119 protein-coding genes, 22 tRNA genes, 3 rRNA genes, 6 pseudogenes and 1 riboswitch (2 of these 151 cut by a window edge) are annotated in these 112,405 nt (G+C 37.6%); of the genes and pseudogenes, 108 read left to right on the top strand and 42 right to left on the bottom strand.

Annotated features, from left to right (window positions below; translation table 11 throughout):
- The 4 genes from MHH42_RS25360 to MHH42_RS25345 all read left to right on the top strand — a co-directional run.
- A protein-coding gene (locus tag MHH42_RS25360) for a methyl-accepting chemotaxis protein (protein ID WP_340894476.1) crosses the window boundary here: on the top strand, positions 1-1,322 show its 3' portion. 679 nt of this gene lie to the left of the window's left edge; the window shows 1,322 of its 2,001 coding nt (coding positions 680-2,001); the start codon falls outside the window, past its left edge; its stop codon occupies positions 1,320-1,322.
- A gap of 77 nt (positions 1,323-1,399) precedes the next feature.
- The gene (locus tag MHH42_RS25355) at positions 1,400-1,702 is read left to right on the top strand and encodes an MTH1187 family thiamine-binding protein (RefSeq protein WP_001018862.1); all 303 of its coding nucleotides are present in this window, start codon (positions 1,400-1,402) and stop codon (positions 1,700-1,702) included.
- Between the two features lie 48 nt (positions 1,703-1,750).
- Complete coding sequence (locus MHH42_RS25350) at positions 1,751-1,996, top strand: YusU family protein (RefSeq protein ID WP_097837628.1); 246 nt, start codon at positions 1,751-1,753, stop codon at positions 1,994-1,996.
- Between the two features lie 376 nt (positions 1,997-2,372).
- The gene (locus MHH42_RS25345; RefSeq protein ID WP_340894474.1) at positions 2,373-3,290 is read left to right on the top strand and encodes a proline dehydrogenase; all 918 of its coding nucleotides are present in this window, start codon (positions 2,373-2,375) and stop codon (positions 3,288-3,290) included.
- Positions 3,291-3,312: 22 nt separating this feature from the next.
- Here the strand turns inward: MHH42_RS25345 and MHH42_RS25340 are convergent, their stop codons facing one another.
- Positions 3,313-4,152 (bottom strand): D-alanyl-D-alanine carboxypeptidase family protein, encoded by an 840-nt coding sequence (locus MHH42_RS25340; protein WP_070173904.1) that lies wholly within the window; start codon positions 4,150-4,152, stop codon positions 3,313-3,315.
- 97 nt (positions 4,153-4,249) lie between these two features.
- Positions 4,250-4,396, bottom strand: coding sequence for a YuzL family protein (locus MHH42_RS25335; protein ID WP_001096344.1), 147 nt, complete (start codon positions 4,394-4,396; stop codon positions 4,250-4,252).
- A 237-nt stretch (positions 4,397-4,633) separates the two neighbouring features.
- On the opposite strand from MHH42_RS25335, the gene MHH42_RS25330 reads away from it, so the two are divergent.
- The 9 genes from MHH42_RS25330 (at position 4,634) to MHH42_RS25290 (ending at position 15,163) form a co-directional block, all read left to right on the top strand.
- Entirely contained in the window at positions 4,634-7,015 is a 2,382-nt protein-coding gene (locus tag MHH42_RS25330; protein ID WP_097872969.1) for a 3-hydroxyacyl-CoA dehydrogenase/enoyl-CoA hydratase family protein, read from the top strand.
- 21 nt (positions 7,016-7,036) lie between these two features.
- A complete protein-coding gene (locus tag MHH42_RS25325; protein ID WP_088020149.1) occupies positions 7,037-8,209 on the top strand; it encodes an acetyl-CoA C-acetyltransferase in 1,173 nt (390 codons plus the stop codon).
- A 345-nt stretch (positions 8,210-8,554) separates the two neighbouring features.
- Positions 8,555-10,339 (top strand): acyl-CoA dehydrogenase family protein, encoded by a 1,785-nt coding sequence (locus MHH42_RS25320; RefSeq protein ID WP_000416287.1) that lies wholly within the window; start codon positions 8,555-8,557, stop codon positions 10,337-10,339.
- 116 nt (positions 10,340-10,455) lie between these two features.
- Positions 10,456-11,175, top strand: a complete 720-nt coding sequence (locus tag MHH42_RS25315; protein ID WP_000767046.1) for an MBL fold metallo-hydrolase — start codon at positions 10,456-10,458, stop codon at positions 11,173-11,175.
- 395 nt (positions 11,176-11,570) lie between these two features.
- A complete protein-coding gene (locus MHH42_RS25310; protein WP_000048028.1) occupies positions 11,571-12,284 on the top strand; it encodes a CPBP family intramembrane glutamic endopeptidase in 714 nt (237 codons plus the stop codon).
- Positions 12,285-12,435: 151 nt separating this feature from the next.
- Complete coding sequence (locus tag MHH42_RS25305; RefSeq protein WP_001180553.1) at positions 12,436-12,621, top strand: hypothetical protein; 186 nt, start codon at positions 12,436-12,438, stop codon at positions 12,619-12,621.
- Positions 12,622-12,634: 13 nt separating this feature from the next.
- Complete coding sequence (locus MHH42_RS25300; protein ID WP_340894471.1) at positions 12,635-12,883, top strand: spore coat protein; 249 nt, start codon at positions 12,635-12,637, stop codon at positions 12,881-12,883.
- A 293-nt stretch (positions 12,884-13,176) separates the two neighbouring features.
- Positions 13,177-14,127 (top strand): L-lactate dehydrogenase, encoded by a 951-nt coding sequence (locus tag MHH42_RS25295; RefSeq protein WP_000828231.1) that lies wholly within the window; start codon positions 13,177-13,179, stop codon positions 14,125-14,127.
- Between the two features lie 22 nt (positions 14,128-14,149).
- On the top strand, positions 14,150-15,163 hold the full coding sequence (locus tag MHH42_RS25290; protein WP_340894468.1) for a PTS transporter subunit IIC: 1,014 nt from the start codon (positions 14,150-14,152) through the stop codon (positions 15,161-15,163).
- A 66-nt stretch (positions 15,164-15,229) separates the two neighbouring features.
- On the opposite strand, the gene MHH42_RS25285 is transcribed toward MHH42_RS25290, so the two are convergent.
- Complete coding sequence (locus tag MHH42_RS25285; protein ID WP_000713778.1) at positions 15,230-15,877, bottom strand: phosphatase PAP2 family protein; 648 nt, start codon at positions 15,875-15,877, stop codon at positions 15,230-15,232.
- A 143-nt stretch (positions 15,878-16,020) separates the two neighbouring features.
- Between MHH42_RS25285 and MHH42_RS25280 the strand changes: the two genes are divergently transcribed.
- From MHH42_RS25280 to yunB, 23 genes and pseudogenes are all read left to right on the top strand, one after another.
- The gene (locus tag MHH42_RS25280; protein WP_000826881.1) at positions 16,021-16,548 is read left to right on the top strand and encodes a hypothetical protein; all 528 of its coding nucleotides are present in this window, start codon (positions 16,021-16,023) and stop codon (positions 16,546-16,548) included.
- 56 nt (positions 16,549-16,604) lie between these two features.
- Positions 16,605-16,718, top strand: a complete 114-nt coding sequence (locus MHH42_RS25275; protein WP_002060226.1) for a hypothetical protein — start codon at positions 16,605-16,607, stop codon at positions 16,716-16,718.
- Positions 16,719-16,731: 13 nt separating this feature from the next.
- Positions 16,732-16,857, top strand: a pseudogene (locus tag MHH42_RS25270) (quinol oxidase); the annotation flags it as partial.
- A gap of 120 nt (positions 16,858-16,977) precedes the next feature.
- Positions 16,978-17,220: a DUF3937 family protein gene (locus MHH42_RS25265; RefSeq protein ID WP_000475828.1), complete on the top strand. Its 243-nt coding sequence runs from the start codon at positions 16,978-16,980 to the stop codon at positions 17,218-17,220.
- A gap of 117 nt (positions 17,221-17,337) precedes the next feature.
- Positions 17,338-17,709, top strand: a complete 372-nt coding sequence (locus tag MHH42_RS25260) for a hypothetical protein (RefSeq protein WP_081339651.1) — start codon at positions 17,338-17,340, stop codon at positions 17,707-17,709.
- 612 nt (positions 17,710-18,321) lie between these two features.
- Entirely contained in the window at positions 18,322-18,687 is a 366-nt protein-coding gene (locus MHH42_RS25255; RefSeq protein WP_000218973.1) for an arsenate reductase family protein, read from the top strand.
- 41 nt (positions 18,688-18,728) lie between these two features.
- Positions 18,729-19,112 (top strand): glycine cleavage system protein GcvH, encoded by a 384-nt coding sequence (gene gcvH / locus MHH42_RS25250; protein ID WP_340894462.1) that lies wholly within the window; start codon positions 18,729-18,731, stop codon positions 19,110-19,112.
- 77 nt (positions 19,113-19,189) lie between these two features.
- The gene (locus MHH42_RS25245) at positions 19,190-19,384 is read left to right on the top strand and encodes a hypothetical protein (protein WP_097968823.1); all 195 of its coding nucleotides are present in this window, start codon (positions 19,190-19,192) and stop codon (positions 19,382-19,384) included.
- Between the two features lie 115 nt (positions 19,385-19,499).
- On the top strand, positions 19,500-19,844 hold the full coding sequence (locus tag MHH42_RS25240) for a toprim domain-containing protein (protein ID WP_000640865.1): 345 nt from the start codon (positions 19,500-19,502) through the stop codon (positions 19,842-19,844).
- Positions 19,845-19,847: 3 nt separating this feature from the next.
- Positions 19,848-20,156, top strand: a complete 309-nt coding sequence (locus MHH42_RS25235) for a thioredoxin family protein (protein WP_002039867.1) — start codon at positions 19,848-19,850, stop codon at positions 20,154-20,156.
- Between the two features lie 153 nt (positions 20,157-20,309).
- A complete protein-coding gene (locus MHH42_RS25230) occupies positions 20,310-20,654 on the top strand; it encodes a hypothetical protein (protein WP_000781225.1) in 345 nt (114 codons plus the stop codon).
- Between the two features lie 125 nt (positions 20,655-20,779).
- Positions 20,780-20,887, top strand: a riboswitch (SAM riboswitch).
- Positions 20,888-21,196: 309 nt separating this feature from the next.
- A complete protein-coding gene (locus tag MHH42_RS25225; RefSeq protein ID WP_000601772.1) occupies positions 21,197-22,222 on the top strand; it encodes a methionine ABC transporter ATP-binding protein in 1,026 nt (341 codons plus the stop codon).
- On the top strand, positions 22,215-22,880 hold the full coding sequence (locus MHH42_RS25220; RefSeq protein WP_000359403.1) for a methionine ABC transporter permease: 666 nt from the start codon (positions 22,215-22,217) through the stop codon (positions 22,878-22,880). The genes MHH42_RS25225 and MHH42_RS25220 overlap by 8 nt, the downstream gene beginning before the upstream one ends.
- 22 nt (positions 22,881-22,902) lie before the next feature.
- Positions 22,903-23,715, top strand: a complete 813-nt coding sequence (gene metQ, locus MHH42_RS25215) for a methionine ABC transporter substrate-binding lipoprotein MetQ (protein ID WP_000735098.1) — start codon at positions 22,903-22,905, stop codon at positions 23,713-23,715.
- Between the two features lie 75 nt (positions 23,716-23,790).
- Complete coding sequence (gene metQ, locus MHH42_RS25210) at positions 23,791-24,597, top strand: methionine ABC transporter substrate-binding lipoprotein MetQ (protein WP_000720648.1); 807 nt, start codon at positions 23,791-23,793, stop codon at positions 24,595-24,597.
- A 238-nt stretch (positions 24,598-24,835) separates the two neighbouring features.
- Entirely contained in the window at positions 24,836-25,621 is a 786-nt protein-coding gene (sufC, locus tag MHH42_RS25205) for a Fe-S cluster assembly ATPase SufC (protein ID WP_000929162.1), read from the top strand.
- A gap of 15 nt (positions 25,622-25,636) precedes the next feature.
- Complete coding sequence (gene sufD, locus MHH42_RS25200; RefSeq protein WP_000152176.1) at positions 25,637-26,929, top strand: Fe-S cluster assembly protein SufD; 1,293 nt, start codon at positions 25,637-25,639, stop codon at positions 26,927-26,929.
- Positions 26,929-28,149, top strand: a complete 1,221-nt coding sequence (gene sufS / locus MHH42_RS25195; protein ID WP_001020759.1) for a cysteine desulfurase SufS — start codon at positions 26,929-26,931, stop codon at positions 28,147-28,149. Before sufD ends, sufS begins: the two co-directional genes overlap by 1 nt.
- Positions 28,139-28,570, top strand: a complete 432-nt coding sequence (gene sufU, locus MHH42_RS25190; protein ID WP_000009523.1) for a Fe-S cluster assembly sulfur transfer protein SufU — start codon at positions 28,139-28,141, stop codon at positions 28,568-28,570. The genes sufS and sufU overlap by 11 nt, the downstream gene beginning before the upstream one ends.
- Before the next feature lie 48 nt (positions 28,571-28,618).
- Positions 28,619-30,016: a Fe-S cluster assembly protein SufB gene (gene sufB / locus MHH42_RS25185; protein ID WP_001118824.1), complete on the top strand. Its 1,398-nt coding sequence runs from the start codon at positions 28,619-28,621 to the stop codon at positions 30,014-30,016.
- A gap of 540 nt (positions 30,017-30,556) precedes the next feature.
- Positions 30,557-31,972, top strand: coding sequence for a bifunctional metallophosphatase/5'-nucleotidase (locus MHH42_RS25180; protein WP_335464229.1), 1,416 nt, complete (start codon positions 30,557-30,559; stop codon positions 31,970-31,972).
- A 64-nt stretch (positions 31,973-32,036) separates the two neighbouring features.
- A complete protein-coding gene (locus tag MHH42_RS25175) occupies positions 32,037-32,339 on the top strand; it encodes a YunC family protein (RefSeq protein WP_000248467.1) in 303 nt (100 codons plus the stop codon).
- 54 nt (positions 32,340-32,393) lie between these two features.
- Positions 32,394-33,125 carry a sporulation protein YunB gene (gene yunB, locus MHH42_RS25170; protein WP_097837622.1) on the top strand — a complete coding sequence of 244 codons (732 nt, stop codon included), beginning with the start codon at positions 32,394-32,396 and terminating at the stop codon, positions 33,123-33,125.
- A gap of 153 nt (positions 33,126-33,278) precedes the next feature.
- Here yunB and MHH42_RS25165 read toward each other — a convergent pair whose 3' ends face one another.
- Positions 33,279-34,262: a M23 family metallopeptidase gene (locus MHH42_RS25165; protein ID WP_097837621.1), complete on the bottom strand. Its 984-nt coding sequence runs from the start codon at positions 34,260-34,262 to the stop codon at positions 33,279-33,281.
- 189 nt (positions 34,263-34,451) lie between these two features.
- Between MHH42_RS25165 and lipA the strand changes: the two genes are divergently transcribed.
- Positions 34,452-35,348: a lipoyl synthase gene (lipA, locus tag MHH42_RS25160; RefSeq protein WP_000166369.1), complete on the top strand. Its 897-nt coding sequence runs from the start codon at positions 34,452-34,454 to the stop codon at positions 35,346-35,348.
- 20 nt (positions 35,349-35,368) lie between these two features.
- Here the strand turns inward: lipA and MHH42_RS25155 are convergent, their stop codons facing one another.
- Positions 35,369-35,848 carry a YbaK/EbsC family protein gene (locus MHH42_RS25155; RefSeq protein ID WP_000272757.1) on the bottom strand — a complete coding sequence of 160 codons (480 nt, stop codon included), beginning with the start codon at positions 35,846-35,848 and terminating at the stop codon, positions 35,369-35,371.
- A gap of 74 nt (positions 35,849-35,922) precedes the next feature.
- The gene (locus MHH42_RS25150) at positions 35,923-36,477 is read right to left on the bottom strand and encodes a histidine phosphatase family protein (RefSeq protein WP_097872975.1); all 555 of its coding nucleotides are present in this window, start codon (positions 36,475-36,477) and stop codon (positions 35,923-35,925) included.
- 140 nt (positions 36,478-36,617) lie between these two features.
- Here MHH42_RS25150 and MHH42_RS25145 point away from each other — a divergent pair, with 140 nt between their 5' ends.
- Positions 36,618-37,058, top strand: a complete 441-nt coding sequence (locus MHH42_RS25145) for a hypothetical protein (RefSeq protein WP_002104427.1) — start codon at positions 36,618-36,620, stop codon at positions 37,056-37,058.
- A gap of 152 nt (positions 37,059-37,210) precedes the next feature.
- Here MHH42_RS25145 and MHH42_RS25140 read toward each other — a convergent pair whose 3' ends face one another.
- A complete protein-coding gene (locus MHH42_RS25140; RefSeq protein WP_141489295.1) occupies positions 37,211-38,026 on the bottom strand; it encodes a YhfC family intramembrane metalloprotease in 816 nt (271 codons plus the stop codon).
- Positions 38,027-38,208: 182 nt separating this feature from the next.
- Here MHH42_RS25140 and MHH42_RS25135 point away from each other — a divergent pair, with 182 nt between their 5' ends.
- The gene (locus MHH42_RS25135; protein WP_097872976.1) at positions 38,209-38,943 is read left to right on the top strand and encodes a MerR family transcriptional regulator; all 735 of its coding nucleotides are present in this window, start codon (positions 38,209-38,211) and stop codon (positions 38,941-38,943) included.
- A 34-nt stretch (positions 38,944-38,977) separates the two neighbouring features.
- Here MHH42_RS25135 and MHH42_RS25130 read toward each other — a convergent pair whose 3' ends face one another.
- On the bottom strand, positions 38,978-39,556 hold the full coding sequence (locus MHH42_RS25130) for a YhcN/YlaJ family sporulation lipoprotein (RefSeq protein WP_000744138.1): 579 nt from the start codon (positions 39,554-39,556) through the stop codon (positions 38,978-38,980).
- A gap of 118 nt (positions 39,557-39,674) precedes the next feature.
- On the opposite strand from MHH42_RS25130, the gene MHH42_RS25125 reads away from it, so the two are divergent.
- A complete protein-coding gene (locus tag MHH42_RS25125) occupies positions 39,675-39,977 on the top strand; it encodes a YutD family protein (RefSeq protein WP_000435941.1) in 303 nt (100 codons plus the stop codon).
- A gap of 10 nt (positions 39,978-39,987) precedes the next feature.
- On the opposite strand, the gene MHH42_RS25120 is transcribed toward MHH42_RS25125, so the two are convergent.
- The 4 genes from MHH42_RS25120 to glpX all read right to left on the bottom strand — a co-directional run bounded on the left by MHH42_RS25120 (position 39,988) and on the right by glpX (position 42,646).
- Positions 39,988-40,509 (bottom strand): GNAT family N-acetyltransferase, encoded by a 522-nt coding sequence (locus MHH42_RS25120; protein WP_097872977.1) that lies wholly within the window; start codon positions 40,507-40,509, stop codon positions 39,988-39,990.
- Positions 40,510-40,520: 11 nt separating this feature from the next.
- Positions 40,521-41,018 (bottom strand): hypothetical protein, encoded by a 498-nt coding sequence (locus MHH42_RS25115; RefSeq protein WP_001174592.1) that lies wholly within the window; start codon positions 41,016-41,018, stop codon positions 40,521-40,523.
- Between the two features lie 373 nt (positions 41,019-41,391).
- A complete protein-coding gene (locus tag MHH42_RS25110) occupies positions 41,392-41,658 on the bottom strand; it encodes a DUF3055 domain-containing protein (RefSeq protein WP_000392613.1) in 267 nt (88 codons plus the stop codon).
- Between the two features lie 16 nt (positions 41,659-41,674).
- Positions 41,675-42,646 carry a class II fructose-bisphosphatase gene (gene glpX / locus MHH42_RS25105; protein WP_000439085.1) on the bottom strand — a complete coding sequence of 324 codons (972 nt, stop codon included), beginning with the start codon at positions 42,644-42,646 and terminating at the stop codon, positions 41,675-41,677.
- Between the two features lie 147 nt (positions 42,647-42,793).
- Between glpX and MHH42_RS25100 the strand changes: the two genes are divergently transcribed.
- From MHH42_RS25100 to MHH42_RS25085, 4 genes are all read left to right on the top strand, one after another.
- On the top strand, positions 42,794-43,234 hold the full coding sequence (locus tag MHH42_RS25100) for a DUF86 domain-containing protein (RefSeq protein ID WP_000273998.1): 441 nt from the start codon (positions 42,794-42,796) through the stop codon (positions 43,232-43,234).
- A gap of 86 nt (positions 43,235-43,320) precedes the next feature.
- Entirely contained in the window at positions 43,321-43,953 is a 633-nt protein-coding gene (locus tag MHH42_RS25095; RefSeq protein ID WP_000503334.1) for a helix-turn-helix transcriptional regulator, read from the top strand.
- A gap of 108 nt (positions 43,954-44,061) precedes the next feature.
- The gene (locus MHH42_RS25090) at positions 44,062-44,826 is read left to right on the top strand and encodes a TIGR01457 family HAD-type hydrolase (protein WP_000276473.1); all 765 of its coding nucleotides are present in this window, start codon (positions 44,062-44,064) and stop codon (positions 44,824-44,826) included.
- Between the two features lie 115 nt (positions 44,827-44,941).
- A complete protein-coding gene (locus MHH42_RS25085) occupies positions 44,942-45,472 on the top strand; it encodes a hypothetical protein (RefSeq protein ID WP_000289892.1) in 531 nt (176 codons plus the stop codon).
- A 33-nt stretch (positions 45,473-45,505) separates the two neighbouring features.
- Here the strand turns inward: MHH42_RS25085 and MHH42_RS25080 are convergent, their stop codons facing one another.
- Entirely contained in the window at positions 45,506-46,087 is a 582-nt protein-coding gene (locus MHH42_RS25080) for an NAD(P)H-dependent oxidoreductase (RefSeq protein WP_070173899.1), read from the bottom strand.
- 286 nt (positions 46,088-46,373) lie between these two features.
- On the opposite strand from MHH42_RS25080, the gene MHH42_RS25075 reads away from it, so the two are divergent.
- The 3 genes from MHH42_RS25075 to MHH42_RS25065 all read left to right on the top strand — a co-directional run bounded on the left by MHH42_RS25075 (position 46,374) and on the right by MHH42_RS25065 (position 50,706).
- Complete coding sequence (locus MHH42_RS25075; protein ID WP_001021168.1) at positions 46,374-47,162, top strand: ABC transporter ATP-binding protein; 789 nt, start codon at positions 46,374-46,376, stop codon at positions 47,160-47,162.
- Positions 47,146-49,719, top strand: coding sequence for an FtsX-like permease family protein (locus tag MHH42_RS25070; protein ID WP_070173898.1), 2,574 nt, complete (start codon positions 47,146-47,148; stop codon positions 49,717-49,719). Before MHH42_RS25075 ends, MHH42_RS25070 begins: the two co-directional genes overlap by 17 nt.
- A 507-nt stretch (positions 49,720-50,226) precedes the next feature.
- Positions 50,227-50,706, top strand: coding sequence for a GNAT family N-acetyltransferase (locus tag MHH42_RS25065; RefSeq protein ID WP_340894440.1), 480 nt, complete (start codon positions 50,227-50,229; stop codon positions 50,704-50,706).
- A 26-nt stretch (positions 50,707-50,732) separates the two neighbouring features.
- Here MHH42_RS25065 and MHH42_RS25060 read toward each other — a convergent pair whose 3' ends face one another.
- On the bottom strand, positions 50,733-51,224 hold the full coding sequence (locus tag MHH42_RS25060; protein ID WP_000665097.1) for a phosphatidylglycerophosphatase A family protein: 492 nt from the start codon (positions 51,222-51,224) through the stop codon (positions 50,733-50,735).
- A 120-nt stretch (positions 51,225-51,344) separates the two neighbouring features.
- Here MHH42_RS25060 and yutH point away from each other — a divergent pair, with 120 nt between their 5' ends.
- Complete coding sequence (gene yutH / locus MHH42_RS25055; RefSeq protein ID WP_070173897.1) at positions 51,345-52,346, top strand: spore coat putative kinase YutH; 1,002 nt, start codon at positions 51,345-51,347, stop codon at positions 52,344-52,346.
- Between the two features lie 59 nt (positions 52,347-52,405).
- Here the strand turns inward: yutH and MHH42_RS25050 are convergent, their stop codons facing one another.
- Positions 52,406-52,621, bottom strand: a complete 216-nt coding sequence (locus MHH42_RS25050) for a carbonic anhydrase (RefSeq protein ID WP_070173896.1) — start codon at positions 52,619-52,621, stop codon at positions 52,406-52,408.
- A gap of 340 nt (positions 52,622-52,961) precedes the next feature.
- Complete coding sequence (locus MHH42_RS25045) at positions 52,962-53,198, bottom strand: NifU family protein (protein ID WP_000431159.1); 237 nt, start codon at positions 53,196-53,198, stop codon at positions 52,962-52,964.
- A 206-nt stretch (positions 53,199-53,404) separates the two neighbouring features.
- On the opposite strand from MHH42_RS25045, the gene MHH42_RS25040 reads away from it, so the two are divergent.
- The 3 genes from MHH42_RS25040 (at position 53,405) to MHH42_RS25030 (ending at position 55,348) form a co-directional block, all read left to right on the top strand.
- Positions 53,405-53,713, top strand: a complete 309-nt coding sequence (locus tag MHH42_RS25040) for a YuzD family protein (protein ID WP_000248598.1) — start codon at positions 53,405-53,407, stop codon at positions 53,711-53,713.
- Complete coding sequence (locus tag MHH42_RS25035; RefSeq protein ID WP_000495122.1) at positions 53,682-54,560, top strand: nucleotidyltransferase domain-containing protein; 879 nt, start codon at positions 53,682-53,684, stop codon at positions 54,558-54,560. Before MHH42_RS25040 ends, MHH42_RS25035 begins: the two co-directional genes overlap by 32 nt.
- 125 nt (positions 54,561-54,685) lie before the next feature.
- On the top strand, positions 54,686-55,348 hold the full coding sequence (locus tag MHH42_RS25030; RefSeq protein WP_098144956.1) for a hypothetical protein: 663 nt from the start codon (positions 54,686-54,688) through the stop codon (positions 55,346-55,348).
- 60 nt (positions 55,349-55,408) lie between these two features.
- Here the strand turns inward: MHH42_RS25030 and MHH42_RS25025 are convergent.
- Positions 55,409-55,741, bottom strand: a pseudogene (locus MHH42_RS25025) (DUF4304 domain-containing protein); the annotation flags it as partial.
- A gap of 151 nt (positions 55,742-55,892) precedes the next feature.
- Here MHH42_RS25025 and MHH42_RS25020 point away from each other — a divergent pair.
- The 4 genes and pseudogenes from MHH42_RS25020 (at position 55,893) to phnA (ending at position 58,317) form a co-directional block, all read left to right on the top strand.
- A complete protein-coding gene (locus MHH42_RS25020) occupies positions 55,893-56,267 on the top strand; it encodes a hypothetical protein (protein WP_000607087.1) in 375 nt (124 codons plus the stop codon).
- Positions 56,268-56,322: 55 nt separating this feature from the next.
- Positions 56,323-56,523: pseudogene (locus MHH42_RS25015) on the top strand (hypothetical protein); the annotation flags it as partial.
- A 423-nt stretch (positions 56,524-56,946) separates the two neighbouring features.
- Positions 56,947-57,741, top strand: coding sequence for a DUF2628 domain-containing protein (locus MHH42_RS25010; RefSeq protein WP_033663116.1), 795 nt, complete (start codon positions 56,947-56,949; stop codon positions 57,739-57,741).
- Positions 57,742-57,975: 234 nt separating this feature from the next.
- Positions 57,976-58,317 carry an alkylphosphonate utilization operon protein PhnA gene (gene phnA, locus MHH42_RS25005; RefSeq protein ID WP_000212733.1) on the top strand — a complete coding sequence of 114 codons (342 nt, stop codon included), beginning with the start codon at positions 57,976-57,978 and terminating at the stop codon, positions 58,315-58,317.
- A 201-nt stretch (positions 58,318-58,518) separates the two neighbouring features.
- Here the strand turns inward: phnA and MHH42_RS25000 are convergent, their stop codons facing one another.
- The 4 genes from MHH42_RS25000 to MHH42_RS24985 form a co-directional block, all read right to left on the bottom strand.
- On the bottom strand, positions 58,519-59,316 hold the full coding sequence (locus MHH42_RS25000; RefSeq protein WP_070173893.1) for an ABC transporter permease: 798 nt from the start codon (positions 59,314-59,316) through the stop codon (positions 58,519-58,521).
- The gene (locus MHH42_RS24995) at positions 59,300-59,959 is read right to left on the bottom strand and encodes an ABC transporter ATP-binding protein (protein WP_000470290.1); all 660 of its coding nucleotides are present in this window, start codon (positions 59,957-59,959) and stop codon (positions 59,300-59,302) included. Before MHH42_RS24995 ends, MHH42_RS25000 begins: the two co-directional genes overlap by 17 nt.
- Positions 59,960-60,023: 64 nt before the next feature.
- Entirely contained in the window at positions 60,024-60,197 is a 174-nt protein-coding gene (locus MHH42_RS24990) for an aspartyl-phosphate phosphatase Spo0E family protein (RefSeq protein ID WP_001054617.1), read from the bottom strand.
- Positions 60,198-60,447: 250 nt separating this feature from the next.
- Positions 60,448-61,518 carry an NAD(P)/FAD-dependent oxidoreductase gene (locus MHH42_RS24985; protein ID WP_000682063.1) on the bottom strand — a complete coding sequence of 357 codons (1,071 nt, stop codon included), beginning with the start codon at positions 61,516-61,518 and terminating at the stop codon, positions 60,448-60,450.
- Between the two features lie 371 nt (positions 61,519-61,889).
- On the opposite strand from MHH42_RS24985, the gene MHH42_RS24980 reads away from it, so the two are divergent.
- From MHH42_RS24980 to MHH42_RS24970, 3 genes are all read left to right on the top strand, one after another.
- Entirely contained in the window at positions 61,890-62,129 is a 240-nt protein-coding gene (locus MHH42_RS24980; RefSeq protein ID WP_000595027.1) for a YuzB family protein, read from the top strand.
- 239 nt (positions 62,130-62,368) lie between these two features.
- Positions 62,369-63,235, top strand: coding sequence for a diaminopimelate epimerase (gene dapF / locus MHH42_RS24975; RefSeq protein ID WP_070173892.1), 867 nt, complete (start codon positions 62,369-62,371; stop codon positions 63,233-63,235).
- A gap of 41 nt (positions 63,236-63,276) precedes the next feature.
- Positions 63,277-63,630, top strand: a complete 354-nt coding sequence (locus tag MHH42_RS24970) for a HesB/IscA family protein (protein WP_000573824.1) — start codon at positions 63,277-63,279, stop codon at positions 63,628-63,630.
- Between the two features lie 106 nt (positions 63,631-63,736).
- Here the strand turns inward: MHH42_RS24970 and MHH42_RS24965 are convergent, their stop codons facing one another.
- The gene (locus tag MHH42_RS24965; RefSeq protein WP_070173891.1) at positions 63,737-64,300 is read right to left on the bottom strand and encodes a GNAT family N-acetyltransferase; all 564 of its coding nucleotides are present in this window, start codon (positions 64,298-64,300) and stop codon (positions 63,737-63,739) included.
- Positions 64,301-64,529: 229 nt separating this feature from the next.
- On the opposite strand from MHH42_RS24965, the pseudogene MHH42_RS24960 reads away from it, so the two are divergent.
- Positions 64,530-64,628: pseudogene (locus tag MHH42_RS24960) on the top strand (methyltransferase); the annotation flags it as partial.
- Positions 64,629-64,734: 106 nt separating this feature from the next.
- Positions 64,735-65,088, top strand: coding sequence for a YxeA family protein (locus MHH42_RS24955; protein WP_340894423.1), 354 nt, complete (start codon positions 64,735-64,737; stop codon positions 65,086-65,088).
- Between the two features lie 28 nt (positions 65,089-65,116).
- Here the strand turns inward: MHH42_RS24955 and MHH42_RS24950 are convergent, their stop codons facing one another.
- Positions 65,117-65,578, bottom strand: coding sequence for a DUF523 domain-containing protein (locus MHH42_RS24950; RefSeq protein WP_000635477.1), 462 nt, complete (start codon positions 65,576-65,578; stop codon positions 65,117-65,119).
- Positions 65,579-65,658: 80 nt separating this feature from the next.
- Here MHH42_RS24950 and MHH42_RS24945 point away from each other — a divergent pair, with 80 nt between their 5' ends.
- Entirely contained in the window at positions 65,659-66,540 is an 882-nt protein-coding gene (locus MHH42_RS24945; protein ID WP_000535232.1) for a helix-turn-helix domain-containing protein, read from the top strand.
- A 17-nt stretch (positions 66,541-66,557) separates the two neighbouring features.
- On the opposite strand, the gene MHH42_RS24940 is transcribed toward MHH42_RS24945, so the two are convergent.
- The 3 genes from MHH42_RS24940 to MHH42_RS24930 all read right to left on the bottom strand — a co-directional run bounded on the left by MHH42_RS24940 (position 66,558) and on the right by MHH42_RS24930 (position 69,744).
- Positions 66,558-67,805: an MFS transporter gene (locus tag MHH42_RS24940; protein WP_000391933.1), complete on the bottom strand. Its 1,248-nt coding sequence runs from the start codon at positions 67,803-67,805 to the stop codon at positions 66,558-66,560.
- A 319-nt stretch (positions 67,806-68,124) separates the two neighbouring features.
- On the bottom strand, positions 68,125-68,604 hold the full coding sequence (locus tag MHH42_RS24935; protein WP_098637298.1) for a GyrI-like domain-containing protein: 480 nt from the start codon (positions 68,602-68,604) through the stop codon (positions 68,125-68,127).
- Positions 68,605-68,754: 150 nt separating this feature from the next.
- Complete coding sequence (locus MHH42_RS24930; protein WP_000829781.1) at positions 68,755-69,744, bottom strand: NAD(P)/FAD-dependent oxidoreductase; 990 nt, start codon at positions 69,742-69,744, stop codon at positions 68,755-68,757.
- 462 nt (positions 69,745-70,206) lie between these two features.
- Between MHH42_RS24930 and MHH42_RS24925 the strand changes: the two genes are divergently transcribed.
- The 5 genes from MHH42_RS24925 (at position 70,207) to pepA (ending at position 74,804) form a co-directional block, all read left to right on the top strand.
- Positions 70,207-71,415 (top strand): NAD(P)/FAD-dependent oxidoreductase, encoded by a 1,209-nt coding sequence (locus tag MHH42_RS24925; protein WP_000856621.1) that lies wholly within the window; start codon positions 70,207-70,209, stop codon positions 71,413-71,415.
- A 123-nt stretch (positions 71,416-71,538) separates the two neighbouring features.
- Positions 71,539-72,045 (top strand): NUDIX hydrolase, encoded by a 507-nt coding sequence (locus tag MHH42_RS24920; protein WP_000415303.1) that lies wholly within the window; start codon positions 71,539-71,541, stop codon positions 72,043-72,045.
- Entirely contained in the window at positions 72,042-72,359 is a 318-nt protein-coding gene (locus MHH42_RS24915; protein WP_000027018.1) for a YuiB family protein, read from the top strand. The genes MHH42_RS24920 and MHH42_RS24915 overlap by 4 nt, the downstream gene beginning before the upstream one ends.
- 86 nt (positions 72,360-72,445) lie before the next feature.
- Positions 72,446-73,072 (top strand): 3D domain-containing protein, encoded by a 627-nt coding sequence (locus MHH42_RS24910; RefSeq protein WP_033663350.1) that lies wholly within the window; start codon positions 72,446-72,448, stop codon positions 73,070-73,072.
- A 247-nt stretch (positions 73,073-73,319) separates the two neighbouring features.
- Positions 73,320-74,804: a cytosol aminopeptidase gene (pepA, locus tag MHH42_RS24905; RefSeq protein ID WP_000487963.1), complete on the top strand. Its 1,485-nt coding sequence runs from the start codon at positions 73,320-73,322 to the stop codon at positions 74,802-74,804.
- A 147-nt stretch (positions 74,805-74,951) separates the two neighbouring features.
- Here pepA and cdaS read toward each other — a convergent pair whose 3' ends face one another.
- The gene (gene cdaS, locus MHH42_RS24900; RefSeq protein ID WP_001158745.1) at positions 74,952-75,557 is read right to left on the bottom strand and encodes a sporulation-specific diadenylate cyclase CdaS; all 606 of its coding nucleotides are present in this window, start codon (positions 75,555-75,557) and stop codon (positions 74,952-74,954) included.
- 143 nt (positions 75,558-75,700) lie between these two features.
- Between cdaS and MHH42_RS24895 the strand changes: the two genes are divergently transcribed.
- Positions 75,701-77,425 (top strand): phospho-sugar mutase, encoded by a 1,725-nt coding sequence (locus tag MHH42_RS24895; protein WP_001104200.1) that lies wholly within the window; start codon positions 75,701-75,703, stop codon positions 77,423-77,425.
- A gap of 108 nt (positions 77,426-77,533) precedes the next feature.
- Entirely contained in the window at positions 77,534-78,421 is an 888-nt protein-coding gene (gene galU / locus MHH42_RS24890) for a UTP--glucose-1-phosphate uridylyltransferase GalU (RefSeq protein ID WP_000757818.1), read from the top strand.
- Positions 78,422-78,466: 45 nt separating this feature from the next.
- On the opposite strand, the gene MHH42_RS24885 is transcribed toward galU, so the two are convergent.
- Both MHH42_RS24885 and MHH42_RS24880 read right to left on the bottom strand, forming a co-directional pair.
- Positions 78,467-79,060 (bottom strand): biotin transporter BioY, encoded by a 594-nt coding sequence (locus MHH42_RS24885; protein WP_001252145.1) that lies wholly within the window; start codon positions 79,058-79,060, stop codon positions 78,467-78,469.
- Positions 79,061-79,110: 50 nt separating this feature from the next.
- On the bottom strand, positions 79,111-79,854 hold the full coding sequence (locus MHH42_RS24880) for a DUF3298 and DUF4163 domain-containing protein (protein WP_000810657.1): 744 nt from the start codon (positions 79,852-79,854) through the stop codon (positions 79,111-79,113).
- Between the two features lie 93 nt (positions 79,855-79,947).
- On the opposite strand from MHH42_RS24880, the gene MHH42_RS24875 reads away from it, so the two are divergent.
- Entirely contained in the window at positions 79,948-80,331 is a 384-nt protein-coding gene (locus MHH42_RS24875; RefSeq protein WP_001140604.1) for a hotdog fold thioesterase, read from the top strand.
- 39 nt (positions 80,332-80,370) lie between these two features.
- Here the strand turns inward: MHH42_RS24875 and MHH42_RS24870 are convergent, their stop codons facing one another.
- Both MHH42_RS24870 and MHH42_RS24865 read right to left on the bottom strand, forming a co-directional pair.
- Positions 80,371-81,747 (bottom strand): glycine--tRNA ligase, encoded by a 1,377-nt coding sequence (locus tag MHH42_RS24870; RefSeq protein WP_000287143.1) that lies wholly within the window; start codon positions 81,745-81,747, stop codon positions 80,371-80,373.
- Positions 81,748-82,093: 346 nt separating this feature from the next.
- Complete coding sequence (locus MHH42_RS24865) at positions 82,094-82,807, bottom strand: DNA alkylation repair protein (RefSeq protein WP_000553335.1); 714 nt, start codon at positions 82,805-82,807, stop codon at positions 82,094-82,096.
- A gap of 117 nt (positions 82,808-82,924) precedes the next feature.
- Here MHH42_RS24865 and MHH42_RS24860 point away from each other — a divergent pair, with 117 nt between their 5' ends.
- The gene (locus MHH42_RS24860; RefSeq protein ID WP_000390112.1) at positions 82,925-83,392 is read left to right on the top strand and encodes a hypothetical protein; all 468 of its coding nucleotides are present in this window, start codon (positions 82,925-82,927) and stop codon (positions 83,390-83,392) included.
- Between the two features lie 110 nt (positions 83,393-83,502).
- Here the strand turns inward: MHH42_RS24860 and MHH42_RS24855 are convergent, their stop codons facing one another.
- Complete coding sequence (locus MHH42_RS24855; RefSeq protein ID WP_000545233.1) at positions 83,503-84,828, bottom strand: ArsB/NhaD family transporter; 1,326 nt, start codon at positions 84,826-84,828, stop codon at positions 83,503-83,505.
- A gap of 289 nt (positions 84,829-85,117) precedes the next feature.
- On the opposite strand from MHH42_RS24855, the gene kapD reads away from it, so the two are divergent.
- Positions 85,118-85,741, top strand: coding sequence for a 3'-5' exonuclease KapD (kapD, locus tag MHH42_RS24850; RefSeq protein ID WP_000344367.1), 624 nt, complete (start codon positions 85,118-85,120; stop codon positions 85,739-85,741).
- Between the two features lie 41 nt (positions 85,742-85,782).
- Here the strand turns inward: kapD and MHH42_RS24845 are convergent, their stop codons facing one another.
- On the bottom strand, positions 85,783-86,166 hold the full coding sequence (locus MHH42_RS24845; protein WP_001209336.1) for a kinase-associated lipoprotein B: 384 nt from the start codon (positions 86,164-86,166) through the stop codon (positions 85,783-85,785).
- A 165-nt stretch (positions 86,167-86,331) separates the two neighbouring features.
- On the opposite strand from MHH42_RS24845, the gene MHH42_RS24840 reads away from it, so the two are divergent.
- Positions 86,332-86,508, top strand: coding sequence for a hypothetical protein (locus MHH42_RS24840; protein WP_000982764.1), 177 nt, complete (start codon positions 86,332-86,334; stop codon positions 86,506-86,508).
- A gap of 68 nt (positions 86,509-86,576) precedes the next feature.
- A complete protein-coding gene (sodC, locus tag MHH42_RS24835; RefSeq protein ID WP_097872981.1) occupies positions 86,577-87,116 on the top strand; it encodes a superoxide dismutase [Cu-Zn] in 540 nt (179 codons plus the stop codon).
- Positions 87,117-87,335: 219 nt separating this feature from the next.
- On the opposite strand, the gene MHH42_RS24830 is transcribed toward sodC, so the two are convergent.
- Complete coding sequence (locus tag MHH42_RS24830) at positions 87,336-88,487, bottom strand: MalY/PatB family protein (RefSeq protein WP_097872982.1); 1,152 nt, start codon at positions 88,485-88,487, stop codon at positions 87,336-87,338.
- Between the two features lie 117 nt (positions 88,488-88,604).
- Between MHH42_RS24830 and MHH42_RS24825 the strand changes: the two genes are divergently transcribed.
- Positions 88,605-88,856, top strand: a complete 252-nt coding sequence (locus MHH42_RS24825; RefSeq protein WP_000537646.1) for a YugE family protein — start codon at positions 88,605-88,607, stop codon at positions 88,854-88,856.
- Between the two features lie 181 nt (positions 88,857-89,037).
- Here MHH42_RS24825 and MHH42_RS24820 read toward each other — a convergent pair whose 3' ends face one another.
- On the bottom strand, positions 89,038-89,877 hold the full coding sequence (locus tag MHH42_RS24820) for an alpha/beta fold hydrolase (RefSeq protein ID WP_001015213.1): 840 nt from the start codon (positions 89,875-89,877) through the stop codon (positions 89,038-89,040).
- Between the two features lie 109 nt (positions 89,878-89,986).
- Positions 89,987-90,967, bottom strand: a complete 981-nt coding sequence (locus tag MHH42_RS24815) for a 2-hydroxyacid dehydrogenase (RefSeq protein ID WP_141489332.1) — start codon at positions 90,965-90,967, stop codon at positions 89,987-89,989.
- Between the two features lie 243 nt (positions 90,968-91,210).
- Here MHH42_RS24815 and MHH42_RS24810 point away from each other — a divergent pair, with 243 nt between their 5' ends.
- The 3 genes from MHH42_RS24810 to yugI all read left to right on the top strand — a co-directional run bounded on the left by MHH42_RS24810 (position 91,211) and on the right by yugI (position 93,493).
- Positions 91,211-91,708 (top strand): Lrp/AsnC family transcriptional regulator, encoded by a 498-nt coding sequence (locus tag MHH42_RS24810; protein ID WP_000255691.1) that lies wholly within the window; start codon positions 91,211-91,213, stop codon positions 91,706-91,708.
- Positions 91,705-92,895, top strand: coding sequence for an aminotransferase (locus MHH42_RS24805; protein WP_016107192.1), 1,191 nt, complete (start codon positions 91,705-91,707; stop codon positions 92,893-92,895). Before MHH42_RS24810 ends, MHH42_RS24805 begins: the two co-directional genes overlap by 4 nt.
- Positions 92,896-93,148: 253 nt before the next feature.
- The gene (gene yugI / locus MHH42_RS24800; protein WP_000003767.1) at positions 93,149-93,493 is read left to right on the top strand and encodes a S1 domain-containing post-transcriptional regulator GSP13; all 345 of its coding nucleotides are present in this window, start codon (positions 93,149-93,151) and stop codon (positions 93,491-93,493) included.
- A 109-nt stretch (positions 93,494-93,602) separates the two neighbouring features.
- Here the strand turns inward: yugI and MHH42_RS24795 are convergent, their stop codons facing one another.
- Positions 93,603-93,836: a DUF378 domain-containing protein gene (locus tag MHH42_RS24795; RefSeq protein WP_000105788.1), complete on the bottom strand. Its 234-nt coding sequence runs from the start codon at positions 93,834-93,836 to the stop codon at positions 93,603-93,605.
- Positions 93,837-94,111: 275 nt separating this feature from the next.
- Between MHH42_RS24795 and MHH42_RS24790 the strand changes: the two genes are divergently transcribed.
- Together MHH42_RS24790 and MHH42_RS24785 are read left to right on the top strand one after the other, a co-directional pair.
- A complete protein-coding gene (locus tag MHH42_RS24790; RefSeq protein WP_000103665.1) occupies positions 94,112-95,464 on the top strand; it encodes a glucose-6-phosphate isomerase in 1,353 nt (450 codons plus the stop codon).
- 108 nt (positions 95,465-95,572) lie between these two features.
- Complete coding sequence (locus MHH42_RS24785) at positions 95,573-95,986, top strand: YugN-like family protein (protein WP_000612324.1); 414 nt, start codon at positions 95,573-95,575, stop codon at positions 95,984-95,986.
- On the opposite strand, the gene MHH42_RS24780 is transcribed toward MHH42_RS24785, so the two are convergent.
- Together MHH42_RS24780 and MHH42_RS24775 are read right to left on the bottom strand one after the other, a co-directional pair.
- On the bottom strand, positions 95,973-96,968 hold the full coding sequence (locus tag MHH42_RS24780; RefSeq protein WP_000842336.1) for a potassium channel family protein: 996 nt from the start codon (positions 96,966-96,968) through the stop codon (positions 95,973-95,975). The genes MHH42_RS24785 and MHH42_RS24780 overlap by 14 nt on opposite strands.
- 94 nt (positions 96,969-97,062) lie before the next feature.
- Positions 97,063-97,743 carry an MgtC/SapB family protein gene (locus MHH42_RS24775; RefSeq protein WP_000386692.1) on the bottom strand — a complete coding sequence of 227 codons (681 nt, stop codon included), beginning with the start codon at positions 97,741-97,743 and terminating at the stop codon, positions 97,063-97,065.
- A gap of 405 nt (positions 97,744-98,148) precedes the next feature.
- Between MHH42_RS24775 and MHH42_RS24770 the strand changes: the two genes are divergently transcribed.
- The 25 genes from MHH42_RS24770 to MHH42_RS24650 all read left to right on the top strand — a co-directional run bounded on the left by MHH42_RS24770 (position 98,149) and on the right by MHH42_RS24650 (position 104,956).
- A 16S ribosomal RNA gene (locus tag MHH42_RS24770) occupies positions 98,149-99,700 on the top strand.
- A gap of 145 nt (positions 99,701-99,845) precedes the next feature.
- Positions 99,846-102,767: ribosomal RNA gene (locus MHH42_RS24765) — 23S ribosomal RNA — on the top strand.
- Between the two features lie 101 nt (positions 102,768-102,868).
- A 5S ribosomal RNA gene (gene rrf, locus MHH42_RS24760) occupies positions 102,869-102,984 on the top strand.
- The 16S, 23S and 5S rRNA genes sit together here with 22 tRNA genes alongside, the layout of an rRNA operon.
- A 4-nt stretch (positions 102,985-102,988) precedes the next feature.
- Positions 102,989-103,064 (top strand) — tRNA-Val (locus tag MHH42_RS24755).
- Between the two features lie 4 nt (positions 103,065-103,068).
- Positions 103,069-103,144 (top strand) — tRNA-Thr (locus tag MHH42_RS24750).
- A gap of 9 nt (positions 103,145-103,153) precedes the next feature.
- Positions 103,154-103,229 (top strand) — tRNA-His (locus MHH42_RS24745).
- 23 nt (positions 103,230-103,252) lie between these two features.
- Positions 103,253-103,333 (top strand) — tRNA-Leu (locus MHH42_RS24740).
- A gap of 30 nt (positions 103,334-103,363) precedes the next feature.
- Positions 103,364-103,438, top strand: a tRNA-Gly gene (locus MHH42_RS24735).
- Between the two features lie 16 nt (positions 103,439-103,454).
- Positions 103,455-103,543, top strand: a tRNA-Leu gene (locus MHH42_RS24730).
- Between the two features lie 3 nt (positions 103,544-103,546).
- Positions 103,547-103,620: transfer RNA gene (locus MHH42_RS24725), tRNA-Arg, on the top strand.
- Between the two features lie 10 nt (positions 103,621-103,630).
- A tRNA-Pro gene (locus tag MHH42_RS24720) sits at positions 103,631-103,704 on the top strand.
- 15 nt (positions 103,705-103,719) lie between these two features.
- A tRNA-Ala gene (locus MHH42_RS24715) sits at positions 103,720-103,792 on the top strand.
- A gap of 20 nt (positions 103,793-103,812) precedes the next feature.
- A tRNA-Met gene (locus MHH42_RS24710) sits at positions 103,813-103,889 on the top strand.
- A gap of 3 nt (positions 103,890-103,892) precedes the next feature.
- Positions 103,893-103,969 (top strand) — tRNA-Ile (locus tag MHH42_RS24705).
- A gap of 17 nt (positions 103,970-103,986) precedes the next feature.
- A tRNA-Ser gene (locus MHH42_RS24700) sits at positions 103,987-104,079 on the top strand.
- A 27-nt stretch (positions 104,080-104,106) separates the two neighbouring features.
- Positions 104,107-104,183 (top strand) — tRNA-Met (locus tag MHH42_RS24695).
- A gap of 3 nt (positions 104,184-104,186) precedes the next feature.
- Positions 104,187-104,262: transfer RNA gene (locus MHH42_RS24690), tRNA-Asp, on the top strand.
- 15 nt (positions 104,263-104,277) lie between these two features.
- Positions 104,278-104,353: transfer RNA gene (locus MHH42_RS24685), tRNA-Phe, on the top strand.
- Between the two features lie 14 nt (positions 104,354-104,367).
- Positions 104,368-104,443: transfer RNA gene (locus MHH42_RS24680), tRNA-Thr, on the top strand.
- Positions 104,444-104,453: 10 nt separating this feature from the next.
- Positions 104,454-104,529: transfer RNA gene (locus MHH42_RS24675), tRNA-Lys, on the top strand.
- A 13-nt stretch (positions 104,530-104,542) separates the two neighbouring features.
- Positions 104,543-104,613, top strand: a tRNA-Gly gene (locus tag MHH42_RS24670).
- Between the two features lie 10 nt (positions 104,614-104,623).
- Positions 104,624-104,700: transfer RNA gene (locus MHH42_RS24665), tRNA-Ile, on the top strand.
- Positions 104,701-104,707: 7 nt separating this feature from the next.
- Positions 104,708-104,782: transfer RNA gene (locus MHH42_RS24660), tRNA-Asn, on the top strand.
- A 6-nt stretch (positions 104,783-104,788) separates the two neighbouring features.
- Positions 104,789-104,879: transfer RNA gene (locus MHH42_RS24655), tRNA-Ser, on the top strand.
- A gap of 5 nt (positions 104,880-104,884) precedes the next feature.
- Positions 104,885-104,956, top strand: a tRNA-Glu gene (locus MHH42_RS24650).
- Between the two features lie 111 nt (positions 104,957-105,067).
- Here MHH42_RS24650 and MHH42_RS24645 read toward each other — a convergent pair.
- A pseudogene (locus MHH42_RS24645) lies at positions 105,068-105,232 on the bottom strand (IS4 family transposase); the annotation flags it as partial.
- 481 nt (positions 105,233-105,713) lie between these two features.
- On the opposite strand from MHH42_RS24645, the gene MHH42_RS24640 reads away from it, so the two are divergent.
- On the top strand, positions 105,714-106,658 hold the full coding sequence (locus MHH42_RS24640) for an L-lactate dehydrogenase (protein WP_000715347.1): 945 nt from the start codon (positions 105,714-105,716) through the stop codon (positions 106,656-106,658).
- A 264-nt stretch (positions 106,659-106,922) separates the two neighbouring features.
- On the opposite strand, the pseudogene MHH42_RS24635 reads toward MHH42_RS24640, so the two are convergent.
- Both MHH42_RS24635 and MHH42_RS24630 read right to left on the bottom strand, forming a co-directional pair.
- Positions 106,923-108,176, bottom strand: a pseudogene (locus MHH42_RS24635) (dockerin type I domain-containing protein); the annotation flags it as partial.
- Positions 108,177-108,206: 30 nt separating this feature from the next.
- A complete protein-coding gene (locus MHH42_RS24630) occupies positions 108,207-108,812 on the bottom strand; it encodes a CalY family protein (protein ID WP_097837522.1) in 606 nt (201 codons plus the stop codon).
- Positions 108,813-109,265: 453 nt separating this feature from the next.
- Between MHH42_RS24630 and glgB the strand changes: the two genes are divergently transcribed.
- The 3 genes in view from glgB to glgD are tightly spaced (at most 18 nt apart) and all read left to right on the top strand, a layout consistent with a single transcriptional unit that may run on beyond the window.
- Positions 109,266-111,203: a 1,4-alpha-glucan branching protein GlgB gene (gene glgB / locus MHH42_RS24625; protein ID WP_340894411.1), complete on the top strand. Its 1,938-nt coding sequence runs from the start codon at positions 109,266-109,268 to the stop codon at positions 111,201-111,203.
- On the top strand, positions 111,151-112,281 hold the full coding sequence (gene glgC / locus MHH42_RS24620) for a glucose-1-phosphate adenylyltransferase (protein WP_340894409.1): 1,131 nt from the start codon (positions 111,151-111,153) through the stop codon (positions 112,279-112,281). Before glgB ends, glgC begins: the two co-directional genes overlap by 53 nt.
- Positions 112,282-112,299: 18 nt before the next feature.
- Positions 112,300-112,405, top strand: partial view of a glucose-1-phosphate adenylyltransferase subunit GlgD gene (glgD, locus tag MHH42_RS24615; protein ID WP_097837521.1) — the 5' end (the start) only. Its footprint extends 929 nt past the window's final position; only the first 106 of its 1,035 coding nucleotides appear in the window; the start codon lies at positions 112,300-112,302; the stop codon falls past the right edge of the window.

Genomic DNA, 112,405 nt, shown 5'->3' with positions numbered 1-112,405 from the left:
TTTCTAAAGAGCCATTGCTGAAGAGTTTGAATAAAGATGTTACAAAATATGCTGAAACTACATTAAAAGGTGAGGATGTAGTTGTTTATAGTCAGTTATTTGATGCGATGAAATGGAAGATAGGAATTTTTTATCCGAAACAAACAATTGATGGATTGTTAAGTAGTATGAGAAATACAGTCATTATAATGGCATGTATTAGTTTATTAGTTGGAATAGTAGCTTCCTATTTATTCTCAAGAAGATTAGCAAGGCCACTGCAATTATTAACGAATCACGTTCAAAAAGTAGCAGGAGGAGATTTAACACTGCAAATGAAAGTGACAAGTAAAGATGAGGTTGGAGAGCTGACGAACCATTTTAATCATATGGTTGGGCAAATGAATGAAATGGTAAGTAAAATTAAAAATAGTGTATCAACAGTGCAGCAATCAACGAATAATCTCCATTATTTAACGAATGAAACGGTGGCCGCTAGTAGAGAAGTGTCAGGTGCAATGGATGATGTGAGCGTGGGAGCTTCTACTCTTGCCAATAGTGTAGATGAAGTTTCAGCTCAGCTTGAGAACATGGCGCAGTCAGTGGAAGAAATGAATAGCTCCGTTGGTGAAATAGAAGGAGTGGCTGGTAAAGCGGAAAAGGCATCTAAGCAAGGGTTAAATACGATGCAGAATTTAGTTCGTACAAGAGGAGAGTCATCTTCGATTGTTGTTCATACAGAGGAAGCATCTGGTAAGTTAGAGCAAAAAGTCGGATCGATTCAAAATGTTGTAGAGCTTATAAAAGGTATTTCGGATCAAACGAACTTACTTGCTTTAAACGCTTCGATTGAAGCAGCACGTGCAGGTGAGCAAGGTAAGGGATTTGCAGTTGTGGCTGAAGAAGTTCGAAAGTTAGCGGAACAATCAAAAGAGGCAACAGGAGAAATCGCAACAATGATTGGCGATGTCCAATTAGAAGTAAAACGAGTTGTAGAGGTCGTAAGTAAATTGAAAGATATTGCTGATATACAAAATAAAGTGACGACAGAGGCAGAGGCGGAATTCCGTACAATTATGTCGGTTGTAAATACGATTAGTATCTCAGTTGAAAAAATTGTAGAAGAAGTAAACAATATAGGTCACGAGCAAGGTGAAATTACAGAGGTAATGCATACAATTGCTAGTACGAGTCAAGAAAGTGCAGCTGTATCTGAAGAGGTAAATGCTGCAACTGAATCGCAAGTGAATCATCTAGAAAAGGTAGCTCATACGATGGAAAGCTTGACAGAGCATATGAGAGATTTAGAAAGATTAGTCGAGCAGTTTAAAGTGGAAGAGTAACATATTAGTAAAATGATGAGGATTTCGGTAAAATAGACAATGGATATATAAGAAGCAATTATAGGAGGAAAACTACTATGGCAATTGTTGACGTTTCGATTATTCCAGTAGGAACAGGTAATCCAAGTGTTAGTGAATATGTAGCAGAAGTACAAAAGGTGCTAGAGAAAAATGCAGATCGCGTGAAGTATCAATTAACACCGATGAATACAGTTATTGAAGGAGATCTTCCTGTCATTCTAGAAGTAATTCAACAAATGCATGAAGTTCCCTATACGAAAGGTGCACAACGCGTTGCAACAACAATTCGTATCGATGATCGCCGTGATAAAGTAAGCACAATGGAGAAGAAATTAAACTCTGTTCGATCAAAATTATAAGAAAAAGCAGCGATCATCGCTGCTTTTTTCATATAGGAGGTAAATAAGGTGAGTGAAAAGTTTAATGAGCAATTTGATGGGTTGCTAGAGAAGTACACGGAACTATTACTGGGAGAGAGCAATGAAGAAAGAAAAGAACAGGTGCAGAAGTGGGCACTTTATTCTTACATTGCAAAGACGATGCCAGCTTTAGTGAAGCATTGGAACGAGTCGTATCCCGATGCGAAAGAAGAAATGGTACAGTTAATTTCAGATATAAAAAAGATAAATGAAGAGAAGCGAAATGAAAAATAAGAGAGCTTGAGGTGAATTTCACCTTAAGCTTTTTTTATCTCGTAAAAGTCCGATTGATGAGGGTTAATAATCGGAGGGGGCTCTAATTAAAGTTTCACCTTATTAATATCCTCATATAATTTGGATGGAATATAAAGGGTTTTATAGGTGTGTCGAATATTTTCAACATGTCTATTTGAGGCCTAGTAAACCCGTTTTTTCTAAATGTCGAAAAATATTCCTTTTATATTTACAAGCGAGAATATGAGGTTTTAAATGTTTTTATAGTATTTTATAAATTATCTAAATAATTATTTGTATCAAATAATTTTAAAGAATGATATAATTTTGAAGAGGGGTAAAAAACAGATAAAGTACAGTCATAGGGGTGAATTACATGGAACAATTAATGCGAAATTCGTTTCTTTTCTTGTCAAAAAATAAAGCGCTAACAAAGTTAGCTAAAAAGTACGGTTTACGCTTTGGAGCAGGTCGTTTTGTCGCAGGGGAGACAATCGAATTAGCGACAGCAGCTATTAAACAATTGAACAAGCAAGGCCTTTGTGTAACAATCGATTATTTAGGTGAATTCGTTGATAATGAGGCGGAAGCAAATGAAATGGCTAACCAATCGATTGAAGCGATTCGTGCAATTGGAAAAGAAGGACTTGATTCACAGCTTTCTTTAAAAATGACTTCTATGGGATTAGATATCTCAGATGAAATCGTAATGAACAATATGCGCCGTATTTTAGAAGCTGCAAAAGAAAACGGTGTGTTTGTTACAATTGATATGGAAGATTATACGCGTTGCGGGAAGACAATTGATATCTTTAAACAATTAAAATCTGAATACGATAATATTGGTACTGTTATTCAAGCTTACCTGTATCGTACAGAAAAAGATATGGAAGATTTAAATGCTTATAATCCTAATTTACGTCTTGTAAAAGGGGCTTATAAGGAACCTGAAGAAGTAGCGTTCCCGGACAAGAAAGATGTAGATGACAATTATAAAAAAATTATTAAAATGCACTTATTAAATGGAAATTATACTGCAATTGCTTCACATGACGAAGCAATTATTGAATATACGAAAAAACTTGCCGAAGAACACAAAATTCCAAGGGATCAATTTGAATTCCAAATGTTATATGGTATTCGTAATGAGCGTCAACTCGAGCTTGTAAAAGAAGGCTACAAGATGCGTGTTTATGTACCTTATGGAAACGACTGGTATGGCTATTTCATGCGCCGTCTAGCAGAGCGTCCAGCGAACGTTGCGTTCGTATTAAAAGGTATGGTTAAAAAATAACCAAGGAGAAAATACTCCTTGGTTATTTTAATTGCTTAAATGCGTAATGTGCCATTTTCTTCGTATCAGGATATAGTTGCGCGCGAGTAGAAGATAATACGACGTTAATGACGCGTTTACCGTCTTTCTCATCAACAGTTACGACCGTATATTTTCCGAGTGCCGATAGACCGCTTTTACTTCCAATCGCATATGGATCGTCATATAGTTCTTCTCGTCCATAGTTTGCGATTTTTGGAGAGCGTTCGGAAGTATATAGAGTTGTATGTACTGAATTCATATATTGTAAAACAATTGGGTATTTTAATGCTTCTTTCGTAATAATGGCAATGTCATATGGTGATACTTTATTTCCAAGTGCATCAGCACCACTTGCGTTTTTGAAAGTTGCATGTTTTGTACCAAGTTCCTTCGCTCTAGCATTCATCATTTTCACAAACTCATTTTTTGATCCTGCGATATGTTCTGCAATTGACTCAGAGATTGGGTCTGCACTAATGATAAGCATAAGTTTTAATGCCTCATCGCGTTTTAATTTTTCCCCAGCACGCAGCTTAATTTTTTTACTTTGACTTTCTGTTTTTATTGCGTTTTCTGTAACTGTAATTTCTTCATCTTCTTTTACATTCTCTAGTAAGAGAAGGGTTGTCATCATTTTGGCTATACTAGCCGGATAAGAGCGTTCATCTTCGCGTTTTCCATACAAAATTTCACCTGTGTCTGCATCGATTGTAATTCCGTATTGCCCCTTAATACTAGGCTGATCAGCTCTTACAGTTTGTTGTCTTTGTGCATAAGAGAAGAAAATCATCCCTGTAAATAGTGTAGCAATCATTACAATCATAACTATTGTTCGTTTCATCATCGTTCCCTCTTTTGTTTTCCATATGTACAAATAAATTGGGCAGAAAAAGCAGCCATTAATCATTATGCCACGTTCTCTGCCCAAAAATATAGCGTTATTTTTCGCCCATATTATGCTTCTTATATTGTTGGTTATTACCTTGACGTCCTTTTTCCACACCGTGGTTATGCGGACCTGCATTTCCGGTTACACTCGCTGCACTAATTCCAGCTTTTGAGGGGTTCTTCTTAAGTTTTGCCATATATATTCCTCCAGTTTCGTCAGATTGTAAAAAGGAAAAGTGCATTTTAGTGAAGAAAATACACATATATAGCATGGGCAAATAAAAGAAAAATATTTATTTCAGAAAATTTTATCAATAAATATATTGCGAAAATTTAAACAGTATCATATATTTATTAGTAGAGGCTCACTCATTGATTGCGACTTATGTCGAAAAATTGAATGAGCATTCATTCAAGAATAGGGGGAGAATTGGATGTTCCAAATTAAAAAGGCTGCTGTTCTAGGTTCAGGCGTAATGGGTTCAGGGATTGCGGCACACTTAGCTAATATTGGTATTCCGACATTATTGCTTGATATTGTACCACCTGCGCTAACAAAAGAAGAGGAAGCGAAGGGACTTACATTAGAACATAAAAGTGTGAGAAATCGTTTTAGTAATACGGCTGTGCAAAAACTATTAAAGCAAAAACCAGCTCCTCTGACAGTGAAAGGAAATTTAGCACTGATTGAAGCAGGTAACTTAGAAGATGATCTTGAGCGTCTAGCTGATGTAGATTGGATTATTGAAGTAGTAGTTGAAAACTTAGATATTAAAAAGAAACTATTTGAAAAAGTAGATGCTGTTCGTAAACCGGGTTCTATTGTAAGCTCGAATACGTCAGGCATTTCAGTAGAAAAAATGGCAGAAGGTCGTTCAGACGACTTCCAGAAGCACTTCTTAGGCACACACTTTTTTAACCCACCACGATATTTAAAACTTCTAGAGGTAATACCGACGAAAGAAACAGATCCACAAGTATTAAGCTTCATGAAACTATTTGGCGAAGATGTTCTTGGAAAAGGCGTTGTTATCGCAAAAGACACACCAAACTTTATTGGAAACCGCATTGGTACGTACGGCTTGCTTGTAACGCTTCAAGAAATGATTAAGCGTGGCTATAGCATTGGAGAAGTTGATTCTGTAACAGGCCCACTTATTGGCCGTCCGAAGAGCGCAACGTTCCGCACATTAGATGTTGTTGGTTTAGATACATTCGTACACGTTGCAAATAACGTATATGAAAACGTACAAGAAGAAGAGCGTGATGTATTTAAAGTACCAACTTTCATGCATGACATGCTTGATAAAAAATGGCTTGGAAGTAAAACTGGTCAAGGCTTCTTCTTAAAACAAGGAAAAGAAATTTTAGAATTAAATCCTGAAACGATGGAATACGAAGCGCGCAAAAAATTAAAAGCTGCATCCGTAGAGTTAAGTAAGCAAGAAAAAGGATTAGCGAATAAATTGAAAGCGCTTGTATACGCGAAAGACCGCGCAGGTGAGTTGTTATGGAATATCATCACACCAACTCTTTTATACTCTGCAAAGCTTCATAAAGAAATTGCTGACGATATCGTGGCAATTGATCAAGCGATGAAATGGGGCTTCGGTTGGGAGCAAGGACCATTTGAAATTTGGGATGCAATCGGCGTTGAAAAGTCCGTTCAAAAGATGGAAGAAAACGGTGCAGTTGTTCCGACTTGGGTGAAAGAAATGTTAGAGAAAGGTTTCACTACTTTCTACAAACATGATAACGGAGATAGCTACTATTATGATAATGGCGAATATAAGCGAATCGAACGTAATAAAAAGGCAATTTCTCTTAAGCAATTAAAAGCGAAAAATGGCGTATTAAAGAAAAATAGCGGAGCGAGCTTAATTGATTTAGGTGACGGCATCCTTTGCTTAGAATTCCATTCGAAGAGCAATGCAATCGGTATGGATATTACGCAAATGATTAACTACGCTGTTGATGAAGTAGAAAAGAATTATAAAGGTCTTGTTATCGGTAACCAATCGAAGAACTTCTGCGTTGGTGCGAACCTAGCAATGATCTTAATGGAAGCACAAGATGACAACTACTTTGAAATTGAGTTGGTTGTGAAAAACTTCCAAGATGCAATGACGAAAATTAAGTACTCTTCTAAGCCAGTTGTAGCAGCTCCATACGGTATGACACTTGGTGGTGGTACAGAAGTTTGCTTACCGGCTGCTAGCATTCAAGCTTCTAGTGAAACGTATATGGGCTTAGTAGAAGTTGGTGTTGGCTTAATCCCTGGCGGAGGCGGTAATAAAGAGCTATACATTAAACACTTAAATAAAATGCCAAACGGTGTAGAGTTTGATCTGCAAAAAGTTGCGAATAAAGTGTTCGAATCTGTAGCGATGGCGAAAGTTTCTACATCAGCACAAGAAGCTGTATCGAACAACTTCTTAGGCGATAAAGACGGTATTAGTGTGAATGGTGATCACTTACTATATGATGCGAAACAGAAAGCACTTGCTTTATATGAAGCTGGCTATAAAGCACCGATTCGTAAAAAGATACCAGTTGTTGGCGAAACAGGATATGCAACTCTTGTACTTGGTGCAGAAGCAATGCATTTATCTGGTTACATTTCTGAACATGATCTTCACATTGCGAAGAAACTTGCATATGTCATTGCGGGCGGAAAAGTGCCGTACGGAACAGAAGTTGATGAGCAGTATTTATTAGATGTAGAACGTGAAGCATTTATTAGCTTAGTAAGTGAGATGAAATCACAAGCAAGAATGCAGCACATGCTTGTAAAAGGAAAGCCATTACGTAACTAATAACGAGGGGAGATATCGTTCATGAGAGAAGCTGTCATTGTTGCGGGAGCAAGAACACCAATTGGAAAAGCAAAGAGGGGTTCATTAAAAACAGTTCGTCCTGACGATCTAGGGGCGTTAGTAGTAAAGGAAACGTTAAAGCGTGCGAATTATGAAGGACCAATCGATGATTTAATTTTCGGTTGTGCGATGCCAGAAGCAGAGCAAGGTTTAAATATGGCTCGTAATATCGGCGGATTAGCAGGGCTTTCTTACGATGTTCCAGCTATTACAATCAACCGTTACTGTTCTTCAGGTTTACAAAGTATTGCTTATGGAGCAGAGCGCATTATGCTTGGACACTCTGAAGCTGTATTATCAGGCGGAGCGGAATCAATGAGCTTAGTTCCGATGATGGGACACGTCGTTCGTCCGAATAGTCGCCTTGTAGAAGCGGCTCCAGAATATTATATGGGCATGGGACATACAGCAGAGCAAGTTGCTGTGAAATATGGAATTTCTCGTGAAGAGCAAGATGCATTTGCAGTAAGAAGTCATCAACGTGCTGCAAAAGCATTAGCTGCTGGTAACTTTGCTGATGAAACAGTATCTGTAGATGTGATGTTACGCTCGGTTGGCTCAAACAATAAACTGCAAGAAGAAACAATCATTTTCGCACAAGACGAAGGTGTAAGAGCAGAGACGACGCTAGACATTTTAGGTAAATTACGTCCAGCATTTAACGTTCGCGGTTCTGTAACGGCTGGTAACTCTTCACAAATGAGTGACGGTGCAGCATCTGTACTATTAATGGATCGTGAAAAAGCAGTGAGCGATGGTATGAAGCCACTTGCGAAATTCCGTTCATTTGCAGTAGCTGGCGTACCACCAGAAGTAATGGGAATTGGCCCAATCGCTGCAATTCCAAAAGCGTTAAAATTAGCTGGTTTAGAGCTATCTGATATCGGCCTATTCGAACTAAATGAAGCATTCGCTTCTCAATCAATCCAAGTTATTCGTGAACTTGGTTTAGATGAAGAAAAAGTAAACGTAAACGGTGGTGCAATTGCACTTGGACATCCACTTGGCTGTACAGGAGCAAAACTAACACTATCTCTTATTCACGAAATGAAACGCCGCAACGAACAATTCGGTATCGTAACAATGTGTATCGGCGGCGGAATGGGAGCAGCGGGAGTGTTTGAATTACTATAAAAAGTGGAAGTGGCTCGTTCAGAATGTGAGGGGGATGGAGCTTCAGACGTAGAGGCGCTTTTTGCCTCGCAGGAAGAAGCGAAGCCACCGAATATTCTAGCCACTGGAACTGGATTGTAAAAAAGTGGAAGTTACTTGTTCAGAACAGGAGGGCGTTGGAAGCCCTGACGAAGAGGCGCTTTTTGCCTCACAGGAAGGGGTGAAACGACCGACTGTTTTAGCCACTGGAACTGGATTATGAAAAAAAGAATGGAAGCAACAAAGGTTTATAAAAAATAAACGGGAGAGCCAGTTTCTTTCAAAAAGAGAGAAGCGGCTCATGAAAATATGAAGGAGGAAATTTTCATGGAAAAAACAGTAGGAAATGCGGTTAAAGGCGGTAGCTTTTTAGTTGATGAGATTACGATTGATCAAGTGTTTACGCCAGAAGATTTTTCATCTGAGCATAAAATGATTGCAAAAACGACAGAGGACTTTATCGTAAATGAAGTTCTTCCAGAGCTTGAATATTTAGAGCAACATGAGTTTGATCGTTCTGTTCGTCTTTTAAAAGAAGCTGGGGAACTTGGTTTATTAGGTGCTGACGTACCAGAAGAGTACGGTGGAATTGGTCTTGATAAAGTAAGCTCAGCGTTAATCGCAGAGAAATTCTCTCGCGCGGGTGGTTTTGCAATTACTCACGGTGCTCACGTAGGTATTGGATCGTTACCGATCGTATTATTCGGTAACGAAGAGCAAAAGAAAAAGTATTTACCATTACTTGCAACTGGTGAAAAATTAGCTGCATACGCATTAACAGAGCCAGGTTCAGGATCTGACGCATTAGGTGCAAAAACAACTGCACGTTTAAATGCAGAAGGTACACATTACGTATTAAATGGTGAAAAACAGTGGATTACAAACTCTGCATTCGCTGACGTATTTATCGTATATGCAAAAATCGATGGAGAGCACTTCTCAGCATTTATCGTAGAGAAAGAATATGCTGGCGTATCTACAAGCCCAGAAGAAAAGAAAATGGGTATTAAATGTTCTTCAACTCGTACGTTAATTTTAGAGGATGCATTAGTACCAAAAGAGAACTTACTTGGTGAAATCGGTAAAGGTCATATTATCGCGTTCAACATTTTAAATATCGGTCGTTATAAATTAGGTGTTGGTACAGTTGGATCTGCGAAACGTGCAGTAGAAATTTCAGCACAATATGCAAACCAACGTCAACAGTTCAAACAACCAATCGCTCGCTTCCCATTAATTCAAGAGAAACTTGCGAATATGGCAGCGAAAACATATGCAGCTGAAAGCTCTGTATATCGTACAGTAGGTTTATTCGAAAGCCGCATGAGCACATTATCTGAAGAAGAAGTGAAAGACGGTAAAGCAGTAGCAGCTTCTATCGCTGAATATGCAATCGAGTGCTCTTTAAATAAAGTATTCGGTTCTGAAGTATTAGACTATACAGTAGATGAAGGTGTTCAAATTCACGGTGGTTACGGATTTATGGCAGAATACGAGATTGAAAGAATGTACCGCGATTCTCGTATTAACCGTATTTTCGAAGGAACGAACGAAATTAACCGCCTAATCGTACCAGGTACGTTCTTACGTAAAGCGATGAAAGGTGAATTACCACTTCTTCAAAAAGCACAAAAATTACAAGAAGAGTTAATGATGATGATGCCAGAAGAAGTAGGCGATGAGCCATTAGCACTTCAAAAATATTTAGTAACTAACGCGAAGAAAATCGGCTTAATGGTAGCTGGATTAGCGGCTCAAAAATACGGTAAAGCATTAGATAAAGAGCAAGAAATTCTTGTGAATATCGCTGACATCGTAAGCAACCTTTATGCAATGGAATCAGCTGTTCTTCGTACAGAAAAAGCAATTAAAACAACTGGTCTTGAAAAGAATAAACAAAAAGTGTTATACACTGAAGTATTCTGCCAAGAAGCATTCAACGAAATCGAAGCAGATGCGAAAGAAACACTTATCGCAGTTGAAAACGGCGACATGCTGCGCATGATGTTATCATCATTACGTAAATTAACTCGCCACACGCCACTTAACGTAATTCCGAAGAAACGTGAAATCGCTGCGAAAATTTTAGAAGATGAGCGTTATACAGTTTAATAGATGAAAAGGAACCAGTGGCCGTTTGGCTGCTGGTTTTTTTATTGATGGATTCTTGAAAAGGGTTGTTTTACATATGTATTTGTAAACAGCTCTTTTTCATGGAGGGATAGGAGATGAAGTTAATAAAAGTAGGAACAGTTCATCAAATCGCATTTTTACCGCGTCTATTTCCGATTAACTGTTACTTTGTCGAAGAAGAAACAGGATTAACGTTAATTGATGCAGCTTTGCCATTTTGTGCAAAGAAGATTTTAGAAGCGGCTCGAAAACTAGGAAAACCGATTACGAATATCGTTATAACACATGCACATGATGACCATGTAGGAGCGCTTGATGCTATAAAACAAGAACTGCCGAATGTTTCGGTCTATATTTCTGAAAGAGATGCTCGTTTACTTGAAGGGGATTTGTCACTGCAACTCGGAGAACCAGGCACGCAAGTAAAAGTGAGTGTGTCAAAAAGGATAAAGACGATTCCAGATATCCTTCTTCAAGAGGGAGATCAAATTGGTTCACTTGTAGCAATTGCAGCCCCAGGCCATACACCAGGATCAATGGCGTTTTTAGACACGAGAAATGATGCGCTCATTGTTGGAGATGCATTTCAAACGAGAGGAGGAGTGGCGGTAGCAGGACAGTTGATGTGGCTTTTTCCGTTTCCTATGTTTGGTACGTGGGATGCAGAAGTTTCATTAAAAAGCGCTCAGAAATTGCTAGAGTATAAGCCGTCTATATTAGCGACAGGGCATGGGAAGATGATTAAAAATCCGTTAGTGCAAATGCAACGGGCGATTGAAGAAGCGGAAAGGAATTTAACTAGAAAGAGCCTTTAATTGTTTAGAGGCTCTTTTTTGCTAAATGATATTATTTTGTGGGTTTTAAGTATGTGTATATCGCTAATAGGAAACCGAAAAACATAAATATAAAAGGGTCTTGGCTTGGGTTAGGGTCATAGCTATCTTGCACCTTAGTAAGAAAATCATGTGTTTTCATGTTTACCTCTCCTTTTATTCATAAGGTTTAGTATGAAGTGGGGATCATGATGTGGAAGTAAGAAATTTTTATTTTATAATTATTATATAACAATATAATTCCTAAAACTATAGAATACAAAGCGTTCATAATATGTAAAATTGCATATTATTCTTTTTGAAATTTTTGTTATATTATCCTTATATTTATATTAAAGGATTTTTGTTAAGGTAATGAAAACAAATGGAGGAATAGTATGAGTAAAACGGTGTTAGAAGCGTATAGTGTGGAAAGGAAAATAGATAATATAACATATAAAAATCTATTTGTAATGATAGCAATCATTTTAGGATTCTTACTTCTAGGAGGGTTATTCCTTGGTTTAGCTTTTGGGATTTATGGTGAGGAAGCGTTGCGTGATAATTTAGAAGGGTACTATTTCCTTTTATTAGATGCAGCTGTTGTTGCTATCGTTTTATTAGCTTATAAACCAGTTCTTCATTTTATTAAATATATTTGGGATTTATCCGTTTTGAAGAATGGGAAGACATATTTATATCTACTAATTGGTTTTATGGTTATTGCGTTATCACAATATTTAATGTTACATGTGTTTAGTTTTGAAAGTGCAGCAGAACAACAGAAACAATTAGGGAGCTTAGGACTTCAAAATAGTCTACAAAGTATTATATATGTGTTAAGTGTTGCTATAATTACACCGGTTAAAGAAGAAATTCTATTTCGAGGTATTTTATATCGATTTTTAGAAAAGAAATATAATTTTTTAGTTGGTATCATTATTTCTTCCTTCATTTTTGGAATTCTTCATGGAGGTCTTCTAATTACGGCGACGATTATGGGGATTGTGTTTGCGATGTTATACAAAAAGACGCAATCTATTATACCTAGTATTATTTTACACATTGTATGGAATTTACTTGTGAGTATAAGTATGATTGTATCTCTATAAAATTGAACGAATATTTAGCATAAAAGATGGATGGCCTAGCTATGCATCTTTTATTTTGTTTATAGGTAGGAGAAGTTAATTCATGCATGTATATAATCCAAAAAGAACCAAATACTAATGACGAATGAACAAAGAAAGGCAGGAGTATTACATGCAAAATTTAACAGAGCTTGAAGTAGAAAACTTACGTCATTTAATCGGTGGACACGCAACAATTATTAACAAGTTGGAGCAGTATGCACAGACGTGTACAGATCCAGAGTTGAAACAAATGCTACAAAAGGATGCGCAAGATGCACGAAATACGAAGCAACAATTAATGACTTTTTTAGGATAGGAGGAAGAGAGAAATGAATGAAAAAGATATGGTAAATGATTATTTAGCAGGATTAAATGCAAGTTTAACAAGTTATGCAAATTATATTGCTCAGTCTGATAATGAACAGTTACACCAAACATTAATTCAAATTCGTAATCAAGATGAAATGCGCCAACGTAATATGTATGAGTACGCAAAGCAAAAGAGTTATTACAAACCGGCAGCACCTGCGAATCCAATGATTGTGCAGCAATTACAAGGCCAATTAAGTGCGGAATAATGGGATGAAAAAAACGAGCGAATGAAGTCGCTCGTTTTTTTGTTTTGTCCCGTAAAAGCCCAATGGATAAAGGTTGATTGAAGTTTCACTTTATATATGTCAATAAATACATAATAAATATTTTTTCAGTTGTAACAAATATGACGAAAATTAAATATAACAATTCACAAAAAGGACAAAAACTTTGCTCAATATTTCACAAAGCATCCATGGTTTCTATCGTGGGAATCTCTATAATTAAGAGTGTAAAGAACAAAAGAAATAGATTATATGATCAATTAGGAGAGATTGCTATGAAAAGAAATACAAGAAAAATTGCAATTATCGGTACTGGATTAGTTGGATCAAGTTGTGCATATTCCATTGTAAATCAAGGCATTTGCGAAGAGCTATTATTAATTGATATAAATCATGAACGTGCAGTTGGGGAAGCGATGGATTTATCACATTGCATTAACTTTACAAATACAAGAACAAAAGTATATGCAGGAAGCTATGAAGACTGCAAAGATATGGACATCGTTATTATTACAGCGGGACCAGCACCAAAACCTGGACAAAGTCGCTTAGATACTTTAGGAGCGAGTGCGAAAATTATGGAAAGTGTTGTTGGCGGCGTAATGGAAAGTGGATTTGACGGTATTTTCTTACTTGCATCGAACCCAGTTGATATTATTACATATGAAGTGTGGAAATTATCTGGATTACCTAGAAATCGTGTGATCGGTACTGGTACATCACTAGATTCTTCTCGCTTAAGAACAATTTTATCTGAAATGTTACATGTAGATCCTCGTAGTATTCATGGGTATTCATTAGGAGAACATGGTGATTCTCAAATGGTTGCTTGGTCTCACGTAACTGTTGGTGGAAAGCCAATTCTACAAATTTTAGAGGAGCAAAAAGAACGATTTGGTGAAATAGATTTAGATGAAATTGTTGAGAAGACTGCAAAAGCAGGATGGGAAATTTATAAACGAAAAGGTACTACTTATTACGGAATCGGAAATTCTCTAGCGTATATTGCGAGCTCAATCTTTAACGATGATCACCGTGTCATTGCTGTATCAGCCATTTTAGATGGAGAGTACGGTGAGTATGATATTTGTACAGGAGTGCCAGCTATTATTACTAGAGATGGTATGAAAGAAGTTGTAGAACTAAACTTAACAGAGGACGAAGAATCTCGATTCGCAAAATCAAACGATATTTTACGTGATTATATGAAAACAATTGGTTACTAACTTATAGGAGAAGGTGAAACAAATGAAGGAATATATAATGTCTCGTGTATTTAAAGCATCTGCTGGAATCGCACAAGGTATTTTCGTATCCCTCGGAATTGGTTTACTGATCGAAAATATAGGAAGAATTCTTGATATTCCATTACTTATTACAATCGGAGTTGTTGCAAAATCACTTATGGCACCAGCGATTGGTGCCGGCATTGCTTTTATGCTCGGTGCAAACGGTCTTGTTATCTTTTCAGCGATGGTAGCTGGAGCGATTGGTGCCGGATCCATTTCAATTACTGAAGCGGGTCTAATCATTAAAACAGGTGAGCCAATCGGTGCATTATTAACAGCAACTTTAGCTGTATATATCGGTAAACGTTTAAGTGGAAAAACTGCGTTAGATATGATGCTCGTTCCATTTGCGGCCATATTAGGTTCTGGTTTAGTTGGTATTTGGTTATCTCATAATATTACTCCTGTTTTAAATACAGTTGGAGCATTTATTAAAGATAGTTCAGCTGGTAGCCCGTTTATCGCTTCTATCGTCATTGCAGTAGTTTGGGGGCTATTACTTATCTCTCCAGCTTCATCAGCTGCATTAGCGATCGCACTTAGCTTAGATGGCGTTGCAGGTGGTGCAGCTCTAGCAGGATGCGTTGCTCAGTTTATCGGATTCTCTGTAATCTCAGCGAAAGAAAATAATTTAGGTGGCATATTAGCTCAGGCGCTTTGTACTCCGAAAGTACAGTTGCCAAACATTACTAAAAATCCAATGATTCTCGTCCCGACTGTCGTCGCTAGTGCGATAGTCGGCCCAGTATCGGCATTAATTTTCCAATTAGAAGCAGGGAAAGAAATCGCTGGTCTTGGATTAAGTTCTCTTATCGCACCAATTAATTTAATTTCCAGTCAAGGGTGGGAAGTTCTTCCAGCTATGGCAATCACTTATATCATCATTCCAGTAGCTGTTTCTTATATACTTTACATTGCTCTTAAAAAAGCAGGTCGTATTCATTCTGGTGATATGACTGTACCGCAATCTTAATTTGAAAATCTCCTTAATAATAGATAAAAGCAGACTGAAGAAGCCACAGTCTGCTTTTTTGTTATGTTACATCTTATGATTTTGTTTTACTGGAATGCGTACTGTTTCTTTTGCTAATAAGAGCTGAACGCCGAAGTATAATATACTCGCGAGCGTCATTCCAGAAACAGCATCTACAAATGCATGTTGCTTCGTAAATAGTGTTGATAAAATGATAAGTGTACCGAAGAAAGTAAGGATGTAATATTCAAAAGCATGTTGCTCTCTACGCTTAAAGGCAGCTAACATAATTACAAATGTCGTAAGAACGTGAATGCTAGGGAAACAGTTTACCGGTTGATCAATACTATAAATATAGCGAACTAGTTCAGAAAATACGTCTGTTCCAACGACAGTTGGACGTGGTACAGTTGTCTGCCAAAAATAATAAATAGAAAAACAAGCAAGTTTGCCAAGAATTACACTACTTAAAGTAACGTAATATTGCTTTCGATCAGCAAAGCAGTAATAAATAAGTGCGCCGTATAAGTAAGGAAACCAAAGTAAATAAGGAATAATAAATGCTTTTACAAATGGAATCCAATCATCTACTACAGTTGTGACATCTACTGCGTGAACAGTTGATTTATTTAATACGTCGTAAAGGGGACTTACGAGTACGAGTAGAAGTATATAACTTAACGGAAGAAAAGATGAAAGTTTAAATTTCTTCATGATAATCTCCTATGTTTAGTAATGTAGGTAAATTCAATTGATTATAATATAGAAACGTAAATTGGGCTATCGATTTTACTTACATTTTCTTGAATTAACCTTACGTTTTTGTCACTTGACTTAAAAGAAGGGGAGAGTGCTATATGAAGCGTTTATCGTATTTCTTATTTTTTATATTGATATGCCTAGTGAGTGCTGGGTGTGCAAAGGATAAAGAAGGAGAGAAATTAGAATATAACGGGAGAGCACTCGTAATTGGAGTTGTTGGAGAAAAACCGAAAGATACGTTTAGAAATATAAAGTTTGAGGAAATGAAGTTAGAGGAACTGGAAAAGAAATCTAAGGAAGTGGATGGTTTTCTAATAATGAAAGATCACTTTCAAGAAGCCTCAACAGAGCAGTATAAAAGTATATTTTCATCGCTAAAGAAACCAGTGTTTTTTATCGGTTTGCAAGATAAATCATATTCAACGTTTATTACGAAAGGGATAGAGTATAACAGTGCACGAAAAGATGTAAATGCGATGTATACGCAAGGCTTTGCAAATATCGGAAGTGGTGAAGGACAACAATGGGCAGTTGGTTTATCAAATGGTGGAAATACTGAAGAAAGCATTCATAATATGTATATCGTCGTATTTCAAACAATTGCAGATTATTTGAGTCGATGAATAAGGAGCCTGTAAACGAGGCTTCTTATTTTTTAAGCAGAAGCACATATAACAATATGATCGAGAAGCTTACGAAAGCATTACAACGTATGCGAGATGCATTCCCTGCTATAATGATACCGATTTATAATTTTATATCAGCTATTGCAGATTTAATTATAAAGTTTTAATGAAGCGCATCCAGGAATCGGTTATATAGTGGTTCAAATGATTCTGTTATTTATGCGATTACTTGTTGGGATCGCTAAGGCTATTTTGTCCTACACTAGTAGGTTTTTTTTATTAACAGTAATTCCTCAATATTCATGAAATATGCAAATGTGCATATTGTATTTATTTGGATTTTTTGTATGCAAAAATCAAATATAGGGATTTTTTTATATAACGAATTGAAATCAGAAATATCCAATGAATTTTGAGAGGTGTTACATGTTTAAAAACAAGAAATTAATTCGATTTGGTCTAACATTACTTGTATGTTTATTTGTAATTGATTTTACAATCAGTTATTTTCAAGCATATCTTGAATCAGCGGCAGGTATTAAATGGGTAATATCAGAAACTTGGAGAACTATTTTGTTAGATGCCCCTGAAAGTATATTGGTTATTTTAGGCGCAATTGCTTTATATGATTTTACAAAAGAAACATCTCCAAAAGACGCATCAATTTAAATGCGTCTTTTTTATTTCATTCAATTAGCAATTTCGTGGATGGTAGTTTTGCTATCAATAATAGGAAATTATGTCATGCAATGAAGATAATATTAGAAATTTATGAGGAGGATTACGTTGGGGAAATTTTTAATTAGTTATGCTGCAAGTTTGCTTGCTTTTATTATCATATGGTTCTTAATACCGTATATTTCTAATCCTGGTTATTCTTACGAGAATGATTTACCTAACATATTTGGATTCATTATAATTCTCATTATATTTGGTAGTATATTAGATCTTGTAGCTTGCCTAATTGGAGAAGTATTATACAGGAACATAAAACAATGTAGGAAGTTTCGATTTGGAATTCCTGTATTTATAGGACTCGCTCTTATCTATATATGTATACTCTCTCTTTTTACTATTACAAGTGCATATGCTTCTAGTTTAGTTACGCCTATTATTATGGGGTGCTTAGCTTTTTATTTAGTACGTAGAAAAATATAATTAACTTCAACTAACGATAATTATGTAAATGAGATAGTGGCGGTTCCGCAAAGATTTTGAATAAACTAAGAAAAAGTAGAGAACTATACATTTCTGCTTTAATAAAGGATACGTTTAATAACTTTTTTATGGGCTCACTACTACAGTCAAAATCGTTAGTTCCTTTTATCTGTACGCCTTTGTCATTTAAAGTATTTTCAGGTTTTGTGACCATAGGCTGAAATGGTTAAATAAACGTTTGTTTAAGATGTATGTTCGGTAGGAAGAAACCGATGCAGCTCAAGGGCTAACAAAGAAAAAGGGGAATGAATCAAACGTTTGTTTAAGATGTATGTTCGGTAGGAAGAAATCGATGCAGCTCAAGAGCTAACAAAGAAAAATAGGAAGTTAATCAAACGTTTGTTTAAGATATATGTTCGATGCAGAATGAGAGAAGAATCGAAAAAAATTATATATTTATTTTTTCTTAACAAATGGCGGAAAAATAAGAAAAATTGCAGGATTATTAAAAATTATCACGAAATAAGTAAAAGTTTAGCGAATAATCGTTTGAAATAATAAAACGTTTTCTATATGATAAAGGTAAAGGTTAGTAAAAAAGTAGGTGAATTTATGACAGTAACATTTTATTCATATCCAAAGTGTGGCACATGTCAAAAGGCAAAGAAATGGTTTGAGGCAAACGATGTAGCATATGAGATGATTCATATTGTTGAAAATCCACCGTCAAAAGAAGATGTACGTAATTTACATGTAAAAAGTGAATTACCATTAAAAAAATTCTTTAATACAAGTGGAATGCGTTACCGCGAACTTGGTCTAAAAGATAAGTTGAAAGATGCAAGCGAAGACGAAATGTATGAGCTTTTAGCATCTGATGGCATGTTGATTAAACGTCCAATTGTAACAGATGGAACGAATGTAACACTTGGTTTTAACGAAGAGCAGTTTGAAAGTGTGTGGAAAAAGTACCAATAAGGTATTTTTACATAATTAATACATTCACTGGAGGTACAGTCATGAGCATTCCAATTAATTTACGTTACTCTGAAGAACACGAATGGGTAAAAACTGAAGGTAATGAAGTTGTAATCGGTATTACTCACTTTGCACAAGGTGAGCTAGGCGATATCGTATTCGTTGAACTTCCTGAAGTAGGTGCAACAATCGAAGCTGACGAGCCATTCGGAAGCGTAGAATCTGTTAAAACAGTTTCTGAATTATACGCACCTGTAAGCGGTAAAGTTGTAGCAGTAAACGAAGAATTAAGTGACCAACCAGAACTTGTAAACGAATCTCCATACGAGGGTGCATGGATGGTTAAAGTTGAACTTTCTGATGCAAGCCAAGTTGAGAAGTTATTAACTGCAGAAAAATATGCAGAAATGACAAACCAAGACTAATTTTAGTCAACTGAAGGACAGCCTTTGTGCTGTCCTTTTTATTTTGTGCTACATAATGAGTTGAAAAGCACATATATATGAATCAATTATCATGTGAAAGTACATTAATGGGAAATCTATTTAGTGAAGTTTCATGCTTTTTACAATCTAAACGAGCCGTTTCCGCTTTTCATTGTCCAGCTCCAGCGGCTAGAACAGTCGGTCATTTCACTCCTTCACTTGAGGCAAAAGGCGCCTCTAGTTCAGGAGTTCCAATTGCCCTCTTGTTCTAAACAAGCCGCTTCCGCTTTTCTTTTGCAAAAATAAACAGGAAACAACATGAAAATAACGAATATACTATATACTAAGTTAAAGGTTGTATAGTATATGGTGATCGGGTGATGACATATGATTTATGTAGAAAAAGTCATTATTGTAGAAGGTAAATCAGACAGAAGAAAGATTGAATCTATTATTCGTGAACCGGTGGAAATTGTTTGTACAAATGGTACAATTGGTTTGTCGAAAATGGATGAGCTCATTGATCAGTTTTTTGATAAGGACGTATATGTGCTAGTGGATGCTGATGATGCAGGGGAAAAGTTAAGGAAACAGTTTCGAAAAGAATTTCCGCAAGCAGAGCATATTTATATTGATCGCTCGTACCGAGAAGTGGCGACTGCACCTTCTTCACATTTAGCAAATGTATTATGGGGAGCTGACATTGACGTTTATACAGAATATTTACGGTAAGGAATGATAGAAGTGATTGACTGGACAGGAGCCGAAGCTACAGCCCTAATAGAGAATGAAGAAAAAACAGTGCTATATGTATATACACCGATGTGTGGAACATGCCAATTAGCAAAGAAGATGTTAACGGTTGTCGAGATGACGATTGAAGAGTTGAAAATTGGAATGTTAGATTTAAATTATGCTCCGCATTTAGCGAAAGAGTATGGAATCGAAAGTGTGCCTTGTTTACTTGTTTTTGAAAATGGGACACTCATGAAGAAGATATATGCATTTCATTCGGTTGAATATTTATATACGGAATTAAAGTAGGCGGCAAAGTTTTTGCCGCCTCGACATATTTCTTGGGAAATATGTCGACATGCGGGATGGATACAGTATTTGTCGAGCGAAAGTAACAGGATTGCTCTTTAGTGAGAGGGAAATGGTATGTAATAGAAAGTGATATGAAGGATGTGATTTAGGGTGAAATTATATTCTTTGCTTCAATCATTTGTAAATTACGCTAACGGTCAATATCATTTAGAACCGCTTTTAAGGCAAGGAGAAAAAACTGTTAATTTCCGCTTTGGAGATGAAAGTTGTTCATTACAAATTTCAAGAGATTATATAGAATTGTCACAAGAGGCAAGAGGAACGGAACAAATTGTGTGCTTAGATGAAGAGGATGTAAAACAATTAGTGAACGGAAATGTAAGATTGCAAACGTTAATGAACGATGGACGTGTGCAATATTCGGGAACATATCGAACGATGCTATTAGTTGAATCGATGTTTCATATATGTAAACCGATGTCAGTAGGTGCTTAAAATTCTGAAGTTTCTTGTTTTGTGAAAATTCTTGTTGACATGACGTGTGGATATTGATACAATTCAATTCATAAAATATAGACAATTTCATAAATTACAAATCAGACGAAAATTAAATCTGATTTCTCTTATCAAGAGAGGTGGAGGGACTGTGCCCTGTGAAGCCCGGCAACCGTCAACTTATGTTGAAATGGTGCCAATTCCTGCAAAGCGAATGCTTTGAGAGATGAGAGAGAGGGATAATGTTGTTATATACGCATATAAACCTTTCTGCTTCTCTAAAGCGGAAAGGTTTTTTTGTTGTTTGAATGTGGAGGACATTCAAATAATAAGAGGAGCTATGGCGATAGATTACACGCATGAAAAATAAAAAAATTGCGGAGTCTATCCAAAGTTTTATGAAATCCAGCTCCAGCGGCTAGAACAGTCGGTCGTTTCATCCCTTCCTATGAGGCAAAAAGCGCCTCTACGTCAGGGATTCGGGCGTCCTCTTGTTCTAAACGAGCCGCTTGCGCTTTTTACTTAAAAAAGGGGTGAACATCATGATCTTATTAGAAAATGTAAAGAAAATATATAAGGCAAAAAGCGGTGATGTCACTGCTGTAGATAACGCCAATTTAAAAATAGAAAAAGGCGAAATATTTGGTGTTATCGGATATAGTGGTGCTGGGAAAAGTTCTTTAATAAGGCTGTTTAATCAGTTAGAGAAACCAACTTCTGGCCAAATTACAATTGCAAATCGTGTCATTTCAGCAATTACAGGAAGTGAACTTCGTAAGGCAAGGCAAGAAATTGGAATGATTTTTCAGCACTTCAACTTACTTTGGTCACGAACTGTACGCGAAAATATCGCATTTCCACTTGAGATTGCAGGTGTTGATAAGGAGAAGAGAAGAAAACGTGTTGATGAGTTAATTCATCTCGTTGGATTAGAAGGAAGAGGAGACGCGTATCCATCCCAGTTAAGTGGTGGACAAAAGCAGCGTGTTGGGATTGCTAGAGCGTTAGCTAACAACCCACAAGTGCTTTTATGTGATGAAGCAACGTCAGCACTTGATCCGGAAACGACAGATCAAATTTTAGATTTACTACTTGATATTAATAAGCGTCTCGGTTTAACAATTGTATTGATTACACATGAGATGCACGTAATTCGAAAGATTTGTAATCGTGTTGCGGTAATGGAGAAAGGGAAAATCGTAGAAACAGGTCCAGTACTTGACGTATTCCGTAATCCACAGCAAGACATTACGAAACGCTTTGTACAGCAGTTAACAGATTCTGAAGATACAAACGAAACAATTGAAAGTTTAATTGAAAAATATCCAGATGGCAAAGTAATTCGCTTGCAGTTTATCGGTGAGGCTGTAGAAAGACCAGTACTTCAAAGATTAATGCAACGCAGTGATATAGAAGTTAGCATTTTGCAAGGAAATATCGCACAAACGAATAACGGTTCTTACGGAAGTTTAGTTGTTCATTTAAATGGTGAGGAAACAGCAATCCAGCAAGCGATAGAGGGAATACATCAAGATCAAGTAGAGCTGGAGGTGATTGCACATGGATAAGTTACTCGCAAATGTTGATTGGAATCAAATGTTAGAAGCGACTGGTGAAACGTTATATATGACGGCAATCGCAGCGCTTGCCACATTTGTTTTAGGACTCATTTTAGGATTGTTACTCTTTATGACATCGAAAGATAATTTATGGGAAAACAAAGCGGTTAATACAGGGATTGGAGCCTTTGTAAACATATTCCGTTCTATACCGTTCATCATTTTAATCATTTTATTAATTCCATTCACAAAGATTATCCTTGGAACAATTCTCGGGGCTAGTGCAGCATTGCCAGCTTTAATTATTGGAGCGGCACCATTTTACGCAAGAATGGTTGAAATCGCACTTCGTGAAATTGATAAAGGTGTAATCGAAGCTTCAAAAGCAATGGGGGCAAAAACAAGCACAATCATTTTAAAAGTGTTAATTCCAGAATCATTACCAGCGTTAGTATCTGGTATTACGGTAACGACAATTGCTTTAGTAGGCTATACAGCAATGGCGGGAGTTGTTGGTGCTGGTGGTCTTGGAACACTTGCTTACTTAGAAGGATTCCAGCGTGGAAATAACGATGTAACAATCGTTGCGACAATTTGTGTGTTACTAGTTGTATTTTTCATTCAGTGGATTGGTGATAGTGTAACGACTCGAATAGATAAAAGATAATGAAAACAGGAGGGTATTTCAAATGAAAAAATTATTACTTACAGCACTTATTTCAACTTCAATTTTTGGGTTAGCTGCTTGTGGCGGGAAAGATAAAGATGAAAAGAAACTAGTTGTTGGGGCTTCTAACGTACCGCACGCTGAAATTTTAGAAAAGGCAAAACCGTTGCTTGAGAAAAAAGGAATTGAATTAGAAGTGAAAAAATTCCAAGATTACGTGTTGCCAAATAAATCGTTAGCGGATAAGGAATTAGATGCAAACTACTTCCAGCACATTCCGTATTTAGAAAAAGAAATTAAAGATAAAAAATATGATTTTGAAATAGCGGGGAAAATTCATTTAGAACCAATTGGTGTATACTCTCAAAAGTATAAGAGCTTAAAAGAACTGCCAGACGGGGCAACAATCATTATGAGTAATTCCGTTACGGACCATGGACGTGGTTTAGCAATTTTACAAAAAGAAGGTATTTTAAAAATTAAAGACGGAGTAGATCCAGTTAGTGCAACTCCGAAAGATATTGCAGATAATCCGAAAAACTTAAAGTTCAAAACGGATATCGAGCCTGGTTTATTACCACAAGTGTATAACAATAAAGAAGGCGACGCTGTTCTAATTAACTCTAACTATGCAATTGATGCGAAATTAAACCCAGAAAAAGATGCGATTGCAATTGAAGGTAGTGATTCTCCGTATGCTAACATCGTAGCAGTTCGTAAAGGGGATAAAGATAAGAAAGAAATTAAAGCTCTTGTAGAAGTGTTGCATTCTAAAGAAATTGAAGACTTTATTACTAAAGAGTATAAAGGGGCAGTTGTTCCTGTAAAAGAATAATTGTTTGAAGAAGGGCTGGTGTATGCCGGCTCTTTTTTTCTAACTACATACCTATAGGGGAGAAGGGGATATCAGATGAAAAAGATTATACTGTCAGTTGTTACAGCGCTATCTGTATTTACATTAGCTGCTTGCGGGGGAAAAGAGGAAAATAAGCTTGTCGTTGGAGCTTCTAACGTGCCGCACGCTGTCATTTTGGAGAAAGCACAGCCAATATTAGAGAAAAAGGGTATTAAATTAGAGATTAAAAAGTTCCAGGACTATGTGTTACCGAATAAAGCGTTAGCGGATAAAGAAATTGATGCGAATTACTTCCAACACATTCCATATTTAGATAAAGAAATTCAAGAAAAAGGATATAAAATTGTAAACGCAGGAAAAATTCATTTAGAACCAATGGGGATTTATTCTAAGAAATATAAAAGCTTAAAAGACCTGCCAGAGGGCGGAACAGTTATTATGAGTAATAACGTGGCTGAGCGCGGCCGTATGTTAGCACTATTACAAAAAGGTGGCGTTATTAAGCTTAAAGATGGAGTAGATGTTGTTAAGGCGACAGTAAAAGATGTTGTAGAAAATCCGAAAAACTTAAAGTTTAAAACAGATGTTGAACCTGGACTGTCACCGAAGCTGTATGAAAATAATGAGGGAGATGCTTTATTTATTAATTCAAACTATGCAATTGATGCGAAATTAAATCCAACAAAGGATGCAATTGCGATTGAAGGATCAGACTCTCCGTATGCAAATATTATTGCAGTTCGTAAAGGTGACGAGAAGAAAAAAGAAATTAAAGAACTGGTAGAAGTATTGCATTCAAAAGAAATTCAGGATTTTATTACTAAAGAATATAAAGGTGCTGTACTTCCGGTAAGTGAATAAACGTAAGGAAAGGACTGGGAATTTATCAGTCCTTTTTTCTTTATATATATAAGAAGAAAGGTGTATCATATAAGGATGCAAAGGAAATACTTATATACATTTGTGAAAAAATTGTTACTTTTTTTCGTCGTTTGCGATATCATTTTATTTGATATAAAATTAGAATGAGAATAAAATGAGAATATGAACGTTTTAGGAATTTTTAAAATGTATATATAGGATTAATGGAGGTATTGAGATGGCTGGTTCTACATTAACGGTTAAAGACTTACACGTATCAATTGACGGCAAAGAAATTTTAAAAGGTGTAAACCTTGAAGTAAAAGGTGGAGAAATCCACGCAATTATGGGACCTAACGGAACAGGTAAATCAACTTTATCTTCTGCAATTATGGGTCACCCAAAGTATGAAGTAACAGAAGGTAGCATCATCATTGACGGTGAAGATGTATTAGAAATGGAAGTAGACGAGCGCGCACAAGCAGGTCTATTCTTAGCAATGCAATATCCAAGTGAAATTAGCGGAGTTACAAACGCTGACTTCTTACGTTCTGCGATTAACGCACGTCGTGAAGAAGGCGATGAAATTTCTCTTATGAAATTTATCCGTACGTTAGATAAAAACATGGAATTCCTAGAAATGGATCCAGAAATGGCACAACGTTACTTAAATGAAGGTTTCTCTGGCGGTGAGAAAAAACGTAATGAGATTCTTCAATTAATGATGATTGAGCCAAAAATTGCAATCTTAGACGAAATCGATTCTGGTCTTGATATCGATGCGTTAAAAGTTGTATCTAAAGGTATTAACCAAATGCGCGGCGAAGAGTTCGGTTGCCTAATGATTACGCATTACCAACGTTTATTAAACTACATCACTCCAGACTTCGTTCACGTTATGATGAACGGTCGTATCGTTAAATCTGGTGGACCTGAGCTTGCACAACGTCTAGAAGCTGAAGGTTACGACTGGATTAAAAAAGAATTAGGTATTGAAGACGAAACAGCAGAGCAAGAAGCGTAAGAGAGGAGCATAAACATGACAATCGGTACATTACCTTTCGATCAAGAAACAATCCGTCAGCGCGCTAGCGAAGTAAACGAAGCTGCTTGGTTGACTGAGTTCCGCTTACAAGCTCTTGCACAAGCAACAGAACTTCCAATGCCAACGCCTGATAAAACGAAAATTGAAAAATGGGACTTTATCGGAAAAGGCGACGCTGCTAAGCAAGAGCCTGTAAGTTCTTTAACAGAGCTTCCAGAAGCAGTGAAAAACTTAATCGATGAAAATAACAGCGTATTAGTACAACGTACTGGTACAACTGCGTTCGTTTCTTTAGCAGACGAAGCAAAAGAAAAAGGTGTTATTTTTACAGACATCGTAACAGCTGCAACAGAGCATGCTGAACTATTACAAAAGTATTTAATGAAAGACGGCGTGAAAGTAGACGAGCATCGTCTAACTGCACTTCATGCTGCATTAATCAACGGCGGTGCATTCGTATATGTTCCGAAAAACGTTGTTCTTGAAACTCCACTTCAAGCTGTATTCTTAGTAGACGGCGAAGAAGCTAACGTATATAACCACGTATTATTCGTAGCTGATGCGAACAGTACTGCAACTTATGTAGAAAACTATGTTGCAAATGAAAATGCTAAAGGTATTGCAAATATCGTAGCAGAAGTAATCGTGGAACAAGGCGCACAAGTGAAATTCGGTGCGGTTGATTTATTAGCAAAAGACGTAACAACTTACGTTAACCGCCGCGGCATTGTAGGACGCGACGGCCGCATTGATTGGGCTCTAGGCCTTATGAATGACGGAAACACAATCTCAGAGAACGTTACGAACTTAATGGGCGACGGTTCATATGCTGATACGAAAACAGTAACAATTGGCCGTGGTAACCAAACACAAAACTTTACAACTAAAGTTGTTCACTTCGGTAAACACTCTGAAGGTTGGATTTTAAAACACGGTGTACAAAAAGATAGTGCAACATCTATCTTTAACGGAATTGGTAAGATTGAACACGGTGCATCTAAATCAAATGCACAACAATCTTCTCGCGTTCTTATGTTAGACGAGAAAGCTCGCGGAGATGCAAACCCAATTCTTTTAATTGACGAAGATGATGTAATGGCAGGTCACGCAGCTTCAGTAGGCCGCGTAGATCCGTACCAATTATACTACTTGATGAGCCGTGGTATTCCAAAACGCGAAGCAGAACGTTTAGTCATCCATGGATTCTTAGCACCTGTAGTAAATGAGCTTCCAATTGAAGGAGTAAAAGCACAGCTTGTTGAGGTAATTGAAAGGAAAGTTCGCTAATGAATATTCATGAAATACGCAAACAGTTTCCAATTCTTGATCAAAAAGTGAACGGCAAACAACTTGTTTATTTCGATAGTGCAGCAACTTCTCAAAAACCAATTCAAGTCATTGAAACGTTAGAACGTTACTATAAAGAATATAATTCTAACGTGCATCGCGGTGTTCATACGCTCGGTACGAAAGCTACTGACGCGTATGAAGGTGCACGTGAGAAAGTTCGCAAGTTTATTAACGCGAAATCAATGGAAGAGATTATTTTCACGCGCGGAACGACAACAGCATTAAATACAGTAGCGGCTAGCTATGGTCTTGAAAATGTAAAAGAAGGCGATGAAATCGTTATTTCTTACATGGAACACCATAGTAACATCATTCCGTGGCAACAAGTTGCGAAGAAAACTGGCGCAACTTTGAAATACCTTCCGCTTCAACTAGACGGTACAATTTCTTTAGAAGATGTTCGTCAAACTGTTACACCGAATACAAAAATCGTTTCTATTATGCACGTGTCAAACGTACTTGGAACGATTAACCCTGTAAAAGAAATCGGAGCAATCGCACATGAAAACGGTGCAATCATGATCGTTGATGGAGCACAAAGTGCACCTCATATGAAAGTGGATGTACAAGATTTAAACTGTGATTTCTACGCATTATCTGCTCATAAGATGTGCGGACCAACAGGTGTCGGTGTATTATATGGTAAGAAAGAATTGCTAAACAATATGGAACCAATTGAATTTGGTGGTGAAATGATTGATTTCGTAGACTTACAAGAATCTACGTGGAAAGAGCTTCCGTGGAAGTTCGAAGCAGGTACACCGATTATCGGTAATGCAATCGGACTTGGTGCGGCAATTGATTTCCTAGAAGAAATCGGTCTTCATAATATTGAAAAGCATGAACATGAATTAGCGCAATACGCTTTAGAAAGACTATCCGAAGTAGATGGCGTTACAATTTATGGTCCAAAGCATCGCGCTGGCCTAGTTACATTTAATATTGAAGACGTACATCCTCACGATGTAGCAACAGTATTAGATGTGGAAGGCATTGCAGTTCGCGCAGGACATCACTGTGCACAACCGCTTATGAAGTGGCTAAAAGCTTCTTCAACAGCACGTGCGAGCTTCTATTTATATAATACAAAAGAAGAAATTGATACATTTGTTGAATCGCTAATCAAGACAAAGGAGTATTTCACAAATGTCATTTAATAATTTAGATACGTTATATCGTCAAGTTATTATGGATCATTACAAAAATCCTCGTAACCATGGCGTGTTAGAAGATAGTGTTACCGTTAACTTGAACAATCCAACTTGCGGCGATCGTATTCAACTTACGATGAAAGTAGAAGAAGGTATTGTGCAAGAAGCGAAGTTTGAAGGAGAAGGATGTTCCATCTCAATGTCTTCAGCTTCAATGATGACACAAGCAGTAAAAGGAAAGAAAATTGAAGAGGCACTTCAGCTTTCTAAAATTTTCTCTGACATGATGCTAGGAAAAGAGTACGATGACAGCATCGATTTAGGAGATATTGAAGCATTACAAGGCGTATGCAAGTTCCCTGCACGTATTAAATGTGCAACATTAGCGTGGAAAGCGTTAGAAAAGGGCTTAAACGAAGATAAGTAATGTTAAAGGTTCCTAAAAACGAGGTTATCTAAGGAGGGACACACCAACATGGCGAAGCAACTGCCAGATATCGGCGATTACAAATATGGTTTCAAAGACAAAGACGTTTCGATTTTCCGTGCTGGACGCGGTTTAACAAAAGAAATCGTTGAAGAGATTTCACGTATGAAAGAAGAACCACAGTGGATGTTAGACTTCCGTTTAAAATCACTGGATAAGTTCTATGAAATGCCAATGCCACAATGGGGCGGCGACTTAAATGACTTAGATTTCGATGAAATTACGTACTACGTAAAACCATCTGAGAAATCTGAGAAGTCTTGGGATGAAGTACCTGATGAAATTAAAGCGACATTTGATAAATTAGGTATTCCTGAAGCTGAGCAAAAATATTTAGCTGGTGTATCTGCACAGTACGAATCTGAAGTTGTATACCACAACATGAAAGAAGACCTAGAAGCTCTAGGAATCGTCTTCAAAGATACAGATAGCGCATTAAAAGAGAACGAAGATATTTTCCGTGAGCATTTCGGAAAAGTAATCCCACCAACAGACAACAAATTCTCTGCATTAAACTCTGCAGTTTGGTCTGGTGGATCATTCATCTACGTTCCAAAAGGTATTAAAGTTGATACACCACTTCAAGCGTATTTCCGTATTAACTCTGAAAATATGGGACAATTCGAGCGTACGCTTATCATCGTAGACGAAGGCGCACACGTACACTACGTAGAAGGTTGTACAGCACCTGTTTACACGACTAACTCACTTCACAGTGCGGTAGTAGAAATCATCATTAAGAAAGATGCATATTGCCGTTATACAACAATCCAAAACTGGGCGAACAACGTATACAACCTAGTTACAAAACGTGCGGTTTGTGAAGAAAACGCAACGATGGAATGGATTGACGGTAACATCGGATCTAAATTAACGATGAAATACCCAGCAGTTATCTTAAAAGGCGAAGGCGCTCGTGGTTTAACGTTATCTATCGCGATTGCTGGTAAAGGCCAACACCAAGATGCTGGTGCGAAAATGATTCACTTAGCACCAAACACTTCTTCAACAATCGTTTCTAAATCGATTGCGAAGCATGGTGGTAAAGTAACTTACCGTGGTATCGTACACTTCGGACCAAAAGCGAAAAACTCTCGCTCTAACATCGAGTGTGACACGTTAATCATGGATAACCAATCTACATCTGATACAATTCCTTACAACGAAATCAAAAACGATTACGTTTCACTTGAGCACGAAGCGAAAGTATCGAAAGTATCAGAAGAACAATTATTCTACCTAATGAGCCGCGGTATTTCTGAGCAAGAAGCTACAGAAATGATCGTAATGGGCTTCATCGAGCCATTCACTCGCGAACTTCCAATGGAATACGCAGTTGAAATGAACCGCCTAATCAAGTTTGAGATGGAAGGTTCTATTGGTTAATAGATTAAAGAAGCGTCCTGCTGTGCAGGGCGCTTTTTTGTTTTGCGGATTTGTCTTGGTTTGGTAGAGGATACCTAGGTGGGTGTTCAGTTAAATATATCAGCGATTTTTCAAATATATCGACCATAACTCGGAATATATCAGCGATTATTTCAATATATCGACGATTCGACAAGGGATATCGACTTATCAACAAATTACGACATAGTAAGAGGAATGAATACCCCGCACCATTCAAACAGGAAAGGAGCATTTATACATAAAGAGGGCGACTGGAAGTAGTTGAGGCTAAGATACTGACAAATACAGTAAAGAATTTATAGGAAAATTCCTCACGGTAAACTTTCTGAAAACTCCTCGTTCTACCAATGAATCCACAGATTTAAAAAATAAAGCTTCTCATATAAAAAAGACAATCTTTTGCTTTTTCTCATAATGCGAGTACAATGTAAAATAGCAAGAAAAGACGAAAAGTATTTACAGGATTATTGCGTACGTATAGCGTAAATGGCAGTAAGGAATTGAGAGGAGGTTTTTTCTCTGAATATAAATAAAGAAACAATCATCCACCTTTATCATACAAACGATATACATAGTCATTTTGAAAATTGGCCGCAAATTTCTCGGTTTGTACAAGGGGAGAAAAAGCGAAGACAGGAAGCGGGAGAGACCGTTTTGACGGTTGATATCGGCGATCATGTGGATCGTTTTCACAGTATTTCGGAAGCGACGAATGGGCTTGGCAATACGAAGCTTTTAAATGAGGCGTTATATGATTATGTAACGATTGGAAATAATGAAGGAATTACGTTAGCGAAGGAGCATTTGAATCGTCTATATGATGATGCTGGATTTGAGGTGCTCGTCGCGAATTTATTTGAAAAAGAAGGTATACGTCCAGCATGGGCAAAGCCTTATAAATTACATACAACGACAGATGGAATTACGATTGCTTTTATTGGATTAACGGTAGCATATCCCGAGTTTTATCAAATGTTAGACTGGCACATTGAAGATCCAATCGAGCATTTAGAGTCTATTTTAGAAGAAGTGAAAGATGAGGCGCATATTAAAGTTGTCCTATCTCACCTTGGAAAAAGCATGGATGAGTATATGGCGGAGCATTATGATATAGATGTTATTTTAGGTGCACATACGCATCATTTATTTGAGCGCGGTGTTCTTATGAATAATACTTTACTTTGTTGTTGTGAAAAGTGGGGCCGTTACGTTGGGCACGTGCAGCTTACTGTGGATAAAGAGACGAAGAGACTGTTGAAGAAGGACGGTAGAGCGATTAAGACAGAGCGGTTAGGTGCTTATAGTGAACCGTTATCCACAATTGAAATGCTGCAGGAAGAAAGTAAGCATATCATGGCAGAGCCTGTCGTTCATTTAAAGGAATCATTACCAGTTGATTGGTTTCATGAGACATCATTTTCGCACATGTTAGCAAATGCGCTGAAAACGTGGTGCGGTGCAGAGATTGGAATGGTGAACGCTGGTGTACTTCTTGAGGGATTAGAAGAAGGTGTTGTGACGCGCGGAGATATTCACAGAATTTGTCCACATCCAATTAATCCATGTGCGTTGAAAGTGTCAGGAAAGACATTAAGAGAAGTGATTTTGAAAGCGCGCCGTCCGAATATGGAGAACCTTGAGGTAAAAGGATTTGGATTTCGCGGGAAAGTGATGGGGAAAATGATTTACGCTGGTGTAGAAGTTATTCCAGATACGACTCCTGGGAATAAAATTTTACTCGAAGATGTATTGATTAACGGGGAATCGCTGGAATTAGATCGTATATATACGGTTGGAACGATTGATATGTTTACATTCGGATATTTATACCCAGAGCTATCCACACTTTCTGACAAACAATATTATATGCCGGAACTACTTAGAGATGTGTTAACAGACGTGTTGATAACTCATACATCTTCCGTCAAACTATAGGCTAGTTACTTGTAACACTCATTTTTCTCTTGTCATACAGATAAGAAAGAGAGGAGTGTGAACTATGGTTAATGTGGAGCCAATTATAATCGATAATTATACGTTTATTGCGGTTAGTGTAAAACTTCCAAAGACAAATTTGCTAGCTGTAATGAGCGATAAAGGATATATTATGTGTGGTGCATTAGATGTAGGTCTTTTAAATGAGAAGTTAGGTGATCGGGGAATTATTGCTGGCCGTGCGGTTGGTGTAAGAACCATTGAACAACTTCTTGAAGCACCGTTAGAATCCGTAACGACTGGAGCGGAAGCGTTAGGTATTCCAGTAGGAACGATTGGAAAAGAAGCGTTATTAAAAATGAGATAAGCATATATCGTCCCTCCTTCTTGCATAGAAATGATATAAGAAGGAGGTTTTTTTATGAGCATATTTCGTTCGAAAAATTCGCGGTTTCGAAGGGGACCTATTTCCTTTCGGTACATACTGCTTATGTCGTTTATTCTTTTTGTGATATTACTAATGCAAGGATTATGGATTGTGAATAACAGCATTCAGCCAACGTTAATGAAATATGGGGAAGTAGAGACGCATAAAATGGCGACAGCAGTCATGACGAAGGCGGTAAAGGATAGAATTAATGAAGGATTCGACGTCGATTCATTAATGAAAGTACAAACGGATCGGAACGGAAGAGTATCTACAATTAATTTAAATACAAAGCAAGTAAATGAAATCGTAACATCAACGACCACATACATAGAAAAATATTTACAGCAAGTAGAACAAGGGAATTTGAAGGAGCTAGGTATTTCTGAAAAAAACGGGGCGACTATGGCAGTTCCTTTTGGTCGTGTAACGGATAATGTGCTTCTCGGAAATCTGGGGCCAGATATTCCGATTGATTTCACGACAATCGGTCATGTAAACACGGATATTAAACAAAAAATTGAGCCTCATGGGATTAATAATACAGCGATTCAAATTGTTATGGAGATGGAAGTAACGTTGCAAGTGATTATTCCATTTCATACGAAAGAAATAAAAGTGAAACAAGATGTTCCGATTGCAACGCGCATTGTTCAAGGAGAAGTGCCTACTTATTATGGAAGTGGTGGCGTTGTTGTACCGGATAAAAAGAAAACGGATAGTTAGCGAATATAAAGTGAAACTTTAATCAGTGGGGGGCTTTTACGGGTAGTTGATCCCCAAGCGACCGAACTCCTTTGCTTTCGCTGAATTTTGAGGTAGGGATCTTACTGCCGGGCAAATAGCGGGATAAAAAATAACCGTAGCAATCTGCTACGGTTATCGTTTTGTATTTGCTCGTTCTTTTCGTTCCCACAAACTTAAATGCATGTATGGATCGAAAGCCCATTCTGTATACCCATTGTCTTTATACATGCCGAAATGTAAGTGGGGCGGGAATTTTCCGGCTGTGCCGGGAGGGCCGTAACCGGTGCTACCAACAAATCCGATTACTTTTCCAGGCTCGACAATTTGTCCAAGCTGTATTTCTTTTGAGAACCCGCCTAAATGAGCGTAATAATGGTAATTGTTATGAAGATCGCGAATACCAATGCGCCATCCACCAAGACGGTTCCATCCTTTTGTCTCAATAATGCCATAGCAAGTCGATCTTACTGGTACACCATATCCTGCAAAAATATCGGTTCCTTCATGAACTCTTCTTCCTCCAAAACTTCTTCCAGCGCCGAAAGTACTACGGTAGCTATGGTCACTGCGAATTGGGAGAGGAAAAGCATTTCCTTCTAAATTAATACGTCCATAATGTTTATAAATTCGGGCGTATTCACTAATTAAATCAACTGTTTTTGCACGTCTATAATATTCCCAGAGCATAATTTTAATACGGTCTTCTGATGTTCCTTGTTTCCTTAAAATAGTCGCTGCGGTATGCAGAAGATCACGGTCGCTATTTGCATTTGCAAATCCATCTTTGTCACCATCTAAACCTATTCCGCCAAATAGAGAAATTGTATGGGGGAGAGTATCGTTACTATTAATAGGTCCAGCCCATATTTCTGGTTTGAAATAAAGGGAAATGATGGCATCTGGTTTTTTCGGAATATCTTTTCTTACGCTCCGTATATTTCTTTCATATTGATCCATTGCAGCTAAGTAATACCATGGAATGCCTGAAGACTGCTCGGTTTCTTTATATAGTGCCATGCGCTTTTCGTATATGTTTTGCTGATTATCTTCACCGTAAGCGATGTTTTGGTGGAGAAGAAAGCAAATTGAAAGCAAAAGAGAAATTTTTCGAAGCATGAAATAGACTCCTTTCACAACATCACTCTTTTTAGTGTGGGATATACGGAGTATTTCATTATAGGGAACGATTGGAAAAAATCTTAGAATCTTCATTTGAGCAAATCGCTTTCATACGTTAGAATAGATATGTTACATTGAAAGAAGCGAACACGGTAAACTATTTCATATTGTGCGGAGTTGATAACCATGACAAAACAAACAGAATATAAGCGCAAGCCCGAATGGTTGAAAATTAAGTTAAACACGAATGAAAACTATACAGGCTTAAAGAAAATGATGCGTTCTAAAAATCTTCATACCGTTTGTGAAGAGGCAAAATGTCCGAATATTCATGAATGCTGGGCTGTAAGAAAAACAGCAACATTTATGATTTTAGGTGCGGTTTGTACACGTGCTTGTCGTTTTTGTGCGGTTAAAACAGGCTTACCAACTGAGCTTGATTTACAAGAACCAGAACGCGTAGCAGATTCAGTAGTACAAATGGGCTTAAAGCACGTTGTTATAACAGCGGTTGCACGTGATGATTTAAAGGACGGCGGAGCAGCTGTTTTTGCTGAAACAGTACGCGCAGTACGTCGTAAAAACCCATTCACGTCTATCGAAGTATTACCATCTGATATGGGTGGAGTAGAAGAAAACTTAAAAATGTTAATGGATGCAAAACCAGATATTTTAAACCATAACATTGAAACAGTACGTCGATTATCTGACCGAGTTCGCGCTAGAGCAAAGTATGACCGTTCATTAGAGTTTTTACGTCGAGCGAAAGAAATGCAGCCTGATATTCCAACTAAATCGAGCATTATGGTGGGATTAGGTGAAACGAGAGAAGATTTAATTGAAGCAATGGATGACTTACGTGCAAACAATGTGGATATTTTAACTCTTGGACAATACCTACAACCATCTAAGAAGCATTTACCAGTTCTTAAATATTACCCACCAGCAGAATTTGCAGAGCTTAAAGAAATTGCACTTAGCAAAGGATTTAGCCACTGTGAAGCTGGCCCACTTGTACGTTCTTCTTATCATGCGGACGAGCAAGTACGTTCTGCAAAAGAAAAAACAGCAGAAGCCAAATAATGAAAAAAGAGAGCTAACCATTAGCTCTCTTTTTGTTTGTACTCTAAAACAGTATTTGGGCATGTGAATACAATTTTTTTTAATTCCTCTGTGGATAACTCAATTGTAAATTCGGGTACACCAGGTGTAATCAAAATTTTATCGTACGTATAAATGGAACTATCCACAATAATCGTTACATCTTGTGAATAACCGAAAGGAGCTACACAGCCAGGGGTGCAACCAGTTTTTTCTCGTAACTCATGTGGAGAGCAAAGTGATAAGCTTTCTCCTGTTATTTCTTTCATTTCTCCTCGGTCGAGCCGAGTACCCTCTAACGTAAAAAATACGAAATAATCTCCGGATTTTGATTTTAAAAATAAGCTTTTACTTGGAGTACCTTGCAAACCGAGTCTTTCACGCACGATACGATCTGTCTCATAATCAAGCACTGGCTCGTGTTCAAACTTTTCATAAGAAATATTTGTTTTATGTAGTAAAGAAAGTACATCTTCATACATATGGAATGATACCCCTCTCTATTGTTAATACAGTCTCTTCTCGTGGCGTCAACTGAGTGTTTTGGAAAGGGATACTAATTGGACGATGCTTCCCATAATCGTTTTATGATACTTTGTTCACCGATTGTAATTTCGTAAACATCAGGATTCGTTAAAGTTCTCCATTCATTAAAGCCGATCGTATGATCAAAGTGCTTTAAAATGAGTGTAAGTAAGTTTCCATGTGTAACGAGTAGTGTTGTAGTATGGTTTAATTTTAAAACGTCTTGGATAAGCGATATAGCACGGTCCGTCGCTTGTTTTGTTGACTCTCCGCCTGAAAAGGCAATATCTATGTTTGTAAAAGTAGATTCTAGTTTTGGCATCCAATCATCCATCGGAACGTTGCTTAATATACGTTCAGCTAATCGTTCATCCTCTTCGATAGATAGGTTAGCTTGGAGCGCATAGGGCCGAATAGAATCGATAGCTCGGACAAATGGGCTCGAAATAATATGATCTATTTGTATCTGATTTTCTAAAAGGAATGTAGCAAGGATATTAGCTTGATTTTTTCCGGCAGTCGTTAATTCGGCATCACGTTTTTGTCCAGTTGCGGAACAATGTCGTATTACAATAATTTTATTCATAATTCATCCCCATCTTTCAAGTTGACGCTATATACTTCGACAAATGTGGAAAAAATTCCTTTTTCTTGGAAACGGACTAGCGATTTAAGTATGTGGAAAAGTAATGTGGATAAAAAAAATTGAGGTGTCACTATGAAAAAATGATGTGCATTGTATTCATTATTTGTTTTCTTATGCAATTATCCACAACATATGCAGAATCCAATCAAAAGTTAGATTATCCAAGTAATCGAAATAAGCCATTTGTGAGTGAGGATGTGTTTTATAAACAGTTAGATAAGAAAATTTATAAAGAATACAAAAATGTAGCATATAGTGTTCGTAAAAAAATCTCATTTAAAGAAGTGCCTGATGAAGAATTTTCTTTCCTACAAAAAACAGCTGTCGGTTGTCGAAGTAGAGTGGTGCTTCAAGATTTTTTTGTTCACCCTGATCGCCAAGTGTACTTCTTTGCTTCTTTTACTCAAAATGAAGTAGAAGAGTTTCATAAGTATATCGTTATAGATGCAGAAACAAAGAGGGAGCTGCAAGAGGGCAAAAGTTATCATCATTGTGATAATCCTTATAAAGTGAAACTTTAATCAGTGGGGGATTTGTCCACTGATTATTAGTTGAACCAATCGGGCAGTTGATCTCTCGCCTAACTTCTCTGCATTTGCCGAACTTTGAGGTGAGAGTCCTACTGCCCGTTAGTGCGGAGTAAAAAATAACCCACCAACTGGTGGGTCATTTTTTACTCCGGCACACTCATTAATTTCACTTTCATTTTGCGAATCACAACGAGAGCACAAATTGTTAGTAGAAGAGTAATCCCTTCTGCAACAAAGATGTTGATCGTTTTTGTTTGGTAAAGTGCTGCGAAAAAGTCTACAAATGCGTGGAATAATATAGCATATACAAGGAAGATGTACTTCTTTTGTTTTACTGCGTATAAAACAAGCATTGTAAAGGCAATTTGCAATACGAGTGCCATAATTCTTTCTACGCTACCAAGGAAGTAAAAATAGGCAGGCTGCTCGATTAACATGTCCTTTACAAGATTTAATTGAGGTAGTTTTTCTGCCATTTGAGCGAAGCTACCATCGTTAATAGCATTTGCGAATATAAGAGTTTGCAATGCAGAGAATCCGCCAACTAAAATAGATTCTATCCCGCCGTGACCAATTCCGTAAGCAAAGCCATCTTTATATTCTAGATATTTTTTTAGTAGGAAGAAGAAGGCAACGAAGCGTCCTAATTCTTCAAAAATACCAGCAGTTAGCCCGCCATAAAGTGCGAAGACAAATGGATTTTCTAAAAATGGAGCGATTGCTGGATTACCGCGCATAAATAGGTGAAATGGTGTTTCGAGAATTTGGGTAAATCCGATAAAGATAAGAACACCAACTCCGACCACTTTCCAATTAATATTATATTTTTTACGGAAATAAACGAGTAAAATAATTGGGACCAGAACCGAAACAACGAGTTGCATGATGATGCTGGCAATTACAGTATTTGAAACCATACTTTCACCGCTTTCTAATATATGTACATATCTATTATGCATGAAATATGGGAGAGATGAAACTTTTAGAGATAAATTGAAACTTTAATCAATGGGAGTGTTGTCTATTCCCCGAATTTTGAGGTGAGGGTATTACTGCTCGCAAATAGAGGGATAAAATGAATTTACTTATTGACTCTAACGTTGCGTCATACTTTATCGTATGTATTAAGGGGGAGATACAAATGACAATGAGAGTAAAAGAAGTAGCTGATTTAGTTGGAATTAGTGTGCGCACACTGCATCATTACGATGAAATTGGGTTGTTAACCCCAGACGAGACGACAGAATCTGGATATCGTCTGTATTCTGACGAAAATTTAGAGACACTGCAGCAAATTTTATTTTTTAAAGAGCTAGGCTTCCCTTTGAAGAAAATTAAAGAAATTATCATGAGTCCGTCATTTGATCGCGAAGAAGCATTACAGCTTCATAAGAAAATGCTTCTTGAAAAACGTGCGAGGTTAGATAAGGTGATTGCGACGATTGATAAAACAATTCAGCATACAAAAGGAGAGATTGAAATGACGAACAAAGAGAAATTTGAAGGATTTGATTTTAGCCATAACCCATATGAAGAAGAAGCGCGTGAAAGATGGGGAGATACAGCTGTAGATAAAGCGAACGAATATGCAAAAGGTATGTCAAAAGAGAATCAGGAAGAGTTTAATACTATTTACAGAAATTTAGCGGCGCTTAGACATGGTGCACCTGATTCTAAAGAGGCACAAGAAGCTATTAAAGTATGGTATGATTACTTGCAAAACTTTGGTGAACATTCATTAGAAGCCTTCAAGGGACTCGGTCAAATGTACGTCGCTGATGAGCGCTTCACGAAAAATATTGATAAGTTTGGCGAAGGGTTAGCACAGTTTATGTGTGATGCGATGGAGGTTTATGCGGATCGTAATAAAAAATAAAAAGTAAAACAGGTGGAGGTTTTCTCCACCTGTTTTACTTTTTAATCATATCATTTAAAGTCTGATCCCCTGTGTTGTTCAAATGAGGATTTTTACTCATTTCCCGTTTTAACATATCGAGGCTTTGCGTATATTCTGTATCATTTAATGCACCAGATTGCAGTCCTTGAATTTGAGAAATCAACTTTTGGTCTGTCGATACATATGCTTTATAATAGCGAGGAACGATGGACAAAGCAGCTTTATATACTTGATCCGCTACGAGTTTCGGATCCGTTGTGTTTGCACGGTATACAACAAATACTTCATCATCGGTAACGAGCGTAGCAGCGTTTGTAACGTCAGGAAGTTTGACCGTCATGCTTGTAATCATTTCAGCAACTTTCTCACGGTTAATGGCTCCTACTTGTTTGTTAGATACTTCATGCTTTTGTTTAGATGAATAACCGACTCTCGTTAATCGTGTATTTGTATTTTCCGTATGATACATGTCGTTTTTGTTGGAAACAAGAACACGGCTTCCTTCCTCACGTTCCATTTCGGCTTTATTCGTTGATTGGCAGCCTGCAAATAGGGAAAGAGTGAGAAGGGAAAGTAAAATTTGTTTTTTCACGATGTATCACCTCCTTCTCCATAGCATGTACTAATTTGCAATTTTTTGTATTTGAAATTGTTGGTTGTTATGCTTTGTGATACGATAAAAAGAAGAATGCTTAGAGAGGAAGTTAATGATGGAGCAAAAGCAAGAAATTCATGCTACGGTGAGCATTAATAATGTTCAGTACGAAGTAATTAAAAACTTTCGTGACGGTTTTAGTGAAGAAGCATTTAAAGAGCGCTATGCAGAAATTTTAAATAAATATGATTATATCGTTGGAGACTGGGGATATGAGCAACTTAGATTGCGCGGATTCTTTGATGATAGTAACCAACGTGCGACATATGATACGAAAATTAGTACTTTATCAGAGTATTTATACGAGTACTGTAACTTCGGTTGTGCACACTTCGTATTACGAAAAGTGAAGAAATAAAAAAATCCTCTTACGATTGTAAGAGGATTTTTTCATAGCAATTATACCAGTTGTGAGGAGGCTGTTTACTTTCAAAATAAACAGCACCTCGGCAAATATAATCGTTTTTTTCATATAGACTTAATGAAACCGGATTGCGAGTAAAGCAATCTAGGCGTATGCCATTGTAACCTTTCCGTCTTGCTTCACTTTCCCAAAAAGATAAAAGTACTTTACTATATCCTTTTCCTTGCGAGAGAGGATGGATAACGAAAGAGTGGACGATAAGAAAGCGTCCGTCTGTTTCTGACCAATCAATTCGTTTATATTCGGGAGACTGCCACTCGTTTAACACGACAGCACCAACGAGTGAATCGTCCTCAAACAAGCAATAGAGTTCATCTTGTTCTAAGTGATAGGAAATATGTTCTCGAGCTGGATAAGAATCATCCCATTGGTAAATTTGATTTTGTAAGAGCGCTTTTTTACATTCTGTATACATTCCATCTAATCCTTCTAATAAATCCATCGTACCTTTTCTCACGTTTAGCATGAGGCACCTCCTTATAAACAAATTGAAATATAATCGCCTTCAGAGAGTTGTTTATTTGGTTTCATTTGTTGTCCGTTCAATTGAATATCCCCACTTTTAATTTTATCCACAATGGTAGTACGGCTCCAATCTGAAATATATGTGGATAACACTTTATCAATTCGGTGGGAGCCAAAAACGATGTCTAATACAATCGTGATTTCAACTATGCCACTTTCTTTATGTTGTGTCATAGAAATGGTAGTAGTCGTTTCTGTTTGGTCTTGCTGAATCATATCGATTGTTTCCACATGATCAGTAAATGATTTATAAATGCGCAGTTTTTGATTCCACGTATGATCGTTCGGGCATTTATAAATGGCAAAGCGGTATATGTTTTTTCCATTGGCGTTATGCCTGCGAATATTCGTATCAGTAAATAGGGTATTACGTCCGCAATTTTTACAATATTTTTCGATTGTGTTTTGCTGATTTTCATATAAACTCCAAGAAAGTTGTACTTTCTGCATTTTCCTTCACCTCTTATAGTAGTGGTAAAGGAACGTAATACAGCTATTTGGATGTCTTGTAGTATGAAGACATGAGAAGTAGACAAAAATAAAAGGAGGTTCCCCAAAGAGGAACCTCCGTAAACATCATACTACAGATGCGTTACGTTCCTTTGTAATGGGAATGGGCAGACTACTCCCTTGAAAAAGCACGGTGCTTTTTTGAGAGTAATGCTATCCAATTGCTGGTCCATTACAAAGTAAATGTTGGCATACGTAGATAACGTCCTTTCTATCCAAATAGATTTGTACATAAGTATACCACAAGAGATTGAAAATTCAAAATAATTACAGTGAAAAAACACCAGCTAAAATAGCTGGTGTTTGAGATAAGTTATATAAGTTCAAATAAAAATGAGCGTAATTCTTCTGCAATTTCTTCAGTCATAGAAAATGCGTGCTCTAAGTAGCCTGGTTCGTTTAAATCGTCAGGACCGATGATTGCAAATTTATTGCTCTGCATATCAAGGACAATTGTTTTACCGTAATGACGATCGGAGTATAAAAGCGCTAAATCATGACGCTCATTTTCTCCCATAAAGCTAACGAAACGAGTTTTTGTAGCGACAGTATCGTCGTACAGAAAGAAACGTTCTTCCATACACATGGCTCCTTTATTAAATATCTAAGTTTAAGTGTGGTTTATGATCTAAATGGTGATGCGTTTTAATGAAACGTACTGTTCTTGTTTTGTAACGCATAACGATAGAATATGTTTCAGCTAAATCTCCGCCTAGGAATTTCACGCCGTCTAATAACTCACCAGCAGAAACACCTGTTGCTGAGAAGATTGCATCATCACCAGATACTAAGTCATCTAACATAAGAAGTTGACGAGGATCTTCTAATCCCATTTCACGACAACGAGCTTCTTCTTCTTCGTTCATTGGAACTAAGCGAGCTTGCATTTCACCTTCAAGGCATTTTAATGCTGCTGCAGAAATAACGCCTTCTGGAGCTCCGCCAACACCTACGAATAAGTCGATACCTGTTCCAGGTAGTGCTGTTGCGATTGATGCACCAACATCGCCATCACCAAATAATTTCACGCGAGCCCCTTTTGCACGAACACGGTCAATAATATCTTGATGACGTTCACGTTCTTGAATGATAACTGTTAGATCACGAATCTTTTTATTGTTAGCTTCTGCTACAATTTCAATTGTTTTTTCAATTGGATCATCTAAGCTAATTTTACCAGCTGCTTTTGGACCAACCGCGATTTTTTCCATGTACATATCAGGAGCGTGAAGAAGGTTTCCTTTATCTGCGATTGCGATAACTGCCATTGCATTTGCAAGACCTTTTGCAACGATGTTTGTACCTTCTAATGGATCAACGGCTATATCTACTTCTGGACCGTTACCTGTTCCTAGTTCTTCACCAATATATAACATCGGTGCTTCATCAAGTTCTCCTTCACCAATTACAACTGTACCTGCCATGTTTACTGAATCGAACATATCACGCATAGCTGTAGTTGCTGCATCATCTGCTTCATTTTTCTTTCCGCGGCCCATCCACTGTGCGGATGCTAATGCTGCTGCTTCTGTTACACGGACAATTTCTAGTGCGAGTTCACGTTCCAAGATTTCATTCCTCCAATTTCAAAAATCATACAAATATAACTATAACAAATAACGGAGAAAAGGTGAATTCGAAAAATTGTCGATTTTTTCAGAAGAAAGCGTTACAATTAAAATGTAAATGCTTTAATTTCCAGGTAGGTGACATGAATGTACTTCGTAGACAGAAAAAAAATAGAACAAATGCTAGTATGTTTAGAACGAGCAACAAATACATTTCAAGAGAAGAAGATATATGAAACCGAGTTTGAATTTTATGCATTAGAGCGCATAGCCCATCTTATGATTGATACTGTATTAGATGTAGGGAATGCGATGATTGATGGATTTATTATGCGCGATCCAGGAAGCTATGAAGATATTATCGATATTTTAATGGATGAGCGAGTGATAAGTGCAGAAGAAGGACAAGGAATGAAAGAAGTTATCCTTCTTCGAAAAATGCTTACGCAAGATTATATTCAAATGAATCATGATGAATTATATAAGACGATTCAAAAACATATTGCAGTGGTAGAGAACTACCCAGCAAATATTCGCAGTTATTTAGAGAAGGAATTAGGGCCTGTATCTGCATTTGTACCAGAATAATTATGCTTATGAGATCCCCGGGAATACCTTTTGGGGATCTTATATTGTATGTGAGAAAGAAAAGGGAAAAGGGAGAAGGGTAAAGCATGGGGGAAGCACGCACTACGAAAGACGAGATTGTCCAATTGTTGAAAGTAAAGGGAGAACATACGGTAGCAGAATTAGCTGACGTTTTAGAGATTACAGAAATGGCGATTCGAAGACATTTAAGTAATCTTGAGAAAGATGGGTTCATTTATTCTAAGATGGTCAGGCAACATGTCGGAAGACCAACTTATTTGTACGGGTTAAGTGAAAAGGGAGAAGATACATTCCCGAAAGAATATAAGCAATTTGCGATTGATATGCTAGAAGATTTAGCTCGAATGGGCGATGAAAAAATACTTCGTTACGTTTTGAAAGAAAGAACGAAGCGAATGGAAGAAAAATTGCAAAAGAGAATTAGTAATCAAAAGAACTTAGCATATAAAGTGCAAGAGGTAGCAGCAATGCAAGAGAAAAATGGTTATATGGTTCAAATAAAGAGAGATGGAGAGAACTCTTTCGTAATTGAAAAGCAAAACTGTCCGTTAAAGGAAATTGCAGAGAGATTCCCGCAAGTATGTGCAGATGAAAAAGAGATGTATAAGCGTTTATTTGCGAATGCAGATGTAAATACGCTAGCAAACATGTGTGAGGGTGATTGTAGTTGTTCTTACCAAGTAAAAGAGAAAAAATGAACGTTCTGGGGCGCTTTAAGGTAAAGCGTTTTTTTCTTTTGGAAAAGGGGGTAATATAAGAGTGGTATGATAGATGAGAACTCTAGCATAGAAGGAGAGACATAATAGATGTATAAAGGTTATTTAATTGACTTAGACGGTACGATGTATCGTGGTGAAGAACAAATTGAAGAAGCAAGCGACTTCGTGAAAGCATTAGGAGAGCGCGGCATTCCGTATTTATTCGTTACGAATAACTCAACTCGTAAACCAGAACAAGTTGCAGAAAAACTTGTTCGTTTCGATATTCCAGCGAAAGCAGAGCAAGTATTCACAACGAGTATGGCGACAGCGAATTTCATTTATGAACGTAAACAAGATGCAACTGTATACATGATTGGTGAAGAAGGCTTACATGATGCTCTTGTGGAAAAAGGATTTGAACTTGTGGATGAAAACCCTGATTTCGTTGTTGTTGGTTTAGATCGCGACATCACATATGAAAAATTAGCAAAAGCATGTCTTGCTGTACGTAACGGTGCAACGTTTATTTCTACAAATGGAGATATTGCTATTCCAACTGAGCGTGGATTATTACCAGGTAACGGTTCATTAACATCAGTTGTTACAGTATCAACAGGTGTGGAGCCAATCTTTATTGGAAAACCAGAATCAATCATTATGGAACAAGCATTAAAAGTGCTTGGCATAGGAAAAGATGAGGCATTAATGGTTGGGGATAACTACGATACGGACATTTTAGCGGGAGTAAATGCTGGTATGCATACCCTTCTTGTCCACACTGGAGTCACAACTGTGGAGAAGTTAACAGAATACGAAGTTCAACCGACGCAAGTTGTGCATAACTTGACGGAGTGGATTGAGAAGATGTAATGAAATGCAGGTAACCGGAAGAGGTTACCTGTTTTTTTATGCACAATTGCATATGTACTATAAGTATATAAAATGTAAAATTTAAATGTAATGATGTAAGGGGGAGAGAATAAGAATGTACTGGATGTCATGTATTATGTTTGTTTTTACATTATGTGTTTTGTTTTTTATTCTATGGAAGATATATAAAATAAATGAAATGAAAAAAAGCGCAGGAAAACTCATTGCAATGTATCCTCGGGTGAAAAGACGTTGGGTTGCATTACTTGGACCAGCATATTTCATTGGACAATGTATGTATATATATGCTCAATATGTAAGTGGTGATATTGGCACACTTGAACAGTTTCTCATTCAGTCAGGTAGTTATGCTGTAGCAAGTTGTTTTATGACTTTAATAGCCATCCATCTTATTAAAAGTGTAAAAATATATGAAAAAGGTGTAGTAGACGGATTAAACTTTTATTCATACGAAGAATTGAAAGGCTATAAAACATCAACATGGGAAAATCCAAAAGAAAATATATTTTTATATCGCGGGCGAGAAAAAATGAATGACAATGTGAATTTACTTATTAGACAGGAAGATATGAATGAATTAGAAAGCATTCTTCAAAGGTATATTCCGAAATTAATGATGAAATGAAAAACTCCGGTTGTTAAAGCCGGAGTTTTTTTATTAAAATGCACGATTCACAACATCTTTAACCTCTTCAAGATATTGTTTACGCACACTGTCATCCACAGAAGGAACACTTGTATAGAATGTATGCTCAAGTGTTTCAATGCCTGTAAATTCAAAAATACCAACATCTGCTGTTTTTTTCATTGCATCAAACATACCGCCTGCTGTGTATACTTCTTTTGAATTTCCCATCGTAGATAATAACAATCCTTTTTTACTGCTTAATAACTTTTCAATACCATTTTCACCGTAAGCATAAGCGAAGCCGTGGCTAAATACACGGTCAACGTATCCTTTTAAAATAGCAGGAAGACCCGCCCACCAAACGGGGTAAATGAATGTAATACTATCAGCCCAAGAGATATGCTCTTGTTCTTCTTTAATATCTTCTGGTGTGTTTCCTTGGGAAAGTGAGATGAAATCGGAAGCACCTAATACTGGATTGAAGTTTAATTCGTATAAATCACGAACGCGTACTTCATGACCTTTTCCTTCTAATTCACTTTTTACAGTTTCTAAAATTGCATGGTTAAAGCTTTCTGTATTCGGGTGTGCATAAACGATTACATGTTTCATTGTTCTTCCTCCTACTTGTGGATATGTGAATAGTTTTTAAATATTCGTGTAACTATTATGGTTACTTTCGTTGCGAGAGTCAACTTTTCTGACGTGAGAAATAAAGTGAAATTTTAATCGGTGGGGGCTATCCATCCCGCACTGATTATTTGCTTACACTAATCGGGCACTTACTGCCGTTTAATATAAATGTTAGTATGTGACAAAAAAATACAAAATAGTAGGGATTTTGCATTTTTGAATAGAATATATAGATTGGTAAATAGAGAGAGAAGGGGATATCGGGATGAATATTATTGAAATTGAAGGGTTAGAAAAATCGTTTGATATTGGAGATAGTAAAGTAAAGATCTTAAAAGATATTAATCTTCAAATTCAAAAAGGAGATTTTGTTTGTATTATGGGGGCAAGTGGATCGGGGAAAACGACCTTACTTCAGCTGTTAGGTGGATTAGATATTCCATCAGTAGGTAGTATTCGAGTTGATGGTACGGAGATTTCAACATTAAAAGAAAAAGAGCTCGCTTTATTTAGAAGGCATAAAATCGGTTTTATTTTTCAACAGTTTAATTTAATTCCAGTGTTTAATGCGGAGGAAAATGTAGGGTTGCCTTTATTATTAGATAATGTTTCGCAAAAAAAGGCAACGGTGACAGCAAATCGTTTATTAGAACTCGTTGGATTGAAAGGAAAAGAAAAGCATTTACCAGCACAGTTATCAGGTGGGCAACAGCAAAGGGTTGCGATAGCAAGAGCCTTTGCAAATGAGCCAGCTATTATATTAGCTGATGAGCCAACAGGGGCGTTAGATTCAGAAAACAGCAAAAATATTATTGCGGCACTTCGCAATGCATGTGATGAATTAGGGCAAACAGCTGTCATTGTAACGCACGATCCGTTCGTAGCGGCCCATGCTGATAAAGTCGTTTTCTTATTAGATGGTGAGGTGATTCATGAGCATGCTGAAAGTAAAGGATGGAAATTTCGAAATATCCCGCAACAAGTTATCCACATTCAAGAGATTATGAATCGTCACTTTAAAGTAGGAGGTAAAGGTGATGCGATGGGTAATTAAGTATGCGGTAAAATCGATGAAACAAAATTGGTTGCGAAATATGTTGATTGCCCTCGGTGCAGCTTTAGGTGTTATGTTAGCGACGATGTTATTGCTAGGCAATCAATCAGTAGAGCAAAGTGTGAAGGAACAAGTAGTAAGTCGGTATGGAGATTATAATTTACAATTTGGCTATATAAAAAATGATATGTATTTAAATAATGAAAGTTTAAAAGGAATAGATGGCTTAGAAAATGCTGAAAAAATATCAAAAGTACTTATACCATATCCTTTCCCACACTATAAAGAGTTATCGGGGAAACCGTCCTATTGGGGTGTTGAGCAAGATTCTCCAGAAATACATTCTTATAAAATATTTGAAGGTCGATATCCGAAAGAAGGGGCTGAAGTAGCACTAACAAAAGGGTATACAGACCGTGAAAATATACGGGTGGGAGATACAATTAAACTTCCATTCCCACAGCATGGAGAAAAGACTGTGAAAGTCGTCGGTATTTTAAATCCACCGTTAATGGCGGCAATGGGGCATGGGGCTTATTTTCCCATCCATTGGCTTCAAAAAGAATTAAATCTACTAAATCAGTTCAATCTCGTTCAAGTGAAAACAGCCGATGTAAATGTGAAGAGAGCGATTGCTCTTGATGTAAATAAGAAGATAGAAAATATAAAGGTGGACCAACGTACTTATGTAGATAAGGCATTTGAACGACTAAATGTAATGAAGCCATTAATTTTTAGTTTAGGTGGTATTGCCTTATTTGTTGTAGCTCTTTTAATAATGGGAAGTTTCTTCTTATCTGTCAGAAGTCGATTTAAGCAATGGGCATTATTACGTGCACTCGGTAGTAATCCAAATCAAATTATATTAGTCGTCTTATTAGAGGCTTTATGTATTGGGGCAATCGGATCGCTAGCAGGAGTTATTCTTGGAGCAGGTACGCAAACAATCGCTGCATCATTTATTAATAAATGGGTGAATATTGAGGGGGCAGGGAAAGAATCATTCTCGATTTCAGGCGAGATTTTACTCATTACGTTTTTACTAGGAATTGTTATGTCTATTATAGGGGCTATTATACCAGCCTTCATGGTTAGAAAGATTCCACCAGTTCAAGCGCTTAGGCCAGGTCTTCCTAGTAATGAGAAAAAAGAAAAAAGGTGGAGTGCTTTTAGTGGTAGCATTTTAATTATTGGTACTGTTATTGGACTAACGGGTAACGTATTAGAGCGTTATATCGGTTTTAATCCAAGTGCGATAGGTGCGCTGTTATTTGCGGTCGGTTTGTTATTTGCGATTCCGTTATTTATTCGGATGATAGCACCAGTGATTGCAAAACCACTTCAAATGATATTACGAATTGAAACGACGATTAGTAGCCGAAATGTCATTCGTTATCGAAATAAGGCGGCTGTGTCCGTTGCTATATTAGCATTTGGTTTTATGTTAGCACTTGTTGGAACGATGTATGTAAATTCTATGTATGAAGGTATGAAAAAAGGATTACAAAAACATTTACCAGCGGACTTAGTAGTAAGAATTCCGGTAGAGTCGCAAGGAATAGAAACATTACCGTTTAGTTGGATGGAGAAGGTTAGAAAAATTGACGGTGTAGAGGCGAGTGTTGGGAATGCTACAGACTTTACAGCAAAGCTTGTGAATTATGACTTTAAAAAAGCGAATCAAGAGTGGTATGAACATGCGAGGAAAAATGATTTTGAACCTGATTTGATGGAAGTTGTGGGAAATGATATTGTCGCGTATCAAAAAGTAACGAGAGCGAAGGTGATTGAAGGAAAAGATTTAAATAAGCCATTACAAGATGGTGAGGGAGTCATTACGAAGGAAACGGCTAAAAAATTAGGGATTCAGTTGCATGATACGTTTGAAGTACAAGGAAAGGGAAAAGAAAAACAAACGATTAAAGTCGTTTCGATTATTGAGCAAGGATTAAGGTTAAGAGGATCAGATGTTTTCGTAAATGAACAATGGGCTCGCGATAAGTTTCACGTACAAGGATATGAAGCAATTCAAATTATGACTAATTCTAATCAATCATTTGAAGCGATTAAGAAGCAAGTAAAAGAAATTACAAAGAATAAAGAGAATGTAGAAGTTATAAACAGTTATGATTTATTGAAAGAACAAGAGCAGTTATTATCGCAAATGATGATGTTAATTCGCTTGTTAGTTGTAATTGTTTTCATTATTTCTGGTATAGGGTTAATGAATGCGATTGTCTCAAGTTTACATGAAAGACGTGCTGAAATTAGTATGATTCGTGCGGTAGGAGCTATTCCGAAGCAAATGAGACGGATCGTTTTATTAGAGGGAACTTTACTTGGAGCGATAGCTGGTTGTATCGGCATTTTTGGTGGGATTTTGTTTAGCTATATCGTGTTATCAAGCTTAGAGTTAACGGTTATTATTATTCCGTATAATCAAGTTTGCATATTAGCTTTTGCTAGTGTGGTGCTTGGAGCAGGGGCAGCGATGATTGCTTCATTACAATTAAGAAAGTTCAAATTAAGTGATACTTTAAAGGAATTATCGGCATAAAAGATTGCTATACCCCGCTCATACAAAGAACAAAGAAGACAAATAAAATGATGACAATACCAATACCGAAGTTAAATACGAGAGTACTATCCATATATGTAACCTCCTTGTTTTAAAGTGAAAAGCACTCTAGTCAGAGTGCTTTTTATTTTGAATCTCCCGTAACGTACTTCACAACTTTTAGAAAGGGATTCATGCGTGTAAAGAGTTACATTATTTTATGCGTTTATTTTGGGGAATGAGTAAGTCCTTATGAAATATAGAAAAAAGACACTCTTTCGAGTGTCTTTTATGATGACAAAATGTGTCAATTGCTTGAGTTCGATAAGACGCTAATTTCCGTTTTAACGCCTTTTCTTTAATCAAGAAGTGTAGCAACAGCGATTCAAATAAATTGTACCATTTGTGTAATGTTTGTGTGCATGCAATTCTGCATATTTCAATTAGAGGGAAATAAGGTGCGGAGAATGAATGAGTATATAGAACAATTGATAAGGAGAGAGAAGGATGGATATACATAAGTTAACGGTAGAAGAAGCAAATGAGATAAATACGTGGACGTACGAGGAACCATATAATTTATATAGTTTTTCAGGCGAGAAAGAAGTGATAGAAGAGATATTAGATGGAACGTATTATGGCTGTTGTGACGATCAAGGAGAGTTCATCGGCTATTTTTGTTTTGGGGAAAATGCACAAGTACCAGGGGGAAGAGATGCTAATTTATATGGTGGAGAAAATCTGATTGATATCGGACTTGGTATGAAGCCGGCGTTAACAGGGAAAGGAATGGGGAAAGAATTTTTCAAAGCTGGAATAGCGTTTGCCACGAAAGAGTTTAATGCAAAAATGTTTCGATTAAGTGTAGCAACATTTAATACAAGAGCAATTACGCTATATAAAAATATAGGTTTTCAGCAAGGACCTATCTTTTTGAGCCGCGGAAGAGAATTTATGCTCATGGAATATGAAAGACCGTCAGCATAAAACTGACGGTCTAGAAAGCATTATTATTATTCCGAGTGATCAGCTCGGTGCGCTAAACGGCTTGAAGCAGCGGCAGCGATTCCGCCAACGATATCATCAAGGAATGTATGCACTTTGCCAGTTGATTTATCATTTAAGTATTCTAAAATACCAGGTTTTAATTTATCGATATATCCAAAGTTCGTGAAACCGATAGAGCCGTACACGTTAACGATAGAAAGTGCGATAACTTCATCAATTCCGTATAAGCCTTCATCACGTTTTACGATATCTTGTAACGGCGCACTTAACATTCCTTTTTCAGCAAGGACATCGAGTTCGATACCAGTAATTAGTGCGTTTTGTACTTCACGTTTTGATAATACACGCTCAACGTTATAACGGCATTCTGACATCTCTAAATTTGGATGATATTTTTTTTGAAGAAAATGAACAAGTTCAGCAATATCGTCAATTGTTACACCGCGTTCTTGTAATAGTTGTAATGCTCTTTCTTGTAGTTGATTTGATTCTTTCATGTTTATCACCTTTTTTTCTTTTTAGTATTTGTATACGTTTCGTTGCTTTATCATGTGCATAGGAATGAAAGGCGAGCACAAGCTCATATATATAAAGAAAAACCATAGGTGGCGACTGCGATGATTCAGCATATTTATGAGCATTATCACATGCATGTTAAAGAATTAATCCCCCTTGGCCCCTATAAAAGCTTTTGGATTCGCAACAAAATTTATGTACTTGTTCCAATTGGAGAAATGGAGGAAGAAGTACTTGTAGAGATGAAAAAGCTCAGTGACTATATGAACCAGCAAGGGGATATGACTGTAGCGACTTTCGTTCCGACTATACACGGCTACTATGTAAGTGAGATAGAAGAACAAAATTACTGCTTATTAAAAGGTATGCGCACGTTAGAACGACATGCTATGTCATTAGGAAGTGAGCTTTCTATATTCCATAAACGAGGTGCATTCTTTCCAGAAGAAATTGAGCAATTAAGCCGCATTGGTGAATGGAAAGCGTTATGGGAAAAAAGGCTCGATCAATTAGAAAAATTTTGGCAATCACAAGTGATGAACCACCCTACAGACGTATTCGATCAATTGTTTATCGAATCCTTCCCGTATTATTTAGGAGTTGCGGAAAATGCAATTCAGTATGTTGTCGATACAGAGATGGATGATACGCCACAAATGACCGATGCGGCAACAATTTGCCAGGAGCGATTTACACCTTTATTATGGCATCAAATGAAGCGTCTAAAACTTCCTTTTGAGTGGGTGTATGATCATCCCACTCGAGATATAGCAGAATTGATTCGCTATATGATGATTGAAAAGAAGAAAGACTGGGAGCAAACAATCGTTCAATTTGTTACAGATTATGAACGCAATTATTCGCTATCCTCATTTGGTTGGCGCTTATTATTTGCAAGGCTCCTGTTCCCGCTCCACTATTTTGAAACGGTCGAACGATATTACCAAACTGGGAATGAAGAACAAAAAAGTATATATAGAGATCGTTTAGAAGCTATTTTACATGATGTGAACCGCTCTGAGCAATTTATGAGGAATTTTTATGGATCACTTCGTTTGCCAATTGATAAGTTAGGGATTAGAAAATTAGATTGGCTATCTTAAAAGTATAAAAAAGAGACCGATTGAGGTCTCTTTTTTATACCGCAATTGTATGTAATACATTATGCTCCTACCTGTCGATCTGCACATATATTTAAAATGAATTGATTTCTTTCGATTTTTTCATTTACTTTACTCAATAATTCTTGCTGGATTTCTTTAAATAAAAATTGATAGCTTGTATTCCATGTTGGTATAACGGACGAAAGGCCTAATAAATATTCTTTTTTCTCTTCTAGTTCTTGAATTGTTAAAAAAGTGTTCCCCATTTTTGGCATGTGTCGTCCCCCTATGTTTTTTACTTCATCCCGCTATTTGTGGGAATCGGGATGCCCGTAAACACCCACTGATTATAGTTTCACTTTATATGTGTGAACGATTCACTATATAGTATTAATTATCGCATTTTTTGAGAAGGATTTCCAATTTTGTTTTATGATGTTAAAGTAGAAGTGTTATTTGAATAAAAAAAGAGACCCATTGGGGTCTCTTTCTAGGAAGCGATTCTGAACGAGCCGCTTCTGCTTTTAATTAATATCTAGCTCCAGCGGCTAAAATGTTCGGTGGCTTCGCTTCTTCCGCCGAGGCACATTTTGAACGAGCCGCTTCCGCTTTTAATTAAAATACTTGCTCTACTTCAATAACGCCTGGTACTTCTTCAAGTAACGCGCGCTCGATACCAGCTTTTAGTGTGATTGTAGAACTTGGGCAGCTTCCGCATGCACCCATAAGGCGTAATTTTACGATACCTTCTTCAATGTCTACTAATTCAACGTCTCCGCCATCGCGAAGTAAGAACGGACGTAATTTATCTAGTACTTCTAGTACTTGTTCTTGCATATGTGGGTTTTCCATTTTTATCGACTCCTTTCATCAGTTTTATTATAATCAAGATAGAGGGGAAAATCTATTTTTTCTGTTCTTGTTTTATTGTCGAAATATTTTATCATGTGTACAACGTGTTTTTTCAGTATAGGGGTATGGAATAAGTTTGTAAAATGATGTGCTTATGTACTAAGACATCTGAATATACTGTTAGAACAAGAAGTGGGGGAGAAGAAATGGTTAATGTGCAAGTGTATGGGACGAAAGTAATTTGTGCGAGCTGCGTCGGAATGCCATCTTCAACAGAAACGTTTGAGTGGTTACAAGCGGCGATTGGTCGTAAATATGAAGGACAAGAAAATAAATTTAATTTCGAGTATATTGATTTTCAACAAGAACAAGAAGATGAAGATAAAAAAGCATTCGCAGAGCGCGTAGTAGAAGAAGATTTATTTTATCCAGTCGTTCTTGTGAATGGAGAGATTGTTGGAGAAGGAAATCCTCGTTTGAAGGATGTTTACGAGGAAATCGAGAAATATTTATAAAGCAGGAAGCCTTTGCGAATTTGCGAAGGCTTTTTTTAATGGAGGGATAGATGTGGAGAATGGAATAAAACAAGCTTTACCAGCAGAAGTAAAGCAGTTAATGGAGCAGTACATAGTAGGGTTAAAAGAAATTTTTTTAGATGGAAAAATAGTCGGAGTATATGTTTACGGCTCTATTGCGCTAGGTGCATTTCATATAGAAACGAGCGATGTTGATTTTGTTGCAGTACTAAATGATTCCGTGAATGAAGCTGAAAAACAACAAATTGTAGAACTGCATAAGAAAATGAGTGAAAGTACGCTAGGTAAAAGAATGGACGGTATGTATATTCCGCTTGCTGACTTAGGGAAATACAATCATGAAATAAATGAGTACGTGTATTGTGCAGATGGTAAGGCGAATATAGGTCATTGGGATATTAATGCGGTCACATGGTGGACATTAAAAAATCAAGGCATTACAGTTATCGGGAAAGAAGTAGAAGACCTTCCACTTCAAATAAAGTGGGATGATGTAGTCAATACAATGCAATACAACGTAGAACAGTACTGGAGTGAAAAAGCGAAGCAGCCATATTTATTTTTCATAGAAGAATGGGTAGAATCAGCTGTCGTTACGATGGGGCGTATTTTATATACGTTAGATCATAAAACAATTGTTTCAAAAGATAGAGGATTGCAATACTTGTTAGAACGCTCAGCGAAAGAATGGGAGCCTTTATTAAAAGAAGTAGAGCGAATGAGGTATGATCCAAAGGAGAAGAAGAAACTTTCTATTTGGAGAAGGGCTGATATGACGAAGAGATATTTGCTTAGTTTAATTGAGGAGTGTAGGGGGAAATGGTAGAGAAAATAGTAAAAGCATCCTTTGTATGAAGGATGCCTTTACTATTGTTATATAATGAAAAAGTACTTTACACGGAATGAGAATTCGAAAGATAATATAAAAAAATATGTAGGCGAGGAAAGCAGATGAGTAAATATAAATTACATATAAATAAAGAACAACTATGGAAAGGTTGTATCTTAAAGTCGATTGCAGATGCAATTTTTGTAGCACATGCTCCTGATTTTTCACACGAAAGTTCATGGGATGGATTTAACTACAGTATGCAAGATAGTCAAGGTGGACAAGGGACAATTACTTTTCATCCGAATTACACGATCGTATGTCTTCAAGATGTGAATAGCGAGAGAATTGAAGAGTGGATTGATGCGGCAAATTATTTTGAAGGGGCACCTTCGGAAGTAATAGACATTGCGAAAGAGGAAGCACTTCAATACGTATTAGAAGAAGTAGAAGGCGAAACAGTTCCTTTTATTACAACTGCATTTTGGATTGAGGATAGCGGTGCGTATTCAATTGATCCATTTGAAGAGATGGAAGAGCACGGTGGATTTTTATTAGAAATTCCATTACTTGATACGGAAGCAGCAATTGAAAGACTGGAAGAAGAGTATGAACTGACAGCGGAACAAATAGAACTTTTACAATTCGTGTATGAGAGAAAAATCCAAAATCCAAATGAGAAAATTAAGTTGTCTAAAGAGGAAGTAGCAATGATTGGGACGGATGATAGTGAAGGGTTAGAAGTGAGTAAAGCGTCATTTGAAGAAATGAATATTACTTGGTAGTTGTAGGAGGAAATATAAAAAGTGTGATAAAGGACTAGTAGAAAGCACAATGTAAATGTACATTGTGCTTTCTACTAGTTTTTTTATATACATATCAATTTCATGAAAGAATACTTTTTCTTTTTCCTCGTTATTAAGATGCACAGAGCAATGTAAATATTGCTGTAAGTAGCGATTAGCTTGTTCGTACTGTTTTAATTTGTAGGAAGAAAAACAGGTAAGAAGCAGAAATGTTTTTTCTTGTAATATTGGAACGACAGCTAGTAACGGAGTAATGGAATGTATATTTATTTTTGTTAAATTTTCATAAGACGCCCACGTTTGAAACCAGTCGAAAATAGTAGAAAGGTAATTCGGAATGTCGATAGTTTCATGTGAAACATTATGCAATATGGAACGTAGTGAAGTTTTGTGAAAAAACATCTTCTGTCCAAACTATGCACTTCATATTTAATCACCTGAAATAGTAGTTTTATGAACTTTATTTTATATATTATAGTATGACTAAAGCTAGATTATTTTAAGAGAGAATGGAGAAGATATCATGATTAACCATAATAAAATTAAACAACTTTTAGAATATGTAGATCGTGCTGAGGATAATGAAATTGAGCTAGAGTATGAATCTGAACCTATGACGATAGAATTGTTTAATAGTGAAGAAATAGAAGAAGGACAACTTGGTTATAGCTTTGATGAAGAAGGGCAAAGCTTAACCGGGAATGAAGAAGGAGATTGGAAAGAGGGATGGATTGTAATTGGAATAGATTCGTATCTCGGTGATCCAATCTTTGTAGATAGTAATGATGAAAAATGCCCGGTTTATACAGCTTTGCACGGTGAGGGTGATTGGGAGATAGAATGTATAGCGGAACGTATAGAAGATGTTATTGAGAAAGTGAAGGGTAGTGTGGAATAAATAAAAATAGTATTTCAATATAATCAAGAAGGGGAGGAGTATGAAAAATTTTTAAATTGAACTACATAAACTGCCGACAGAAAATACTGGAGAAATAATACTTAGTATAGATGAGAGTATTGTATTTCAAGAAAAAACAGACATAATAGACCCGATTTGTCAGTTTTTTGACGCTTGGGTCGAGTTTTTTAAATATGATGATGCTACAATTTTCTTAGATGAATATGAAAAAAAGGTGGAATTTAAGAATAATGAAACTGCCTAAAAATATAGTTGAAGTAGATTTTATTGTATCAATTGAGGAAATTAATGATAGATTATTTATTAGTTGTGTAAGTGGAAATATGTTTTAAATAGTAGAAAGTTAATTTGTGAAGTCTTTTAAGTCGAGATTTTAGGTTAAACCATACCATAATAGTAATTTATATAATAGGAGTAGGATGTGTCCAAATGATTTTGGGGCATCTTTTTTTGTGAACATACAAAACATTTAACTTAGTGTATTAAACGTATGATTCATAAGTATTTTAATATATTTTAAAGTAAAATGAAATAATAAACGGATAATTGTCGGAATATATTCGATTTCCGTTCATTTTTATGAAATATATGTACTTTTTGTTAGATTCCTTCTTTTTGTACATATACAATACCTGTATATAGAAATAAGAAAAGGATGATGTACGTGAAAGACACTGTTTTACAAGAAACAATTTCTCCACAAGAGTTACATAAGATTGTTCAAAAGAATACGGCGTATTATGACTTTAAATGGGGAAAAGTAGAAAATCCAGCACAAGGGAATACGTGGAATTGGGTAGCCTTTTTCTTCCCAACTTTTTGGTTAGCTTATCGTAAAATGTATAAGTTGTTTATTATACTTACGTTATTGGCGGTACCTAGTATCGTTGTAACTCCTTTTATAGATATTCCAGATGGGATTTATTTAACAGTTAGTTTAGTTCTTCAATTAGGAATGATGATATTTACTGGATGGCAAGGAAACCGTTTATATTATAAGCATGCTATTCGAGTTTTACATAAGGAAGAAGATATGCCGGATCATAAGAAGGCGTATTACTTACAATCAAAGGGCGGCGCTAGTGCTGCTGGTATGATTGGTTTACAAGTTATAGTGGGGATAGTGTTTGGTGGAGCTATGTTCGGACTTTCTCTTTTACCAACTGAGCCGAATATTAAAAATGTTGTTCGTTCAAGTGATGAAGGATTTACTTTAGAGGTTATGACTGATAATCCAACTTGGAAGTTCGTGAAGAAAGAAAAAGAGTATGACGTAGTAGAGTTTACTGGTTATGACTATACAGAGAAGAAAAACGTAAAAATTAAATTCGCTGTTTATTTCAGTGAAGGTTACTTTGAATGGCAAGAAGTATATGAGAATAATAAGAAGTTAAGTGAAGAAGAGTTAGAAGAGTATCAATTTTATATTGAAGAGAATGGTTGGGGGTTCTAGTGAGAACTCATTCATTTTGAAAAGAAGAATCTTGTGAAGGTTCTTCTTTTTTATTGTAAACACCATACGAATTGAAATTTTGTAAAATACAATAAAAAATGAGAATTTGAGGTAGGCTTGTCAATAACGTAAGACTATGGCACTATAAAGAAATGCTATACAAATTTTATTTATCGACATGTAAACATCAAATTTGATTTTTACGTATAAATAATGAACGGAGGAAATGAATTTATGGCTACTTTACCAAATTGTCCAAAATGTAATTCAGAATATACGTATGAGGATGGCGTTCTTTTCGTATGTCCAGAATGTGCTCATGAGTGGGGCAAAGAAGCAGAAGCTGAAAATAATGATGGTGCAAAAGTTGTAAAAGATGCAAACGGAAACGTTCTTCAAGATGGTGATGCTGTTACTGTAATTAAAGATTTAAAAGTAAAGGGTACTTCTTCAGTTGTGAAGATTGGTACGAAAGTAAAGAGTATTCGTCTAGTTGATGGAGATCATGATATTGATTGTAAAATCGACGGTTTCGGAGCTATGAAGTTAAAATCACAGTTCGTTAAGAAGGCGTAAGACAAATAAAAAGAGGAGGCTATTCGCCTCCTCTTTTTATTATGTCACTTTTTGTCGGTAAATCGATATTTCGTACAAAATCGTTGATATATTCTGAGTTATGATAGATATATTTGAAAAATCGTTGATATATTGTAAGTTATGATAGATATATTGAAAAAATCGTTAATATAATTTCATTCGCCGTGAACTACGCACGATTCACCTCGCATCATAGTCAATTCCTTTCAACTGACAGCGCTTATTAAAGAATGTTTTATATCCAAGCTGTAAGAAGATAATGACAGCGAAAGCAGTACTCCCTGAAATACCGAGTATGATAGCAATTTGATATTGAATTGCTGTAAACGGTGATACACCGGATAATATTTGACCGGTCATCATACCGGGTAAGCTTATAATTCCCATACCGACCATGGAATTGATTGTTGGTAAAATAGCAGAATCAAAAGCGTCCCTTATGAGGGGAGCAGTTGCTTCTTTCGGTGTTGCGCCGAGCATAAGGGCACCTTCAATATGATCTCTTTGAGATTTCATATTGTTTAAAAAGGTGTTTGCCCCGAGGCAAATACCGGTCATAGCATTACCGATTAACATGCCGGCAATAGGAACGATATATTGCGGTGCATACCACGGATTATGCCCGATAATAACAAAGATAAATAGTAGTAATGGTCCGATTGATCCCGCAACCATGGAAAGAGCGGCTACACGTTTTAATTCTTTGGACATCGGAATATTAACTCGTTTATAAATATTAAAAATAGCAAATGTAGTAATAGAAGTAATGAGAGCAATTGTATAAAATGGATTACTGTTTTCAAATATGTATGTAAGGACATATGCAACAAGTACGAGCTGAATGGTCATCCGGAATGTTGCGATCGCAATTTGTTTCTCGCGAGGTATCCCTTTTAATCTTACAAGTCCGATTAAAATAAGAATGAAAATATAGGCAGCAGCAAGTTGCCAAATTTGGAGTTCAATAACGCCCTTCAACTGAGAGCACTCCCTTTCTAGTTGCACCGTTTGTTTTACTAATTTCAATAATATCGTCTGCAATTTCTTCTGGAAGTTGTTGCGAGTGCGTGATGAAGATAACGGTTTTTTTCTTTTCTCTTGCGAGTATAGTGAATTGCTTCATAACGCGGCGTTCTGTATCACTATCTAATGCCGAAGTTGGTTCATCTAATAAATAGACAGGCGGATCCATAAGTATGATGCGAGCAAAAGCAAGCCGTTGTTTTTCCCCGCCTGATAATGAAGCGGCGTTGTCTTCTAAATTTTTATTTAAGCTAACAGTCGTTAATGCATTCTGCAAAGTATCATCACTTGGAGATGGTTTTTCAGAAAGACGAAGTCCCATTAATAGATTGTCTTTAACTGTTCCGTCAAAAATAGGTGGAGTTTGTCCGAGCATAACTACGTCACGGCGTAATTGAATAGGGGGATAATCAGAAATTGGTTTTCCGTTATATTCGATTGTACCGGATGTTGGAGATTGTAAATCATTTAACATGCGAAGTAATGTACTCTTTCCGCTCCCACTTTCACCGATAATACAAGTGATTGTCTCTTTTTGAATCTGTAAATAAGGAATGTGTAGTATATCTTTATATGTAACGTCTTTTAATATAAACATAAATTGCTCCTTTCTGATTCTAGTTATATCGTATCAAAAAAGAGAGAGAAATAGAAAAATAAGGTTATAAAGAGCAACGTTTTTTCTTCGTCTTGAGTTTTATTAATAAGTTAAGTAAACAATCTAATTCTTGACTGAAAGAAATTACTTTATCATGAGTGAATCCGTACATTTCAACGAGATAGATCAATTCTTTCTTCTTCGCTTCTATTCGATCGTGTAGTTTCGTCAAGTTCATAAGTGAAATGTAATGCCTCCTATAAAAGTATTTATCACATAAAAAATAAGACCGAATGAATTCGGTCTTAAAGGAAATAATAAAAACAACTTACAAATAGCATACACTTTTCATCAATAGTTTTTAATATAAAAATAGAAAATTTTGTGAATAAATATTGAGAAAAAAATTCTGATAATTTCTGTTTATGAAAAAAATTTTTTCAACTGATGAAAAGAGGCTGCCTACATAGTAGACAGCTCGTAAAGTATTAACCGTTATGATATTTATACATCCAAAGAAGACCGGATTTTAATAATCTCGGTACACGTCCCATTAATGGTTGGTTTGCTAGTAAACCAAATCCGTGTTTTTTGCCGAGGGAACCGAGAACACCTTTTAATTTAATAACAGGTAGTTCATCAGGAAGTGGTTCATTATTCCAACGTTTTAATAATATTTGGACAATTTGTTCTCCTTGACCTTCAGCAAGTTGAGCAGATGGTGCGTGTGGAAGTGCTGCACAATCTCCTACAACGTAAACGTGCTCGTCATTTGGAATATTGTGATATTTTGTTAAAACAACCCGTCCGCTACCATCTTGTTCAACCGGAAGGTTTCGAACAACTTCATTTGCTTGAATACCAGCTGTCCAGACGATTGCATCACATGCAAGAGGTTCATCGTGGTTGTACACAATATTTGGTTCGACTTTGGTAATGTTAGAGTTTCGTATAATGGTAACGTTATGTTTTATAAACCATTCTTCTACATATCTACTTAATTTCTCTGGATATGGGAATAAAATTCTATCTTTTCTATCAAATAAATAGATTTTTAAATCAGAACGGCTCTCACGAAGTTCACTTGCTACTTCAACGCCACTTAAGCCAGCACCAACGACAGCAACTGTAGCATTCGGTTCTAGGCCATTTAATTGTTCATATGTCTTACGTGTTTGTTCAATTGATTGTAGACTGTGTGTATATTCCTTTGCCCCAGGAACGTTATGATATTTATCTTCACAGCCAAGTCCGATAATTAAATCATCATATTGGATTGCTTCACCGCCATCAAGATGAACAGCTTTTTCTTCGAGATCAATATTTGTTATTGTGCCGTATTGAATATTGAGGCGTGGGTGCTCAGGAAACGGTATGCGAATATGCGTTTCTGAAATTGTACCCGCTACTAATGCATAATATTCAGTTTTGAAACAATGGTATGGTACTTTGTCGATTAATGTCACCTGTACATCATCTGGAAGTTGGTTGCTTGGAAGTAGCCGTTGCAGAATTCTCATTCCACCGTAGCCACCACCTAGTATTACGAGGTGTTTCATGATGGATTACCCCTTTTCTGTTGAAATGTCCCCTAATCCTAAAATTTTATATTAATAAAATATTTCGACTTTACTCAATCAAATTATATCGAATTTGTGAACAAATAACAATGCATGAATGAATACTCTGTTGTACAATAAGAAGAAAAGTAAAGTAAACTGTTTTCCTTTTCTAGTTACTATTTCATTATGAAGGCCGAAAAGCAGTGTTGTGAATATATTTATATAGAAAAGAATATTTGCTTTGAAGTGAAACAGTGAAGGAATTGAATAGTTTAGTAAGTGTAATGAAAACAACAAGAAACAGCTTAGTTTTCTTCTTATAGATGAAGTCAGAAGGTAATTTGTTTTGTAGTACAGGGGGGATAATTTTGATTAAACCGTTAATTGAATTTTGTGTAGGTAACCTCGCGAGTGGTTCACAAGCAGCTTTAGAGAAATTAGAAAAAGATCCGAATTTAGATGTAATGGAGTATGGATGTTTAGGATATTGTGGTATTTGTTTTGAAGGCCCATTTGCCCTTGTGAATGGTGAAGTAGTACAAGGATCGACAGTAGAAGAGCTTGTTAATAATGTATATGAGTATCTGGATGAAAATCCAATGTTTTAAGGTGTTGCGAATGGGCAGCACCTTTTTCCATTAGGTAAAATATTATTTCGCAGGGTAGGATAATACGGAATATAAATAAAAAAAGGCCCTTTTAGAAGGGCTTTTTTCCTACACAATTTGTGCAAGAATGGCTCATCGCCAAATGTTGTCAAATATGAGAAACGGGGGACATTCATATTGTGTTCTAAAAGCATGCATTCTATACTTAAAATAAAAAATTATTTTTGGAGTGAATACAAATGAGCCAATTTTCTTTTACAAAAATGCATGGTCTTGGCAATAGTTATATATATGTAAATATGTTTGAGGAACAAATTCTTGAAGAAGATTTAGCTCTTGTGGCGGAAAAAGTTTCAAATATTAATACTGGTATTGGGGCAGATGGAATGATTTTAATTTGTCCTTCTGACGTAGCTCCGGTGAAAATGCGCATGTTTAATAACGATGGTTCAGAAGGGAAGAGCTGCGGCAACGGTTTACGCTGCGTAGCGAAATATGCGTATGAGCATAAACTAGTAGAAGAAACAGTTTTCGCAATTGAAACGTTAGCTGGAATTGTAACGGCTGAAGTAACGGTAGAAGATGGTGTAGTTACATTAGTAAAAATCGATATGGGAGCACCACGTTTAACACGTGCAGAAATCCCGATGCTTGGTGAAGGTGAAACACCGTTTATTCGTGAAAACTTCTTATACAATAATCATCGTTATGCATTTACAGCTGTTTCAATGGGGAATCCGCATGCGGTTATTTTTGTTGATGATGTAGAAAAAGCGCCACTTACAACACTTGGACCAGTCCTTGAGACACATGAAATGTTCCCAGAGCGAGCAAATGTTGAATTTATCGAAATTTTGAATGATGACGAGATGAACTTCCGTGTTTGGGAACGTGGATCTGGTGTAACACAAGCTTGCGGGACAGGAGCATGTGCTGCAGTTGTAGCTGCTATTTTAAATGGAAAGCTGGAACGTGGTAAAGAGATTACAGTTCATTTAGCTGGCGGCGATTTAATGATTGCATGGACAGAAGAAGGAAATGTGTTAATGAAAGGACCTGCGGAAGTAATTTGCCGTGGAGTGTATGAGTACAAGATAGAGGCGTAAAGATGTATAATAGAATGAGAACAGAAAGGATGGTGTATTTCATGATTGAAGTAACAGAACAAGCAGCTTTTCAAATTAAAGATATGTTAAAAGATGCTGAAGATGGAGAGAAGTACGTGCGCCTTGCTGTACACGGCGGCGGATGTAGTGGTCTTTCTTACGGCTTAGGATTTGAAGTAGAACCAAAAGAAGACGACACAGTTCTTGAATTTTTCGGTGTTGAATTTGTTATCGATAAAGAAAGTGCTCCAATTGTTAAAGGAGTAAAAGTTGATTATAAACAATCGATGCTTGGCGGCGGATTCACAATTGATAATCCAAACGCAATCGCATCATGCGGATGTGGATCATCTTTCCGTACAGCGACGAATGCTGGTAAGCCAGAAGAGTGCTAAGTGTTTAGCTGAAATAGAAAAAGACCTTTTTAGCGATGGAATATAATCGTTAATGAGGTCTTTTCTTTTGTCGTAAAAGTCCAATTGGTGAGAGCTAATTAAAGTTTCACTTTATCTTTGCATATATGCAAGTATCAGTTAGTTGTTTGCCGTCAGCTGAAAGATCCTCATTACGTAATATCCCTTCAAGCTCAAAGCCTAGTTTTTCAGGAATCGCACGACTTTTTGTGTTATTACGTTCACATCGTATTTCAATCCTTCTAAATTTGAATAACTGAAATCCAAGGTTTATTAACGCACTTACTGTTTCTGTCATATATCCATTGCCACTAAATTGGGTGTTAATCCAGTATCCAATTTCACATTTAGAAACCTTCCAATCAATCGCGTGAAGGCTAGCAGTTCCGATAAAATTATTCGTCTCCTTATGATAGATAAGATAGCGAAAGCTTTCTCTTTTCAAAAAATCTATATGCGCATTTCTAAGGAGAATTTCCGTTTCTTCAACAGTAGGAATGGACTGGAATAAAGACAACCATTGCTTTAATTCATGAATTGAATCTTTAATAGCTTTATGTACTACATTCCCTTCACCTGCTTGCAGTGGTGCTCGAAGAATGAGTTTGTCTGTTTCTATTTGTAACGGAACATCTAATAAAATAGGATTCATATTATTTCTCCCCTCGAAAACTTTAAATTAGGAAATAATGAAATTTATGTAATAAAAAAACTTTCAGCCAAAAGTTAGAAAATAATAAATATATATTCAATTCATCGTTTACAAATCCCTTTTCACATATTGAAAACGAAATCGCTAGTTGGTTGAGTAAGGAATTATTATTTTTTATCTATTTTCTTACGATTTTTGTCTTTTGCATAATAGAAGTTGGCTGATGTGTATGAAGAAGTTTAATGAAGTAGTAGCAACTGATCCGAAGGTAGAATCTGTCCTCGTTCCAATTGGTGTTGGAATGACTATTTCTAAAGTGAAGAAATAATTATTATCTTACAAAAGTGTAATGTTCATGTCATGTTTTTGAATTTCTTCTTTAAAGCCTGAGCTTTAAGATAAGAATATAAGAAAAAACATTTGAGGTGAAGGAAATGAAAAGATACATTGCACTTTTTAGTATTTTAATTGTATTTGCAAGTCTGTTAGTTGGTTGTGATATTAATCGTTTAGGAAAAGATGAGTATTATGTTCAAGTTACAGCTGATGGAATTGAAAAAAATGAGAAGTTTGATAACGGAGAGCCACATAAATATTTCGAGTATAAATTAAAAGGATTCGATAAAGGTGGAGAAGAAAAAGAATTGGAATTCACAGCTCCAAAAAATCTTCGCAAAGAAGCATTCTTACGCGTATACAATTCAGATAAAAAAGGTGTAACAGCTTGGGAAGAAGTGAAAAAAGACGAGCTTCCAGCGAAAGTTAAAGAAAAATTAGGTGCAAAATAAGAAAGAAAAAAGGAATTGACGAACAGGGTCAATTCCTTTTTATATTCTCAAAATCCTCTTCTGAAATGACTGTAAATCCATGTCTTTTGAATAAAGCAGTTGTTACCCCATAACCAGTTTTTTTATTCCCGTTAAATTCTCCAGTGTAAATTGTAGAACTACCACAAGATGGACTACGTTCTTTTAAAATAATATATTCTGGGTGTAAGTCTTTAAGTTGTTCTAATGCTTTATAAGCACCATTTACGAAAGCTTCTGTGACATCTTCTCCATCTTTTGTCATCACTTTCGCTTTTCCGTCCAAAACGTCATCGCCATTCCCACCAATAATTTCAGCGGAAGGACGAGGCGTCGGTAGTCCTCCTAATACTTCAGGACAAATGAGGACTGTATCTTCTTTGTGCAAAAGTTCCTCTATTTTTGAAACGAGATTGTCATTCCCATCATAACGACAAGCGATACCACCTAAACAAGCGCTAATTACAATCATATTCTCATCTCCAATAAAGAAATATTAACTATCACGCCAATTTCTCTTCCTGCTTCTTACTTATAAATGAGGTGATAAGAATGGGAAGCTTATATAATTTAATGAAACCATATAGTGAATTTCAAAGTAAAGAGGAGTTTAATATATATCAAAAACAAGTTTTGAAATATTATCGATTTCAATTAAATAAAACGGATGCTACCATTATTCATTTTTTAGGAAAGTATGCGGTGAATGAGAAACAGAAAACAGTAGGAGTTGCTTGTCCGTTAATGGAGACGATTGCGACGAATGTTGGAAAGAGTATTCGTACAGTACGCCGCTCCATTGCAAAGTTAGAGGAACTAGGAATTATAAAGCGTGTTGCGACAAAAGAAAGACATAAGCGCGGTGGGTATAGTGCGAACTTATATATTTTTCTTATATCTGCAATTGACCGCATGGATGACCGTATGAAAATGTCCGCATGTGAAAGTGAGGATTATGCAGCTGGCTGTAGTAAAAATGAGCAAAAATATGAGGGGGAAACAATTCTTTTTAAAAACATTCCACAAATAAAAGAGAAAAGAAAAATAACGTATGAGCTTGATGAAACGTATTGCCGTCACGATATACCGAAATCTTTTATATACGCACTGGTGCCGATGACAAGTAATCCGAAGAAGATTAATATATTTTGGAGTAAGGTGGAACTTGCGTATAAAAAGAGTGGCTTACTAGAGCAAGGTGTTTTATTAGAGCAAATATTAGCTGATGAAGAAGTGAACGGAAATTTCATTTGGCGCGTGAAAAGTGTTGTGAGGGCACATAAATATGGGGAAATTCGTAAAGATATTGGGGCACTTTTTTACAGTACAGTGCGAGATTTATTTTTTGAGGTTGGATTAGAGTGGGGAGCAGCATTAAGGAGGAGAAAGGGACTACATCTATTTGATCCGTTTAAAAAAGAGCCATGCTTATAATACATGACTCTTGCTTGTTAATCGAATTTCCTTACAACTGGAACACGAATCGCTACAAATAGTACGAAGACGATAACGGCGATTGCACCGCTTTTCATAACGGTTACGATTGGAATTCCTATTGCAAGTGCAATGGATGTGAATGCATAAGAGAGCGGGATAAAGCCCATTGATGATAGCATAAGTAAACTCATTACACGCCCCATCATCTCTTCTTTTACAGTTGCTTGAATCATTGCCATAAGTGGAACGATCGCCATTGCGATTGTAATACCGTAAAACATGCCAGCTAATAATGCCTGCCAAAGTACCGTACTAAAGTTAATGGATAAGAAGAATATACCAGACAGTAGCATCATGATAATGCAAAATAGGCCGCGTCTACGATTAATATTCTTTAAACCGACAATGACAGCGCCTATCGCCATTCCACCACCAACAGCAGCTTCTAAGTAACTGAACTGAAGTGAATCACCGTGCAGGACATTTTTAACGAAGAGCGGGAAACCGACTTGCATCGGACCGATTAAAAATAAGTTTAGAAAGGCGCTACAAATAAGGAAAGTTGAAAGGAATGGCGATTCCTTTACATATAAGATTCCTTCTTTAATAGAAGTAAACATGCCTTTGTCGGTATCTTTTTGCTCTGACATCGTAAATTGTATTTTTTGAACGAGTATGGCCGCAACGATCAGTAGTAAAATCGTAATCGAAAAGATTGTTTCATAGTTCGTAAATTTGATGAGAATTCCACCAAGTACAGGGCCCAAGATGACCGACGCTTGATTCGTCATTTGTGTAAGTGAATTTGCCTGCGTTAAGCGGCTTTTTTCTACAAGTTCTGGCAGAATAGATCCATCTGCGGACCAGAAAAAAGCATCAGCAAGTCCAAAGAATAAAGCGAATAAGGCAAATGTATATAGTGTTACATCACCGACGATGAACCATGTGAGAATGGTTGCGACAAGAATCGCTCGAATAATATTGGAGTAAAACATAATATTTTTTTTCGGGAATTTATCAGCTACAGCGCCGCCGATAATCATAAAAATAAGCCTTGGAACACTAAGAGCTACGAAAACAACACCGAGTGAAGCCTCAAGGTTTAATGTTTTTGCTATGTACCACGTTTGTGAAAAAGTAAAAAAGGCTAAAGCAAAGCTTGAAAAAAGAGTAGCTGCCCAAAGAAAAAGGAAATTCGTATTTTTTAATAACGGTTTTCCGCTTCCTTCTAAAGCAGTTTTATTTTGTTGTAGTTCCTCCATATTGCTTCCTTTCTATGTGACAAATTTAAACTAAAAAACCTATTAACAATCGTTTTATCCTGCGTTAACGGGCAGTAAAAATCCCACCTCAAAATTCGGTTCGAGCAAAGAAGTTAGGTGGGAGACCAACTGCCCGTAAACGTCCGATTGGTGAAGGCTAATACTCAGTGGGGGATGAACAAAACCCCCACTGAGTATAGTTTCACTTTATACAGTTTCTAATATTTCTATACTGCACTTTCTCATTGTAGACAATAATAATGAATTTGCCCAGTAGCTATTTAACGACAAAAAAAGAAGATACCAAAGAGTATCTTCTTTAAGCTAATGCGATATAAATATCTACTTGCACATTATTTGGGTCTACCGCTTTTTCATCATACAGTTCGAAATCTGTTGTAAAAGCACGTTTGTTTTCTTTCGACCATTGCCAAATGTATTCCCAAGCTTCGCACACGACTTCAGAAACTGGGCCTTTTCTCGATGTAAATACCGCATATGTAGCGGCAGGTATTGTTAAAGTTGTCATATTTTCAGGAACGTCTTTTAATGAAGAAACGGGCATACCGATTGTAAATTTATATGTACCAGTTTCATCTGATTCGTAGTTTGAATAGAAAGCGAACGTTTCCTTTGTTTGTTGATCTGGGATGTGATGCATCATTTGTTCTTGGAAGTATTTGTTCCAAAGCCCTGGGATTTTTCCTTCAGTAGACGCCTCTTTTTCATTTGTCGTTGTAAGAGAAACACCGATTGCTTGGAAAGCTTCTTTTTTTACGATAATAGGTTCGTTAATCATGAAAATTCCTCCTTTTAAATAAGAACATTTGTTCTGTTTTAGTGTAACATGTTTTTGGGGAAAAGTAGAGCTTTTTAGAAAGTGTTAATTTTTTGAGGAGATATAAAAGAAACCCTTTCATATGTGAAAAGGGTTCTTCGTAGTTCTATATTAAAACATACTGGAGCTATGCATTGGTTGAAGTTTTGCGTTTGGATCGAAGTAAGCTTTTGCATTGTTTACTGCTGTCGGTGCTTCACCAAATCCACAAGCGATAAGTTTTACTTTTCCTTCATATGTACAAATGTCACCAGCAGCGTAAATGCCAGGAATATTTGTTTCCATTTTTGAATTCACAAGAATGCTATTTTTTTGTATATCTAAGCCCCAGTTTTTAATTGGGCCAAGAGAAGAAACGAAGCCGTAGTTTACAATTACATCATCAACATCGATGATAAGTTTTTCTTCTGTTTTTACGTGTTGAAGAACGACTTGTTCAATTTTGTCATCACCAATGAGTTCAACTGGAACGTACGGTGTGCTTACTTCTGCACGAGAATTCATTAAGCTTTCGACGCTATGCTCATGTGCACGGAATTTATCACGGCGATGAACGATTGTAACTTTGTCAGCAATCGGTTCTAACATCATCGTCCAGTCTACGGCTGAGTCGCCGCCGCCAAATACAACAACACGCTTGCCAGCAAATTTATTCATATCATCAACGAAATAATGTAAGTTTTTCTTTTCGTATTTTGCGGTCCCCTCTAATTCTAAGCGGCGTGGCTGGAAAGCACCATTACCAGCAGTAATAATGACTGATTTAGAATAGTGAGTTTGTTTATTCGTAACAAGTTTAAATATACCGTCAGCTTGTTTCTCAAGCGTATCAACAGCTTCTTCTAAGCAAACTGTTGGATCAAATTTCTTCATTTGCTCTTTTAAGTTATCAACTAACTCTTGTGCACGCACTTTTGGGAATCCAGCTACATCATAAATGTATTTTTCAGGGTAGAGTGCGGATAATTGTCCTCCAAGTTGAGGTAAGCTTTCAATGATTTTTACACTTGCTTGTCTCATACCGCCATAAAATGCTGTGAAAAGTCCAGTTGGACCACCACCAATAATTGTTATGTCGTAAACTTTTTGATTTTCTGCCACTTTCATTCCCCCTATAGATGGAATTTTGATATTGATTTCATATATTGTTCATATGTACATGAAAATCCTGCAAATGATGATACTTTCAAATAAATGATAGCATATTTCAGTTCATAATACTTCTGAAAACGACTGAATTATAAGTAAGTTTCCGCATAGATGTTTTTTACATTGTATAAAATATACAGAAAGGAAAATACATGAAAAAAAGGCTGAAAAACCCTTGTAAACGCTATGTTATTTTAAAATATTGATAATTCGCTAGGTGCTTGAATTATGGAATAAAACCGACTAATATAGGGAAGTATTATGTTAAATTTCTATGACAAAATTCGTACGATTTTTTGACTGCGTTTTGTTACGATATAGAATGTGATAAATTCCACATTCTTGACAAATAGAGTTTTTAGTACTTGGTATTATTTTTCATTACTATTATATAAAGAAAAGGGTTGTGATTTGGTGAAGACTCCAAAAATCGTAGTTTTAGGTGCAGGTTATGGCGGGATGATTACGACTGTTCGTCTGCAAAAAGCATTATCTGTAAATGAAGCTGAAATTACGCTAGTAAACAACAACAGCTATCACTACCAAGCGACTTGGTTACACGAGAGCGCAGCTGGTACATTACAAGATGAAAAAATCTGTCTAGATATTCAAGACGTTATTGATACAAATAAAGTGAACTTTGTACAAGATACAGTAGTAGAAATTAAAGCTGCTGAAAAACGCATTATCTTAAAAGACAGCGAGTTAGAGTATGACTACTTAGTAATTGGTCTTGGTTTCGAATCAGAAACATTCGGAATTACAGGATTAAAAGAGCATGCATTCTCAATCGCTAACATTAATGCAACTCGTGAAATTCGTGAGCATATGGAAGCTAGTTTCGCTAAATATGCAACTGAACAACGCGATGAGTTAGTAACAATCGTTGTTGGTGGTGCTGGATTTACTGGTATCGAGTACGTAGGTGAGCTTGCAAACCGTGTTCCTGAACTTTGCAAAGAGTACAATGTACCACGTGAAAAAGCACGTATCATCTGTGTAGAAGCTGCTCCAACAGCACTTCCAGGTTTCGATCCAGCGTTAGTAGAATACGCTGTAAAACAACTTGAGAAAAAAGGTGTAGAATTCCGCATCGGTACAGCAATTAAAGAAGCAACTGAAGAAGGTATTATCGTTGCGAATGGCGATGACACTGAATTAATTAAGTCTGAAACAGTAGTTTGGGCTGCAGGTGTTCGTGGTAACGGTATTGTGGAAGAGTCTGGCTTTGAAGCAATGCGCGGACGTGTAAAAGTCGATGAGTACATGCACGCTCCAGGATACGAAGATGTATTCATGGTTGGTGATGCAGCGTTAATCATTAACGAAGAAATTAACCGTCCATATCCACCAACAGCACAAATTGCAATACAACAAGGTTACAACATTGCACATAACTTAACTGTGTTAGTTCGTGGTAAGGGCGAAATGAAAAAATTCGCATTCGACAATAAAGGATCTGTATGTTCTTTAGGTCATGACGATGCAATGGGCGTTGTTATGGGTAAAAAGTTAACAGGTTGGAAAGCTTCCTTCATGAAGAAAGTAATTGATAACCGTTACCTATTCTTATTAGGTGGACCTTTATTAGTTCTTAAAAAAGGTAAATTAAAGTTCTTTTAATATATAATAGAAAAAGCAGAAACGGCTAAGAGCTGTTTCTGCTTTTTTCATATTAAAAATATAGTATAATATATAAAAAAGAAAGAATATTCTGTCCGTTCCGGTGGAGGAGGTTATTACATCATGGAGAAACGAGGGAAAGTTTGGTTAGCTGTTAGTGGTTTAGTAGCTACAAAAGATGGCAGGTGGCTATTTGTTAAGAAAAAATACAGTGGATTAAAGGGGAAATGGTCTTTGCCAGCTGGTTTTGTAAATGAAGGTGAGACGGTTGATGAAGCTGTGAAACGTGAAGTATTAGAAGAGACTGGTATTGTCGCTCATGTGAAGGGGATTATAGGTATTCGGTCGGGCGTTATTCGTAATGAAATTAGTGATAATATGATTATTTTCCTTTTGGAGCCTGAAGGGGAAAATATTATTGTACAGGAGAAGGAATTGTCTGAAGTAGCATTTTTACATCCAGAGACGATTGCTGACGATCCCAATACGTCTATACTTATTAAATATTTGCTAGAAAGAAGATCAGAACTACATCTTGAAATGGACAAAACATTAAATCCAGGAGAGCAATTTGGTTATACAGCGTATCACGTATTTACGGCGCATGCGAAGGAGAGGGAGAAAGAGTGAGTATACCGGTACTACTTATTTCAATGATGTTATTCTTTATTTTGTTTTTTGGAATTGGATTTTTACTCAACATGATTTTGCGAGCTACATGGGTAATGGTTATTGTGTATCCGATTGTTTGTATGCTTATTATTAATAAAGCGAGTGTGTGGGATTATTTTTCAAAGCCGAAAGAAACATTTTCTTCATTTGGGACAAGTGTATCGCATTTAGGACAAGCCGATATGTTTATTTTATCTACTGGATTAGTAGGTGCTGCTTTGGCAGGAATCGTAATTAAGAAACTTCGAAAGAGTGGATATCAAATGTTTTAATCTCCAATCAATTTGGAGATTATTTTTTTGCATATTCCTTCATCGTATAGGGAATGATTAACGATGAAGGAGTGTGGAATATAAAAATGTTAAAACGATATTGTATTCGCATTATGATGACTTGTTTACTTGTATCCGCATTATGCGTAACATGGAATGCTTTCACAGGAGTTTCTTTATTAGAGATTGTAAAGAAGTATGAGGGAACGAGTGCAAAAGAAGTACATGCAGCAGAAGTTAAGAGAAATGTTGCTCCGAGTAAAGAAGTGATAAATGCTTTAGAGCAGGCAAACGACTGGTCTAAATATCGTTCAATTGAAATGACGGCAACAGGTTATACGTCGGGAATTGAGTCAACTGGTAAGAGGCCGGGACATCCGGAGTATGGTATTACATATTCAGGTGTTAAGGCGAAAAGGGATTTATATTCCACAATCGCAGCGGATTTACGTGTATTCCCGATTGGAACGATTTTATTCGTGCCAGATTACGGATATGGGGTTGTCGCTGATAAGGGCGGTGCTATAAAAGGAAATCGTCTTGATTTATATTATGATACGGTGAAAGATGTTTATAGCCAATGGGGTAAGAAAAAAGTAAAGGTATATGTAGTTAAGGTAGGAAATGGTAAGTTTACAGAAGAAGAGTTAACGATGTTAAATGAAGACGAAACGATGCAAGTGTTTCGTGGCCAATATTTAAAACAAAGATAGTCTAGTGGTAATTACGCTAGACTTTTTTATTTGATCATAGAAGAAATGGAAGAAAGATGGATCACCCCGCTATTTGTGGCCCGTAAAAGCCCGATTGGTGAAGGCTAATGATCAGTGGGGGATGAAGAAAAACACCACTGATTAAAGGTTCACTTTATATAGGATGTAACAGAAGTTAGAATTGTCGCATTTTATCGAAAATAAAGTTATAATAAAGGCAGAGTAGAGAAATTTAGGGGGTCTGAACATGTTTCAAGTACAAAAAGAATTAGCAGGTCATGAAGCGGTAATTGTTGCCTTATTTGAAGAAGAGAAAACGAGTAGTTTTGTACAAGAACTGGACAAAGCGTTTGAAGGACAATTACAAGTTTTATTAGAAGAGAAAGAACTTTCTACTAAGAAGAAAGCTATTTCAAAAGTACATAGTTTAGGAAAAACAAATGTAAAACGCTATTACTTCGTCGGTTTAGGAAAGAAAGAATCTTATACGACAGAAACGTTACGTGCGGCTCTTGGTAAGGCGTTTAAAACGTTACAGGCAGCAAAAGTACAAGATGCAGCAATCTTACTTGATTCTTTCGTAACAGAGAAATTAGATGTGATTGATGTAGCTCATATAGCGGCAGAAGTACAAGGTCTTGGTACATATGAATTACAAACGTATAAATCAGATAAAAAGGATCGTGTAGAGTTAGAGAAGTTCACGGCTATTACAGCGGAAGATGCACAGGAAATTGAAGCTGCATTAACAGTTGGCTACGTGCATGGACGCGCAACAAATTCGGCTCGTACACTTGTAAATATGCCGCCAAACGTATTAACAGCGACGAAGCTTGCTGAGTATGCTGTTGAGTTAGCGGAAAAGTATGATATGGATTATAAAGTTCTTGAGAAAGAAGAGATGGAAGATCTTGGTATGGGTGCGTTACTTGCAGTAAACCAAGGTAGTACAGAGCCGCCAAAAATGATTGCTCTTATTTATAAAGGAAAAGAAGAGTGGACAGATGTCATTGGATTTGTTGGAAAAGGAATCACATACGATACAGGTGGTTATTCTTTAAAACCACGTGAAGGCATGGTCGGTATGAAAGGTGATATGGGCGGTGCTGCTGCTGTATTAGGTGCGATGGAAATTATCGGTGAACTTCGCCCAGAGCAAAATGTGATTGCTGTTATTCCATCAACTGATAACGTTGTAAGTGGTACAGCATTTAAGCCAGACGATGTAATTACATCTATGAGCGGAAAAACAATTGAAGTATTAAATACAGATGCAGAAGGTCGCCTTGCGTTAGCGGACGGTATTACGTATGCGAAAAAACTAGGTGCAAACTACCTTATTGATGTTGCGACATTAACAGGCGGTGTAATTGTTGCACTTGGAAATCATACGACAGGCGCAATGACAAACAATGAAGAGTTGTTTGAGCAAGTACTAGAAGCTTCTATGGAAACGGATGAATCAATTTGGCAATTACCGATTTTTGATCGTGATAAAGAACGCGTTCGAAACAGTAAGTTTGCTGATTTAAATAACTCACCAGGCCGTGAAGGGCATGCGGTTATGGCAGGTACATTCCTAGGTGAATTTGCTGAAGATACACCGTGGGTACACTTAGATATCGCTGGAACATCTGAAACATCAGGAGCAAATGATTTAGGGCCGGCCGGGGCAACAGGTGCAATGGTACGTACACTTGCAACACTTGTTGAGCGTTTCGGGGAAGAATAATTTTTGAAGAAAAGACTGTCTCAAACATTTGAGGCAGTCTTTTCTTATTGATATGGTACGAGTGTGATCAGTTTTTGTCGGTAAGTCGATACAACTTCATTTACTATTATGCTGTTTAAAAACGTGTGGCATAGTGAAAGGCTCGTCTTATAAAGAAATCGTATATAACGTCCCGCTTAAAGCAAAGGAAGTACGTCCTGTTTCTTCAGAGACAACTAAAATAAGTGCGTCACTTTTTTCTGATAAGCCAATTGCAGCTCTGTGACGTGTTCCTAGTTCAGGATCAACTTCCGTACTTTTCGTTAACGGAAGAATATTAGCTGCTGAAACAATATGATTATTTTTAACGAGAACGGCTCCGTCATGAAGAGGATTACCTGGATAAAAAATTGATTCGAGTAACGGTGCAGTTAAATGAGCGTTTAATGTTGTGCCAGTTTGAATACAAGATTCAAGCGTCTCGTTTCGTTCCACAACGATAAGAGCACCGTGTTTGCGGGCACTTAAATGTTGGACAGCAGTTGTGATAAAATGTGAGCTTTCTGTATAAGGTGATAAATACGCCTGAATATAGTATGTAGCTGCCAATGTTTGTACATTTGCCAACATATGATGAATCTCTTCCATTTTACATAAAATACATTCATCTTCTTTATCAATTGCTTGCCTCATAATAGATAATTCTTTTTCAGCGCTTTCAATCATTTGCTTTGTTTGTATTTTGAGCTCTTCGGACAAGCCCCATTCTTGCATAATCCTCATTCCCTTTGGTGGAGTATTTAACCATAGTGTATACAAATATTCCTAGTAAAATCCTGCTATATTTTATAAAATATTGAGATACAGGTTGTTTTTTTCATATAATAAAGGTATGACAAGCGGGAGGAGATAGAGATATGAATTGGAAACAAGAATTTAGTCGCTGGCTTTCATATGCAGAATTAGACGTAGAATTAAAAGAACAGCTAGAAAACATGAAGCAAGATGAGAAGAAAATTGAGGATAGCTTTTATAAAAATTTAGAGTTCGGTACAGGTGGTATGCGTGGTGAACTTGGTGCTGGTACGAACCGATTAAATGTATATACAGTTCGTAAAGCGACACAAGGATTAGCGAAATTTATTGAAAAATTAGGTGAAGAAGCAAAGGAACGTGGTGTTGTTGTAGCATATGATTCTCGTCATAAATCACCTGAATTTGCAATGGAAGTAGCTGCAACACTTGGTGCACATGGTATTAAAACATATGTATTTGAAAGCTTACGCCCAACGCCGGTGCTTTCTTTCGCAGTTCGTCATTTACATACAGTAAGTGGAATCGTTCTTACGGCAAGCCATAATCCGCCTGAATATAATGGTTATAAAGTATATGGTGACGATGGTGGACAGTTGCCTCCAAAAGAAGCTGATGAGTTAATTAGTTACGTAAATGCAGTAGAAGATGAATTAACAGTTGAAGTAGCTGATGTAGAGCAATTAAAAGCTGAAGGTTTATTACATATTATTGGACAAGAAGTAGATGATGCATATGCTGCAGAATTGAACGATGTCATTATTAATAAAGAAATGGTACAAAAGGTAGGGAAAGACTTAAAAATCGTCTTTACACCATTACACGGAACATCAAATCTTTCTGTACGCCGTGGTTTAGAGGAAGTTGGATTTACAGATGTAACGGTTGTAAAAGAGCAAGAGTTACCAGATCCAAACTTCTCTACAGTAAAATCACCGAACCCAGAAGAGCATGCAGCGTTTGAATATGCAATTCGTGACGGTGAAAAAATTGGTGCAGATGTGCTAATCGCAACAGACCCTGATGCAGACCGTCTAGGTGTAGCAGTTCGTAATCATGATGGTGAGTTCCAAGTATTAACTGGTAACCAAACAGGTGCATTAATGCTTGATTACTTACTATCTCAAAAGAAAGAAAACGGAACGCTTCCAGAGAACGGTGTTGTATTAAAAACAATCGTAACGTCTGAAATTGGTCGTACAATTGCAAAAGCATACGGTTTAGATACAGTTGATACGTTAACTGGATTTAAATTTATTGGTGAAAAAATTAAACAGTATGAAGAAAGCGGACAATATGAATTCCAATTCGGTTATGAGGAAAGCTATGGTTATTTAATCCGTCCATTCTGCCGTGATAAAGATGCGGTACAGTCTGTTTTATTTGCATGCGAAGTAGCTGCATACTACAAATCACAAGGTAAAACGTTATATGATGGTTTATTAGAAGTATTTGAGAAGTACGGTTTCTTCCGTGAAGATCTTGTGTCATTAACGTTAAAAGGGAAAGATGGAGCGGAACAAATTCAAGAGATGATGGCGACATTCCGTGAAAATCCTCCGAAAGAAGTAGCGGGCTTAACAGTCGTAGCGGTTGAAGACTATAAAGCAAGCATCGTTACATCTTTACAAGATGGACATAAAGAAGAGATTCACTTACCGAAATCAAATGTGTTAAAATATCAATTAGAAGATGGTTCTTGGTTCTGCTTACGTCCATCTGGAACAGAGCCGAAAATCAAGTTTTACTTTGGTGTAAAAGATAATTCTTTACAAAATAGTGAACAAAAGTTACTTACTATTAAAGAAGATATTATGAATCGTTTATAATATAAATTAATTTTAGGTAGTCAGAACAAAAGGGAAGCAAAACTTCCCTTTTGTTCTATGTAAGGAAATAATCGTTATTGATCCTGACAGAAGAGAGGGTATTTTGTTATGAAAAAAGTAAGAAAAGCGATAATCCCAGCAGCTGGATTAGGAACACGTTTTTTACCAGCTACAAAAGCAATGCCAAAAGAAATGTTACCGATAGTAGATAAACCAACTATTCAATATATTGTCGAAGAAGCAATACAATCAGGAATCGAAGATATTATTATCGTTACTGGTAAAACAAAGCGATCTATTGAAGATCATTTTGATAATGCATTTGAATTAGAGCAAAATTTATTAGAAAAGAAAAAGTATGAGTTACTTGAAAAAGTACAGGCTTCTTCAAAAATGGTAGATATTCATTATATCCGTCAAAAAGAACCAAGAGGATTAGGACACGCAGTTTGGTGTGCACGTAAATTCATCGGTGATGAACCATTTGCTGTTTTATTAGGTGATGATATCGTTCAAGCTGAAAAACCATGTTTACGTCAGTTAATGGACGAATATGATAAAACACTTTCTTCTGTTATTGGTGTACAAACGGTTCCAGAAGATGAAACACATCGCTATGGAATTATCGACCCATTAGAGCAGGAAGGACGTCGTTACCAAGTTCGTAATTTCGTTGAGAAACCAGCAGCAGGTACAGCACCATCAAACTTAGCAATTATGGGACGTTACGTCTTAACGCCTGAAATTTTCATGTTCTTAGAACAGCAAAATGTCGGTGCTGGCGGTGAAATTCAGTTAACAGATGCAATTCAAAACTTAAATGAAATTCAACGAGTATTTGCTTACGACTTCGAAGGAAAACGCTACGATGTTGGTGAAAAGTTAGGATTCGTTCAAACGACAATTGAAATGGCCCTGCAACACCCAGAATTACGTGGTGACATGGTTACAATGATGAAGAGAATTTTAGAAGAACAAACGAATCAAGAGTCTTAATATAAAAAAAGAGTTATTTCAGTGTACTGAAATAACTCTTTTTTATTAAGAAATCGTCGAATGAGAACGTTGATAAGCAGAACGGCGTACAGCATAGTATATGCGAGGTGCGATAATAGCACCGATAATTGTAAATGCGATATCTTTTACTGCAAACCACATCATAATCATCCAGGCAGCTTTATAACTCATATTACCGCCCATGAAGAGATTGACCGCCCCGTACATGTAAGTAGTACCGATAATATAAGTTAAAATGATTCCTGTGAAAGAAGCGATAGCAAATGTACTGAATGTTGGTCTTTCTTTTTGTTCTACTATTTTTCCTGATACGTAAGCAACGATAATAAATGCGATAATAAAACCACCAGTAGGATCTAAAAGTGCTCCGAATCCAGCTTTGAAGTTAGCGAAGATTGGTGCGCCGGCTACGCCAACTAGCATATACACAGTCATTGATAATGCACCAAGTCTACTTCCAAGAAGAAGGCCTGCTAAAATTGCGAAAAATGGTTGCATAGATAACGGAACGCCCGCTATTTGCAGGAATGGCGCCCAAGATACAATATTTGCACCAATGGCCATAAGAGCAACAAACATGGCAGCTAATGCTAAATCTAAAACATGAAATCTTCTCATAATGTTAACCTCCTGTTGTTTTTAGGTTAACATTATCGTAGCGAAAATATTTACTTGTTGTCAATCAAATTATTTTGATAAGAAGGCTTCAAATAGTCTCTTAGCAACGTATACGGAATACGAAATTGTGGAATGCCGCTTGAATAAGGAGCGATCTCATATAAAGGGAAATAAATAACGAGATTGTTTGGTTCTAAAAAGAAGTGAAACTTTTTAGCACTCATTACTTTTTCCGTTGCATCAGGAAAATAAATACTTTCATTTTGTTTAATTTGCCTTACAATTTCTGCACGGATTACTTCTTTATATTTATCTTCTTGTTGAAATAAATCGTCTAAGCGTAGTAATTTTTTTTCATTTAAATCAAATGTGTTTGCTTTCCACGTATAAAGGCCGTGTGCCCCGCCCGTATATTGATAGTAATTCACATATAGGCTGAGAAAAGGTGGTTTATTTAAGGAGATTTTATAATCAACATTCGCCACGTATGGATGGAAGGGTGTACTAGACCCTTCTGTTTCTTTATAATATTTTTTTGCTTCTTTTTCTAATTTGTTTTTAAATTTGTCAGTAGATTTTTTGTAATAGAAATTGAGCTTATTTTGAAATTTAGAATCGGAAAAATTGTGAAAAGAAGGCCTACTAATTTGATATTCTATATAAGGTTTCTTACCTTTTTGCGTTATAGTCTGAACATCGATTGTCAGGTTAGATGCTTTGGCTGCCATTGCACAATTTGGTACAATAGTCAGCAAGGAGAACATGAGCAATAGTATACAAAGTTTCTGTTTCATTGTGGTGAAACCTCCTTATATAAGTGTTATAGGTAGTTTGAAAATAAATAGGTAAAATTATACATTTAATTAAAGAGAGAAGGCGAAAACGATATGGCAAAAACTTTAATGGACTCACTTGGAATTGAGTTGTTAGAAATGACAGAAGATAAAGTAGTTGCTACGATGCCTGTTGACGAGCGTACGCATCAGCCGTTTGGATTTTTACATGGTGGTGCTTCTATTGCGTTAGCGGAAACAGTAGCAAGTGTTGGATCATATAATTTAATTGATCAAGAGAAATGTATTTGTTTCGGTCTAGAAATTAATGCAAATCATATTCGCTCAAAGAAAGATGGAATCGTAACAGCAATCGGGACACCGATACATAGAGGACATTCAACGATGGTTTGGGATATTCGTATCATTGATGAAAATGATGATTTAATATGTATTTCAAGATGTACAGTAGCAATTAAAGAAAAACGTGAAAAATAAAAAAGAGGCAGCTCTCATGAGCAGCCTCTTTTTTTATAATTAGAACTGGATTTTCTTTTCTAAGAAACCTTTTAGTTCGCTAATTGGCATACGAACTTGTTCCATTGTGTCACGGTCACGTACTGTAACAGCTTTGTCTTCAACAGAGTCGAAGTCGTATGTGATACAGAATGGTGTACCGATTTCGTCTTGACGACGGTAACGTTTACCGATAGAACCAGTTTCATCAAAGTCTACCATGAAGTCTTTAGCTAGTTCTGCGAATACTTCAGTAGCACCTTCAGATAGCTTTTTAGATAATGGTAAGATTGCTGCTTTGTATGGTGCTAAAGCAGGGTGGAAACGAAGAACTGTACGAGAATCGTTTTCTAATTGCTCTTCTTCATATGCATCACATAAGAACGCTAATGTTACACGGTCTGCGCCTAAAGATGGCTCGATGCAGTATGGTACGTAACGCTCGTTCGTTTGTGGATCGATATAGTTAAAGTCTTCGTTAGAGTGTTCCATGTGACGTTTTAAATCGAAGTCTGTACGAGATGCAACGCCCCATAGTTCGCCCCAACCGAATGGGAATTTGAATTCAATGTCAGTTGTTGCGTTACTGTAGTGAGATAGCTCTTCCTCACCGTGGTCACGAAGACGCATGCTCTCTTCATGCATACCAAGTGAAAGTAACCAGTTTTTACAAGTTTCACGCCAGAATGCGAACCACTCTAAATCTTCACCAGGCTTACAGAAGAATTCAAGTTCCATTTGTTCGAATTCACGTGTACGGAATGTGAAGTTACCAGGCGTGATTTCGTTACGGAAACTCTTACCAATTTGGCCAATACCAAATGGAAGTTTTTTACGCATAGAGCGTTGTACGTTTTTGAAGTTTACGAAAATACCTTGTGCTGTTTCAGGACGAAGGAAGATTTCGTTTGTGCTAGACTCTGTAACACCTTGGAATGTTTTGAACATTAAGTTGAACTGACGAATTTCAGTGAACTCTTCACTACCACAATCAGGACATTTTACTTCATGTTCTTTCATTAAGTCAGCCATTTGGTCGAAAGTAAGACCGTCAACAACCATTTCAATGCCTTTTGCATCTAATGCATCTTCAATTAATTTGTCAGCACGGTGACGCGCTTTACATTTTTTACAGTCGATCATTGGATCGTTGAAGTTACCAACGTGACCAGAAGCGATCCAAGTTTTTGGGTTCATTAAAATAGCTGCATCTAAACCAACGTTGTGTGGAGATTCTTGAATGAATTTTTTCCACCAAGCTTTTTTAACGTTATTTTTTAATTCGATTCCAAGTGGACCGTAATCCCAAGTGTTTGCAAGACCACCGTAAATTTCAGAACCAGGGAAAACAAAACCGCGATGTTTCGCTAAGTTTACAACTTGTTCCATTGAATACATAATAAAATCCTCCTTTTGAAAGTTAACGTATTGGCGATGACGTGCTCTGGTACTTGTGAAATGCGCAGTATATGCTTTGAAAAACATAAAAAAACGCTCATCCCAAGGCATATTTGCCTAGGGACGAGCGTTTGCCCGCGGTTCCACCCTAGTTGATACACAAAATGTGCATCCACTTTATCATGTAATGCTCGAGACTGCCGTTTCCTTGCGTCTTCAGGCTTTCACTATCCCTGAATCGCTTTTTGTGCAAGTACTTATAAGTCCGTCATCGCTACTTATATTAATAATAATGAACATATTCTAACATGTTCTTTTTTAAATCTCAATAGAGGAACGCGTCTATCTATGATAGAGTCTCGCCTATTTTTTCGTTATTTATTCCGTAATTTTGTTTAATATGCTTAATTGCTTCACGTTTACTGAGCGGGGCAAGCTCGTTATTTTGCACGTATTCCCAAACGATATCAGGCTTTGTTTTTGCATACTCGCGAAGAACCCAGCCGATCGCTTTTTGAATGAAAAATTCTTTTGAAGAATGTAGTTGTCCAATAATCCAGAAAAGAAGTTCTTCATCCATCTTTTGTTTATATTTTAGTTGGAATAAAATAGCGGCACGTTGTAACCATATGTTATCTGATGCAATCCATTTTGGAATATATGCAGAAATTAATTCGGGATGTTGTAAAAAGATAGTACCTAAAAATGTAGGGACGATGCTATCAACAGAATCCCACCAAGATTTCGTAACAATAAGTTCTTCTAAAAATGGGATATGAGTTTCGTTTATATGCTTTTTATATTTTTGCATAATATCAAGTGCGGCAGCTTGATATTCACGTTCTGGTAAGTTCCAAAGTTCACGTACGATAATTTGGAAGTCTTTTTTATCTGGGAGAGTATGTATTTGAATGACGTCTTTTAATAATTGGCGTCTTTCCGGTGTTTGAATACCTAGAAATGGGAAGTGATTTTTCATATAACGAGCCATTGGTTCTGCTTTTTCAGGATTTTGATGAGCTGTAAAATGCTCTTGTAATGCTTGTACAAATGGATGCATAAGTGTTTCTCCTCTCTTATTACCTTTCTTCTCTCATTATACAAAGAGTTTGGTTAAATTTTAAAACATAACTTGCAATGTAATGAAATATGTTGAAAAGAGAGGGGAGAGGATAAGATGGAAGATCAGAGCGTACTAGCAGGTTTCTTTGCTCTTAGTTTTGCGTTTATTCTTGTTATAATAATTTGGGCAATTATTTCGTATTTGTTAACGGCTTTTGCACTTTATACGATGGCAAAAAATGATGGTGCAACTGATGGGGTTCTTGCGTTTATTCCATTTTTGAATAGTAAGACGTGGGGTGACTTGGCGAAGGATAAATTACCAGATTTCTTGAAAGAAGAGGCAGGGTGGAAAGTATTCGGTATATATGTCGCATGTTTCATCTTTAACTTCGTACCAATTATAAGTTTACTAGCAACAGCCGTATCGATTGTGCTGTCCATTTATCTCATCTACGCTATTTTAGACAGATACGGAACGAACTCTATACTATTTACGATTATTCATGTAATCACATTTTCGGTTTTCTTGCCGATTCATTTATTCATTATCCGAAATGAGCCGGTAAGATATAACGAGTAGATATATGCGGGGAGCTGTTTCGAAGCTATTTTGGAACAGCTCTTTGTTGGTTAATTGATATTTCGTTGACTAAGAAAAAAGGGCTGCCACATAGGACAGCCCTTTTTCTACTACATAAGATAGCGTAAATAAATGTAAATATGAGAAATGATTAATGAAACAATCATAATTGGGAAGCCGACTTTAAGGAATTCCATGTAGCTAAATTTATGTCCTTCACGACTTGCGATTCCGGCTACGATTACGTTAGCAGAAGCCCCGATTAAAGTTCCGTTTCCACCTAGGCAAGCACCTAATGCTAATGCCCACCATAATACGTCGATTTGTGCGTCAGAAGGTGATAAACCTAGCCCAACTGCCATATCGTTAATAAGTGGAATCATTGTTGCAACGAATGGAATGTTATCGATTGTTGCAGAGGCGATACCAGATACCCATAGAATAAGGATAGATGCATGAGAAATATCTCCGCCTGTTATTCCGACTACCTTTTGAGCTAACATTTTGATAAGACCGATATCGATAAGTCCTCCAACGAGTACGAATAGTCCCGCGAAGAAGAAAATCGTCACCCATTCTACGCTTGCGAATACTTCTTCAATTTCATGTTCTTTCACACCGATTAGCATAAGTACAGTAGCACCAGTCAAGGCGATAATAGCTGCATCAACATGGAAAATGGAATGAGTCATGAAACCTACAATTGTAAGTCCAAGTACTGTTAAAGATTTTTTCATTAATACTGGATCTTTAATGTATTGTTTTTCATCTAAGCTCATTAATTTTTTAACTTGTACAGGATCAGCAATTAATTGTTTACGGTACATGAAGTAAAGTATTGTTGCTGTAACTGCAATAATAATAATTACGATTGGTGCTAGATTCAGTAAGAAAGCATTGAAGTCTAGGTGCTTATTTGCAGAACCAATCATAATATTTGGCGGATCACCAATTAATGTTGCTGTTCCCCCAATGTTTGAAAAAATAATTTCAGAAAGTAAATAAGGAACAGGATTTACTTGCAAGATGCGCGTAATAGATAAAGTAACTGGAACAACAAGAAGTACAGTTGTAACGTTATCTAAAAATGCGGAGCCAAGCGCGGTAAGTAGGGAAAGGGAAATTAAAATTTTAATTGGATTTCCTTGTGCCCCTTTTGCTGCTTTAATGGCAACGTATTGGAAAACACCTGATTTACTCGTAATGTTCACCAAAATCATCATACCGATGAGTAGCGTAATCGTTCCCCATTCAATATGTTTCGTAAAGGCGTTATGTAAATCGACGACCCCCACAATTACCATGAGTGCTGCACCAAGAAGTGCGATGACAGCGCGATTAATTTTTTCAGAAATAATAATGGCATATGTAATTAAAAAGACTGCGATAGCAAAATAATACTGCCAGTTAGCGAGTTCTTGCGTTGTTTCGTGCAAAAATCTCATCTCCTTTCATTCATTTTTCTTAGTGTGTCAAATATTAACTAGATGAAACACACATAACGTCATTATAAAGTAGAAAAACTGCGGATGTAAATGAAAGGAGGGATTTTGTCATATTTTCTGCATAGGTCATTTTTTCTCATTTTTAAAAATATTTGTGGGCATTTGACATATATATAAGATACATCCAATCTGAATATTTAAAATGGAATTAGCATTCGAGCTTGTTCGTGTAGGAGTGTCAAATAGAAAGGAATGACAAAGATGATAAGGAAGGGATCGTATGGATGAACAACGATTTTTATTTTTAGATTTTGAGTTTACGATGCCCCAGCATCGAAAGAAACCAAAAGGATTTTTCCCGGAAATTATTGAGGTAGGACTCGTCTCGGTTGTAGGTTGTAAGGTAGAAGATACGTATTCATCACATGTCAGGCCGAAAACATTTCCTTCTTTAACAGATCGATGCAAGAAATTTTTAGGAATTAAACAAGAAATCGTGGATAAAGGAATTTCATTTCCTGAACTCATTGATAAACTTGCAGAATACGAAAAAAGATGTAAACCGACCATTGTAACGTGGGGAAATATGGATATGAAAGTGCTGAAGCATAATTGTGAAATGTCGGGAGTAGCTTTTCCGTTTTTCGGACAGTGTCGTGATTTATCGCTTGAGTATAAGAAGTTTTTTGGAGAAAGAAATCAAACAGGATTATGGAAAGCGATTGAGGCGTATGGAAAAGTAGGAACGGGTAAGCATCATTGTGCGCTAGATGATGCGATGACGACGTACAATATTTTTAAATTAGTAGAAAAAGATAAAGAGTATTTAGTGAAACCAGCACCTCCAACATTAGGGGAACTCGTGGACTTTTCAAAAGTGTTAAAGAAAGTGAGTACACAGTAACGACCAAATTGCACAGTATGTAATTTGGTCGTTTTGTTTTTTTAAAGTTTGTAGTCTTTTTTTAACTGCTCTAATGTTTCTAGACTACGAACCGCAAAAGGTGAATCATCTTCAGAAAATGAATTCATTTGAGTTTCTAATGCTAATTTGAGTGAATCTGTATAATCTAGAATCTCTCCTTCATATTTCTTCACCATTTGTTCTGGAATGTTCGTCTGTTCACGGAAAGCTAAAGCACGTCTTTCATGGAAAAATGGTACGTCAGCTTGTTTTACGTTATGTAAGTCACCTTGCACCGGATGTTTTAAAACAGCTAATACTTTTACGACGTAACTGCCCGGGCGGCTATTTGTAACTTCGCCGATGTATTTTCCCGTTTTATAAATACCAGTAACGATTTCACCAATTTCAAATGTTTCTCTCATATTTTTCACCTCAAGTTTATAGTAAGGAAAGTAGGAGAAGGAGTCAAAGAAATCATTCGCTTTCGGAACGCCCCCTTGAGAATATGAATTGGTTCAACTATAATTTAAAATAATATAACAGAAAATTCTGATGGTTTTTGAATCCTACAATAAGGAGTGTTTCATATGATGCCTTTATATTTTCCGGAAGATAAAACAGAATATATTATTCCAGGGATTGTTTGCGTTCTATTTATCATTGGTGCCGTTGCTACGTGGCGTATGTTCATTCGTGTATCCAAACGAGAAGCAGAGCGATTACAGAAAGTAGAAGAAAAGCTTTTAGCTGAAAAGAAACGGTAATTCATTTTTGTATGTTTCCCTCTATGCTCGGACAATCTAAGGGCAGAATGTATTTTGGAGGGAATAGAATGAAAAAACGGCTTTTTTTCAGTTGTTGTTTATTATTTCTGATGGCAGGTTGTGACCAAGGAAAGCCGAAAGAAATTGAAGTGAAATTACATAATGCTTCAGGAGATGAAGTAGGGACTGCGAAAGTAGTTCAGCAAACAAGTGGAGTGAAAATTACGATTAAAGGGGAAGGTTTCGCGCCTGGTCCGCACGGCATACATGTACATGAAATTGGAGAGTGTAAAGCGCCTCGTTTTGAATCGTCTGGTAATCATTTTAATCCAGATAATAAAAAGCATGGCTTACTCAATCCGAAGGGTGCGGAAAATGGTGATTTACCGAATGTAATTGCAGATGGTTCTGGAAAGATTAAAGCGGATATCGATGCACCGCACATAACGCTTGAAGAAGGGAAAACGACGATTCATAGAAAAGATGGAGCGTCTATTATTATTACTGAAAACCCTGATGATGGCATGACACAACCAACGGGTAAATCTGGTGATCGAATTGCTTGCGGTGTGATTGTAAAAAAAGCGTCGAATATGAAGAAAAAGTAAAAGCTACCGTGGATGGTAGCTTTCTTTGTGAAACGTAATTGGAAATATATCAGCGATTATTGGAATATATTGACCGCAACTCAAAATATATCGGCGATTATTGAAATATTTCGACTGTAACTCAAAATATATCAGCGATTTTTAAAATATATCGATTTACCGACAAAAATTGAGAAAGAAGCCTGCCCCAAATTGATTCGTGGGCAGGCTCCTTTCTTATTATGAAAACGTATGGCGCAGTCTGTTTAAAATTTCTTCTAAAACAGATCGTGGACAGCCAATGTTAATTCGAATATGTTCTTCGCCGCCTAATCCGTACTTTTCACCAGGTTCGACGATAAGTTTTCCTTTTTCCTCAAGTAACGTGGTGCGCTCGTTTTGAGAAAGTTTTAGGTGAGAACAATCAATCCATAATAAAAAGCTACCTTCTGGCTTCGTTACGGAAAGAGTAGGTATGTGATTTTTGATATATTCACAAGCGAATTGAGCGTTATCTTCTATATATAGTCGGATTTCATTTAGCCAATCATTACATTCTGTATAGGCGCTTTGCATCGCGGTATAAGCAAATGTATTTAGCCCATGGAACCCTTGTCTATATTGAATAGACGTAAAGGTATTACGTAGTTTTTCATTTGGAATAATAATGATAGATGCTTGTAATCCAGCTATATTAAATGTTTTACTTGGAGCCATACAAGTAATGGTACGTGCTGCTAATTCTTCAGATAAAGAAGCGAATGGTGTATGAGTACGATCTCCGTAAATAATATCGGCATGAATTTCATCTGAGACAACAATTACATTATATTTTGTACATAACGCTCCGAGCTTCATTAGCTCGTCTTTCGTCCAAACGCGTCCAATAGGATTGTGAGGACTACAAAGAAGCATTAGTTTAATCCCTTGTTGAAATTGTTTTTCTAAATGATCGAAGTCTATCATATATGTGCCATCTTGTTTATATAATGGGCTCACGCATAATTGTCTGTTGTTTGTTGTAACCATTTCGAAAAATGGAGGATAAATAGGTGGTTGTACAAGAACGGATTCGTTTTCCTTTGTGAAAGCTTGTACGCTCGTACTAAGAGCTGGAACGATCCCCGCACTAAATACGATCCATTCTTTTTGAATATCCCAGTCGTACTGTTTTTTTGTCCAGTTACAAATAATGTCTCCAATATGTTCAGGTGGAAGTGTATAGCCAAAAATAGGGTGTTCGATACGTTTTTGTAATGCAGTTTGAATTGGTTTTGGTACTTCAAAATCCATATCGGCAATCCAGGCATGAATGAGTTCTTCGTTTTTATAAGTATCCCATTTTGTACTATGTGTTCCGCGCCGATTTACCGTTTTATGAAATAGCTGCATATGTTTGCCCCTTTCTTCTGTGAAACTGCTAAGTTATGAAAGTTCTCTCTCTTCTTATAGAATAGCTGATGTGATAGGATAAAGAAAAGTATTAAAAAGTGAAAAGGCGGGAAGTAGATGGGTACATATGAAAAGATGATAGAGGTTGTGAAGAATTGGGATCCGTTTCGAATGGGACCGGAGTTTTATGAAACAGAAGCGAGTGATGTAGTGAACGTCGTAACTGTGTTTGACGATTCGAAATATATTGCAAAGAAGATTCAACATATATACTTTATGTCTTTTGAGGAAGTACCTGCGCTTGAAAAATGTGAGAAATTAGCTGAAGAGTTACTTGTATTAAAAGAAGGCGGAAGTTGCTCATTATAGGCTGTCGGAATTTCCGACAGCCTTTTTAATATTATCCCGCTATTTGCCGGGCAGTAAGACCCCCACCTAAAAAGACGGTTGAGGCAAAGAAGTGAGGTGGGAGATCCACTGCTCGTAAAAGCCCAATTGGTGCGGGCTAATAATCAGCGGGGTGAAACATTCCGCTGATTAAAGTTTCACTTTATTGCGCGGAAAAAGCGATAATTTCTTCATAAACATGTTCAGGCTTTTCCTCAGGTAGTAAATGCCCTGTATTTTCGTAAGAGATGAATGTTGAATTCGGTAAATCTTTATGGAGACGGTGTCCTACATGTACAGGGACGACGCGATCTTTTTCACCCCAAATGAGTAGTATAGGCGTTTCGATTTTTTGTAATTCAGTTGAAGATAAGTCACCTTCACGGTCTCGTATCATGCGAGTTAGGGCGGGGAATATACGGTTGTCATAAAAAGGAGCGGAGTAACCTTCCTTCATTTCATCATCAATTAATGAGTGATCATGAACGACATTCATTAAGTTATGAACAATTCCGCGCCGTATAATCCAGTTCTTTACGTATAAATGAAAGAACGGTAAATAAGAAGAATACAGTAAAGGTAAGGTTGCGCGTGCTAAATAGCTAGAGCTACATAGTAAAATCGTCTTTGAGATTAGTTCAGGACGTATCCGGTTTACATAGAGAGAAATTTGCCCGCCCATAGAATGCCCAATTAACACAATATTTGAGAGAGATAAATGTTCTATTAAATCGATAATAATGGTTGCTAAATTGTGATAAGAATACTTAAAGAGATGAGACTTATCACTTTTTCCGAATGGTGGCAAATCAAGAGCCAGTACTGTTCCTGCTTTCGATAGTAAAGGAATGAGACGGCGGTAACTGAATGAGGAAGATAAAAAGCCGTGAACGAGTACGAAAGTAGGACGTTTTGTTTTATTTTTATGTTCATACAATTCGTAATGAATAGTAGTGCCGCGAGTGGAAAAAGTGAAATAAGGACAAGTATATTCATGATTCATTTTTTGTCACTCCATTGATTTTTGTTCATATCATCTCCAAGGTAGAAAAAAATATGTTAACAAAAAAAGGCAAGATGACGATGTCATCTTGCCTTTCGCTTATTCATCATTATCCGCGAACAATATTAGGCGGTGTTTTTCCTTGTAACCCTGCAACTAAATTTTCAGCGGCTGTCATGGCCATTTGCTGCCGAGTTTTTAATGTCGCAGATCCGATGTGTGGTAAAGTCACAACATTTTGTAATGATAAGAGCGGATTATCTTTTTGAATCGGCTCTTGTGTAAAAGTATCAATGCCTGCTGCAAAGATTTTCTTTTCTTTTAATGCATGAATTAATGCTGCTTCATCTACTGTTTTCCCGCGAGATGCATTAATAAAGATTGCTGTTTCTTTCATTAATGAAAATTCCTTTTCTCCGATAAGATGATATGTTTCATCTGTTAAAGGAGTAAGAAGGACGATAAAGTCAGACTGTTTTATTACTGTCTGTAAATCACAATATGTAGCATCAAATTTTTGTTCTGCTTCTTCTTTACGACGACGGTTATAATACAGGACGTTCATATCAAATCCGAATTTCGCTCGCTTTGCAACAGCTTCTCCAATTCGTCCCATTCCGATAATACCGATTGTACTATGGTGCACATCTAGTCCGAAATGTTCTTTTCCGATTTCAGCGTTCCACTCACCATTTTTTACATAGGAATCGAGTTCGCAAACACGACGACCAGCAGATAACATAAGAGCGAAAACGAGGTCAGCTACTGTATCATCCAATACGTATGGTGTATTCGTTCCGATGACATTTCGCTTTTCCATCGCTAGTAAATCAAAATTATCATAGCCAACAGAAATGTTACTCACTACTTTTAATTTCGGTGCTACATTTAACAATTCTTCATTTATGGCAGATCCGAAATTTAATAACCCATCTTTATCTTGTATTTTCTCTAATAGAACATCACGAGGTACTTTCTCATTTTGATTCCATGTTTCATAATCACAGTGTTCTGATAAATAGTTTTCTACAAATGTTGGAACTGGTTCAGCGATATATACTTTTGGTTTCACGGTTCCATCCCCTCTCACTTTTATCCCTTGTTAACGGACAATAAGCCTCCCGCCCCTAAAAATGCCTGAAGCAAAGAAGATAGGGGGAGACTAACTGCCCGTAAAAGCCCGATTGGTGTGGGCTAATAATCAGCGGGATGAACCTTTCCGCTGATTAAAGTTTCACTTTATTTTGACATAATTCTCTAAAAAAATCTTCTTTTCAAACTGGAAAGGGTATTTGTATAATTTAGACAGAAACGAAAAGGAAGGATGATTTATATGGTGACTGAAAAGGAATTAGAATTATTGGCTTGTCTTGAAAAAAGTAGTCGTTTGTCTGTAGATACATTGGCGAAGCTATTAAATATAGAAGTAGAAGAAGTGAAGAAGATGGTTGCGAAATTAGAAAGTGAAAAGATTATTGTGGATTATGTAACACATATTGATTGGACAAAAGTAAAAGAACATACGGGTTTAACAGCGATGATTGATGTGAAAGTTACGCCGAAGCACGGTGTTGGGTTTGATGCAGTTGCAGAACAAATTTATCGCTATTCAGAAGTGAAATCCGTGTATTTAATGTCAGGGACATATGATCTTTCTATTACATTAGAAGGAAAGACGATGGGAGAAGTAGCGATGTTTGTTTCTGAGAAATTAGCAACGATTGAATCTGTCGTTTCTACAACAACTCATTTCATTTTGAAGAAGTATAAACATGAGGGAATTATTTATGAAAAAAACGATGATGATAAGCGAATTGTGGTGACACCATGAAGCAGTTTGAACTGTCTAGAGTAGCAGAATCTTTACAACCGTCTGGTATTCGAAAGTTTTTCGATTTAGCCGCAAGTATGAAAGGTGTTATTTCACTTGGAGTGGGAGAGCCTGACTTTGTTACACCTTGGAATGTAAGGCAAGCATGTATCCGTTCTTTAGAGCAAGGATATACAGCGTATACAGCAAATGCAGGATTATTGGAGCTCCGTCAAGAAATAGCAAAGTATCTAAAAAAACAATTTGCAGTATCTTATGATCCAAACGATGAAATCATTGTTACAGTTGGAGCGAGCCAAGCGTTAGATGTAGCGATGCGTGCCATTATAAATCCTGATGATGAAGTACTCATTATTGAACCGAGCTTCGTTTCTTATGCACCGCTTGTAACATTAGCTGGAGGAGTTCCAGTTCCTATAGCGACTACTTTAGAAAAAGAGTTTAAATTACAACCCGAACAAATTGAAGCAGCTATTACAGCGAAAACAAAGGCAATTTTACTTTGTTCCCCAAATAATCCAACAGGTGCAATGTTAAACAAATCCGAACTAGAAAAGTTAGCAGTAATGGTTGAGAAGTACAATTTAATCGTATTATCTGATGAAATTTATGCAGAGCTTGTATATGACGAAGTGTATACGAGTTTCGCGAGCATTCAAAACATGCGCGAACATACGATTTTAATTTCGGGATTTTCAAAAGGATTTGCGATGACAGGATGGCGTCTCGGTATGATCGCAGCTCCCGTTCAATTTTCAGAGTTGATGCTTAAAATTCATCAATATTCTATGATGTGTGCACCGACGATGTCCCAGTTCGCAGCTCTTGAAGCATTACGCGGAGGGAATGATGAAGTCATTCGAATGAGAGATAGCTATAAGAAACGCCGTAATTTTATGGCGACATCTTTCAATGAGATGGGATTAACGTGTCATGTGCCGGGCGGAGCGTTTTATGTCTTTCCTTCTGTTGCCTCAACTGGACTAACTTCAGTGGAATTTGCAGAACAGTTATTACTAGAAGAAAAAGTGGCTGTTGTACCTGGAAGTGTATTTGGAGAAAGTGGTGAAGGATTTATTCGTTGTTCGTATGCAACATCGCTTGAACAACTTATGGAAGCAATGAAGAGAATGGAACGGTTCGTCGAGAATAAAAAAAGGACAAAACATAATACGTTTTGTCCATAAAAGGGGGGGAATACTAGAAAGCCATGTGTTAGTATTCTATCCCAATATTGGAGAATTATACGTGCTACAGGAAATTTTTTCGTGAATTTTGAATGAGTTCTGTCATAGTGGTATAATTTACTAATATAAGGTATGCGCCTGTTAGGTAGCGATACGTAACAGGCGTACTAATTAATCGGATATTTAAAATAAGTACATCTGTTTTGCAATCTACATTTGTAGAGAAAATGGTAAACGTATGGGAGTGTTTCATATGTCAGAACAATATACAACAGGAGTGGTTGTAACAGGGAAAGTGACTGGAATTCAAGATTACGGTGCATTTGTAGCGTTAGATGCAGAAACACAAGGACTTGTGCATATATCTGAAATTACAAATGGATATGTAAAGGATATTCATGACTTTTTGAAAGTCGGCGATACAGTAGAAGTAAAAGTACTTTCAATTGATGAAGAGCACAGAAAAATGAGTTTATCGTTAAAAGCGGCGAAAAGAAAACAAGGAAGGATTCTTATACCGAATCCATCTAAGGACGGATTTAATACGTTGCGAGAAAAGCTGACAGAATGGATTGAAGAGTCCGAGTTAACAAAGTAAAAGAGGAGCGCATATGAGCGTTCCTCTTTTACTTTATCTTATGATATATATTTGCAAATATGATTGCATGCAATCATATTCGTATGTCGGAGGTGAAAGGACATACTGATTATCGAATTTCGTTTGTTTCTGGGTGTGTACCAAGATTTTCAGATGGTTTAAACAGTAAACCAAGATTGATAAGCCCAGATATACCAACGATGCCGTAAATAATACGTGCAAGAGCTGAGTTTTGTCCGCCGAAAATGGCTGCTACTAAGTCAAACTGGAAGAACCCGATTAGTCCCCAGTTTACTGCACCAATTACAGTAAAGACTAATGCGATACGTTGCAATGTACTCATGAAAAAGCCCCCCTTAATTGTGAAGCATGAGCAAGCGCTGAGTTAATCAACTCTTTTATAGAATGGTGCAGTTATGTTGTTTTTATACATAAAAAATGTGTGAAAAAAAGATGTATATACATCTATACCGAAAAATGCGAATTTTTATGCAAAAAATGAACTTTTTCTAAAAAATATATATTGGTTACGTTTACACTGGTTGAATCGCTTGATTTACAACTTCAGTTTCGCTAAAGTGAATACAGAAATACATATCCATAATTGGAGGGAAAAAGATGAGTACACATGTAACGTTCGACTATTCTAAAGCGTTATCCTTCATCGGTGAACATGAAATCACTTATTTACGTGATGCAGTGAAAGTAACACATCATGCAATCCACGAAAAAACTGGAGCTGGGAACGATTTCCTTGGGTGGGTAGAGCTTCCGCTTCAATATGACAAAGAAGAATTTGCTCGCATTCAAAAATGCGCAGAAAAAATTAAAAATGACTCTGACATTTTACTTGTTGTAGGTATCGGTGGTTCTTACCTAGGAGCACGTGCAGCAATTGAAATGTTAAACCATTCATTCTACAATACGCTTTCTAAAGAACAACGTAAAACTCCACAAGTGCTATTTGTTGGACAAAACATTAGCTCCACTTACATGAAAGATTTAATGGATGTATTAGAAGGTAAAGACTTCTCTATTAACGTTATTTCCAAATCAGGTACAACAACAGAGCCTGCACTTGCATTCCGTATTTTCCGTAAGTTATTAGAAGAGAAGTATGGAAAAGAAGAAGCTCGCAAACGTATTTATGCAACTACAGATAAAGCGCGTGGTGCATTAAAAACATTAGCTGATAACGAAGGTTACGAAACATTCGTAATTCCAGATGATGTTGGAGGACGTTTCTCTGTATTAACGCCAGTTGGTTTATTACCAATCGCAGTAAGTGGCTTAAATATTGAAGAGATGATGAAAGGTGCAGCTGCTGGTCATGACGACTTCGGGGCATCAGAACTAGAAGAAAACCCAGCTTATCAATACGCAGTAGTTCGTAACGCTTTATACAATAAAGGAAAAACAATTGAAATGCTTGTTAACTATGAGCCGGCGCTTCAATACTTCGCTGAGTGGTGGAAACAGTTATTTGGTGAAAGTGAAGGAAAAGATCAAAAAGGTATTTTCCCATCTTCAGCAAATTTCTCAACTGACTTACACTCATTAGGTCAATACGTTCAAGAAGGTCGTCGTGACTTATTTGAAACAGTTCTTAAAGTGGGTAAATCTACACATGAACTGACAATCGAATCAGAAGAAAACGATTTAGATGGATTAAACTACCTTGCTGGTGAAACTGTAGACTTCGTAAACACAAAAGCATACGAAGGTACATTACTTGCACATAGCGATGGTGGAGTACCAAACTTAATCGTAAATATTCCTGAATTAAATGAGTACACATTCGGTTACCTTGTATACTTCTTCGAAAAAGCATGTGCGATGAGCGGCTACTTATTAGGCGTAAATCCATTTGACCAACCAGGAGTAGAAGCATACAAGAAAAACATGTTTGCTTTACTTGGTAAACCAGGATTTGAAGAATTAAAAGCAGAATTAGAAGAGCGTTTAAAATAATAAAAAGCGACCGAAGATCCGGTCGCTTTTTATTATTTTACTGAAATGTCCATCGGTATATTCAAACTAGAATGGGTATGCTAAAGGAAAAGTCTTGGAGGGATGGGCTTGATTCCGATTCAATCAAAGTTAAAAGGACATACATATGCGTTATATAAGTTAGAAGAGGTTATGAAACCACTTGGATATAGTATTGGTGGCAATTGGGATTACGATAAAGGGTGCTTTGATTACAAAATCGATGAAGAAGATGGCTATCAATTTTTACGAGTGCCATTTACAGCTGTGGATGGGGAATTAGATGTGCCTGGTGTAATAGTCCGTCTTGAAACGCCGTATATTCTTTCGCATGTGTATCAAGACGAACTAGATGATAATGTGAATGCGTTAACAGCTGGAACGAGCGGATTTGATCAATTTGCTGAGCCGAAAGATCCAGATGGAGATGTGAAAAGTAAGTATATTAATATTGGGAAAGTATTAGTACAGGAACTAGAGCGTCACTTTTTTAATGGTGAATAACAATGAGTATGTCGCTTTCGATAAGAATGAAGGTATGGACTGGGTTAATCATATATTGGTCGTCACGCTTTATACCTAGTAAGAGAATGTTTTGTTTTAAAAGAGTATAGCTACAATTTGCAAAAGTTTGTCCGGTGCAAGGCGGAGAAAGCTCCATCAGTTGTAATTTGTTATCAGAGATTTCATCGTAAAGTGAGAATAGTACACCTGAAATAGAAGGAAATAAAAGAGAAGCGGTAAATACATAGCTCGTTAATTTATTTCCTTCTATAATTTCTGATACACCAGCTCTCGTTGCATTTTGAATTTGATCCGAAGTAAGAAGTTCAGCGATGCAATGAATGTTTGGATTAAGTCCTTTTGCAGTTAAAATATTTAAGATGGACTGTGTATCAGCTAAGCTTTCATTTTTTTCTTTATCAGCCGTTATTAATATGGTGTGTGCCGTTGTAATGTTAGCTTTTAATAACGTTTGATCGTGATGTGGACAACCTTTTATAAACTCTAAATGATGAAATGGTTTTGGAAGTAAAGAAAGTGTTTCATCAATTAAAACGATATCAAGGTTTGGTTGTAAGATGTGCATTTGTTTTACAACATGTTTTGCCCGTTCGTTCCAGCCGACAATAATCATATGACCGCTAGCAGTCGCAGCTTCTTCTCCTTTAACTTTCATATATTGTTTATTAATCATATCAGTGGCGAATAGAACCATATAATAAGAACAAAAACCGGTTCCGAATAAAATAATACTCATACCGATGAGTTTGCCTATTAGTGTATGTGGGGCAAAGTCACCATAGCCAACAGTGAAAATTGTAACGATTGACCACCAAATTCCATCAAACCATGTGGTGAAGTGCGATGGTTCTAATCTATGTATAAGAAAGCCGGAAAAAGCAGTAAGTACAACAATAAAGCAAATTAAACGAAAAATAATGGAATCACGAAATGTATCTACTAAATTTGGACGGGATTTCAATTGCCAATTCCTCCTTACTTTGCAGGACTACATTCATTGTTACCATTATAGAAAAAAGAAAAACTCTCTAATTTAAAAGAGAGTTTGTTTTCTATTACATACTTTCAACTTCAGTTTGTTGAACACTTTCAAGGTGTTGAAGAGCATAATAAACATCAGCAGTATGTCTTTTTTGATCGATAGACAATTTTAAATGTAAATAGTGCGAACCATTTTCCAATGTTTTGAGCTTCATGTTCTTAACTTTTATATCCATTTCTTTTATTTCTTCAATTACGATCGGGATATTGTCCATATTTCGTACAACAAGTTTCACTGCGATATCACGTTGACGAAATGACCTAGGTCCTATAAATTTCATCGTTAATGGTATAAGTTCTACACTAATCATAAGGAAGCACATTCCGAAAATCGCTTCAATATAGAAACCAGCTCCAACGGCAATGCCAATACCAGAAGCACCCCAAATCATGGCGGCGGTCGTTAGCCCAGCAATACTATCGTTTCCTCTTCGTAAAATAACACCTGCACCTAAAAAACCAATTCCTGATACAATTTGAGCAGCAAGTCGAAGGGGGTCCATATTCATATGGTCGGTATGTGGTAAATTGTAAGCTGCTTTAATAGAAACAATAGTGAGGAGGCAACTAATAATAGAGATAACTAAACAAGTCTTTAAACCAAGTGGTTTACGTTTTAATTCACGTTCTAAACCGATGGCGAATCCTAAAATAGCCGAGAGACCTAGTTTGAGTAATAAATCGGTATAGTCCATATGTATTCCTCCTTGTATGATATTTTATAGGAATAAAACGTTTATTATAGAAAGAAACGGTTTTTGATAGAGTAACTTTATATAGAATATATGTAGGAATTGCTTATACATGAAAGAGATATTTCGTTTAAGTATATGATATTAAAAAAGAAATGTGGGTGGTTTTAAAAAAAGTTTATAAAAGGTGTTGCATTTCAATTTTCACCATGATATATTAATAACCGTCGCTGATGCGGAAACGCAGAAAACGACAAAAAAGAAATTAAAAAACTTAGTTGACATCGGAAAACGAAGATGTTAACATAAGGAAGTCGCAAATGAGCGACCAAGTAGTTCTTTGAAAACTGAACGAAACAAACAACGTGAAACGTCAATTTTTATTTTTAGATGCTAGACAAACTAACTTTATTGGAGAGTTTGATCCTGGCTCAGGATGAACGCTGGCGGCGTGCCTAATACATGCAAGTCGAGCGAATGGATTGAGAGCTTGCTCTCAAGAAGTTAGCGGCGGACGGGTGAGTAACACGTGGGTAACCTGCCCATAAGACTGGGATAACTCCGGGAAACCGGGGCTAATACCGGATAACATTTTGAACTGCATGGTTCGAAATTGAAAGGCGGCTTCGGCTGTCACTTATGGATGGACCCGCGTCGCATTAGCTAGTTGGTGAGGTAACGGCTCACCAAGGCAACGATGCGTAGCCGACCTGAGAGGGTGATCGGCCACACTGGGACTGAGACACGGCCCAGACTCCTACGGGAGGCAGCAGTAGGGAATCTTCCGCAATGGACGAAAGTCTGACGGAGCAACGCCGCGTGAGTGATGAAGGCTTTCGGGTCGTAAAACTCTGTTGTTAGGGAAGAACAAGTGCTAGTTGAATAAGCTGGCACCTTGACGGTACCTAACCAGAAAGCCACGGCTAACTACGTGCCAGCAGCCGCGGTAATACGTAGGTGGCAAGCGTTATCCGGAATTATTGGGCGTAAAGCGCGCGCAGGTGGTTTCTTAAGTCTGATGTGAAAGCCCACGGCTCAACCGTGGAGGGTCATTGGAAACTGGGAGACTTGAGTGCAGAAGAGGAAAGTGGAATTCCATGTGTAGCGGTGAAATGCGTAGAGATATGGAGGAACACCAGTGGCGAAGGCGACTTTCTGGTCTGTAACTGACACTGAGGCGCGAAAGCGTGGGGAGCAAACAGGATTAGATACCCTGGTAGTCCACGCCGTAAACGATGAGTGCTAAGTGTTAGAGGGTTTCCGCCCTTTAGTGCTGAAGTTAACGCATTAAGCACTCCGCCTGGGGAGTACGGCCGCAAGGCTGAAACTCAAAGGAATTGACGGGGGCCCGCACAAGCGGTGGAGCATGTGGTTTAATTCGAAGCAACGCGAAGAACCTTACCAGGTCTTGACATCCTCTGAAAACCCTAGAGATAGGGCTTCTCCTTCGGGAGCAGAGTGACAGGTGGTGCATGGTTGTCGTCAGCTCGTGTCGTGAGATGTTGGGTTAAGTCCCGCAACGAGCGCAACCCTTGATCTTAGTTGCCATCATTAAGTTGGGCACTCTAAGGTGACTGCCGGTGACAAACCGGAGGAAGGTGGGGATGACGTCAAATCATCATGCCCCTTATGACCTGGGCTACACACGTGCTACAATGGACGGTACAAAGAGCTGCAAGACCGCGAGGTGGAGCTAATCTCATAAAACCGTTCTCAGTTCGGATTGTAGGCTGCAACTCGCCTACATGAAGCTGGAATCGCTAGTAATCGCGGATCAGCATGCCGCGGTGAATACGTTCCCGGGCCTTGTACACACCGCCCGTCACACCACGAGAGTTTGTAACACCCGAAGTCGGTGGGGTAACCTTTATGGAGCCAGCCGCCTAAGGTGGGACAGATGATTGGGGTGAAGTCGTAACAAGGTAGCCGTATCGGAAGGTGCGGCTGGATCACCTCCTTTCTATGGAGAATTGATGAACGCTGTTCATCAATATAAGTTTCCGTGTTTCGTTTTGTTCAGTTTTGAGAGAACTATCTCTCATATATAAATGTATGTTCTTTGAAAACTAGATAACAGTGTAGCTCATATTTTTTAATTTTAGTTTGGTTAAGTTAGAAAGGGCGCACGGTGGATGCCTTGACACTAGGAGTCGATGAAGGACGGGACTAACGCCGATATGCTTCGGGGAGCTGTAAGTAAGCTTTGATCCGAAGATTTCCGAATGGGGAAACCCACTATACGTAATGGTATGGTATCCTTACCTGAATACATAGGGTATGGAAGACAGACCCAGGGAACTGAAACATCTAAGTACCTGGAGGAAGAGAAAGCAAATGCGATTTCCTGAGTAGCGGCGAGCGAAACGGAATCTAGCCCAAACCAAGAGGCTTGCCTCTTGGGGTTGTAGGACATTCTATACGGAGTTACAAAGGAACGAGGTAGACGAAGCGACCTGGAAAGGTCCGTCGTAGAGGGTAACAACCCCGTAGTCGAAACTTCGTTCTCTCTTGAATGTATCCTGAGTACGGCGGAACACGTGAAATTCCGTCGGAATCTGGGAGGACCATCTCCCAAGGCTAAATACTCCCTAGTGATCGATAGTGAACCAGTACCGTGAGGGAAAGGTGAAAAGCACCCCGGAAGGGGAGTGAAAGAGATCCTGAAACCGTGTGCCTACAAATAGTCAGAGCCCGTTAATGGGTGATGGCGTGCCTTTTGTAGAATGAACCGGCGAGTTACGATCCCGTGCAAGGTTAAGTTGAAGAGACGGAGCCGCAGCGAAAGCGAGTCTGAATAGGGCGTTTAGTACGTGGTCGTAGACCCGAAACCAGGTGATCTACCCATGTCCAGGGTGAAGTTCAGGTAACACTGAATGGAGGCCCGAACCCACGCACGTTGAAAAGTGCGGGGATGAGGTGTGGGTAGCGGAGAAATTCCAATCGAACCTGGAGATAGCTGGTTCTCCCCGAAATAGCTTTAGGGCTAGCCTTAAGTGTAAGAGTCTTGGAGGTAGAGCACTGATTGAACTAGGGGTCCTCATCGGATTACCGAATTCAGTCAAACTCCGAATGCCAATGACTTATCCTTAGGAGTCAGACTGCGAGTGATAAGATCCGTAGTCAAGAGGGAAACAGCCCAGATCGCCAGCTAAGGTCCCAAAGTGTGTATTAAGTGGAAAAGGATGTGGAGTTGCTTAGACAACTAGGATGTTGGCTTAGAAGCAGCCACCATTTAAAGAGTGCGTAATAGCTCACTAGTCGAGTGACTCTGCGCCGAAAATGTACCGGGGCTAAATACACCACCGAAGCTGCGAATTGATACCAATGGTATCAGTGGTAGGGGAGCGTTCTAAGTGCAGTGAAGTCAGACCGGAAGGACTGGTGGAGCGCTTAGAAGTGAGAATGCCGGTATGAGTAGCGAAAGACGGGTGAGAATCCCGTCCACCGAATGCCTAAGGTTTCCTGAGGAAGGCTCGTCCGCTCAGGGTTAGTCAGGACCTAAGCCGAGGCCGACAGGCGTAGGCGATGGACAACAGGTTGATATTCCTGTACCACCTCTTTATCGTTTGAGCAATGGAGGGACGCAGAAGGATAGAAGAAGCGTGCGATTGGTTGTGCACGTCCAAGCAGTTAGGCTGATAAGTAGGCAAATCCGCTTATCGTGAAGGCTGAGCTGTGATGGGGAAGCTCCTTATGGAGCGAAGTCTTTGATTCCCCGCTGCCAAGAAAAGCTTCTAGCGAGATAAAAGGTGCCTGTACCGCAAACCGACACAGGTAGGCGAGGAGAGAATCCTAAGGTGTGCGAGAGAACTCTGGTTAAGGAACTCGGCAAAATGACCCCGTAACTTCGGGAGAAGGGGTGCTTTCTTAACGGAAAGCCGCAGTGAATAGGCCCAAGCGACTGTTTAGCAAAAACACAGGTCTCTGCGAAGCCGTAAGGCGAAGTATAGGGGCTGACACCTGCCCGGTGCTGGAAGGTTAAGGAGAGGGGTTAGCGTAAGCGAAGCTCTGAACTGAAGCCCCAGTAAACGGCGGCCGTAACTATAACGGTCCTAAGGTAGCGAAATTCCTTGTCGGGTAAGTTCCGACCCGCACGAAAGGTGTAACGATTTGGGCACTGTCTCAACCAGAGACTCGGTGAAATTATAGTACCTGTGAAGATGCAGGTTACCCGCGACAGGACGGAAAGACCCCGTGGAGCTTTACTGTAGCCTGATATTGAATTTTGGTACAGTTTGTACAGGATAGGCGGGAGCCATTGAAACCGGAGCGCTAGCTTCGGTGGAGGCGCTGGTGGGATACCGCCCTGACTGTATTGAAATTCTAACCTACGGGTCTTATCGACCCGGGAGACAGTGTCAGGTGGGCAGTTTGACTGGGGCGGTCGCCTCCTAAAGTGTAACGGAGGCGCCCAAAGGTTCCCTCAGAATGGTTGGAAATCATTCGTAGAGTGCAAAGGCATAAGGGAGCTTGACTGCGAGACCTACAAGTCGAGCAGGGACGAAAGTCGGGCTTAGTGATCCGGTGGTTCCGCATGGAAGGGCCATCGCTCAACGGATAAAAGCTACCCCGGGGATAACAGGCTTATCTCCCCCAAGAGTCCACATCGACGGGGAGGTTTGGCACCTCGATGTCGGCTCATCGCATCCTGGGGCTGTAGTCGGTCCCAAGGGTTGGGCTGTTCGCCCATTAAAGCGGTACGCGAGCTGGGTTCAGAACGTCGTGAGACAGTTCGGTCCCTATCCGTCGTGGGCGTAGGAAATTTGAGAGGAGCTGTCCTTAGTACGAGAGGACCGGGATGGACGCACCGCTGGTGTACCAGTTGTTCTGCCAAGGGCATAGCTGGGTAGCTATGTGCGGAAGGGATAAGTGCTGAAAGCATCTAAGCATGAAGCCCCCCTCAAGATGAGATTTCCCATAGCGTAAGCTAGTAAGATCCCTGAAAGATGATCAGGTTGATAGGTTCGAGGTGGAAGCATGGTGACATGTGGAGCTGACGAATACTAATAGATCGAGGACTTAACCATATAATATGAAGCAATGTTATCTAGTTTTGAAAGAATATAAAAAACTTGTTGACTTTAAAAGTTAAATAAGTTACAATAATTCTTGTCTTAAATGAATACAGTCTGGTAATGATGGCAGAGAGGTCACACCCGTTCCCATACCGAACACGGAAGTTAAGCTCTCTAGCGCCGATGGTAGTTGGGACCTTGTCCCTGTGAGAGTAGGACGTTGCCAGGCAAATGGAGGATTAGCTCAGCTGGGAGAGCACCTGCCTTACAAGCAGGGGGTCGGCGGTTCGATCCCGTCATCCTCCACCATTTAGCCGACTTAGCTCAATTGGTAGAGCAACTGACTTGTAATCAGTAGGTTGGGGGTTCAAGTCCTCTAGTCGGCACCAGTAACTATGGCGGTTGTGGCGAAGTGGTTAACGCACCGGATTGTGGCTCCGGCATTCGTGGGTTCGATTCCCATCAGTCGCCCCATTTTTTCTTAAATAAATTAATATGCGGGTGTGGCGGAATTGGCAGACGCACCAGACTTAGGATCTGGCGCCTTTGGCGTGGGGGTTCGACTCCCTTCACCCGCACTTTTAATAAAATATCTCATAACATGTCTTGCGGAAGTAGTTCAGTGGTAGAATACAACCTTGCCAAGGTTGGGGTCGCGGGTTCGAATCCCGTCTTCCGCTCCAATTTTCAATATGACATGCCGGGGTGGCGGAACAGGCAGACGCACAGGACTTAAAATCCTGCGGTGGGTGACCACCGTGCGGGTTCGACCCCCGCCCTCGGCACCATATGCGCCCGTAGCTCAATTGGATAGAGCGTTTGACTACGGATCAAGAGGTTAGGGGTTCGACTCCTCTCGGGCGCGCTTTTATTAACGGGAAGTGGCTCAGCTTGGTAGAGCACCTGGTTTGGGACCAGGGGGTCGCAGGTTCAAATCCTGTCTTCCCGATATTCCCAAAAACATGGGGCCTTAGCTCAGCTGGGAGAGCGCCTGCCTTGCACGCAGGAGGTCAGCGGTTCGATCCCGCTAGGCTCCACTTATTTTTATATTACTTATGGCGGTGTAGCTCAGCTGGCTAGAGCGTACGGTTCATACCCGTGAGGTCGGGGGTTCGATCCCCTCCGCCGCTACCATAAGGACCTTTAGCTCAGCTGGTTAGAGCAGACGGCTCATAACCGTCCGGTCGTAGGTTCGAGTCCTACAAGGTCCACCACTCAAAGTTTATATCTCGGAGGTATACCCAAGTTCGGCTGAAGGGATCGGTCTTGAAAACCGACAGGCGGCGAGAGTCGCGCGGGGGTTCGAATCCCTCTACCTCCTCCATTTTTTCTAAATTAAATATTTTATCATCGCGGGGTGGAGCAGCACGGTAGCTCGTCGGGCTCATAACCCGAAGGTCGCAGGTTCAAATCCTGTCCCCGCAACCAAATGGTCCCGTGGTGTAGTGGTTAACATGCCTGCCTGTCACGCAGGAGATCGCCGGTTCGACCCCGGTCGGGACCGCCATTTTTTTTACATAAAGGCTCGGTAGCTCAGTCGGTAGAGCAGAGGACTGAAAATCCTCGTGTCGGCGGTTCGATTCCGTCCCGAGCCACCATTTTGAAATCGCAAGCCGGCTTAGCTCAATTGGTAGAGCAACTGACTTGTAATCAGTAGGTTGGGGGTTCAAGTCCTCTAGCCGGCACCACTTTCAAAATGAGCCATTAGCTCAGTTGGTAGAGCATCTGACTTTTAATCAGAGGGTCGAAGGTTCGAATCCTTCATGGCTCACCATTTACAATTTAATGCGGGTGTAGTTTAGTGGTAAAACAAGAGCCTTCCAAGCTCTGGTCGAGAGTTCGATTCTCTTCACCCGCTTTTCAATTATGGGCCTATAGCTCAGCTGGTTAGAGCGCACGCCTGATAAGCGTGAGGTCGATGGTTCGAGTCCATTTAGGCCCACCATAATTGTTCCGCAGTAGCTCAGTGGTAGAGCTATCGGCTGTTAACCGATCGGTCGTAGGTTCGAGTCCTACCTGCGGAGCCATATTATAGAGAAGTACCCAAGTGGCTCAAGGGGCTCCCCTGCTAAGGGAGTAGATCGCGAACGCGGTGCGAGGGTTCGAATCCCTTCTTCTCTGCCAGAATTGGCCCGTTGGTCAAGTGGTTAAGACACCGCCCTTTCACGGCGGTAACACGGGTTCGAATCCCGTACGGGTCATACTAAAAGAGATAGCATAATCTGCTATCTCTTTTTTGTTGTGTAAAAGTGGACTTTGGATAGTCTGCTTTTTTATGCAATAGAAGAAATATGAAGTATTCGCTGTTGCAGTGGGGTACATAGAGCGCCGTAAATACAATCATGTTGTTTATTTGGGCCTGTATGAATATGAAGGAATTATCTACTTAACAAATCATACTCAAATTGAACTTTTATCCCATCTGTATGGCTGTAGCCTCCTGCACTTGTATAAATCGAAGAAAATACATCCGGGAGCTACTGCGGAAAATAAATAATATATAGAAGAAGCTGTCTCCCAATAAGTAATCTACTGGAGACAGCTTTTTATGTTGTCATTATTGTCGAGTTTTGTCGGTAAGTCGATATATTGCAAAAATCGCTGATATAATTTGAGTTACGATCGATAAATTTCAATAATCGCTGATATATTTGGAGTTACGGTCGATATATTCTAATAATCGCCGATATAATTTCACTTATCGACAAAAACCATAAGAAAAACCCTTTCACAATCTAAAGAAAACGCCTCCATTGAAATGGATTCCACACCTATTCCAATAACTTTACACTCTATGTGAAAAAGTTCACAAATAGGTCATAATTTGTGAAGTAATTCACAATGATACGTGCTACAATATGAATGTAAAGAAGTTAAACAACATTAAATTAGTATTTTAATTAATTACTTAAACAATCATAAAAAAATATATGTGAACAATAGAGAGGGGAAATTAACATGAAAAAAGGTATCAATCGTGTAGTATTAGTAGGAACAGGAGCTGTAGGTTGTAGTTACGCTTACTCAATGATCAACCAAGGTGTAGCTGAAGAATTCGTACTTGTAGATGTTAATGAAGCAAAAGCAGAAGGGGAAGCAATGGACTTAAGCCATGCGGTACCATTCTCTCCATCACCAACAAAAGTTTGGAGCGGTAGCTATGCAGATTGTAAAGATGCAGATTTAGTAGTTATCACTGCGGGATTACCACAAAAACCAGGTGAAACTCGTTTAGACTTAGTTGAGAAAAATACAAAGATCTTTAAACAAATCGTTCGCGGTATTATGGATAGCGGATTCGATGGAATCTTCTTAATCGCAACTAACCCAGTTGACATTTTAACTTACGTAACTTGGAAAGAATCTGGTCTACCAAAAGAGCGCGTAATCGGTTCTGGTACAACTTTAGACTCTGCTCGTTTCCGTTACATGTTAGGTGACTACTTAGATGTAGATCCACGTAACGTTCATGCTTACATCGTTGGTGAGCACGGTGATACTGAACTTCCAGTATGGAGCCACGCTACTATCGGTGTACAAAAACTAGAAACAATCTTAGCTAACAACGAACAGTACAATCAAGAAGACTTAGATAAAATTTTCGAAAACGTACGTGATGCAGCTTATCATATCATCGAGCGTAAAGGTGCAACTTACTACGGAATCGGTATGTCACTACTTCGTGTAACTAAAGCAATCTTAAACAACGAGAACAGCGTATTAACTGTATCTGCATACCTTGAAGGTCAATACGGTGAGAAAGATGCTTACGTAGGTGTTCCAGCTGTAATTAACCGCGAAGGTGTACGTGAAATTGTAGAACTTGAGCTAAATGAAGAAGAAAAAGTGAAATTCGCTCATTCTGTAAAAGTATTAAAAGAAACAATGGCACCAGTACTATAATAATTGCTAAATAATTCAGAGGTGGGAAACTGCTTCTTACCTCTGAACTTATATAATTTAATATAAATTCCTTTTCCGGTTTCCCTTGTATATCCCCAATATACCCCTTTTGCTGGATAAGGGTCGTTTATAGAAAAAGAGCACTCTACGTAAAGTAGAGTGCTCTTTATTATCCCGCTATTTGCCGGGCAGTAAGACCCCGATTGGTGTGGCTAATAATCAGTGGGGATGAACAAAACCCCCACTGATTAAAGTTTCACTTTATTATTTTTTAGGCGTTAAGCCCAATTTCTTTAAAATATCTGCGAGTGTACCGCTTTTTGATTTTTCTACAGCTGTTTGTGATTTAGATGCATCTGGTCCTTTTTTCAAGAAGTTCTTTTCAACGAAGCGAATGTCTTTTTCATCGACAATTCCGTCGCTATTAAGGTCGCCGCCTTTTACAGATACTCCTTTTTTACCATAGTTGCTAGCGATAATTTCAGCATCTTTAATATCAATGACTTTATCACCATTTACATCACCGGCAAGGTTTTCGTCAGGTCGTGCATAATAATATTGGCCAAGTAGCCTACCATCTTTTTCAGTACCTAATTTTGTTGTTAGACGGCTTGTTAAATGCCCTGGTACTTCTACGTATAAATTATAGTCACGATTATTAACAGGAAGTCCATTCAGTTTGAAGTATCCGTATTTATCTAGTGAGCCTTCAAATTTATGACGGTAAGGATCAGTTGCATATACTTTTACACCAAGCTTTGTATAATCGAGCTTTTCATCTAAATATCCACGTTCATTTAAGAATGCACCAGGTTTAATATTTCCTTCTACTAGTGAGTTTAAGGACATAACTGAGAATGTTTGATCTTGAAGTACACGCATTCTATTCGGTTCTGTTTCACCTTGTTTCCAGTAAACAAAAATTGGTGATTCTAATTGGGCATTTGCTTCATAAAATTCATCATTTTCTACTTTGAAAGTTACATCAATGAACGGGAAATCACCATCTAATCCGGCGAAGTTTTTATCATCGATAGATCCGCCTACTGTAACAGAACCGGCTTCTAATTTCGGCTCATTCACTTTTGCGATTACACCTTTTTCAGAAAGTAGCTTTTCAAAAGCAGGGTTCAATTTCGCATTTGCAAATTTGAAATTTTTCTCTAGGAATTTTACGTTAAATTCCCCTGCAACAAATTGTTTTACGTGTTTTGCGTTTAGTGTTACAGTAAGTTCATCATTTTTGTATACTTCTTTTTTATCATAACTAGTTTTCGCATATTGAGCACCTTGTGGGATAAACCAATAGTTATTTACACCGCTTGGATAATCAGGACCTACAGTTGCATAATCGAAAATATATACGCCTGTGTTCATTGGTCCTTCTACTTTAAAGGATTCAGGGGTAATGCCAACTTTAAAGTCACCATCTGCATTAATAGGTAAAAACTTATGCAAGTATGGAGAATAGTCATAATACATAACTCCGTTCGCTTCTTGCGTAATGTTTAAACCTTTATAGGCCTCCGGTAATTTGTATTTTAAAAATTATTTCTCCACGCCTTTTGTTTGCTCGGCATGGAATGTCCAGTTTAGCTGTAAGGAATCACCTTGGAATTTATTTTGATCTTGGTCGTTGTCTTCAAAGGAGAAGAGCACGTGTAAATAATCTGTTTCACCAGATGTAATACCGTCTATTAAGTTATGACGTTCTAAAGATGTAGCTACATCCTCAGGTTTCATAGTTTTTAATTTTGATAGTTTTGTTTCCCGCAAAATTTCATGATCATCGTTTGGATTCGATGGCTTTCCATCATTCACTAGAAACTTTACGATAATGTGGTCGCCTAAATCTTCACCGTCATTATTTAGCTTTGCATCTGTAACTTCATATGATGTTTCAAGTGCTACTTTTGCAATATCCAATGACCCTTTATTTTCAAGCGTGAAATTTTTTTCAATAAAGTCACCTGGCTTTAAATCTTTCACATCAACGATTACACTTGGATTAATAGAAAGATCTAGTGTTCCAGCTTGAAATGAGTTACTAGATGTTTCAGAATCACTGAAGTATGCGAATACACCGCCGCATGTAAGTGATAAGCCAAGCGTTGCTGTGACAACTCCCATTCCTACTTTTTGTTTCAATGACATAAGAAAGCCCCCTAATATGATTTTTATGAAACGTTCGCAAAGTAAACACAGTATTCTAGTATGAATTATATTTACGAAAGCGTGATGTTCTTTATTGAGAACGAGTATATGCTGATGAATTTCGCATTTCAATAAAATTATGACAAAAAATATTGAGAAATATTTTTTATGACAGATTATTTTGCTGCGGTTTTAAGTAGAAAATAGCATGAAAAATAGGCTAAACCTAATAAAATAGAGGTTGAGAAAAAATGATAGTAAAAAAGATAGGGGAAAATGAAGCGTTTGCAATGAATATTCGTCAAAATTCGATATTTTACACGGAAATGTGAAGAAAAACCAACGTTTTTGAGAAAAAAACGAATATTTTTTATAAATTAACAAGGATATCACAGTTTTTTGCAGAAATAGTTAAAGTATAAAAAATTCTGTCATCTTAGTGAGGTGAGCATATTGAGTGTAATAAATTGTGAAAAAGTGAAACGAGATGAGTTTCATACAGAAAAGTACTATGAGAGTTATAGCATCTTTGGCGCACATATTGTGACGGAAGATGAGATGCGAGGGGTACGATTTACAGTATGGGCTCCTCATGCGAAAGCAATGAGTGTTGTTGGCGATTTTAATGAATGGGATTATGAGCAACATAAGATGCTACAAGAGACAGAAGAGGGAATTTGGTCCTTGTTTATACCGCATATTGAAGAAAGGGAAATATATAAATATGCGATTGAAACGATGGCTGGTGACGTCATTTTTAAGGCAGATCCGTACGCTGTATATGCAGAAGTAAGACCGAATACGGCATCTGTAGTTTTTGATATGAAGGGATACGAATGGAATGATAAAAACTGGAGTCGTAAGAAAAAGAAAAAGCCGGTTTATAAAGAAGCGATGACAGTTTATGAATTACATTTCGGTTCCTGGAAGAAGAAAGAAGATGGAACGCTGTATTCTTATAGGGAAATGGTAGAAGAACTCATTCCGTATGTGGTGGAACATCAATTTACACATATTGAAATCATGCCGCTTGTTGAGCATCCATATGATCGTTCTTGGGGATATCAAGGGACGGGATATTATGCAGCAACGAGTAGATTCGGCACACCACATGATTTGATGTATTTTGTCGATGAATGTCATAAATATGGAATCGGTGTCATTTTAGATTGGGTGCCGGGGCATTTTTGTAAAGATGCTCACGGTCTATATTTGTTTGATGGGACACCGACTTATGAATATAAAGATAAGGATGTACAAGAAAACCAAGTATGGGGAACTGTCAATTTTGATTTAGGAAAAAAGGAAGTACGTAATTTCTTAATTTCAAATGCGTTATTTTGGATGAGATATTTCCATATTGACGGTTTCAGGGTGGATGCAGTTGCGAATATGTTGTACTGGAATAAAGAAGGACAGGAGCAAAGTAATGAGCACGCTGTTTCATTTTTACGAGAGTTAAATGAAGCGGTATTTGCAGAGGATGAAGACTTTCTTATGACAGCAGAAGATTCAACAGCTTGGCCACTTGTAACAGCTCCAACTTATGAAGGTGGACTTGGATTCAATTACAAATGGAATATGGGCTGGATGAATGACGTGCTGAAATATATGGAGTGTGCACCTGAATACAGGAAGTATATTCATGAGAAAATAACATTCTCTTTACTATATGCTTACTCTGAAAACTTCATATTACCGCTTTCTCATGATGAAGTCGTTCACGGGAAAAAGTCGTTATTAAATAAAATGCCAGGAGATTACTGGGATAAGTTTGCTCAGCTTCGTTTATTATATGGATATTTATTTACTCACCCAGGAAAGAAATTACTTTTCATGGGAGGAGAATTTGGGCAGTTTGATGAGTGGAAAGACCTTGAAGATTTAGATTGGAATTTACATGATTTTGAAATGCATCGTTATATGCATGATTACTTTAAAGAGCTCATAGCATTGTATAAGCGCTCAAAACCACTTTGGCAGCTTGATCATTCACCTGAAGGATTTCAGTGGATTGATGCTAATAATAATGAGCAAAGTATTTTCTCGTTTATTCGCCAAGGAGATAAACAAGAAGATGCGTTAGTTGTCGTATGTAATTTTACGAAAGCTACATATGAAAACTATAAAGTAGGGGTGCCAGATTTCGAGTATTATAACGAGATTTTAAACAGTGATGCAGAGCAATATGGCGGCTCGGGGCAAGTGAATAAAAAACGTCTTAAGGCGACTCTAGAACCGTACCATAATCAAGAGGCACATGTAGAAATTACAATTCCACCATTTGGCGTATCCATATTACGACCAGTGAAGACTAGAAAGGGGAGCAAAAAACAAGATGGCTCAAAAACAAAAGTGCGTAGCAATGTTACTAGCAGGGGGAAAAGGTAGTCGTTTAAGTGCATTAACAAAAAATTTAGCCAAGCCAGCTGTTCCATTTGGTGGTAAATATCGCATTATTGATTTTACGTTAAGTAATTGTGCGAATTCTGGTATTGAAACGGTTGGGATTTTGACGCAGTATCAACCGCTCGAACTTCATAATTATATCGGAATCGGCAATGCTTGGGATTTAGACCGAGTAAACGGTGGAGTCACAGTATTACCTCCTTATGCGGAGTCTTCAGGTGTGAAGTGGTACACAGGTACGGCAAGTGCCATTTATCAAAACTTAAACTATTTAAGTCAGTACGAACCAGAGTATGTCCTTATTTTATCAGGCGATCATATTTATAAAATGGATTACAGTAAAATGCTAGATTACCATGTTGAGAAAGAAGCGGACGTTTCGATTTCTGTTATTGAAGTGCCTTGGGATGAAGCAAGTCGCTTTGGCATTATGAATACGAATGAAGAGATGGAAATTGTTGAGTTTGAAGAGAAACCGCAATTTCCAAGAAGTAATCTTGCATCAATGGGAATCTATATTTTTAACTGGGCAATTTTGAAAGAGTATTTAGAAATGGATGCAAGAAATCCTGAATCTAGTAATGATTTCGGAAAAGATGTACTTCCGCTTTTATTAGATGAAGGGAAGAAGCTAATGGCGTATCCGTTTGAAGGATATTGGAAAGATGTTGGAACAGTGAAAAGCTTATGGGAAGCGAATATGGATTTACTTCGCGATGAAACATCATTGAATTTAAATGATCGTAACTGGCGTATTTATTCTGTCAATCCAAACGAACCGCCTCAATATATTGCGGAAAAGGCAAAAGTGGAAGAATCACTGATTAACGAAGGGTGCGTCATTGAAGGGGACGTGAAGCATTCTGTCTTATTCCAAGGGGTGACGGTGGAAGAAGGTAGTATGGTTATTGATTCCGTCGTTATGCCAGGAGCGAAGATTGGGAAAAGTGTTGTGATTGAAAGAGCAATTGTTGGATCGGAAATGGTTATTGAAGATGGAACAATCATTCGTCCAGAAAAAAATGTTGACGATGTAGTATTAATTGCTGAAGGGAAATAGAAAAGGGGGATGAAATGAATGGGAGAAAAAATGTTAGGAATTATTAATGCAACGGGAAGTTTTACTTCCTTACAGAAAGTAACAGGGCATCGTTCACTAGCGGCGCTACCGTTTGGGGGCCGTT

Source organism: Bacillus sp. FSL L8-0099 (assembly GCF_038006385.1).
Classification (GTDB): domain Bacteria; phylum Bacillota; class Bacilli; order Bacillales; family Bacillaceae_G; genus Bacillus_A; species Bacillus_A toyonensis.
The sequence above is the reverse complement of the archived record's forward strand: the minus strand, read 5'-3'. Positions and strand labels throughout refer to the sequence as shown.

Bases quoted from the DNA above. Each gene is read 5' to 3' on its own strand.
- MHH42_RS25355 (WP_001018862.1), top strand. From the start codon at position 1,400: ATGGCAATTGTTGACGTTTCGATTATTCCAGTAGGAACAGGTAATCCA.
- MHH42_RS25345 (WP_340894474.1), top strand. From the start codon at position 2,373: ATGGAACAATTAATGCGAAATTCGTTTCTTTTCTTGTCAAAAAATAAA.
- MHH42_RS25340 (WP_070173904.1), bottom strand. From the start codon at position 4,152: ATGAAACGAACAATAGTTATGATTGTAATGATTGCTACACTATTTACA.
- MHH42_RS25335 (WP_001096344.1), bottom strand. From the start codon at position 4,396: ATGGCAAAACTTAAGAAGAACCCCTCAAAAGCTGGAATTAGTGCAGCG.
- MHH42_RS25330 (WP_097872969.1), top strand. From the start codon at position 4,634: ATGTTCCAAATTAAAAAGGCTGCTGTTCTAGGTTCAGGCGTAATGGGT.
- MHH42_RS25325 (WP_088020149.1), top strand. From the start codon at position 7,037: ATGAGAGAAGCTGTCATTGTTGCGGGAGCAAGAACACCAATTGGAAAA.
- MHH42_RS25320 (WP_000416287.1), top strand. From the start codon at position 8,555: ATGGAAAAAACAGTAGGAAATGCGGTTAAAGGCGGTAGCTTTTTAGTT.
- MHH42_RS25315 (WP_000767046.1), top strand. From the start codon at position 10,456: ATGAAGTTAATAAAAGTAGGAACAGTTCATCAAATCGCATTTTTACCG.
- MHH42_RS25310 (WP_000048028.1), top strand. From the start codon at position 11,571: ATGAGTAAAACGGTGTTAGAAGCGTATAGTGTGGAAAGGAAAATAGAT.
- MHH42_RS25305 (WP_001180553.1), top strand. From the start codon at position 12,436: ATGCAAAATTTAACAGAGCTTGAAGTAGAAAACTTACGTCATTTAATC.
- MHH42_RS25300 (WP_340894471.1), top strand. From the start codon at position 12,635: ATGAATGAAAAAGATATGGTAAATGATTATTTAGCAGGATTAAATGCA.
- MHH42_RS25295 (WP_000828231.1), top strand. From the start codon at position 13,177: ATGAAAAGAAATACAAGAAAAATTGCAATTATCGGTACTGGATTAGTT.
- MHH42_RS25290 (WP_340894468.1), top strand. From the start codon at position 14,150: ATGAAGGAATATATAATGTCTCGTGTATTTAAAGCATCTGCTGGAATC.
- MHH42_RS25285 (WP_000713778.1), bottom strand. From the start codon at position 15,877: ATGAAGAAATTTAAACTTTCATCTTTTCTTCCGTTAAGTTATATACTT.
- MHH42_RS25280 (WP_000826881.1), top strand. From the start codon at position 16,021: ATGAAGCGTTTATCGTATTTCTTATTTTTTATATTGATATGCCTAGTG.
- MHH42_RS25275 (WP_002060226.1), top strand. From the start codon at position 16,605: ATGATCGAGAAGCTTACGAAAGCATTACAACGTATGCGAGATGCATTC.
- MHH42_RS25265 (WP_000475828.1), top strand. From the start codon at position 16,978: ATGTTTAAAAACAAGAAATTAATTCGATTTGGTCTAACATTACTTGTA.
- MHH42_RS25255 (WP_000218973.1), top strand. From the start codon at position 18,322: ATGACAGTAACATTTTATTCATATCCAAAGTGTGGCACATGTCAAAAG.
- gcvH (WP_340894462.1), top strand. From the start codon at position 18,729: ATGAGCATTCCAATTAATTTACGTTACTCTGAAGAACACGAATGGGTA.
- MHH42_RS25245 (WP_097968823.1), top strand. From the start codon at position 19,190: ATGAATCAATTATCATGTGAAAGTACATTAATGGGAAATCTATTTAGT.
- MHH42_RS25240 (WP_000640865.1), top strand. From the start codon at position 19,500: ATGATTTATGTAGAAAAAGTCATTATTGTAGAAGGTAAATCAGACAGA.
- MHH42_RS25235 (WP_002039867.1), top strand. From the start codon at position 19,848: ATGATAGAAGTGATTGACTGGACAGGAGCCGAAGCTACAGCCCTAATA.
- MHH42_RS25225 (WP_000601772.1), top strand. From the start codon at position 21,197: ATGATCTTATTAGAAAATGTAAAGAAAATATATAAGGCAAAAAGCGGT.
- MHH42_RS25220 (WP_000359403.1), top strand. From the start codon at position 22,215: ATGGATAAGTTACTCGCAAATGTTGATTGGAATCAAATGTTAGAAGCG.
- metQ (WP_000735098.1), top strand. From the start codon at position 22,903: ATGAAAAAATTATTACTTACAGCACTTATTTCAACTTCAATTTTTGGG.
- metQ (WP_000720648.1), top strand. From the start codon at position 23,791: ATGAAAAAGATTATACTGTCAGTTGTTACAGCGCTATCTGTATTTACA.
- sufC (WP_000929162.1), top strand. From the start codon at position 24,836: ATGGCTGGTTCTACATTAACGGTTAAAGACTTACACGTATCAATTGAC.
- sufD (WP_000152176.1), top strand. From the start codon at position 25,637: ATGACAATCGGTACATTACCTTTCGATCAAGAAACAATCCGTCAGCGC.
- sufS (WP_001020759.1), top strand. From the start codon at position 26,929: ATGAATATTCATGAAATACGCAAACAGTTTCCAATTCTTGATCAAAAA.
- sufU (WP_000009523.1), top strand. From the start codon at position 28,139: ATGTCATTTAATAATTTAGATACGTTATATCGTCAAGTTATTATGGAT.
- sufB (WP_001118824.1), top strand. From the start codon at position 28,619: ATGGCGAAGCAACTGCCAGATATCGGCGATTACAAATATGGTTTCAAA.
- MHH42_RS25175 (WP_000248467.1), top strand. From the start codon at position 32,037: ATGGTTAATGTGGAGCCAATTATAATCGATAATTATACGTTTATTGCG.
- yunB (WP_097837622.1), top strand. From the start codon at position 32,394: ATGAGCATATTTCGTTCGAAAAATTCGCGGTTTCGAAGGGGACCTATT.
- MHH42_RS25165 (WP_097837621.1), bottom strand. From the start codon at position 34,262: ATGCTTCGAAAAATTTCTCTTTTGCTTTCAATTTGCTTTCTTCTCCAC.
- lipA (WP_000166369.1), top strand. From the start codon at position 34,452: ATGACAAAACAAACAGAATATAAGCGCAAGCCCGAATGGTTGAAAATT.
- MHH42_RS25155 (WP_000272757.1), bottom strand. From the start codon at position 35,848: ATGTATGAAGATGTACTTTCTTTACTACATAAAACAAATATTTCTTAT.
- MHH42_RS25150 (WP_097872975.1), bottom strand. From the start codon at position 36,477: ATGAATAAAATTATTGTAATACGACATTGTTCCGCAACTGGACAAAAA.
- MHH42_RS25145 (WP_002104427.1), top strand. From the start codon at position 36,618: ATGATGTGCATTGTATTCATTATTTGTTTTCTTATGCAATTATCCACA.
- MHH42_RS25140 (WP_141489295.1), bottom strand. From the start codon at position 38,026: ATGCATAATAGATATGTACATATATTAGAAAGCGGTGAAAGTATGGTT.
- MHH42_RS25135 (WP_097872976.1), top strand. From the start codon at position 38,209: ATGACAATGAGAGTAAAAGAAGTAGCTGATTTAGTTGGAATTAGTGTG.
- MHH42_RS25125 (WP_000435941.1), top strand. From the start codon at position 39,675: ATGGAGCAAAAGCAAGAAATTCATGCTACGGTGAGCATTAATAATGTT.
- MHH42_RS25120 (WP_097872977.1), bottom strand. From the start codon at position 40,509: ATGCTAAACGTGAGAAAAGGTACGATGGATTTATTAGAAGGATTAGAT.
- MHH42_RS25115 (WP_001174592.1), bottom strand. From the start codon at position 41,018: ATGCAGAAAGTACAACTTTCTTGGAGTTTATATGAAAATCAGCAAAAC.
- MHH42_RS25110 (WP_000392613.1), bottom strand. From the start codon at position 41,658: ATGGAAGAACGTTTCTTTCTGTACGACGATACTGTCGCTACAAAAACT.
- MHH42_RS25100 (WP_000273998.1), top strand. From the start codon at position 42,794: ATGTACTTCGTAGACAGAAAAAAAATAGAACAAATGCTAGTATGTTTA.
- MHH42_RS25095 (WP_000503334.1), top strand. From the start codon at position 43,321: ATGGGGGAAGCACGCACTACGAAAGACGAGATTGTCCAATTGTTGAAA.
- MHH42_RS25090 (WP_000276473.1), top strand. From the start codon at position 44,062: ATGTATAAAGGTTATTTAATTGACTTAGACGGTACGATGTATCGTGGT.
- MHH42_RS25085 (WP_000289892.1), top strand. From the start codon at position 44,942: ATGTACTGGATGTCATGTATTATGTTTGTTTTTACATTATGTGTTTTG.
- MHH42_RS25080 (WP_070173899.1), bottom strand. From the start codon at position 46,087: ATGAAACATGTAATCGTTTATGCACACCCGAATACAGAAAGCTTTAAC.
- MHH42_RS25075 (WP_001021168.1), top strand. From the start codon at position 46,374: ATGAATATTATTGAAATTGAAGGGTTAGAAAAATCGTTTGATATTGGA.
- MHH42_RS25070 (WP_070173898.1), top strand. From the start codon at position 47,146: ATGCGATGGGTAATTAAGTATGCGGTAAAATCGATGAAACAAAATTGG.
- MHH42_RS25065 (WP_340894440.1), top strand. From the start codon at position 50,227: ATGGATATACATAAGTTAACGGTAGAAGAAGCAAATGAGATAAATACG.
- MHH42_RS25060 (WP_000665097.1), bottom strand. From the start codon at position 51,224: ATGAAAGAATCAAATCAACTACAAGAAAGAGCATTACAACTATTACAA.
- yutH (WP_070173897.1), top strand. From the start codon at position 51,345: ATGATTCAGCATATTTATGAGCATTATCACATGCATGTTAAAGAATTA.
- MHH42_RS25050 (WP_070173896.1), bottom strand. From the start codon at position 52,621: ATGCCAAAAATGGGGAACACTTTTTTAACAATTCAAGAACTAGAAGAG.
- MHH42_RS25045 (WP_000431159.1), bottom strand. From the start codon at position 53,198: ATGGAAAACCCACATATGCAAGAACAAGTACTAGAAGTACTAGATAAA.
- MHH42_RS25040 (WP_000248598.1), top strand. From the start codon at position 53,405: ATGGTTAATGTGCAAGTGTATGGGACGAAAGTAATTTGTGCGAGCTGC.
- MHH42_RS25035 (WP_000495122.1), top strand. From the start codon at position 53,682: ATGTTTACGAGGAAATCGAGAAATATTTATAAAGCAGGAAGCCTTTGC.
- MHH42_RS25030 (WP_098144956.1), top strand. From the start codon at position 54,686: ATGAGTAAATATAAATTACATATAAATAAAGAACAACTATGGAAAGGT.
- MHH42_RS25020 (WP_000607087.1), top strand. From the start codon at position 55,893: ATGATTAACCATAATAAAATTAAACAACTTTTAGAATATGTAGATCGT.
- MHH42_RS25010 (WP_033663116.1), top strand. From the start codon at position 56,947: ATGTACGTGAAAGACACTGTTTTACAAGAAACAATTTCTCCACAAGAG.
- phnA (WP_000212733.1), top strand. From the start codon at position 57,976: ATGGCTACTTTACCAAATTGTCCAAAATGTAATTCAGAATATACGTAT.
- MHH42_RS24995 (WP_000470290.1), bottom strand. From the start codon at position 59,959: ATGTTTATATTAAAAGACGTTACATATAAAGATATACTACACATTCCT.
- MHH42_RS24990 (WP_001054617.1), bottom strand. From the start codon at position 60,197: ATGAACTTGACGAAACTACACGATCGAATAGAAGCGAAGAAGAAAGAA.
- MHH42_RS24985 (WP_000682063.1), bottom strand. From the start codon at position 61,518: ATGAAACACCTCGTAATACTAGGTGGTGGCTACGGTGGAATGAGAATT.
- dapF (WP_070173892.1), top strand. From the start codon at position 62,369: ATGAGCCAATTTTCTTTTACAAAAATGCATGGTCTTGGCAATAGTTAT.
- MHH42_RS24970 (WP_000573824.1), top strand. From the start codon at position 63,277: ATGATTGAAGTAACAGAACAAGCAGCTTTTCAAATTAAAGATATGTTA.
- MHH42_RS24965 (WP_070173891.1), bottom strand. From the start codon at position 64,300: ATGAATCCTATTTTATTAGATGTTCCGTTACAAATAGAAACAGACAAA.
- MHH42_RS24955 (WP_340894423.1), top strand. From the start codon at position 64,735: ATGAAAAGATACATTGCACTTTTTAGTATTTTAATTGTATTTGCAAGT.
- MHH42_RS24950 (WP_000635477.1), bottom strand. From the start codon at position 65,578: ATGATTGTAATTAGCGCTTGTTTAGGTGGTATCGCTTGTCGTTATGAT.
- MHH42_RS24945 (WP_000535232.1), top strand. From the start codon at position 65,659: ATGGGAAGCTTATATAATTTAATGAAACCATATAGTGAATTTCAAAGT.
- MHH42_RS24940 (WP_000391933.1), bottom strand. From the start codon at position 67,805: ATGGAGGAACTACAACAAAATAAAACTGCTTTAGAAGGAAGCGGAAAA.
- MHH42_RS24935 (WP_098637298.1), bottom strand. From the start codon at position 68,604: ATGATTAACGAACCTATTATCGTAAAAAAAGAAGCTTTCCAAGCAATC.
- MHH42_RS24920 (WP_000415303.1), top strand. From the start codon at position 71,539: ATGGAGAAACGAGGGAAAGTTTGGTTAGCTGTTAGTGGTTTAGTAGCT.
- MHH42_RS24910 (WP_033663350.1), top strand. From the start codon at position 72,446: ATGTTAAAACGATATTGTATTCGCATTATGATGACTTGTTTACTTGTA.
- pepA (WP_000487963.1), top strand. From the start codon at position 73,320: ATGTTTCAAGTACAAAAAGAATTAGCAGGTCATGAAGCGGTAATTGTT.
- cdaS (WP_001158745.1), bottom strand. From the start codon at position 75,557: ATGCAAGAATGGGGCTTGTCCGAAGAGCTCAAAATACAAACAAAGCAA.
- MHH42_RS24895 (WP_001104200.1), top strand. From the start codon at position 75,701: ATGAATTGGAAACAAGAATTTAGTCGCTGGCTTTCATATGCAGAATTA.
- galU (WP_000757818.1), top strand. From the start codon at position 77,534: ATGAAAAAAGTAAGAAAAGCGATAATCCCAGCAGCTGGATTAGGAACA.
- MHH42_RS24885 (WP_001252145.1), bottom strand. From the start codon at position 79,060: ATGAGAAGATTTCATGTTTTAGATTTAGCATTAGCTGCCATGTTTGTT.
- MHH42_RS24880 (WP_000810657.1), bottom strand. From the start codon at position 79,854: ATGAAACAGAAACTTTGTATACTATTGCTCATGTTCTCCTTGCTGACT.
- MHH42_RS24875 (WP_001140604.1), top strand. From the start codon at position 79,948: ATGGCAAAAACTTTAATGGACTCACTTGGAATTGAGTTGTTAGAAATG.
- MHH42_RS24870 (WP_000287143.1), bottom strand. From the start codon at position 81,747: ATGTATTCAATGGAACAAGTTGTAAACTTAGCGAAACATCGCGGTTTT.
- MHH42_RS24865 (WP_000553335.1), bottom strand. From the start codon at position 82,807: ATGCATCCATTTGTACAAGCATTACAAGAGCATTTTACAGCTCATCAA.
- MHH42_RS24860 (WP_000390112.1), top strand. From the start codon at position 82,925: ATGGAAGATCAGAGCGTACTAGCAGGTTTCTTTGCTCTTAGTTTTGCG.
- kapD (WP_000344367.1), top strand. From the start codon at position 85,118: ATGGATGAACAACGATTTTTATTTTTAGATTTTGAGTTTACGATGCCC.
- MHH42_RS24845 (WP_001209336.1), bottom strand. From the start codon at position 86,166: ATGAGAGAAACATTTGAAATTGGTGAAATCGTTACTGGTATTTATAAA.
- MHH42_RS24840 (WP_000982764.1), top strand. From the start codon at position 86,332: ATGATGCCTTTATATTTTCCGGAAGATAAAACAGAATATATTATTCCA.
- sodC (WP_097872981.1), top strand. From the start codon at position 86,577: ATGAAAAAACGGCTTTTTTTCAGTTGTTGTTTATTATTTCTGATGGCA.
- MHH42_RS24830 (WP_097872982.1), bottom strand. From the start codon at position 88,487: ATGCAGCTATTTCATAAAACGGTAAATCGGCGCGGAACACATAGTACA.
- MHH42_RS24825 (WP_000537646.1), top strand. From the start codon at position 88,605: ATGGGTACATATGAAAAGATGATAGAGGTTGTGAAGAATTGGGATCCG.
- MHH42_RS24820 (WP_001015213.1), bottom strand. From the start codon at position 89,877: ATGAATCATGAATATACTTGTCCTTATTTCACTTTTTCCACTCGCGGC.
- MHH42_RS24810 (WP_000255691.1), top strand. From the start codon at position 91,211: ATGGTGACTGAAAAGGAATTAGAATTATTGGCTTGTCTTGAAAAAAGT.
- MHH42_RS24805 (WP_016107192.1), top strand. From the start codon at position 91,705: ATGAAGCAGTTTGAACTGTCTAGAGTAGCAGAATCTTTACAACCGTCT.
- yugI (WP_000003767.1), top strand. From the start codon at position 93,149: ATGTCAGAACAATATACAACAGGAGTGGTTGTAACAGGGAAAGTGACT.
- MHH42_RS24795 (WP_000105788.1), bottom strand. From the start codon at position 93,836: ATGAGTACATTGCAACGTATCGCATTAGTCTTTACTGTAATTGGTGCA.
- MHH42_RS24790 (WP_000103665.1), top strand. From the start codon at position 94,112: ATGAGTACACATGTAACGTTCGACTATTCTAAAGCGTTATCCTTCATC.
- MHH42_RS24775 (WP_000386692.1), bottom strand. From the start codon at position 97,743: ATGGACTATACCGATTTATTACTCAAACTAGGTCTCTCGGCTATTTTA.
- MHH42_RS24640 (WP_000715347.1), top strand. From the start codon at position 105,714: ATGAAAAAAGGTATCAATCGTGTAGTATTAGTAGGAACAGGAGCTGTA.
- MHH42_RS24630 (WP_097837522.1), bottom strand. From the start codon at position 108,812: ATGTCATTGAAACAAAAAGTAGGAATGGGAGTTGTCACAGCAACGCTT.
- glgC (WP_340894409.1), top strand. From the start codon at position 111,151: ATGGCTCAAAAACAAAAGTGCGTAGCAATGTTACTAGCAGGGGGAAAA.